Annotated in this window: 102 protein-coding genes and 2 pseudogenes (2 of these 104 only partly in view); 62 read left to right on the top strand and 42 right to left on the bottom strand. The window is 49.2% G+C overall.

The features are described 5' to 3' along the window. Both ABXT40_RS10455 and ABXT40_RS10450 read right to left on the bottom strand, forming a co-directional pair. Positions 1–864: the 5' portion of a GSCFA domain-containing protein gene (locus ABXT40_RS10455; RefSeq protein WP_443645542.1), read on the bottom strand. Its footprint begins 225 nt before the window's first position; the window shows 864 of its 1,089 coding nt (coding positions 1–864); it begins with the start codon at positions 862–864; its stop codon lies off the left edge, out of view. Beyond that, positions 851–1,645, bottom strand: coding sequence for a hypothetical protein (locus tag ABXT40_RS10450; RefSeq protein WP_443645541.1), 795 nt, complete (start codon positions 1,643–1,645; stop codon positions 851–853). Before ABXT40_RS10450 ends, ABXT40_RS10455 begins: the two co-directional genes overlap by 14 nt. Before the next feature lie 327 nt (positions 1,646–1,972). On the opposite strand from ABXT40_RS10450, the gene ABXT40_RS10445 reads away from it, so the two are divergent. The 7 genes from ABXT40_RS10445 to ABXT40_RS10415 all read left to right on the top strand — a co-directional run bounded on the left by ABXT40_RS10445 (position 1,973) and on the right by ABXT40_RS10415 (position 7,625). After that, a complete protein-coding gene (locus ABXT40_RS10445; protein ID WP_443645540.1) occupies positions 1,973–2,461 on the top strand; it encodes a GAF domain-containing protein in 489 nt (162 codons plus the stop codon). A gap of 29 nt (positions 2,462–2,490) precedes the next feature. Continuing rightward, the gene (locus tag ABXT40_RS10440) at positions 2,491–2,826 is read left to right on the top strand and encodes a hypothetical protein (RefSeq protein WP_443645539.1); all 336 of its coding nucleotides are present in this window, start codon (positions 2,491–2,493) and stop codon (positions 2,824–2,826) included. Between the two features lie 2 nt (positions 2,827–2,828). After that, the gene (locus tag ABXT40_RS10435) at positions 2,829–3,149 is read left to right on the top strand and encodes a hypothetical protein (protein ID WP_443645538.1); all 321 of its coding nucleotides are present in this window, start codon (positions 2,829–2,831) and stop codon (positions 3,147–3,149) included. A gap of 113 nt (positions 3,150–3,262) precedes the next feature. After that, a complete protein-coding gene (locus ABXT40_RS10430) occupies positions 3,263–4,588 on the top strand; it encodes an aspartate aminotransferase family protein (protein ID WP_443645537.1) in 1,326 nt (441 codons plus the stop codon). 149 nt (positions 4,589–4,737) lie between these two features. Then, complete coding sequence (locus ABXT40_RS10425) at positions 4,738–6,342, top strand: hypothetical protein (protein ID WP_443645536.1); 1,605 nt, start codon at positions 4,738–4,740, stop codon at positions 6,340–6,342. Between the two features lie 182 nt (positions 6,343–6,524). Then, positions 6,525–6,947, top strand: a complete 423-nt coding sequence (locus tag ABXT40_RS10420; protein ID WP_443645535.1) for a RidA family protein — start codon at positions 6,525–6,527, stop codon at positions 6,945–6,947. A gap of 3 nt (positions 6,948–6,950) precedes the next feature. After that, positions 6,951–7,625 carry a DUF1028 domain-containing protein gene (locus ABXT40_RS10415; RefSeq protein ID WP_443645534.1) on the top strand — a complete coding sequence of 225 codons (675 nt, stop codon included), beginning with the start codon at positions 6,951–6,953 and terminating at the stop codon, positions 7,623–7,625. Between the two features lie 21 nt (positions 7,626–7,646). On the opposite strand, the gene ABXT40_RS10410 is transcribed toward ABXT40_RS10415, so the two are convergent. From ABXT40_RS10410 to ABXT40_RS10400, 3 genes and pseudogenes are all read right to left on the bottom strand, one after another. After that, positions 7,647–8,870, bottom strand: a complete 1,224-nt coding sequence (locus tag ABXT40_RS10410) for a flavin-containing monooxygenase (RefSeq protein ID WP_443647012.1) — start codon at positions 8,868–8,870, stop codon at positions 7,647–7,649. Positions 8,871–8,980: 110 nt separating this feature from the next. Continuing rightward, complete coding sequence (locus ABXT40_RS10405; RefSeq protein WP_443645533.1) at positions 8,981–9,427, bottom strand: hypothetical protein; 447 nt, start codon at positions 9,425–9,427, stop codon at positions 8,981–8,983. Positions 9,428–9,663: 236 nt separating this feature from the next. Further along, positions 9,664–9,828: pseudogene (locus ABXT40_RS10400) on the bottom strand (carnitinyl-CoA dehydratase); the annotation flags it as partial. A gap of 143 nt (positions 9,829–9,971) precedes the next feature. On the opposite strand from ABXT40_RS10400, the gene ABXT40_RS10395 reads away from it, so the two are divergent. Continuing rightward, positions 9,972–10,211, top strand: a complete 240-nt coding sequence (locus tag ABXT40_RS10395) for a helix-turn-helix domain-containing protein (protein WP_443647011.1) — start codon at positions 9,972–9,974, stop codon at positions 10,209–10,211. Positions 10,212–10,377: 166 nt separating this feature from the next. Here the strand turns inward: ABXT40_RS10395 and ABXT40_RS10390 are convergent, their stop codons facing one another. Then, the gene (locus ABXT40_RS10390; RefSeq protein ID WP_443645532.1) at positions 10,378–11,829 is read right to left on the bottom strand and encodes a sensor histidine kinase; all 1,452 of its coding nucleotides are present in this window, start codon (positions 11,827–11,829) and stop codon (positions 10,378–10,380) included. Further along, positions 11,829–12,566, bottom strand: coding sequence for a response regulator transcription factor (locus tag ABXT40_RS10385; RefSeq protein ID WP_443645531.1), 738 nt, complete (start codon positions 12,564–12,566; stop codon positions 11,829–11,831). Before ABXT40_RS10385 ends, ABXT40_RS10390 begins: the two co-directional genes overlap by 1 nt. A 199-nt stretch (positions 12,567–12,765) precedes the next feature. On the opposite strand from ABXT40_RS10385, the gene ABXT40_RS10380 reads away from it, so the two are divergent. The 5 genes from ABXT40_RS10380 to ABXT40_RS10360 all read left to right on the top strand — a co-directional run bounded on the left by ABXT40_RS10380 (position 12,766) and on the right by ABXT40_RS10360 (position 18,028). Continuing rightward, positions 12,766–14,013, top strand: coding sequence for an ABC transporter substrate-binding protein (locus ABXT40_RS10380; RefSeq protein ID WP_443645530.1), 1,248 nt, complete (start codon positions 12,766–12,768; stop codon positions 14,011–14,013). A gap of 68 nt (positions 14,014–14,081) precedes the next feature. Beyond that, positions 14,082–14,954 (top strand): carbohydrate ABC transporter permease, encoded by an 873-nt coding sequence (locus ABXT40_RS10375; protein ID WP_443647010.1) that lies wholly within the window; start codon positions 14,082–14,084, stop codon positions 14,952–14,954. Then, positions 14,947–15,837, top strand: a complete 891-nt coding sequence (locus ABXT40_RS10370) for a carbohydrate ABC transporter permease (RefSeq protein ID WP_443645529.1) — start codon at positions 14,947–14,949, stop codon at positions 15,835–15,837. Before ABXT40_RS10375 ends, ABXT40_RS10370 begins: the two co-directional genes overlap by 8 nt. Positions 15,838–15,841: 4 nt before the next feature. Further along, the gene (locus ABXT40_RS10365; RefSeq protein ID WP_443645528.1) at positions 15,842–16,939 is read left to right on the top strand and encodes an ABC transporter ATP-binding protein; all 1,098 of its coding nucleotides are present in this window, start codon (positions 15,842–15,844) and stop codon (positions 16,937–16,939) included. Between the two features lie 123 nt (positions 16,940–17,062). Beyond that, the gene (locus tag ABXT40_RS10360) at positions 17,063–18,028 is read left to right on the top strand and encodes a glucokinase (protein WP_443645527.1); all 966 of its coding nucleotides are present in this window, start codon (positions 17,063–17,065) and stop codon (positions 18,026–18,028) included. On the opposite strand, the gene eda is transcribed toward ABXT40_RS10360, so the two are convergent. The 8 genes from eda to ABXT40_RS10320 form a co-directional block, all read right to left on the bottom strand. Further along, positions 18,025–18,663 carry a bifunctional 4-hydroxy-2-oxoglutarate aldolase/2-dehydro-3-deoxy-phosphogluconate aldolase gene (eda, locus tag ABXT40_RS10355; protein ID WP_443645526.1) on the bottom strand — a complete coding sequence of 213 codons (639 nt, stop codon included), beginning with the start codon at positions 18,661–18,663 and terminating at the stop codon, positions 18,025–18,027. The genes ABXT40_RS10360 and eda overlap by 4 nt on opposite strands. Continuing rightward, the gene (gene edd / locus ABXT40_RS10350) at positions 18,663–20,489 is read right to left on the bottom strand and encodes a phosphogluconate dehydratase (protein WP_443645525.1); all 1,827 of its coding nucleotides are present in this window, start codon (positions 20,487–20,489) and stop codon (positions 18,663–18,665) included. Before edd ends, eda begins: the two co-directional genes overlap by 1 nt. Positions 20,490–20,519: 30 nt before the next feature. Beyond that, positions 20,520–21,137, bottom strand: coding sequence for a 6-phosphogluconolactonase (locus ABXT40_RS10345; protein ID WP_443645524.1), 618 nt, complete (start codon positions 21,135–21,137; stop codon positions 20,520–20,522). Further along, a complete protein-coding gene (gene zwf / locus ABXT40_RS10340) occupies positions 21,134–22,588 on the bottom strand; it encodes a glucose-6-phosphate dehydrogenase (RefSeq protein ID WP_443645523.1) in 1,455 nt (484 codons plus the stop codon). The genes ABXT40_RS10345 and zwf overlap by 4 nt, the downstream gene beginning before the upstream one ends. 491 nt (positions 22,589–23,079) lie before the next feature. Continuing rightward, entirely contained in the window at positions 23,080–23,874 is a 795-nt protein-coding gene (locus ABXT40_RS10335) for an Fpg/Nei family DNA glycosylase (RefSeq protein ID WP_443645522.1), read from the bottom strand. A gap of 62 nt (positions 23,875–23,936) precedes the next feature. Beyond that, the gene (locus ABXT40_RS10330; RefSeq protein ID WP_443647009.1) at positions 23,937–24,773 is read right to left on the bottom strand and encodes an ABC transporter substrate-binding protein; all 837 of its coding nucleotides are present in this window, start codon (positions 24,771–24,773) and stop codon (positions 23,937–23,939) included. A 160-nt stretch (positions 24,774–24,933) separates the two neighbouring features. Next, positions 24,934–26,343 (bottom strand): sensor histidine kinase, encoded by a 1,410-nt coding sequence (locus ABXT40_RS10325; RefSeq protein ID WP_443645521.1) that lies wholly within the window; start codon positions 26,341–26,343, stop codon positions 24,934–24,936. Then, positions 26,312–26,983 carry a response regulator transcription factor gene (locus ABXT40_RS10320; RefSeq protein WP_443645520.1) on the bottom strand — a complete coding sequence of 224 codons (672 nt, stop codon included), beginning with the start codon at positions 26,981–26,983 and terminating at the stop codon, positions 26,312–26,314. Before ABXT40_RS10320 ends, ABXT40_RS10325 begins: the two co-directional genes overlap by 32 nt. 118 nt (positions 26,984–27,101) lie before the next feature. Here ABXT40_RS10320 and ABXT40_RS10315 point away from each other — a divergent pair, with 118 nt between their 5' ends. The 8 genes and pseudogenes from ABXT40_RS10315 to glnQ form a co-directional block, all read left to right on the top strand. Beyond that, a complete protein-coding gene (locus tag ABXT40_RS10315) occupies positions 27,102–28,094 on the top strand; it encodes a Bug family tripartite tricarboxylate transporter substrate binding protein (RefSeq protein WP_443645519.1) in 993 nt (330 codons plus the stop codon). A gap of 99 nt (positions 28,095–28,193) precedes the next feature. Beyond that, entirely contained in the window at positions 28,194–28,682 is a 489-nt protein-coding gene (locus ABXT40_RS10310) for a tripartite tricarboxylate transporter TctB family protein (protein ID WP_443645518.1), read from the top strand. 9 nt (positions 28,683–28,691) lie between these two features. Continuing rightward, complete coding sequence (locus ABXT40_RS10305) at positions 28,692–30,212, top strand: tripartite tricarboxylate transporter permease (protein WP_443645517.1); 1,521 nt, start codon at positions 28,692–28,694, stop codon at positions 30,210–30,212. A gap of 29 nt (positions 30,213–30,241) precedes the next feature. After that, positions 30,242–32,035 carry a gamma-glutamyltransferase gene (ggt, locus tag ABXT40_RS10300; protein ID WP_443645516.1) on the top strand — a complete coding sequence of 598 codons (1,794 nt, stop codon included), beginning with the start codon at positions 30,242–30,244 and terminating at the stop codon, positions 32,033–32,035. A gap of 305 nt (positions 32,036–32,340) precedes the next feature. Next, positions 32,341–33,543, top strand: a complete 1,203-nt coding sequence (locus tag ABXT40_RS10295; protein WP_443645515.1) for an MFS transporter — start codon at positions 32,341–32,343, stop codon at positions 33,541–33,543. A gap of 147 nt (positions 33,544–33,690) precedes the next feature. Then, a complete protein-coding gene (locus tag ABXT40_RS10290; RefSeq protein WP_443645514.1) occupies positions 33,691–35,544 on the top strand; it encodes an ABCB family ABC transporter ATP-binding protein/permease in 1,854 nt (617 codons plus the stop codon). 175 nt (positions 35,545–35,719) lie between these two features. Beyond that, the gene (gene yaaA, locus ABXT40_RS10285) at positions 35,720–36,481 is read left to right on the top strand and encodes a peroxide stress protein YaaA (protein WP_443645513.1); all 762 of its coding nucleotides are present in this window, start codon (positions 35,720–35,722) and stop codon (positions 36,479–36,481) included. 43 nt (positions 36,482–36,524) lie between these two features. Then, a pseudogene (gene glnQ, locus ABXT40_RS10280) lies at positions 36,525–36,776 on the top strand (glutamine ABC transporter ATP-binding protein GlnQ); the annotation flags it as partial. 30 nt (positions 36,777–36,806) lie between these two features. Here the strand turns inward: glnQ and ABXT40_RS10275 are convergent. Together ABXT40_RS10275 and ABXT40_RS10270 are read right to left on the bottom strand one after the other, a co-directional pair. After that, positions 36,807–37,529 carry a TSUP family transporter gene (locus tag ABXT40_RS10275; RefSeq protein ID WP_443645512.1) on the bottom strand — a complete coding sequence of 241 codons (723 nt, stop codon included), beginning with the start codon at positions 37,527–37,529 and terminating at the stop codon, positions 36,807–36,809. Between the two features lie 150 nt (positions 37,530–37,679). Beyond that, positions 37,680–38,552: a TauD/TfdA dioxygenase family protein gene (locus ABXT40_RS10270; protein ID WP_443645511.1), complete on the bottom strand. Its 873-nt coding sequence runs from the start codon at positions 38,550–38,552 to the stop codon at positions 37,680–37,682. A 108-nt stretch (positions 38,553–38,660) separates the two neighbouring features. On the opposite strand from ABXT40_RS10270, the gene ABXT40_RS10265 reads away from it, so the two are divergent. From ABXT40_RS10265 to ABXT40_RS10250, 4 genes are all read left to right on the top strand, one after another. Continuing rightward, the gene (locus tag ABXT40_RS10265; RefSeq protein WP_443645510.1) at positions 38,661–39,569 is read left to right on the top strand and encodes a LysR family transcriptional regulator; all 909 of its coding nucleotides are present in this window, start codon (positions 38,661–38,663) and stop codon (positions 39,567–39,569) included. A 111-nt stretch (positions 39,570–39,680) separates the two neighbouring features. Continuing rightward, positions 39,681–41,117 carry an NAD-dependent succinate-semialdehyde dehydrogenase gene (locus ABXT40_RS10260; RefSeq protein WP_443645509.1) on the top strand — a complete coding sequence of 479 codons (1,437 nt, stop codon included), beginning with the start codon at positions 39,681–39,683 and terminating at the stop codon, positions 41,115–41,117. A gap of 23 nt (positions 41,118–41,140) precedes the next feature. After that, a complete protein-coding gene (locus ABXT40_RS10255) occupies positions 41,141–41,485 on the top strand; it encodes a glycine cleavage T C-terminal barrel domain-containing protein (protein ID WP_443645508.1) in 345 nt (114 codons plus the stop codon). 211 nt (positions 41,486–41,696) lie between these two features. Beyond that, positions 41,697–43,142: an amidohydrolase gene (locus ABXT40_RS10250; RefSeq protein ID WP_443645507.1), complete on the top strand. Its 1,446-nt coding sequence runs from the start codon at positions 41,697–41,699 to the stop codon at positions 43,140–43,142. A gap of 100 nt (positions 43,143–43,242) precedes the next feature. Here ABXT40_RS10250 and ABXT40_RS10245 read toward each other — a convergent pair whose 3' ends face one another. After that, positions 43,243–43,776, bottom strand: coding sequence for a M20/M25/M40 family metallo-hydrolase (locus ABXT40_RS10245; protein WP_443645506.1), 534 nt, complete (start codon positions 43,774–43,776; stop codon positions 43,243–43,245). After that, entirely contained in the window at positions 43,733–44,425 is a 693-nt protein-coding gene (locus ABXT40_RS10240; protein ID WP_443645505.1) for an amidohydrolase, read from the bottom strand. The genes ABXT40_RS10245 and ABXT40_RS10240 overlap by 44 nt, the downstream gene beginning before the upstream one ends. A gap of 166 nt (positions 44,426–44,591) precedes the next feature. On the opposite strand from ABXT40_RS10240, the gene ABXT40_RS10235 reads away from it, so the two are divergent. Then, positions 44,592–45,893, top strand: a complete 1,302-nt coding sequence (locus ABXT40_RS10235; protein WP_443645504.1) for a Zn-dependent hydrolase — start codon at positions 44,592–44,594, stop codon at positions 45,891–45,893. 3 nt (positions 45,894–45,896) lie between these two features. Here ABXT40_RS10235 and ABXT40_RS10230 read toward each other — a convergent pair whose 3' ends face one another. From ABXT40_RS10230 to ABXT40_RS10210, 5 genes are all read right to left on the bottom strand, one after another. Further along, positions 45,897–46,880, bottom strand: a complete 984-nt coding sequence (locus ABXT40_RS10230; protein ID WP_443645503.1) for an ABC transporter ATP-binding protein — start codon at positions 46,878–46,880, stop codon at positions 45,897–45,899. Between the two features lie 2 nt (positions 46,881–46,882). Next, positions 46,883–47,857: an ABC transporter ATP-binding protein gene (locus tag ABXT40_RS10225; RefSeq protein ID WP_443645502.1), complete on the bottom strand. Its 975-nt coding sequence runs from the start codon at positions 47,855–47,857 to the stop codon at positions 46,883–46,885. A gap of 8 nt (positions 47,858–47,865) precedes the next feature. Further along, positions 47,866–48,774: an ABC transporter permease gene (locus ABXT40_RS10220; protein ID WP_443645501.1), complete on the bottom strand. Its 909-nt coding sequence runs from the start codon at positions 48,772–48,774 to the stop codon at positions 47,866–47,868. Continuing rightward, on the bottom strand, positions 48,774–49,748 hold the full coding sequence (locus ABXT40_RS10215; protein ID WP_443645500.1) for an ABC transporter permease: 975 nt from the start codon (positions 49,746–49,748) through the stop codon (positions 48,774–48,776). The genes ABXT40_RS10220 and ABXT40_RS10215 overlap by 1 nt, the downstream gene beginning before the upstream one ends. A gap of 84 nt (positions 49,749–49,832) precedes the next feature. Further along, a complete protein-coding gene (locus ABXT40_RS10210) occupies positions 49,833–51,401 on the bottom strand; it encodes an ABC transporter substrate-binding protein (RefSeq protein ID WP_443647008.1) in 1,569 nt (522 codons plus the stop codon). A gap of 187 nt (positions 51,402–51,588) precedes the next feature. On the opposite strand from ABXT40_RS10210, the gene ABXT40_RS10205 reads away from it, so the two are divergent. Continuing rightward, positions 51,589–52,440, top strand: a complete 852-nt coding sequence (locus ABXT40_RS10205; RefSeq protein ID WP_443645499.1) for an alpha/beta fold hydrolase — start codon at positions 51,589–51,591, stop codon at positions 52,438–52,440. Between the two features lie 21 nt (positions 52,441–52,461). Beyond that, the gene (locus ABXT40_RS10200) at positions 52,462–53,664 is read left to right on the top strand and encodes an MFS transporter (RefSeq protein WP_443645498.1); all 1,203 of its coding nucleotides are present in this window, start codon (positions 52,462–52,464) and stop codon (positions 53,662–53,664) included. Positions 53,665–53,717: 53 nt separating this feature from the next. Here ABXT40_RS10200 and ABXT40_RS10195 read toward each other — a convergent pair whose 3' ends face one another. Together ABXT40_RS10195 and ABXT40_RS10190 are read right to left on the bottom strand one after the other, a co-directional pair. Next, the gene (locus ABXT40_RS10195; protein ID WP_443645497.1) at positions 53,718–54,188 is read right to left on the bottom strand and encodes an SRPBCC family protein; all 471 of its coding nucleotides are present in this window, start codon (positions 54,186–54,188) and stop codon (positions 53,718–53,720) included. A 231-nt stretch (positions 54,189–54,419) separates the two neighbouring features. Continuing rightward, entirely contained in the window at positions 54,420–55,628 is a 1,209-nt protein-coding gene (locus tag ABXT40_RS10190) for an aminopeptidase P family protein (protein ID WP_443645496.1), read from the bottom strand. 310 nt (positions 55,629–55,938) lie between these two features. On the opposite strand from ABXT40_RS10190, the gene ABXT40_RS10185 reads away from it, so the two are divergent. From ABXT40_RS10185 to ABXT40_RS10165, 5 genes are all read left to right on the top strand, one after another. Next, a complete protein-coding gene (locus ABXT40_RS10185; RefSeq protein WP_443645495.1) occupies positions 55,939–57,051 on the top strand; it encodes a serine/threonine protein kinase in 1,113 nt (370 codons plus the stop codon). 59 nt (positions 57,052–57,110) lie between these two features. Beyond that, entirely contained in the window at positions 57,111–58,313 is a 1,203-nt protein-coding gene (locus ABXT40_RS10180; protein WP_443645494.1) for a DegT/DnrJ/EryC1/StrS family aminotransferase, read from the top strand. 210 nt (positions 58,314–58,523) lie between these two features. Beyond that, positions 58,524–59,600 (top strand): tartrate dehydrogenase, encoded by a 1,077-nt coding sequence (locus ABXT40_RS10175; RefSeq protein WP_443645493.1) that lies wholly within the window; start codon positions 58,524–58,526, stop codon positions 59,598–59,600. A gap of 184 nt (positions 59,601–59,784) precedes the next feature. Continuing rightward, complete coding sequence (gene nfsA / locus ABXT40_RS10170; protein WP_443645492.1) at positions 59,785–60,522, top strand: oxygen-insensitive NADPH nitroreductase; 738 nt, start codon at positions 59,785–59,787, stop codon at positions 60,520–60,522. Positions 60,523–60,614: 92 nt separating this feature from the next. After that, on the top strand, positions 60,615–62,225 hold the full coding sequence (locus ABXT40_RS10165) for an FMN-binding glutamate synthase family protein (protein ID WP_443645491.1): 1,611 nt from the start codon (positions 60,615–60,617) through the stop codon (positions 62,223–62,225). A 135-nt stretch (positions 62,226–62,360) separates the two neighbouring features. Here ABXT40_RS10165 and ABXT40_RS10160 read toward each other — a convergent pair whose 3' ends face one another. After that, the gene (locus ABXT40_RS10160) at positions 62,361–64,436 is read right to left on the bottom strand and encodes a 3-hydroxyacyl-CoA dehydrogenase NAD-binding domain-containing protein (protein WP_443645490.1); all 2,076 of its coding nucleotides are present in this window, start codon (positions 64,434–64,436) and stop codon (positions 62,361–62,363) included. 79 nt (positions 64,437–64,515) lie between these two features. Between ABXT40_RS10160 and ABXT40_RS10155 the strand changes: the two genes are divergently transcribed. Then, positions 64,516–64,701, top strand: coding sequence for a hypothetical protein (locus ABXT40_RS10155; RefSeq protein ID WP_443645489.1), 186 nt, complete (start codon positions 64,516–64,518; stop codon positions 64,699–64,701). Next, complete coding sequence (gene paaG / locus ABXT40_RS10150; protein ID WP_443645488.1) at positions 64,698–65,477, top strand: 2-(1,2-epoxy-1,2-dihydrophenyl)acetyl-CoA isomerase PaaG; 780 nt, start codon at positions 64,698–64,700, stop codon at positions 65,475–65,477. Before ABXT40_RS10155 ends, paaG begins: the two co-directional genes overlap by 4 nt. Before the next feature lie 41 nt (positions 65,478–65,518). Here paaG and pcaF read toward each other — a convergent pair whose 3' ends face one another. The 7 genes from pcaF to ABXT40_RS10115 all read right to left on the bottom strand — a co-directional run bounded on the left by pcaF (position 65,519) and on the right by ABXT40_RS10115 (position 72,798). Continuing rightward, the gene (gene pcaF / locus ABXT40_RS10145; protein WP_443645487.1) at positions 65,519–66,721 is read right to left on the bottom strand and encodes a 3-oxoadipyl-CoA thiolase; all 1,203 of its coding nucleotides are present in this window, start codon (positions 66,719–66,721) and stop codon (positions 65,519–65,521) included. A 38-nt stretch (positions 66,722–66,759) separates the two neighbouring features. Then, positions 66,760–67,464, bottom strand: a complete 705-nt coding sequence (locus ABXT40_RS10140; protein ID WP_443645486.1) for an ABC transporter ATP-binding protein — start codon at positions 67,462–67,464, stop codon at positions 66,760–66,762. A gap of 3 nt (positions 67,465–67,467) precedes the next feature. Continuing rightward, on the bottom strand, positions 67,468–68,217 hold the full coding sequence (locus ABXT40_RS10135; protein ID WP_443645485.1) for an ABC transporter ATP-binding protein: 750 nt from the start codon (positions 68,215–68,217) through the stop codon (positions 67,468–67,470). Further along, the gene (locus ABXT40_RS10130; protein ID WP_443645484.1) at positions 68,217–69,239 is read right to left on the bottom strand and encodes a branched-chain amino acid ABC transporter permease; all 1,023 of its coding nucleotides are present in this window, start codon (positions 69,237–69,239) and stop codon (positions 68,217–68,219) included. Before ABXT40_RS10130 ends, ABXT40_RS10135 begins: the two co-directional genes overlap by 1 nt. A gap of 4 nt (positions 69,240–69,243) precedes the next feature. After that, entirely contained in the window at positions 69,244–70,164 is a 921-nt protein-coding gene (locus ABXT40_RS10125) for a branched-chain amino acid ABC transporter permease (RefSeq protein ID WP_443645483.1), read from the bottom strand. A gap of 90 nt (positions 70,165–70,254) precedes the next feature. Beyond that, positions 70,255–71,409, bottom strand: a complete 1,155-nt coding sequence (locus ABXT40_RS10120; protein WP_443645482.1) for an ABC transporter substrate-binding protein — start codon at positions 71,407–71,409, stop codon at positions 70,255–70,257. Positions 71,410–71,667: 258 nt separating this feature from the next. Next, positions 71,668–72,798 carry a HupE/UreJ family protein gene (locus ABXT40_RS10115; RefSeq protein ID WP_443645481.1) on the bottom strand — a complete coding sequence of 377 codons (1,131 nt, stop codon included), beginning with the start codon at positions 72,796–72,798 and terminating at the stop codon, positions 71,668–71,670. Between the two features lie 149 nt (positions 72,799–72,947). Between ABXT40_RS10115 and ABXT40_RS10110 the strand changes: the two genes are divergently transcribed. Genes ABXT40_RS10110 through ABXT40_RS10100 form a run of 3 tightly spaced genes read left to right on the top strand, consistent with a single transcriptional unit; the run spans position 72,948 to position 76,124 of the window. Continuing rightward, positions 72,948–73,862, top strand: a complete 915-nt coding sequence (locus ABXT40_RS10110; RefSeq protein ID WP_443645480.1) for a DUF4198 domain-containing protein — start codon at positions 72,948–72,950, stop codon at positions 73,860–73,862. A 46-nt stretch (positions 73,863–73,908) separates the two neighbouring features. Then, a complete protein-coding gene (locus ABXT40_RS10105) occupies positions 73,909–75,177 on the top strand; it encodes a Zn-dependent hydrolase (RefSeq protein WP_443645479.1) in 1,269 nt (422 codons plus the stop codon). A gap of 26 nt (positions 75,178–75,203) precedes the next feature. After that, positions 75,204–76,124, top strand: coding sequence for an NAD(P)-dependent oxidoreductase (locus ABXT40_RS10100; RefSeq protein ID WP_443645478.1), 921 nt, complete (start codon positions 75,204–75,206; stop codon positions 76,122–76,124). Between the two features lie 24 nt (positions 76,125–76,148). Here ABXT40_RS10100 and ABXT40_RS10095 read toward each other — a convergent pair whose 3' ends face one another. The 3 genes from ABXT40_RS10095 to ABXT40_RS10085 are packed head-to-tail and all read right to left on the bottom strand — an operon-like array spanning position 76,149 to position 81,151. Beyond that, positions 76,149–77,939, bottom strand: coding sequence for an acyl-CoA dehydrogenase (locus tag ABXT40_RS10095; RefSeq protein ID WP_443645477.1), 1,791 nt, complete (start codon positions 77,937–77,939; stop codon positions 76,149–76,151). Positions 77,940–77,998: 59 nt separating this feature from the next. After that, complete coding sequence (gene bktB, locus ABXT40_RS10090; protein WP_443645476.1) at positions 77,999–79,180, bottom strand: beta-ketothiolase BktB; 1,182 nt, start codon at positions 79,178–79,180, stop codon at positions 77,999–78,001. A gap of 33 nt (positions 79,181–79,213) precedes the next feature. After that, positions 79,214–81,151 carry a 3-hydroxyacyl-CoA dehydrogenase NAD-binding domain-containing protein gene (locus ABXT40_RS10085; protein WP_443645475.1) on the bottom strand — a complete coding sequence of 646 codons (1,938 nt, stop codon included), beginning with the start codon at positions 81,149–81,151 and terminating at the stop codon, positions 79,214–79,216. A gap of 266 nt (positions 81,152–81,417) precedes the next feature. Between ABXT40_RS10085 and ABXT40_RS10080 the strand changes: the two genes are divergently transcribed. Genes ABXT40_RS10080 through ABXT40_RS10070 form a run of 3 tightly spaced genes read left to right on the top strand, consistent with a single transcriptional unit; the run spans position 81,418 to position 83,575 of the window. Continuing rightward, complete coding sequence (locus ABXT40_RS10080) at positions 81,418–82,767, top strand: selenium-binding family protein (protein WP_443645474.1); 1,350 nt, start codon at positions 81,418–81,420, stop codon at positions 82,765–82,767. Next, positions 82,764–83,129 (top strand): 2Fe-2S iron-sulfur cluster-binding protein, encoded by a 366-nt coding sequence (locus ABXT40_RS10075; RefSeq protein WP_443645473.1) that lies wholly within the window; start codon positions 82,764–82,766, stop codon positions 83,127–83,129. The genes ABXT40_RS10080 and ABXT40_RS10075 overlap by 4 nt, the downstream gene beginning before the upstream one ends. Next, entirely contained in the window at positions 83,126–83,575 is a 450-nt protein-coding gene (locus ABXT40_RS10070) for a CoA-binding protein (protein ID WP_443645472.1), read from the top strand. The genes ABXT40_RS10075 and ABXT40_RS10070 overlap by 4 nt, the downstream gene beginning before the upstream one ends. A gap of 112 nt (positions 83,576–83,687) precedes the next feature. Here the strand turns inward: ABXT40_RS10070 and metF are convergent, their stop codons facing one another. After that, a complete protein-coding gene (gene metF / locus ABXT40_RS10065; protein ID WP_443645471.1) occupies positions 83,688–84,602 on the bottom strand; it encodes a methylenetetrahydrofolate reductase [NAD(P)H] in 915 nt (304 codons plus the stop codon). Between the two features lie 72 nt (positions 84,603–84,674). On the opposite strand from metF, the gene ABXT40_RS10060 reads away from it, so the two are divergent. Continuing rightward, complete coding sequence (locus ABXT40_RS10060) at positions 84,675–85,592, top strand: LysR family transcriptional regulator (protein ID WP_443645470.1); 918 nt, start codon at positions 84,675–84,677, stop codon at positions 85,590–85,592. Between the two features lie 53 nt (positions 85,593–85,645). Here the strand turns inward: ABXT40_RS10060 and ABXT40_RS10055 are convergent, their stop codons facing one another. After that, a complete protein-coding gene (locus ABXT40_RS10055) occupies positions 85,646–86,533 on the bottom strand; it encodes an ABC transporter substrate-binding protein (protein ID WP_443645469.1) in 888 nt (295 codons plus the stop codon). 136 nt (positions 86,534–86,669) lie between these two features. On the opposite strand from ABXT40_RS10055, the gene ABXT40_RS10050 reads away from it, so the two are divergent. From ABXT40_RS10050 to ABXT40_RS10030, 5 genes are all read left to right on the top strand, one after another. Further along, positions 86,670–87,593 (top strand): hydroxymethylglutaryl-CoA lyase, encoded by a 924-nt coding sequence (locus tag ABXT40_RS10050; protein WP_443645468.1) that lies wholly within the window; start codon positions 86,670–86,672, stop codon positions 87,591–87,593. A 33-nt stretch (positions 87,594–87,626) separates the two neighbouring features. Next, positions 87,627–88,433 carry an enoyl-CoA hydratase-related protein gene (locus ABXT40_RS10045; RefSeq protein WP_443645467.1) on the top strand — a complete coding sequence of 269 codons (807 nt, stop codon included), beginning with the start codon at positions 87,627–87,629 and terminating at the stop codon, positions 88,431–88,433. 164 nt (positions 88,434–88,597) lie between these two features. Further along, positions 88,598–89,764, top strand: coding sequence for an acyl-CoA dehydrogenase family protein (locus ABXT40_RS10040; protein ID WP_443645466.1), 1,167 nt, complete (start codon positions 88,598–88,600; stop codon positions 89,762–89,764). A gap of 45 nt (positions 89,765–89,809) precedes the next feature. Next, positions 89,810–91,024 (top strand): CaiB/BaiF CoA transferase family protein, encoded by a 1,215-nt coding sequence (locus ABXT40_RS10035; protein WP_443645465.1) that lies wholly within the window; start codon positions 89,810–89,812, stop codon positions 91,022–91,024. Between the two features lie 49 nt (positions 91,025–91,073). Beyond that, complete coding sequence (locus ABXT40_RS10030) at positions 91,074–92,030, top strand: ketopantoate reductase family protein (protein WP_443645464.1); 957 nt, start codon at positions 91,074–91,076, stop codon at positions 92,028–92,030. 41 nt (positions 92,031–92,071) lie between these two features. On the opposite strand, the gene ABXT40_RS10025 is transcribed toward ABXT40_RS10030, so the two are convergent. Continuing rightward, complete coding sequence (locus ABXT40_RS10025) at positions 92,072–93,688, bottom strand: thiamine pyrophosphate-binding protein (protein ID WP_443645463.1); 1,617 nt, start codon at positions 93,686–93,688, stop codon at positions 92,072–92,074. 196 nt (positions 93,689–93,884) lie between these two features. On the opposite strand from ABXT40_RS10025, the gene ABXT40_RS10020 reads away from it, so the two are divergent. The 4 genes from ABXT40_RS10020 (at position 93,885) to ABXT40_RS10005 (ending at position 98,246) form a co-directional block, all read left to right on the top strand. Next, positions 93,885–95,612, top strand: a complete 1,728-nt coding sequence (locus tag ABXT40_RS10020) for an IlvD/Edd family dehydratase (protein ID WP_443645462.1) — start codon at positions 93,885–93,887, stop codon at positions 95,610–95,612. A 401-nt stretch (positions 95,613–96,013) separates the two neighbouring features. Then, the gene (locus ABXT40_RS10015) at positions 96,014–96,154 is read left to right on the top strand and encodes a hypothetical protein (RefSeq protein ID WP_443645461.1); all 141 of its coding nucleotides are present in this window, start codon (positions 96,014–96,016) and stop codon (positions 96,152–96,154) included. Positions 96,155–96,168: 14 nt separating this feature from the next. Beyond that, positions 96,169–97,398 carry a CaiB/BaiF CoA transferase family protein gene (locus ABXT40_RS10010; RefSeq protein WP_443645460.1) on the top strand — a complete coding sequence of 410 codons (1,230 nt, stop codon included), beginning with the start codon at positions 96,169–96,171 and terminating at the stop codon, positions 97,396–97,398. Between the two features lie 62 nt (positions 97,399–97,460). Beyond that, positions 97,461–98,246: an enoyl-CoA hydratase gene (locus ABXT40_RS10005; RefSeq protein WP_443645459.1), complete on the top strand. Its 786-nt coding sequence runs from the start codon at positions 97,461–97,463 to the stop codon at positions 98,244–98,246. A gap of 172 nt (positions 98,247–98,418) precedes the next feature. Here ABXT40_RS10005 and ABXT40_RS10000 read toward each other — a convergent pair whose 3' ends face one another. After that, positions 98,419–99,168 (bottom strand): SDR family NAD(P)-dependent oxidoreductase, encoded by a 750-nt coding sequence (locus tag ABXT40_RS10000; protein ID WP_443645458.1) that lies wholly within the window; start codon positions 99,166–99,168, stop codon positions 98,419–98,421. A gap of 640 nt (positions 99,169–99,808) precedes the next feature. Here ABXT40_RS10000 and ABXT40_RS09995 point away from each other — a divergent pair. From ABXT40_RS09995 to ABXT40_RS09975, 5 genes are all read left to right on the top strand, one after another. Beyond that, positions 99,809–100,270, top strand: coding sequence for a PaaI family thioesterase (locus ABXT40_RS09995; protein WP_443645457.1), 462 nt, complete (start codon positions 99,809–99,811; stop codon positions 100,268–100,270). Between the two features lie 150 nt (positions 100,271–100,420). After that, positions 100,421–101,749 carry an MmgE/PrpD family protein gene (locus ABXT40_RS09990; protein WP_443645456.1) on the top strand — a complete coding sequence of 443 codons (1,329 nt, stop codon included), beginning with the start codon at positions 100,421–100,423 and terminating at the stop codon, positions 101,747–101,749. A 57-nt stretch (positions 101,750–101,806) separates the two neighbouring features. Further along, positions 101,807–102,646 carry an FAS1-like dehydratase domain-containing protein gene (locus tag ABXT40_RS09985; protein WP_443645455.1) on the top strand — a complete coding sequence of 280 codons (840 nt, stop codon included), beginning with the start codon at positions 101,807–101,809 and terminating at the stop codon, positions 102,644–102,646. Positions 102,647–102,657: 11 nt separating this feature from the next. Further along, the gene (locus ABXT40_RS09980; protein ID WP_443645454.1) at positions 102,658–103,476 is read left to right on the top strand and encodes an HpcH/HpaI aldolase/citrate lyase family protein; all 819 of its coding nucleotides are present in this window, start codon (positions 102,658–102,660) and stop codon (positions 103,474–103,476) included. 66 nt (positions 103,477–103,542) lie between these two features. Then, positions 103,543–104,676: a CaiB/BaiF CoA transferase family protein gene (locus tag ABXT40_RS09975; protein WP_443645453.1), complete on the top strand. Its 1,134-nt coding sequence runs from the start codon at positions 103,543–103,545 to the stop codon at positions 104,674–104,676. A gap of 80 nt (positions 104,677–104,756) precedes the next feature. Here ABXT40_RS09975 and ABXT40_RS09970 read toward each other — a convergent pair whose 3' ends face one another. Then, entirely contained in the window at positions 104,757–105,644 is an 888-nt protein-coding gene (locus ABXT40_RS09970; protein ID WP_443645452.1) for a LysR family transcriptional regulator, read from the bottom strand. A gap of 163 nt (positions 105,645–105,807) precedes the next feature. Here ABXT40_RS09970 and ABXT40_RS09965 point away from each other — a divergent pair, with 163 nt between their 5' ends. The 6 genes in view from ABXT40_RS09965 to ABXT40_RS09940 are tightly spaced (at most 4 nt apart) and all read left to right on the top strand, a layout consistent with a single transcriptional unit that may run on beyond the window. After that, entirely contained in the window at positions 105,808–106,527 is a 720-nt protein-coding gene (locus tag ABXT40_RS09965; RefSeq protein ID WP_443647007.1) for a succinate dehydrogenase/fumarate reductase iron-sulfur subunit, read from the top strand. Then, on the top strand, positions 106,528–106,872 hold the full coding sequence (locus tag ABXT40_RS09960) for a succinate dehydrogenase (protein ID WP_443645451.1): 345 nt from the start codon (positions 106,528–106,530) through the stop codon (positions 106,870–106,872). It begins immediately after the preceding gene. After that, positions 106,869–107,210, top strand: coding sequence for a succinate dehydrogenase (locus tag ABXT40_RS09955; RefSeq protein WP_443645450.1), 342 nt, complete (start codon positions 106,869–106,871; stop codon positions 107,208–107,210). The genes ABXT40_RS09960 and ABXT40_RS09955 overlap by 4 nt, the downstream gene beginning before the upstream one ends. A 4-nt stretch (positions 107,211–107,214) precedes the next feature. Next, entirely contained in the window at positions 107,215–108,972 is a 1,758-nt protein-coding gene (locus ABXT40_RS09950) for an L-aspartate oxidase (protein WP_443645449.1), read from the top strand. Then, positions 108,969–109,901, top strand: coding sequence for a fumarate hydratase (locus tag ABXT40_RS09945; RefSeq protein ID WP_443645448.1), 933 nt, complete (start codon positions 108,969–108,971; stop codon positions 109,899–109,901). The genes ABXT40_RS09950 and ABXT40_RS09945 overlap by 4 nt, the downstream gene beginning before the upstream one ends. Further along, a protein-coding gene (locus ABXT40_RS09940; RefSeq protein ID WP_443645447.1) for a fumarate hydratase C-terminal domain-containing protein crosses the window boundary here: on the top strand, positions 109,895–110,443 show its 5' portion. 129 nt of this gene lie beyond the right edge of the window; only the first 549 of its 678 coding nucleotides appear in the window; the start codon lies at positions 109,895–109,897; its stop codon lies off the right edge, out of view. Before ABXT40_RS09945 ends, ABXT40_RS09940 begins: the two co-directional genes overlap by 7 nt.

Raw genomic sequence — 110,443 nt, 5'->3', positions numbered from 1 at the left:
TATTTCAAAGCTAGGAAAATATTCGCAATTTATATTTTGGCCGCAAACTTCTTCTAAGGCAGCTCGGAGAAGCGATTTCGCGGCTGAAGTTGCCAGAAGCACATGCTGGTCTTGCGCCGTTGCAGCCAACGCGACTGGTGATACTGTAAAAATCCAGTTCATTTTTGGGTTTACTTCGCGACAAAAATCAATGCACCAATATAGATCATGAACAGTCTCTGTGTAACTACTGATGTTTAATGCATGTTTGCTAGGGTCAAATACTCCAATTTTTGTGCCAGGGCATATAGGAAAGGCCACATCGTGGTTTTGATCCGACCAATATTCAATTAAACCGAGAGTAAATATGAAACAACTAGCGCCTTCGAAGACTTTCCTAACGCAATTCAGGTGATATTCTCGGTCACATTCAAGGTCGTGCAAAGTCCCAAACCCTTGGGGTTGAATAAGTGGCCTTAACAAATCAAAGTAGCCCAAATCGGTCTTGGCAAACACAGTAGAGCGGCGCCTAACATTGAAGGCGAATTCAATCAACTGCCGAAACTGCTTCACTGTGTAAATATTGCCGTAACGAGCTGAAAAAACGTTATAATTTAGTTCTTCTAGTCGCTGCTTAGTCATGAAATATGGGGCCTTTTCCTCAATATAATGGTTCAGGCCAACTGCGTTCAAATGTGACGCTATGTGCTGTGCAAAACAAGACCCCGCTGTAGATATTTTATCGGATGTTGCAAGTTTGAACTTGGATTTTGATTTTAGGCAAAGCTCCTCCCAATCGAGTTCGGCAACACCAGTTTTCCAAAAATTTTCGGGAGGGTAAAAGCTATAAGGATGCATATTATTTATCTCATCAATTTGTTCCAAAATGGGCGTGAAGGCTTTTCATTAATGCAGCTCCAAATTTTTCATTGCCATGAATGGCACCATGTGCGTACTCCTTTTTAAGAACACCAATTTCTTTCAAAGATTCGGAGGGAGCGGCTAAACAATTAATGCCCAATTTCTTTAAATCGGCGGAGAGTATTTCTGATATCATTTGGTATAACTTTTGACGAATTTGTGTCGGCTTTAATCCATAATCTCTAATAAGATTGGCAAATTCATGTTGCTTAAGGAGATGACTGTCGCAGGGAAACGGTGGCGGCATGACATAAACGACTTCTCGTTTTGGATATTTGTTTTTGATCATAACAGAGGTAGCCAAAATCGGATTGGTCAGTGCTTTGATATACACAGCCAAGTCTATTGAATGCACAAATTGCCTACCCTTAGTGGCTGGTGACAAAATAGTGCTAAAGTCAAATTTTGGTGGATTATCGATCAAGCAAAATTCAGCAAATTCATTCCCACGAAGCATTACAACAATTGTGTCTTTTCCATCTTCAATCATTTCTACTAGCCTAAACATACCCTCATTCGCAGCTATTTTTTGGGACTTAAAATCGAGGATGGGGCGGCCGAGCAGACCCATGTTGCAGGCTATAAAATTATTAATTGAACCGTCGAATTCGAAAACACCTTTGTAAAAATCTTTGTTTTCCGTCCAAGCTTTACCGATTTGCTGACGTTCTTGACGGTTGCAGTATTGTGCCAAAATACTGGTAATGAGTTGTGAATTACCCACGAAGAAGAAATCTTTAGACACTAGACAACCCACCTTTAGCTCAATTGTTTAGCTTTTGTGGATTTCATATCAGCAAAGTTGATGCCAAAATAACCTTTCAGCTCATAAAAATTGAAACAGGAAAGTGCTCCCTTTTGGAGGGTCATGACTGACGCATTGCCTGTACCCACTAAATCTGTGATCGGCGTGCGATGTCGATAGCGTTGCAGAATCGATGGTAAGCGTTTACAATTTTTTTTTCAGCAAGACAGGCGTTTCGTGCCTGTGAATAGGGAATTAGCAGACTTTTGACAATATTTGGTCGACGCGAACGATTTGCTGAAATTCTTGGAAAGGTGTTCGACTCTTATGGCTTTAAGTACTATTCCGAAACCGTCGGTGACTGCCGATGCGCCGATACCCCACAACGAGGAACGCAGAGCGCAAGCTGTTATTAAAACGGGGCTTGTTGATGCACCAAATTCTGATCTATTTCAAATTTACTGTGATCTAGCACGAGATCTAACGGGGTTTGAGCAAGCGAAATTCAGTCTTTTTGACGGTGAGTCGCAATGTTCAATGGCTGGCTCAGGCGTCGATGAGAATTATGAAGTTGGCGCCCGGTCTGACAGGTCAAAATGGAACGTATGTTCCTATGTGTTGTTGGACGTTGAGCCTTTGATAATTGAAGATTTTTATAAAGACCCTGATTGGGCAGAACATCCATATATCAAATCGGGCGATGCGCCGCATGCCTATGCCGGGTTTCCAGTGGTTAACAAAGACAATTATGTTTTGGGCACTTTATGTCTTTTTAATACCGATCCAAAAAAATATCCGACTCACAAGAGGATCTGATTAAGCGCATAGCCAGAAACATTGCCCATTTGCTCGATTTACAAGTTGAGCAAAAGAGCCTGACAGCTGAGAAAATTATTAAAGCGGCAGATGTTTTGTCATCCGCAATGAAAAAAGCGAGCCTTGTTGATTTTAAAAACCTTCTTTTGCTTGAGGCAGGTCTGCCGATTGATGCTGTTGGGACCTCTCAATTACAGAGTGAGGGTTTTTGCGACATAAGTGAGGGTGTGAAGGTAACGTTAACCGCCAAAGGCAGGAAACTCATCCAGTCGATGGGCTTAACACCTAAACCGATGAAACGAATTAAGGTAACGGGAACTGATGCATCCGAGTTAATCGACAAAATTTTTGAGGAACTGGACTAGCCATGTACGCTAAGGTTTTTAATTTGAAATTTGTCGAGCCAACTGATGCGAAGGTCGCTTCATCATTTTTTGCAGAAAATCTGGCAAAACTCATCCGACCATGCAATATGCAGTCTATGAATATTTCTCTCGGTCGCTGCGGCAGCCTAACGATCACCGTAAAATTCGACAGCGGGTCTGATTTGAAGACCTTTGAGTCTCGGTCAAAAGCCGTATTTGATGATATAAGGAGCTCATTTAATTTTATTCAAACCAACTACGCTGGCGTTTACATCTATACCTTTGAAGCTGAAAATTCTGCTACTGAAATAACGTTGAACTAACTCGGTTAAACCCTGCCGTTCAGCAGCTGAAGATTTTACCGCGTTGTTGCTTGGGGTGGTTGTATGGCGACAGAGACAGCGTTATCGGGTAATTAAAAGGCAAGAGAGTTAAGATGAAAAGTCAGTTTGTTTTTCAACGTAATAGCCGAACAGACCTTCCTGTTGCCAGAGCTGGGGAAGGGTGTTTTCTTTTTGATCAAACTGGTAACGCCTATCTTGATGGCTCGGGTGGCGCGGCAGTATCTTGCCTAGGCCACTCTGATCTTCATGTGAAAAATGCCATTATTAAACAGGCTGAAAACATCGCTTATGCCCATACATCTTTTTTCACTAGTTCCCCAGCAGAAGACCTGGCGGCACGTTTGGCCGCATATGCGCCGGGGAATATCAATAGGGTTTATTTGGTATCAAGCGGGTCAGAGGCGATGGAAGCTGCCATTAAATTGGCCCGCCAATATTTTATTGAAACCGGTCAGTCCAACCGCAAGCATATCATTGCTCGAAAACAAAGTTATCATGGCAATACTCTTGGTGCTTTGGCAGCTGGGGGAAATCAATGGCGCCGCCGTCAGTTTGAACCTTTGCTGGTTGAAACAAGTCTTATCTCTCCTTGTTACGCATGGCGTTATCAGCGCGACCATGAAAGCGAAGAGGACTATGGCCTTCGGGTTGCCAATGAATTGGAAGATGAAATCTTACGGCTTGGCCCAGAGCAGGTTATGGCATTTTTGGCTGAACCTGTGGTTGGCGCAACTGCAGGCGCGCTTTGCCCTGTCCCGGGATATTTAGCCCGCATCAGAGAGATTTGTGATCAATATGGTGTCTTGCTCATTTTTGACGAAGTTATGTGTGGCATGGGACGGACAGGGGCACTGTTTGCCGGTGACGTTGATGGCGTCACCCCTGATATTGTGGCGATTGCCAAAGGCCTAGGGGCTGGCTACCAGCCTATTGGGGCGATGTTGTGCCAAGATTATATTCATGATTCTATTGAACACGGATCCGGGTTTTTCCAGCATGGTCATACCTATCTTGGTCATCCGATTGCAGCGGCGGCGGCGAATGCTGTTTTGGATCGGTTGGTGGTTGATGGCCTTGTTGATGACGTGGCGCAAAAAGGCGAATATTTAAAATTGCAGTTGAAGGCAAAGCTGGGACAACACCCCCATATCGGCAATATCAGAGGCCGAGGGTTGTTCATCGGCATTGAATTTGTCGCATCGCAGGATGATAAAACGCCCTTTGATCCTGCTTTGAATGTGGCAGGCAATTTGAAAAAGAATGCCTTTCAATCGGGGCTGGTATGTTATCCCGCGCAAGGAACGATTGATGGCAGAATAGGAGACCATGTTCTGCTGGCACCGCCGTTTATTGTCACCAATGATGAAATGGATATGCTGGTGGATCGGCTGGCTTTGGCGGTAGATATGACCATATGATTGGCAATCGGCGGCCCAACCTTTGCTACTGCAACCAATTCATTTATATGATTAAAGCTAATGGGCCGCCTCGGATTTGAGGCGGCTTTTTACATTGATAGACGTCTATTGCAACTTGATAAATTCGCGTAATGCTTAATACTGGTTTTATGAATAGTGGTCTTCATTCGGTTATTCAGGGTCTTTGCGAACTGCCAAAGCAGCTACGCTGGAGTTATCTTCCGCCCCTTATGGTTTATCTCGCCGCTGGTGTGTCTGGACTAACGGCGATTGTAGGTACTTTTTTTATCAAAGATTATTTGAATTTATCTGCTGCATTCTTGGCCAGCCTTGGATTTTGGGCGGGCTTGCCATGGGCGCTAAAAATGCCGCTTGGGCACCTGGTTGATTTGATTTGGAAATACAAGGCCTATCTCGTTGGCCTTGGTGCGGTGGTAATTGCCGCCAGCCTTTTGATAATGTTCGGGCTGATTGGTCACACCGAATTTATGGCAAGCATCATGCCTGTTGAAACATGGTTTGTAACCAGTGTTATTTTAGGGCCGGTTGGTTATGTTATTCAGGATGTTGTGGCCGATGCAATGACGGTTGAGGCAGTTCCTGAACAGGATGAAAATGGCGATGATATCGACCCTGACCAGCTAAAAATCATGCATACCACGATGCAAACCCTTGGCCGGTTTGCCATTATTGGCGGCACAGTTTTGGTTTCACTTGCCAATGTCATTTTGTTTAGCGATGTCGATCGCCTTGATACCGTTGCCCGGATTGATCTTTATGCGCGTATCTATCTTTATGCGTTGATCATTCCTGCAATCTCGATTGCTGGGGTCATTCTTGCACGCCTCCAGCACTCTTACCGCAAATCCCGTATACAAAAGCTATATCACACCCCCACAAGCCCGCATCAACTGCCTGAAATCAACTGGTCAATTCTGCTTGGCAGTTTGATCTTTGTGGTGTTTTCCCTGAGTGTCGGCACATCGGGCATCGGCTATGCACAGGAAATTGTCTTTGCTGGATCAGTTGGTATTATCTTGTTTTTAATGAAACGGCTAATGCGCTTTCTTCCGCCTGAAAAACGGCTAATGATTGTTGGAACAGCAATTATTATTTTTACCTTTCGGGCAATGCCAAGTCCGGGTCCGGGGCTTACATGGTTTGAAATTGACCAGCTTTTATTCAATGAACAATTCCTGTCCATTCTTTCGCTTATTGCATCAATTCTGACCCTTGTTGGCATTATCTTGTTGCGTCCGTTTATGGCGAATAATTCGATTGCGCGTATTGTTGTTATTTTATCCATTGCTGGTGCTGTGTTGTTTCTGCCAAGCATTGGTATGTATTATGGCTTGCATGAATGGACCGCTGCCTATAGTGGCGGGATTGTTGATGCGAAATTTATTGCGATTATCAATACCGCTGTCGAATCCCCACTTGGTCAGGTTTCGATGATACCTCTTTTGGCCTGGATTGCTCGGAATGCGCCAGTTCATATGAAGGCAACATTTTTTGCGGTTTTTGCGTCATTTACCAATCTGGCACTTTCGGCGAGCGCACTTGGCACCAAATATCTGAACGAGGCCTTTGTTGTCACACGCGAAGTAAAGGACAAGTTGAGTGATGTAACTGTCACCACGGCCGATTATTCCGAATTAGGGGTGTTACTCATCACCGTTCTACTCATAACCCTTGTGGTGCCTATTGGCATGGTTGTAATTATCCAGAATAGCCGTTTTAGAACAATTGATTAGGGTTTAATCGAAAAAATTATGGTCAAAATTTGTTATTAATTGCCCATATCCAATTTTTTTTAGATGCTGGTCAGAGTGATATTAGAACCTTAAAATTTCCCTTTAAATTTTGCGTTTTAACTTTTCGGCTATCTGTGCCTAAATTCATCAATCTTCTAAACCAGTGGAAAATGAGACGAAAAATGACCCATCAACGCATTCGGCCGTTCAATACCAAACAAACATATCCTGAACAGAATTTGGATAATGATTTATGTCAGGCTGTTGTTACCTGTGGTGGCAAAACAGTCTGGATCCGTGGTCAATGCCCACAAAATCTTGATGATGCAAAAAATATCGAAAGCTTAGACCCATCAATGCAAACCCATAAAGTGATGCAGAATATACGGCAATTAATTATCGAATCAGGTGGTGAGATGGAACATTTGGTTAAGCTCGTTGTCTATATTACAGATATCAGGCACCGTGAGGCAATTTATCGTACTATGGGTGATTATATCAAAGGGGTGCATCCAGTATGCACTGGCCTCGTTGTTCAGGCGCTTGCTCGTCCTGAATGGCGTGTTGAGATTGACGCTACCGCTGTTATTCCAGGCACAAATTAGATTATGACATTCTCAATCGTTGCAAGATGCACAAGAACTGACCAGCTTGGAATGGCTGTGTCATCATCATCACCAGCTGTGGCGGCGCGCTGCGCCCATGCAAAAGCCGGCGTTGGAGTGGTTGCCAGCCAGAACATCACTGACCCCCGTCTAGGGCCAAAAACTTTGCTTGCGATGGCTCAAGGACATAGCGCCCCTGAAGCGGTAAAAATGATTATTAACGCCGCTAAAAATGCTGATTTTCGGCAGTTGCTGGCGGTTGATGCAAGAGGCAATGCGGCCATTTATTCAGGATCAAAATCGCTTGGCACCCATGCTGATTTTGCCTCCCAAAATGCCGCTGCGGCTGGCAATTTATTGGCTAATCCAAACATCCCAGAAGCGATGGTCACAGCATTTCATCAGGGTACTGGTCATTTAGGCGACCGTTTAATTGATGCAATGCGCGCTGCATTGGCTCTTGGTGGCGAGGCTGGAGAACTGCATTCCGCAGGCTTGCTATTGGTTAGTGAACAGGAATGGCCGATGGCTGATTTGCGATGCGATTGGACCGAAGATTGCCCTATCGAGGCAGTTGCGGCGGCATGGCATATTTACAAGCCTCAGATGGATGACTACATCGTTCGCGCTCTTGATCCTGCCAGAGCCCCTCAGTACTGGGTTCCTGGTGATGAGTAGGCAACCATTGTGTGGCACCGGTCATGATCTGTATTTTTTGATATGGGCTGCCAAATATCTGGCATCCTCCCAAACCCCCCAGATAAATGATGATCCGCGCATTGATAACCATGGCAAGCCTATGAAATAAATGCCATTTATGGCGGCAACCCCTTTTTTGTGAAATGGCTTTTTTTGATTATCAAACACATCAGCCTTTAGCCAGCTGAAGTCCTGCTTATAACCGGTTGCCCATAAGACTGTCTTAATCCCTGCATCTTCAAGATGTAGCTGCCGGGTTGGGCTTGTTAGGCAAGCAGGATCAGGCATGATGAGTTTTGCATCCTCTTCAGCCGGAAAATTGAGATTATTTACTTTGATATATTCATCCGCTTCTGCCAACAGTCCCAGATAATTTACATCACCGTCGGCAATATTTTTTGCCAGATCATCAGCGATGGTGATGACCCCATTTGCATATGTTTTCGTCATCCCTAAAAGCTTCATTCCTCGGTGCGCAAATTTTCGAAAATCTACAGTCTTACCACCATAAGCTCCGGAAACAGCAATTGTTACATGTTCTTTGCCAATGGGCGGCGTTTGCATTTGCCACTTTCCTAATGTTCCAAGCCACCAAACAAAATCTTTGCCGCGATAGGCCCTGGGTGGCCTCTCATGTGGGCCAATTGACAGATAGACCTCCCGGCCAGCTCGTAGCAATTCATCAGCAATCTGTGAGCCCGATGACCCAGCCCCCACTACCAATACAGCGCCATTATCAAGTTGCCCAGGATTGCGATAATTAAAGGAATGAATTTGTGATACGCGATCATCGGCAATGATAGAGGGAATAATGGGAGTTTGAAATGGCCCGGTTGCCGCCACGATATTTCGTGCCTTAATCGAACCCTTGCTAGTTTTAACCAGAAAGCCATCATTTGCCGATGGGGTAACGTTTGTGACCTCTACCCCACAATGTATGGGGGCATTTATTTGCTTGGCAAAAGTTTCAAAATAGCTGGCAACCGCATTTTTGTTTGGAAAGGAGTCTGGGTGCCAATTATCAAAACGCTTGTCTGGAAACCGATCATGCCAAGCTGGCCCATTCATAACAAGGCTATCCCACCGCGCGGTTTGCCACCGCTCAGCAATGCGATCTTTTTCGATTATAAGATGTTTGACACCACACTTTTGTAAATGAGCACTCATCGCAAGGCCGGCCTGACCTCCGCCCACAATCAATGTATTTGTTTTGTCTATTACCAAACCATTATCCAAAGCGCACTTTGTATCTCTTAGATCGATCTTACCAAGCCTTATATGTTTGATGATCGGTTTTATTTGGCAATTGTTGCGGGTATGCAGTAACTGCCCATCTAATCCAAAATCTTTTGTCTTTTTGGCTCTTTGTTAACGGCACAATTGATGTTCTGTATATCAGTTTTCACCCATTCACCGCTGCGCCAAACATATTCATATTCAACAACCTGCCCCAATGCGAGGCTTAATAAGCGCGATGTTTTTGCAATTGGTTGTCTGTCCATTGAAATATAGAATGTTTTCACGCACCATATATCATCGCCATTGATTGAAAGTTTGGCCACCATCTGGTCGGCGGCATTTGATTGGCAATATGGATGGTCAGTCGCGACATTATCATTAATATTTATAATTCTAACGTCGGCGCCAAACCATGATGTTTCAATAAAATAGCGGTGATCACCGCATGAAATATCATGGTTTCCCTCATTCGCCGCACTAGCTGGATAAACATTGATACCAACAGCTGTGATAAACGGCATAAGAAAAAAGGAACGTATCAATTAACCAGCCTTGTATTAAAATCATAAAATCGATGTTTGATAATCAGTATTTAACGCTGCACACATACAATAACCAAAACAATAACAAAAATTGATAAAGTTCAAGATGGTAGTCTTGAAATTTAAATCGTTGGGATTGACGGTCAACTGGAAAACCGATTTTTGTGCTCATAAAGTGCTGCCGAGACCTTGCAACCAAATACCTCTAATGATTACTGGCCCTTTCAAACCGGATCTCACTTTTCGGCAAAGGCACGCGCCCCTTCTAACTGATCTTCAGAATTGTACAACTTTTCAACGTTCGCAAATTGGCTTTTCGTGATTTTATTCAATGCATCATGGAATTTCATGTCTTCTGCATTGCGCACCACTTCTTTGATTGCTGCGTAAACAAGCGGCGGCAGTTGATATTGATAATCTATTTGTGCGTAATCAAAGTGGCATCAGTTTGGGGGCGCGTGCGCAAGGCATTGTTACCTCGGCCGTGCGACAGGCCTTGGCATAAATGCAAGATAACCTTGAAACGCGACTTTCTTTATCTTAGATTTCCGCGATTGTTGCCTGCTCACCCAAAACATTATCGCGTCGATTTCAAGCTGAATTAGGCTCGAGTCCAGGCCGTGTTTATCGGCATTTGCGCTTAGCCCATGCCCATCAATTACTAGAAAATACCCGGCTCAGCATATCTGACATTAGTTTGCGCACAGGTTACAACAGCCCTGCTGCTCTAAGCCGCGCCTTCAAGGCCAGATTTGGACGGGTGCCGCGCCTATTACGGCAATAGAGTTAAGTTAATATTTGTATCCTAGTGGCGCTGAATAAAAAGGTGCTGTTTTCAGTAGGCCGTTTCTTTTTTGTATTTTAGAGTTATTGATGGGTTCATTGCTGCCTTTAATTGAGGCTAAATGTTTCAGTCATGTGCTGGGGTTCCTAAACCTGGTAAAGTAGTTTTAACGAGGCAGGGTCAATACTGCGCAGATACCCTGCGCCCAATTTTCAAAACTAATGTTGCCACCATGTTGAGCTGCAATAGTTGAGGCTATGGCAAGCCCAATTCCATAGCCATCAACATTTTCTGCATTGGTGCCGCGGTCAAAAGGGCGCGTTAGATTACCCAGGTAATCTGGGGTGATTGAGTCTCCGTAATCCCTTATATGAATCTGTACAGCTTGTGAACTAGCCTGAATGGAAACATCAGCTTTTCTGCCGTATTTTAAGGCATTATCAATCAGGTTGGTTAACGCTCTTTGCAAAGAAATTGGCCTTACTTGAATAACAATTCCATGCTGTTTTGCAACCTTGTCGCTTAAAGGTTTGGGAGCGCTATTGAAGAGAATAGTCCGTGCAGCAATTTGTGGCAGATCTGGCTCAAGGTAGCGCACTGGTTGCCCCGCATCCTCATAATCTGCCACAATGGCCTCGATCAAGGAAATAAGCGAAATCCTGCGTAAATCTTCCATACGCATTTCAGATTGTGTGTAGCTCAAAACTGACTTGATCATCTGTGTCATTTGATCAATGTCGGCATGCATTTTTCTTTGCAAGTCTTTGTCAGTAATAAACTCAGTCCGCAGCCTTAGGCGGGTGGCTGGCGTTCCTAAATCATGGCTGACGCCTGAAAGGAAGGCGGCCCGCTTAGCCAACGATTCTTGCTCTGCTTTCTGATATTCGTTAATAACATTAATCAATGCCCGCAATTCATCTGGGCCAGCGAGGTCATAGCTTTCTGGGCTAAAGAATAGGCCGCGTCTGGCAAGTGTGGCGGCAAAATTGTGAAAGGTGCCGCTGGTGGCAATAATAATTGAAATTAGAGCGCCAAGGGACACCACAACCATTGCTAAAGCTGGCAATCTCAAATCCATGGGTGCGTTGGCGCACCCCCAGATTGACGGGCCATCCACGCGCCACCATGGCCCATCACTATATTGAACGAATAATGTGCTTTTTGAGCAATAGGTGGTCAACATTCGCAATAATGCAGCAAGTTTTCCACCTGCGGACGCGGGCTGCTTTTGCTGCAGCTTGGCTATGGGGTATTTTAGATCTGGCGACACAACTGCGATATTGATACGGTTTTTTACTTCGCCGTTCTGTGTGGCGGAGGCGAGTGACAATTGAGTGATCTGGTCGTTAGCGCTGACATTAGGTAGTTTTTCAAACAGCCTGGCGGCCGCCAATCTGGCATCGACTCCATTAAGTTGGGTAATGACGAGACCATCTGGTATCTTGGCACCATCTCGTAATGTATCGTGTAATGCCAATCCAGTGAGATAGGAATGTTCAAGGTGGCGATTCCAATTTGATACTGATTGCACCCAGACTGCTGTCGCTGTAGCCCCAATGACCATGGCGCTGAGTACCAATAATATGGTCTGCGATTTAAGGCTGGATAGAAAATGCATTAACCATCCTCGTGGGACACGTCGACTGCGAATACATATCCCACGCCACGTTCGGTGCGTAAAAGTTCGGGGGTTTTAGGATTAGCTTCAATTTTACTACGTAATCGTCCAACTAGTACATCCAATGCTCGCCCTGACGTGTCAGAAATGGAATGTCCTTCTTGCGTAACATCCATTGCTGCAATGATCTCGTCACGTGTCAGGGCAATATGTGGGTTGGCCAGCAACACTTTCAACAAGCGCTTTTCACGCTGGGACAATGCTACCTGCACGCCATTTGGCGCATAGACTTCGTCTCTCTTCCCATCAAACTTCCATCCGTTAAAAGAAAATACGGTAGTATTGCGGCGATAGTTCAGTGATGAAGAACGGCGGCCGCGGCGTAACACAGCTCGAACGCGCGCTAACAACAAGTCGAGATTAAATGGTTTGGTAATATAGTCGTCTGCGCCCACTTCATATCCTGTCATGCGTTGGTGATCGGCTGAGAGTGCGGATACAAAAATGATGGGAACGGTCTCTTTGGCACGTAATTTACGACATAACTCAATGCCATTTTCTTCACCCAGCATCACATCTAGCAAAATTAAGTCGATACGTTGATTGAGAATATGTGACTCTATTTCGGCGCCGGTAGCAGCAGTGCAAACCATAAATCCTTGGCGTGCTAGAAACTGAGCCAGCATCTGGCTCAATTCTCGATCATCATCAACAACCAATATTCTTGGGATAGCCATTACGCCCCTCCAAAAAACGTCACGCACTGCAGATAATCACCTTAGTAACTTTTGGTAACAAAACCCATGGTTAGGTAACAATATGTAATAGATACCTGCGAAAACTTGAAGGATGGGGCAGGTGCTTCCGAATTGTAATTGAAACTTGGGCACATTGGCCAAAGGTTTAATAACAAAATTTGTAGTGAGGAGGAATAAAATGAAATTCAAGACATTGTTTGCAGCATCTGTTGCATTTGCTGTGGCCGGCACATCACTGGCCCATGCAGAACCTCAAGCCGAAGTATTGCATTGGTGGACATCTGGCGGTGAAGCCAGATCAGTTGCTGTGTTACAGAAAGAATTTGCGTCACGCGGTGGTAAGTGGACTGACATGCCTGTTGCTGGAGGTGGCGGTGATGCCGCTATGACTGCACTGCGTGCTCGTGTGTTGGCTGGTAATGCTCCAACAGCAGTTCAGCTTAAAGGCCCAGCTATTCAGGAATGGTATGAAGAAGGCGTATTAGCTAACATCTCCAGCGTTGCCAAAGCGCAGGGTTGGGCTGATGTTTTGCCAGCCTCAATTGCCGGCCACATGAAATGTGAGGGTAAATGGTGTGCGGCCCCAGTAAATGTTCACCGTATTGATTGGATTTGGGCAAATGCAGCCGTTCTTGCTAAAAATGGTATCTCAATGCCAACTTCATGGGACGAGTTCAACGCTGCGGCAGCAAAGCTGCAAGCAGCTGGTATCACTCCTTTGGCCCATGGTGGACAAGCATGGCAAGACGCTACTGTATTTGAGGCCGTGGCCTTAGGCATTGGTGGCCCTAAGTTTTTCCAAAAAGCATTTGTTGAGCTAGATCAGGCGACTTTGAAGTCTAACACAATGGTAAAGGTGTTTGACCAGATGCGTATTATGCGTGGTTTTGTTGACAATAACTTCTCAGGCCGTGACTGGAACTTGGCAACAGCTATGGTCATGAATGGTGAAGCCGCCTTCCAGATTATGGGTGACTGGGCGAAGGGTGAATTCCTGGCTGCTGGCAAGCGCCCTGGTATTGATTTTTTATGCGCGTCAACTCCAGGCGATGGCTTCCTGTATAATGTGGATAGTTTTGCCATGTTTGCCGTTGACGGATCAGACAAGACAGATGGTCAGTTGTTGTTGGCTGAACTAATTGTTGGCAAGAACTTCCAAAAAGTGTTCAACATGAACAAGGGGTCAATCCCAGCACGCGTGGACGTGGCGCTGGATGATTTTGATCCATGTGCTCACACATCTGCACAGGATATGGCAACCAGTAATGCTGGCGGTTCATTGCTTCCGTCATATGCGCATGGTATGGCTCTGCGTGGCGCCCAAGCTGGAGCGATCACTGATGTTGTGACAGCCCATTTTAATTCAGACATGTCATCAGCTGATGCCGTTGAAATGTTGGCAACCGCAGTCACAAACAGCATGTAAAGTGCTGCCACCGCCCACCGTCTGATTTTAGATTGGTGGGCGGTTTGCCATTAACTGGAGATCTGGCAATGATGGAGTGGATGGAGAAACAGATGCCAAAGCTGGTGCTGGCACCGTCATTCGCTGCCAGCCTCATTTTTGTTTATGGGTTCATTGGTTGGACGGCTTGGGTGTCCTTAACTAAATCAAAGCTTTTACCGCGCTATGATATTGTTGGTCCCATCCAGTATCAACGGCTGTTTGACTCACCACGCTGGGACGTGGCCCTCTCAAATCTATTTGTGTTTGGCTTTTTGTTCATTGTTATTTCAATGTTGCTGGGACTTGTGTTGGCCATATTGCTGGATCAGAAAATCCGCACAGAGGGTATAATCCGTACCATTTATCTATATCCAATGGCATTGTCCTTGATTGTTACCGGTACAGCGTGGAAATGGATTTTGAACCCTGGGTTAGGGTTTGAGGCTATGGTTCAGTCATGGGGATGGGACAGTTTCACCTTCGGGTGGTTGGTTGACCCTGATATGGCAATCTACACGGTTGTCATCGCTGGCGTTTGGCAGGCTTCAGGTTTTGTCATGGCATTGTTTTTAGCTGGGTTGCGATCTGTCGATCAGGAAATTATCAAGGCCGCGCAGGTTGATGGTATTCCCGCTTGGCGTATCTATTCTTCGATCATCCTTCCGTCTATGGCGGCAGTTTTTCTATCAGCTTTCATCGTGCTTGCACATTTGGCGATCAAGAGCTTTGACCTGGTGATTGCGTTAACGGGTGGTGGGCCCGGTTACGCAACAGATTTACCAGCGACCTACATGTATACGATGGCTTTTTCCCGGGGGGACATTGGCCAAGCGGCAAGCTCAGCAATGGTAATGATGATGGTCGTTTTTGCGATTGTTGTGCCATATCTTTATTCTGAATTGCGAGCGCGTAATGACTAATAGTTTAATAACAAACCCGCTGCGCAAGATGATGAAACGGTTGGTATTACGTTGGCTGCTTTATCTACTGCTTTGCACTTTTGCCCTCTATTACATGATGCCACTATTCGTAATGATCACCACCTCGCTTAAAAACCTTGAGGAAATACGTACAGGCTCGCTGATGTCATTACCGCGGGAGATTACCATGGCTGCTTGGTCAACCGCTTGGTCGAGCGCCTGTACCGGCATTCAATGTGAGGGGCTGAGGCCTTATTTTTGGAACTCGGTGTTGTTGGCGGTGCCAGCTGTATTAATCTCGACAATTATTGGCGCAATTAACGGGTATGTGGTAGCGCAATGGCGGTTTAAACTGTCAAATATCCTGTTTGCACTTATGTTATTTGGCTGTTTCATCCCCTTCCAAGTTGTATTGCTGCCAATGGCTCGTGTGCTTGGTATGACGGGTTTAGCGGGGTCCATTAGTGGTCTAATATTTGTGCACGTAATCTATGGCATAGGTTTCACCACTCTGTTTTTCCGCAACTATTATGTTACGATTTCAGCTGAGTTGGTGAAAGCTGCTAAGGTTGACGGCGCGTCATTTTGGCGTATCTTTTTCTCAATTTTTTTGCCGCTGTCGTTACCAATCATCGTGGTGACCGTGATTTGGCAATTCACTCAAATATGGAATGATTTCTTGTTTGGAGTGTCATTTTCACAAGCAGGAACGCAACCCATAACAGTGGCACTGAATAATATCGTGAATTCCACTACAGGGGTAAAGGAATATAACGTTGATATGGCAGCTGCAATTATTGCCGCTTTACCAACCTTGCTAGTTTATATCGTCGCCGGAAAATATTTTATCCGCGGTCTGACCGCAGGCTCAGTAAAAGGCTGATCTCATGTCCCCAATTCTTGAAATAAAAAATCTCAATAAGAATTATGGCCCAACAAATATTTTGAATGATGTGAACGCGTCCATTGAAGATGGTGAGTTCTTGGTTCTTGTCGGGCCATCTGGATGCGGAAAGTCAACATTGCTGAATTGTATTGCTGGTTTGGAACCCATTACGAGCGGTACAATTCGCATTAGCGGCCGGGATATGACCCATGTCAGTCCCAAGGATCGTGACATAGCTATGGTGTTTCAATCTTATGCACTTTATCCAACCATGAGTGTTGCCAAAAACATTACCTTTGGAATGAAGGTGCGAGGCGTTGAAAAGGCAGAGCAGGACGTTAAATTAGCTGAGGTCGCCCACCTCCTTCAGATTGAGACTCTGCTTGACCGGCGACCAGCTCAGCTATCGGGCGGGCAGCGCCAGCGTGTTGCCATGGGTCGGGCATTGGTTCGCAATCCAAAACTGTTCCTTTTTGATGAGCCATTGTCTAATCTTGATGCAAAATTGCGAGTTGAGATGCGTACCGAAATCAAAAAGCTGCACCAGAATCTGGGTGCATCTATGGTCTATGTCACGCATGACCAGATTGAGGCTATGACCTTGGCCACTAAGATCGTGGTGATGAAAGGTGGTATGGTGCAGCAAATTGGATCACCCGCGGAAATTTATATGCGTCCAGCTAATTTATTTGTGGCTGATTTTATGGGATCGCCTGCAATGAATTTGATCCCAGCACGAGTTACCATGAATTGTAAAGGTGCCAGCTTTACCATTACGCGTTCTGCCGCTCCTCCAATGGTCTTGCATGATGAGAATATAAAATCATTACCTGATAATGTGTTGCTGGGCTTGCGTCCTGAGGATATTGGTGATGCGTCTTTGCGTAAGGGCAGAAAGCTACAAATTTCGAATTGTCATGTGGATGTGGTGGAGCCAGCAGGTGCAGATACTTATGTATTGATGACGCTTGGCGGAGTTGAGGTTACTGCCCGCTTGCAGGCAGAAACCGCAGCCCAAAGGGGTGCAAATATGGAATTCACCTTCAACATGGCCAAGGCATCTTATTTTGATGCAAATACTGGGGAGCGGTTGAACTAGTGGCATTGCAAACAACAATATCGTCAGCTCTGGTTCCATATATTAAGCTGTGGGCGTTTCGGGATACTTATTTCATTGTATCCTTAGCGGCGAGCGAAGCCCCAGTGAACTAACGAAATGGTTATGTTTGTTGCGGATATTGGTGGAACAAATATTCGTTTTGCTCGCTTAACCGGATTGAGCAGCTCGTTGAGAGATATTACTTATCTCAAGTGTCGAGATTATACTCGCATAGAGGATGCGTTTCTGACCTTCAGGAAGAAGGTTGGCTATGATGGCCAACTAGATGCAGTGTCTATTGCAGTGGCTGCACCGGTCAAAGATGATCTTGTTGAATTCACCAACAACCATTGGACGTTTTCAAAATCTGCCTTGTTGGCGGAATTGGGCACAAAGCGGTTATTGGTGTTGAATGATTTTACTGCGCAAGCATTAGCCCAGTCTGACCCAACGGCTAATGGTAATCTGCCGGTTATTGCGGGGGTGCCAACGCCTAATGCGCCGCTGCTTATAATTGGTCCCGGTACTGGATTAGGTGTGTCAGCATTGCTATCAACCTCAGTCGGAATGCAACCGCTTGAGGGAGAGGGTGGTCATGTAAGCTTTGCCCCAAGATCGGAAGCTGAACAGGCACTTTATGGTTTTATTAGGCGCGCGCAGGGCTATGTTTCAGCAGAACATATGGTTAGTGGCGGTGGGTTAGAGAATATCTATCGCTTTTTGATACGTGATAAACCTGATGAACCAGAGATGAGCGCGCCAAAAATTGGCGCAGCGGCTGTTGCTGAAGCTGGCCCATGCCGGGATGCAGCGGTGATGATGCTCAACATACTGGGGACAGTAATCGCGAATAATGTTCTGACAATTGGTGCCTGGGGTGGTGTAGTTCTGGCTGGTGGTATTGTTTCGCAACTGGCCCCACTCATTGATAAAAGCCAACTCGCCGCGCGTATTCAGAAGATTGGCAAGGAAAGCCATCTAACTACAAGCTTACCGGTTTGGCTGAGTGTAGATCCAAACGCCGGATTGCGGGGGGCGCAGGCGGGTCTGTCTAATGCATTACTGAAGGGAAGAGAGGTGCACGCCTAGCCGGTCAAAGATGCGGCTTCAGTTGCTAAGGCCTCTATAGCGGCAAAATCACCCGTATTGATCAGGTTTTGTGGCGCTACCCATGATCCTCCTACGCATTCCACATTTGGCAATGCCAGCCACTCCGGCGCAGAAATTGCTGAAATGCCTCCTGTTGGACAGATTTTTATGTGTGGTAGGGGGCTGGTCAATGATCTTATCAAGCTCGTGCCACCAGCTGCGCTAGCTGGAAAAAACTTCATTGCAGTGAATCCAGCTTCCAGCAAATGCATCATTTCGGAGACGGTGCTGGCGCCTGGCAGCAATGGCAGATCCGCCGCTTCACAACCGTCAATCACTGCTTGTGTGGTCCCAGGTGATACCGCGAAGTGTGCACCAGCTTCTTTGGCCGCGTGGGCGAGTTTAGCTGAGATTACAGTGCCGGCGCCAATGCACATATTTGGGCGAGCGTCCGCAATTGCTCTAATCGAATCCAAGGCGGCTGGCGTGCGCAGTGTTATCTCAATAGTTTTTAACCCACCTGCAAATAACGCATCAGCTAGTGCCACGCTATTTTTGGCTTCGTTGATCACGATGACTGGCATAACTGGCCCCATCGCTAAAATTTCGGTGATTGGTGTTGCTTGCATTGCCATTATTTTGTCTCCAAAAGAGTTATGCCCGCACCGGCCTCGGCAATGGCGGCGTGTTGGCGCATGCTAGTGAATAAAGTACGACCAAACCCTCTTTGCAGCGGCATACTTGGTAGGGCCATCGAAGTCCGGCTCGACAGATCAGCGGCTACCTCGAGGGTTCCTTTTACTGCGTTGAGCGTTATCATATCGCCATCCATGATTTTGCCGATTGGGCCATTATCAACCGCCTCTGGGCATACATGAATGGCTGCTGGAATTGATCCAGATGCCCCTGACATGCGACCGTCAGTAAGCAGTGCTATCTGGTAACCACCATCTTGCAAGTTGCTTAACAGTGGGGTGAGGCTATGCAATTCGGGCATACCGTTTGCCATTGGGCCTTGAGCTCGCAATACAATAACTACGTCTCGTTTTAGCGCGCCGCTTTCATAGGCGACTTTGACCTCGGCCTCGGTCGTGAATACCGCTGCAGGTGCAGTGATAACGTGATGTTTTGGCGCGACGGCCGATACTTTGATCACGGCTTTGCCAATATTGCCACTCAGTATTTTTAAACCACCATTTGCATTATGCGGATTGGCAACAGGGCGTAAAATGGCATCATCGCCGCTCTCAATTGGTGCGGAGCGCCAAATTAAACGGCCACTCTGTAAAAACGGCTCAGCTGCATGATCGTTGATATTGTTACCCGTAACGCTGGCTGCGGTGCTATCCATTAGGCCAGCATCAATCAATTGGCGCATAACATAGCCAATGCCACCAGCTGCGTGGAAATGGTTTACATCTGCGCTACCGTTTGGATAAACGCGCGCCAATAGAGGGGTCACCTCCGACAGGTCAGCAAAATCCTGCCATGTGATTTGAATGCCAGCAGCTGCAGCCATAGCCGGTAGATGGAGCGTGTGGTTGGTTGACCCGCCAGTGGCATGCAGACCTATAATGGCATTTACAAAGCTGCGTTCATCTAACATTTCGCCAATGCCTTTAGCGGCAGCGTCCTTTGCCAATGTGACCATCCGATTCGTTGCGGCTACGGTCAGGGCGTGACGCAAATCATCATGTGGATGGACAAAAGCAGCACCTGGCAAATGCAGCCCCATAATTTCCATTAACATCTGATTAGAATTGGCGGTGCCATAAAAGGTGCAGGTCCCGGGTCCGTGATAGGCGGCAACTTCCGACTTCAGCAAATCATTACGGCTGGCCTGACCACGGGCAAAGGCTTTGCGCATGGCAGCTTTTTCGACATTGGGAATGCCGGTTGCCATTGGTCCTGCTGGGGCGAAGATGACTGGCAGATGGCCAAATGCTAGCGCGCCCATCACCAAACCTGGCACGATCTTATCGCAGACACCAAGACAAATAGCAGCATCATAAACACCATGCGACAGACCCACAGCGGTGGCCATCGCAATTACATCGCGGCTCATCAGCGACAACTCCATGCCTGGGCGGCCTTGTGTAACGCCATCACACATCGCTGGCACACCACCCGCAACTTGAGCAGTTGCGCCGGCGGCGCGCGCGGCGGCGCGAATGATTTGAGGGTAGGCCTCATAGGGCTGATGTGCCGAAAGCATATCATTGTAGGCCGTGATTATACCTATGTTTGGCTTTAGCTCATCTGCCATGCCAAGCACATTGGCCTGGTCCAAACCCGCGCCAGCGGCCGCATGAGCCATGTTCGAGCAGGATATCTGCCGCCGGTTAGAGTCTGGTGATTGGCGCATCATCATTATTTCATCAAGATAGGCGATTCGACTGGCGGCACTGCGCCGGCGGATGCGTTCCTGAACCTCTGCTACGCGGTCATGCAACTTGGCCATGAGATCCTCTTCTTAATCCTTGTAAGCCGATTATTGGGTTACGATTTGGACTGATTTGACAGTTTGCGTAATTAAATGATGCACTGGCAACAAATGATCTGTTTGTGCCGCTCTAAGAATCTCTTGTTTGGCTGCACCCTTGACCAATAAAAACACCAAACGCGATTGTAAAATCATAGGTAAATTCATTGAAATACGCGGACACAGAGGGTCCCCCTCTGGCCCAGTCTGGATAATTGCGGGCGCGGTATCAACATTCATCGCCGCATCACCCACCATCGACGGAAATAGTGAAGCAAAATGTCCATCGGGCCCTATGCCTAACAACATCACATCAAAAGGCCGGTCCATTTTCGTCACAGGTCCGGCAATGGTTAGCGGCAAGAATTTTGCGGCGACCACAGGTCCACGTAATAATTGTGTTCGGATAAGTTTGCGGTTGCTGTCATTGTGATTGCCATGTACCTGACGATCATCGACAAGGGTGATGGTTACTCTCGCCCAATCAACATCGGTGCTATATTCGCCGTTGGCTAACGCCTTAAAAATAAAAGCTGGGCTGGACCCACCTGGCACTACAAAACTGGCGCTGCCTCGTTGAGCGATGCCAACAGCTAATGCGGCCGTTATTTGATTTACAACACTCATCGCCAATCCTGATCCGGGTCAATCCATTGACGCCCATCCATCTCTAAAAGCGTGTCATCAGGCCCCATTGATCCTGTTACATATCTTGCTGGTGCGATGTTTGCAGACATAGCTAATATTGGGTCAATAAAGTTCCAAGCGGCCATCACTTCGTCACCACGCATGAAAAGAGTCTGGTTGCCTCGCGCCGTATCCATCAACAGCCTCTCATATGCATCTGGCAATCGTTCTTCAAACGTCTCTTCAAAGCTCAGATTCAAATCAGATGGGGACAACCGCATACCGCCAGGGCCAGGTTGTTTTGAGGTCATGTGTAAACGCAAGCCCTCACTTGGCTGCAAGCGGATTACCAATCGGTTCGGATAGTCAGAAAGCTTATCACCACCACTTTTGGCAAAGATGTCATGGGCCAGGTTTTTGAAGGTGACTATAATCTCAGAAGCCTGCTGTTCTAGTTTTTTACCCGTACGAATATAGAAAGGGACGCCTGCCCACCGCCAATTGTCAATCGAAAGCCTCATTGCCACATAGGTCTCGGTGTTGGAAGCCTCGCCCAATTCCTCACGATAACCAACATATTGTCCCAATGCCAAGTCATCCAATGACAGGGGGCGTAGTGCTCGTAATACGCGCAATTTTTCGTCACGCACTTGATCAGCGGCAAAATAGGTTGGCGGTTCCATTGCTACCAAACACACCAATTGCAAAAGGTGGTTCTGAACCATGTCTCGGGTTGCGCCAAATCTGTCGTAATAGTCGGCGCGTTTGCCAACACCAATTGTCTCGGCCACGGTGATCTGGACATGATCAATGTGCTGATTGCTCCATAGGGACTCAAAAATCACATTGGCAAAGCGCAATACCATTAGGTTTTGCACTGTTTCTTTGCCCAGATAATGGTCAATCCGGTATATCTGACTCTCGTTAAATACTGCGGTCAGTTTTTCGTTTATCGTGCGCGATGATGAGCTGTCATTGCCCAATGGTTTTTCCACAACCAACCGAGCTTGTGGGCTTGCCAACCCAGCATTCTTCAACATCTGCACGGCGGAGCCGAAAAGGCTCGGCGCGATTGCCAGATAAAAGATAGTCGGACGATCAATGTTGGCTTTTTCCTTAATTTGAGTGACGAGGCTGCCTACACCATCGCCGTTGGCAACATCCATAATCACAATTTGGATTATTTTTAGAAACGCCTGCCAGCGCTCCTCTGTCGCGTAGCCGCTGGCAAATGCATCTTGACAGAATGGCCGCAGTGCCTCAGCGAAGTCCCTGATGTTGAACGCCCGTCGCGAAGTGGCAAAAAGCCGAAAATCATCTGTCAATTGGCCATCAAGATACCGCCAGAAAAAGGCCGGGAAAATCTTGCGAAAAGACAGATCGCCAGTTCCTCCAAAAATAACATAATCACTGGCCGGAAGTTTGGAAGCACTGGAGGGCGTCACCGACATTTAACAATCCTATTCTTTTTACGAACCCAATGCGGCGTAGACTTGAAGGAACGCACTTCTCTCGCGGCACGCGTTGTCTGAAAAGGGAAAGCTGAAGCCTAGCCTACTCAAACTACTAGAAAATGATAAGCACTACATTGCAATGGGTCTCGAAGGAGCCAAATTCAATAGTTTGAATTCTAATGTATCGCCCCTGAAATAACCAATACAATACCGCTGAATGAAGGGTAGCTTGTGAAAATTCTCTCCCGTTTTGTAACGGTTTGATACGTTCTCTACTATTTTACCCAAGCGCTTGTAGAAGGGTCTGGAGAAGATCCAGCCCTCGAGATTAAACGTTATGATTTAAAATGATTGGTTTAAGTTAACCTTAATGCTTTGGAGGCACGCCTTTTCTATATTTTTCACTTGGCGATTTGGTTATGAGTTGTTGGGCCGACTGAACCACCGGAACTGTGTAATTTTAAAATTGCCGAAACTGTTGACCCACGTTAAACCCGTTGCCTCATAAGAGGCTGGCAGGTGTCACATACAAAAGTTCGTCGTCCACTAATATCAAAACGTCTTATCTCACCTTCGCACTTCGGGCAGCTGGCTTTTCCAAAGATATTGAATTTTTCACCATATCGTTTTTTTGATAATTGCCCGTCAAATACCGTGATGATAGCATTCCGCTCAACACCAATAGCAAGCAAGGCGCAAGCGTCGTCCCAAATTCGATTAAAAGTCTGCCGGTCAATTGCTCTGCCGGGTGTTTCAGGGTGGATTGCCTGGCGCCATAAGATTTCTGAGCGATATATGTTACCAATTCCTGCCATAATAGATTGATCCATAATCAGGCGACCAATTGGTGCTTTGCTTCGTGATATCTTTTCAAAAGCAAAGTCAGGATTTGCATCGGGGCGTAAAACATCTGGTCCTATTCGACCAATAAGGGTCATCACACCTTTTTGATCCAAGACCTCGCAAATAGTTGGGCCAATTATGTCCACAAGATGTTTTTTGCCTATCAAGCGGATACGCACGGAGCTCTTTGGCTCTGCGAGTGGTAATTTTTGTTTTCGAATTCGGCCGAATAGTCCCAAATGTATGTGCAGTGTATATTCGTTATTAAACTTATAAAGAAGATGTTTACCAAATGCCTCAACAGCTGAACATATTTGCTCGTTGAGAAGTGAGGCGCCCTCGGAAAATTTCCCCTGTGGTGAAGAAACAATCAGTTTCTGGCGAGCGAGTATTCGGTGATGATCCCTCGCGGCTCTATGGATTGTGTGACCTTCAGGCAATTTTAATTCCTAATTTCAGAGTTTAGTCAAACGCCAAAAATATTTTCAAACTAAAGGCTTGATCATTGTACCAATGCCTCGTTCCACTCACGTAGAAACCTCTTTCTTTTTAGTCTGTCCAGATACACAAGAAGCCCGGTGTCTAGTCGAATGGGTTTAAAATTACTTTGATTTAATTTGCTTTGGCTTTTTGGTGATAACAATCCAGTTGTTTTGGTCATATGACTTTGTCCACGCTCGCTTAAAAGATAAGTAAGAAACTGCCTAGCTGCTTGTTTGTTTTTTGACTCTCGAGGTATCAAGGCGGAGCGTAATAAAATTAATGTGTAATCTTTTGGATAAACTACCTGCAAATTTCTTCTGGTTTTGGCATGTTGTTCGGCATAAGAACCAATCAGGTTGTATGCAAGTATACTTTTTCCACTCTCTAATTCATCAAGCATATTTCCAGAGCAGCACACTAACTTGGTTTTTATGCCCCCGAAAACTTCAGCCAGTCGCCAAAATGAATCTGATTGTCTGACATCCTGAGAGGCAAATAAAAAGCCCGCTCCAGATGTGTTAACGTCATATGTTATTACCTTTTCTCTGAAGAAATTGGGTTCGCTACGTATTAGAGTTATCAACTCTCTCCTGGTTTCTGGTACGTGTTTGCCAACAAAATCTTTTCGGGAAACCACCATCACTATCGGTTCAGCAGAAAAACCTACCAAACGGTCTTGCCATATACTCCAATCTGGAACATTGAGGTAATCTGGCAAGTCCAATGATGCTGCCAAACCGTCATTGGCCAATTTTATTTGAAGATCCATTGCTGAGGACATGACCAAATCAAAGTTTTTTTGAGATTTAGAAATAGATGCAGAAATATCAGTGGTTGAGGCTACGGTGTAACGGATCCTCTTTCAGGGAACTCAGCAACAAATCTCTGTAAAACCGGTTCAAAAATTTCTTTGTCTGTTGAAGACAGTATTTCAAGATGCACAGCCTGGTCCGATGGGCCATAGTCCGACACAGATTCGACCGTCAACCCAAACACAGGTGCTGCCCAGAAAACTATTACAATGGCAAAGTTAATGTAGCGCATACTAAATTCCCATCATATTGTCGTATTTTTAAATCTCCTTTTGAAGCGACTATGGCTTCACGGGCGATACTCAATCCTAATCCAGACCCGGCTATTTCGCGTGCATTCGAACCACGCTTAAACTTTTTAAAAAGATCGCTGATTTTTAATTTTTTACCGCCGTTGTATTCATTTTTAATTTCAATTTTATATTTGCCTCGTGAAGTTAGGCACTTAATGTCGATTTGCTTTTCAGCTGGTGAATATTTGATGGCATTATCGAGTAAATTACGAACGGCTGTTTCGAACAGGTTTCTATCAACCTTCATAGTTGTGGCAATATCAACAACAGACGCAAAGTTTATACTTACGTCTTTCAAACTTGCTGCTGGTTCAAATTGCTGTACGAGATTTGACATGCACTCGTTTAAAACAAGACTCACCTTTTCTGGACGCTCTGCACGATAGAGAACCATTGCATGGTCAAGTAGTTGTGTTGCCGATCTATTAGTTTGGTCAACTGAACGAATTATTTTCCTGAGATGATTTCGGTTCTCGGGTGTCTTTGATTTGCGTAACGCAAGCTCGCTCTCAGATCTAACGACTGCTAATGGTGTCCTGATGTGATGTGCAGCCTCAGCGATAAAGGTCTCAGTTTGCTGAAGAGTGTTTCTCAATTTGGTGATCAGGCCATTGAAAGATTTTAAGACTGGGATGATTTCCTCAGGCACTTCCTGGGTGATATCGCGAAGATCATTTGGACCACGCCGTTTAATCTTATTTGCGAATTGGTTTAATGGTTTTGTGATTAGATTCGCAGCAATTAACGCTAACAAAATGAGTGCAAGCAAGAAAATTACGATCAGTGGGATAAAGTTTTCCCTAATTTTCCTTAAGGTTGCTTCTTCAAAATTTTTTGTTTGGGCTATATGTATAGTTATGGTTTCTTTCTGACCAGAGATGTTTAGGGGGTAATTGGCAGCCGCAACCCTTACCGTCTTATTTCGATAAACAAACTCTCCAAAGGCTGGCTTCAGAAGGCTGCCAGGCTTTGATACGCTTGGTAGGTCTTCGTAACCTGTGATAGTTTCATCTCTTCTACTTATTTTATAGAAAACTCTGTCTTCACCTATTGCTCCAAGTAGAGAGAAAGTGTCATAGGGCAGGTCTAAGCTAAATTCCTTGTCCTCTGTGTAAAGCTTATCAACAATCGATGCTATGGCTGCTGACAAAAGGCGGTCTCGTGTTGCGCTAACGGTCTGAGAAACAACAGTATATATAAGTGCATAACTTGCAGCAGATATACCTAGTGCAACTGTGCCCAATAATAACATCAAGCGCTTTTTTATTGAAAACGTTGTTTTCAATTTTTTATGTATTTTGTTCTGTGAGGCGATAGCCAAGCCCCCTTACGGTTGTGATTTCTAACCCGCTACCGGAAAGCTTTTTTCTTATTCTAGCAATGTAAACTTCAATTGCATTCTCACTTATGTCCTCAGATATTGAAAAAAGCCTGTCTGTGAGCTGCTCTTTTGAAAACAATATTTTTGGCGAGCCAAAGAAAATTTCGAGAAGTCGAAGCTCGCGATTTCGCAATTGTTGTTGCTCGTCGCCAAATTCCAACATTGCGAGAAGTGGAAAAAGGTTAACTTTTCCAAAGGTTAGTTTGATTTGATTTTGACCATTTTGACGTCTCAGAACTGCGCGACACCTCGCTTCCAGTTCTGCAAACTCAAATGGCTTGACGATGTAATCATCCGCCCCAATGTCAAGCACATCTATTCGGTCCGAGATTTCGGATTTTGCAGTCATCACAATTATTGGAATGTTGTCATTTTTTTCGCGAACAGATCGTAATAAACTCCGACCGTCTCCGTCTGGCAACATGATATCTAAAAGAATTAAATCAAAATGTGAGACCGATAAAAAATCGTAAGCTGATGCCAGGTCGCCGGCACTGTCAGCACTGTGTCCCCCTATTACGAAGAAATCAATCAATGCTTCTGCCAGTTCCGCGGTATCCTCTATAATCAGTACTTTCATGTCACTTTTTTCATTTAGACGGTGTCAGGTTGTTGTCAGGTTAGTAGGTTTAGATCTCTTGGTAAAGCACCCCTTTGAATTGATATTGGTGGGTGTGAGACATTAAAGGGAGATAACAATGTCTAAAAGATTGTTTACACGACGCGCTTTTGCCGCTGCTGCTGTAGCGGCCTCTACTATTATGATATCAAGTTTCAGTTATGCAGGCGGCCATCAGAAAGTAGACTCAATTCATTTTCTGATTCCTGGTGGGGCCGGCGGTGGTTGGGATGGAACCGCAAGAGGGACTGGAGAAGCATTAACCAAATCTGGGCTGGTTGGGTCTGCAACATATGAAAACATGTCTGGCGGCGGTGGCGGCAAAGCTATTGGGTATTTGATTGAGAATGCCAAGAGCAATCATGGCACATTGATGGTCAATTCGACCCCAATTGTAATTCGTTCGCTCACAAAGGTGTTTCCACAAAACTTTCGGGATCTAACTTTGGTCGCTGGAACGATTGGAGATTATGCAGCCCTTGTTGTTCCATCGAACTCCAAAATTAAAAACATGAGTGATTTGGTTGCAGCGTACAAAGCTGACCCGAACGGCGTTGCTGTTGGAGGAGGTTCAGTTCCTGGTGGCATGGATCATTTGGTTGCGGCAATGGTGATGCAGGCTGCTGGAGCGAACCCAACTGATGTCAAATACGTGGCATACGATGCTGGTGGTAAAGCAATGGCAGGCTTGCTTTCTGGAGAGATTAAAGCTCTTTCTACCGGCTTTTCTGAAGCTGTGGCGATGGCAAAGGCAGGGGAGGTTAATATTATTGGCGTTACCTCAAACGACAGAGTGTCTGCTTATCCTAATGCTAAAACCATGAAGGAACAGGGCATAAACACTTCCTTTGTTAATTGGCGGGGGTTCTTTGCCGCTCCTGGTTTGCCAAAAGACAAACTAGCGGCTTATCAGGGCGCTATCGCAGCAATGTATAAAACCGCGGAGTGGGAGGCAGTACGTTCTCGAAACGGTTGGGAAAATATTCATAACTCTGGTGATCAGTTCAGAGCTTTCCTTGAGCAACAGGAAAAAGAAATCGAAGGTTTGATGAAGAAGCTGGGCTTCCTTTAAAAGCGTAACTTTTGAGTAATATGGGAAAAAACTTGTATCACTTTACTTACAGCCCACCCAGCCGATTGGTTGGGTGGGTTCAAATTAAGGTCTGGCGGTATGAATATTGAAAAAGCCATAGCTTTGTTTCTTGCACTGGTTCTAGCTGTTTACAGTTACACCGCGTTCTTTGAAATGGATTACCTTTTGCCGCCAATTCTTCAGAGAAATCCGGTTTGGCCCTCTACATTCCCTAAGATTCTTTCTGTGATGGGTTTAATTGCTTGTACGTTAGTTTTTCTAAATATTGAAAAATCAGAAAAGCAAGTTGGTGACGATTTAGATATTTCTAATTGGCGAGCCTACAAAATCATTCATGCCTTTTCGCTAATATTTGGCATGGTTGCCTACGCATTGGTATTGCGCCCTTTGGGTTTTATTGGTGCAACTTTTATTTTTCTGTTTGCCAGCAGTCTGCTTCTTGGTGAGAAGAGATACGTTTTGCTGGCTATTGTTTGCCTGATTTCTAGTCTTTCAATCTGGTATCTAGTTGATGATGTACTGGGGATTTATATGTCTCCATTGCCATCCTGGCTTTCTACACGATGAGGTCAAATAATGGTTGAAGGATTGCTTATTGGGCTTCAGACAGCGTTGTCGATCAAAAATTTTTTAATGGTTGTTGGAGGGTGTTTGATAGGGACATTCATAGGAATGCTGCCCGGCCTCGGACCTATGTCAATTATTGCGATAATGATACCAGTTGCAATTTCTATTGGCGATCCCTCAGCTGCGCTGATCTTATTGGCTGGCGTTTATTATGGCGCCATTTTTGGCGGCTCAACCTCTTCAATTTTAATCAACGCACCCGGGGTCGCGTCCACAGTCGCAACGAGTTTTGATGGTTACCCGCTTACTCGCGCCGGCAAGGCGGGGAAAGCGCTCACTGTAGCCGCCATAGCGTCTTTTGCAGGGGGAACAGTTGGCGCGATTCTGCTGCTCTTCTTTGCCCCTGCTCTAGCAAGCGTCGCACTTCTCTTTCATTCAGCAGAATATTTTGCATTGATGGTCTTGGGGCTTTCAGCAATTGCAGCTTTCGCAGGCTCTGGCCAAGTTACTAAGGCGCTACTGATGACAGTTATGGGTCTTATGTTGGCGACTGTTGGGGAGGGAGCACAGTTTAACTTACCAAGATTTACGATGGGCCTGATGGATTTGCAGTCGGGTATTGGTTTTATCACTCTAGCAATGGCTATGTTTGCTATCCCTGAGACACTTTTCTTGGTTTTAGATCCGTCTAGATCAGACAAGTCGGGTGAGGGCTCCTCTGAGATCAAAGACCTCAAAATAACTAAGGAAGAAGCGAAGCAAATTGCACCTGTTATTGCTCGACAATCCATTCAAGGGTTTCTGATAGGCGTCATGCCAGGTGCCGGTGCAACTATCGCATCTTTCTTGGGCTATGCTGTAGAACGGAACATTGCAAAGCCATCAGATAGGGATCTTTTTGGGAAGGGTTCAGTAAAAGGCCTCGCGGCTCCAGAGAGTGCCAATAATGCGGCTTGCACCGGATCATTTGTTCCACTCCTGACACTTGGAATACCTGGCTCCGGTACAACAGCGATATTGCTTGGAGCGCTGATTGCTCTCAATGTCTCACCAGGACCGAGATTAATGCAGGATCAGCCGGAGATTTTTTGGTCTGTGATAATATCAATGTATATAGGAAACGTGGTTTTGCTGATACTCAACCTTCCTCTGATACCGTATATTGCAAAAGTGCTGACCGTGCCTCGAACATTTTTGATTCCTTTTATCTTATTTTTTACTCTAATGGGTGCCTACATCGGGCAAAACAATCCAACAGAGTTGTTATTTCTTGTCGGGCTTGGAGTTCTGGCAACAATATTACGGCTTGCTTCGTTTCCTCTGGCTCCACTACTAATTGGTTTTATTCTCGGGCCGATGTTGGAAAACAATTTTTCACGGGCTTCACAGCTTTATGATGGCGTCTCTTTTGTTTGGGAAAGGCCGATGACAACAGCATTATTGGCGATCGCAATTTTGCTAATTGTCTTGCCCTCTTTGAAATCTAGGTTTGGCCGAAGTAAGTTTTTTGCTAAGAGTGCCAATGACTGAATGGCAAATCTTGGAGTGGATAGCGATTAATGAATTTTTTTTATTCAGCAATAATTGCAGCCATAACGCTTTTTTCGGTCCCTGTGCAAGCGCAGCAGGTCTCAGATGAAGTATTGCCTGAAGCAAAAACAGCCTTAGCAACAAAGTTTGAATTTCTCTCGCCAGAGGTGGCAGCTTCGCTTGCAGCGAAGGCCCGGGGTGAACCGATTTTGGCAAAAGATTGGATGGTTGCTGTAGCTAATCCTCATGCTGCAGTTGCAGGTGCTCGCGTTCTAAAAGAGGGGGGTACAGCAGCTGATGCAATGGTGGCGGTGCAGGCAGTCCTCGGTTTGGTTGAGCCACAGAGCTCTGGTATTGGTGGTGGGGCTTTCCTCGTATGGTTTGACGCTACCACCGGGAAACTAACAACATTAGATGGACGTGAAACCGCACCTATGGCTGCCACACCACGATTGTTTCAAAATGCAAATGGCGAGCGAATAAAATTTTGGGATGCGGTCGTTGGTGGTCGCTCAGTTGGAGTGCCAGGCACGCCCGCCTTGATGGAGGCTGCACATAAAAGATGGGGGCAAAAGGCGTGGAACAATTTATTTTTAGAAGCTATTGATTTGGCGGAAAGTGGCTTCGCGGTTTCTCCTCGGCTTGCTGCTTTGATTGCCGGCGACGCTGATCGATTGAGGCAGTTTTCTGATACAGAAGCTTATTTTTTTCAGGACGGCGAACCTCTGGTGGAGGGAACTTGGCTCACTAATGCGGAATATGCTGATGTTATGCACCGGATGGCCAATGAGGGCGCTCGTGTGATTTATTCAGGTGAAATCGCCAAAGCGATTGTAAATACCGTTCGAGGTGCAGAGAAAAATCCGGGTGTGATTAGCCTCACGGATCTGAGCACATACACGGTGAAGGAACGTCCTGCAGTTTGTGCTTCATTTCGGGGACATCAAGTCTGCGGTATGGGACCACCATCGTCTGGAGCTCTAACTGTCGGTCAAATTTTAGGTTTATTAGACCAGTTTCCAGCGGGTTCTAAGTACAATCCGCAAACCATGAGACTTATGGGTGATGCTTCGCGTCTAGCTTTTGCTGATCGAGAGCGCTATATGGCTGACAGCGACTTTGTGCCCATGCCGACCAAAGGACTTGTTTCAGATGATTATTTATCTGAGCGTGCGAAGCTACTAACTGGCTCAACTGCTTTGACTGAAGTCGCACCCGGTAATCCCGAATATTCGCATGCATCGCTGTGGGCGGATGATGTGAGTTTGGAATTGCCTTCAACATCGCACATTTCAATTGTAGACAGCTATGGAAATGCGTTGTCGATGACTACTACAATTGAAAATGGGTTTGGGTCCCGTTTGATGACCAACGGATTTTTGCTGAACAATGAGTTAACCGACTTCTCCTTTAGTTCCCACATCGACGGGGTGCCAATTGCTAATCGAGTTGAGCCAGGGAAGCGCCCTCGATCTTCAATGTCTCCAACAATTGTACTTAAAGATGGTCTGCCAACTTTAGTTATTGGTTCGCCAGGTGGGTCGCGAATAATCGGGTATGTGGCAGAAGCGATCGTCGCGCACATAGATTTGGGGATGAATGCACAAGCTACCGTATCTACACCTCATGCTATTAATCGTTTTGGAACCTTTGAACTTGAAAAGGGGACTTCGCTCGAAAACATGGTAGAGCCTATGGAGGCACTTGGTTACAAGGTCAAATTGCGTGCTTTAAATTCTGGTCTCCATGCAATTTCAATCACAAAAGATGGTCTTGCTGGGGGAGCCGATCCCAGACGCGAGGGTATAGCGTTGGGTCAATAACTGTTAGTAGGAAAATTCGGCCAACATTGCATTGCGCCGATCGCCCAATTTCAAGCATTATTGGCAAAACCTTTGCAATTTTTTTTGGGATGTTAAATTTGCAATCTTGTCTCAAAAAGCTCACAATATTTGGATCAAGGTGCCGTCTTGATCGTTTCTTTATATCAATAATATAATTGTTCTGGCCCGCACGGCCTTTGATATGTCTTGAAATGTCCTTTGATCATTAGGCGGGCATGTTTCGTCAAGGTTAAATTTATGTTTTTACGCATTCTACCGTTCCAAGCCAATAAGGTCTGATCCCAATGAAATGGCTTTTTTTGGCGCTTGGCTCAATGTTTGTTCAGCAAACCTTTGTCACCTTGGGTAAGGTTTTGCCCTCAGTGCTTGCGCCTGCGATCATTTCTGAGCTGCATATAGAGGCGTCATGGCTTGGTGTTTATGTTGGCATGATCGCTGCGGTTTCACTTTTGGTGCAGGCGGGTTGTGGAAGCATCATTGTGCGCTATGGCGCACTTCGGGTGAGCCAGCTAACACTTTTACTAACCGGTATTGGGTTGATTTTGGCGGCGCCAGGAATCATCGCTTTGATGGTTTTATCGGCAATTACCATTGGCGCATCGGCTGCTTCGACACCGGCAAGCTCACATCTTCTAAGCCGGTACGCCCCTGGTAAATATGCGCCGCTGGTTTTTTCAGCAAAGCAAACAGCGGTGCCGGTTGCCTTGTTGATTGCTGGATTGATTGGCCCGCTATTGACCGAGCTTTACGGCTGGCGTCACGCATTGGTGGTGATTGGCATTGGCTGTTTGCTTTTCCCTTTGATGCTGGAGTTCATGCGGCGTGAATTTGACAGTGATAAAGATGTGAATCGGCAATTTCACTTATCAGATTTCCGCGAAACCATCGGTTTTGTGATTGGTAAACCCGAACTAAGAGGGCTTGCGTTTGGTTCATTTGCCTTTGTCGGTTTGCAAACGACTTTTATCGCTTATTTTGTGATTTACCTGACCGAAATTGGTTTCAGCCTGATTGTGGCTGGAACGATCTTTTCGATTGCAACCGCTGTTGCCATTCCGGGCCGGATTTTCTGGGGGTGGTTAAGCAGCCGCTATATATCGCCACGGGCGATGCTTGGCTTTTTGGCGATTTTGATGTTTTTTGCTGTTTCCGGTGTCGCTTTGTTCAGCCCGATCTGGGCTGATTGGCAAGTGACACTTGTGGCGATTGCGGTCAGCGCTTCGGTGTTTTCATGGCATGGGGTGACGCTTGCCGAAGCGGCACGGCTTGCGCCAGTTTCGATGCGGGGCGCGGTCACTGGCGGGGTGTTATCCTTTGGGCAATGTGGTGGGCTTGTTCTGCCATTGTTTTATTCATTGGTTCTGGGCGTAACTGAAAGTTATAAGCTTGGCTTTTTCATTTGTGCCTTACCGGCACTTGTGGTCGGTGTGCTGTTACTTTATTCGACACGCCATCAGATGACAATTACGCGCCACCAACCAGAATAAACATAGCGACGCTCATCGGCATTGGCTGTTTTGATTTGTTTGGCGTTTGGCGTTATTGCGCGATCCATTGCTATGCTAGGCTATAGACATGGTTTCGCCGTTTGGTGAATATCACCCTTTTTTGAAACTTGTATGTGAAATATTTTGATGAATCACAAACCTGAAACAACATCCCCCCAAAGTCAGATGGGCGAAAAACCGGTCATTGGGACTGTTGTAAAGCTATGGCCCTATATCTGGCCGCATGACCGGCCGAGCCTCAAACGTCTGGTGTTTGTTGCGGTGCTGCTGCTGATTGCTGCCAAATTAGTCACAGCCACGGTGCCTTTCTTTTTCAAATATGTCACTGACAGCCTCGCTGGTAATGCGCTTGATTTACCTTTTTTGCCGTTGTTTTTGCTTACCCCCCTGATGCTCATTCTGGGGTTTGTTGCGGCGCGTATTCTAAGCATTGCCTTTAACCAGCTTCGCGATGCGTTATTTGCCCGTGTCAGCCAGCATGCCGTTCGCCAGCTTGCGCTTCAAGCCTTTAGCCATATGCACCAATTATCATTGCGGTTTCATTTGCAGCGGCGCACTGGTGGCCTGTCACGCGTGATCGAACGTGGCACCAAGGGCATTGAAAGCGTTGTTCGCTACACGGTTTTATCAACCTTGCCGGTGATTTTTGAATTTGCCCTTTATGCGGGGATTTTCTTTTATAATTTTGGCGCGGCCTATGTTTTGGTGATTGCGATCACCGTCATTAGCTATAGCGTCTTTACGGTGAAAACCAGCAATTGGCGAACCATTATTCGCCGTGAAATGAACCGATCCGATACCGAGGCGAATACGCGCGCGGTTGACTCACTACTGAATTATGAAACAGTCAAATATTTCACCAATGAAAAAATCGAATTGGCGCGGTTTGATCAAGCAATTGCACAATATGAAAAATCTGGAATCAAAACATCAACCTCGCTTGGCTGGCTGAATTTCGGACAAGCTGCAATTTTCTCGCTTGGCATGATGGCCTCAATGCTATTGTCGGCAAATGCGGTTGTTCGCGGTGAACAGACGATTGGTGATTTTGTCTTGATTCATCTGTTTTTGATCCAGCTGTCGCAGCCGCTTGCCTTTATTGGCGGCGTCTATCGTGAAATTCGGCAATCGCTCACCGATATTGAGGTTCTTTTTGGTTTACTGGAAACGCCTGCCGAGATTATTGATTCGCCGAATGCACGTGATTTAACCGTGCCGTCAGGGGTGATCCGGTTTGATAATGTGCATTTTCATTATGCGGATGACCGGCAAATTTTGCGAGGGATCAGCTTTGATGTGCCAGCTGGAAAAACCGTTGCCATTGTCGGGCAATCAGGGGCCGGCAAATCGACCATTTCGCGATTGCTATGCCGGTTTTATGATGTCACCGCCGGCAGCATTTCCATTGATGGGCAGGATATCCGATCGGTCAAGGCAACAAGCCTTCGCGCCGCCATTGGCGTGGTGCCGCAAGACACCGTTCTGTTTAATGATACGATTGGCTATAACATTCATTACGGGTGTTTGGATGCTGGCAAGAAAGCGGTTTGGAACGCGGCAGTGGGTGCCAAGATTGATGGTTTTATCCAGTCGCTGCCACGCGGGCTTGAAACTGAAGTTGGCGAACGCGGGTTGAAACTATCTGGCGGTGAAAAACAACGGGTTGCCATTGCAAGGGCGATTTTAAAAGCCCCACCAATTCTGATTTTGGACGAGGCCACTTCATCGCTTGATACAAAAACCGAACAGGATATCAATCAAGCATTGGACCTTGTTCTAAAAGATCGAACCGCTGTTATCATTGCGCATCGCCTGTCAACAATCGTAACGGCGGATGAAATTATTGTTTTGGACAAGGGGCAGATTGCCGAGCGCGGTACGCATCAGAATTTGTTGGCACAAAATGGTCTATATCAGAAAATGTGGAACCGCCAGCAAGCCTTTCAAGAGGTTGAACAGAAATTGAAAAGCCTTACTTAATGTTAAGATAAGTGATGTGGCATTTTGCTCGGCCTATCGGTGCGGGAACATGCGTCTGAGATCGCTCTGGAATTTCCGGCACTAATTTCCTATCATGGAACTGAATATAAAGCTCATCGGCGCTGAATGTTCATAAAAGTTTTTTAAATTATCCTTGGAATGAAGGAACATATCTATGCTGGTTGTAATCTCGCCTGCCAAAAAATTGAACATGCAACCATCCGAAGATGTCGTGCCAACCCAGCCTATTTTTGGTGATGAGGCCAATGAGCTGGCCGATATCATGCAAAATCTTAGTCTTGATAAGCTTCAATCCCTGATGGGGATTAGTGAAAATCTGGCCAAGCTGAATGCCGACCGATTTGCCCATTTCGGATCACAGGATAAAAAACCGGCGGCACTTGCCTTCGCTGGTGATACTTATTTGGGGCTGGAGGCGTCAAGCCTTGGGTCAGATGAAATGGCATGGGCGCAAAACCATTTGCGCGTGCTGTCGGGTCTCTATGGGGTGTTGCGGCCACTTGATGCGATCGAGCCTTACCGTCTGGAAATGGGAAGCCAGCTCGCCACAAAGCGCGGCAAATCGCTTTACCACTATTGGGGGACAAAAATTGCCGAGGCGCTTAGCGCGCAAGCGGCTGCCACCGGTTCTGATCTATTGCTGAATTGCGCGTCGAAAGAATATTTTGGCGCGGTTGATCTTGTCAGTCTTACCCTGCCTGTTGTGACTCCGGTCTTTTTGGAACAGAAAAATGGTAAAGCAAAAATCGTTAGCTTTTATGCCAAAAAAGCGCGAGGTGCGATGGCGCGTTTTGTTGTTCAAAATAGATTGAAAGCCAAAGATGATCTCAAGGAATTTGCTGCTGGTGGCTACTGCTATCAACCTGATCAATCGGATGCCAATCAACTGGTATTTATGCGCGACGCGGCAGCTTGATAGGCCGCGGACCTCTTGCATTACCATTAATGCTAATCGGTGGTTTGATGAGCCGGCTTCGGCGCTTGATCCAGAAATGATTTCTGAGGTTCTGGATACAATCGAGGCGCTTGCCGCCGATGGTATGACGATGGTTTGCGTCACGCATGAGATGGGGTTTGCCCGCAAAATTGCCGATCGAGTGATCTTTATGGATCAGGGTCAGATTATCGAGGAAAATGATCCAAAACAATTTTTCGAAGCTCCAGAAAATGCCCGAACCCAAAATTTTCTAAAGCAGGTTCTTGTGCATTAAAGTGGTTTCCCGTCTTTGGCTTTCTGGCCATCAGGCCAAGGCTAGATAAAGGAAATTAACCCCGCCACCAAACGCCATCAAATCGACCAAGATTTCATGTTTATGGTTGGTCATTTTCTTGAGTATTACTTTGCCAAGCATATTGCCTGGTATTGTTGCTGCACCACCAATCAGCCCAAGGATCAAAACCTCCTGCCCGATCAGGCCGATGCTGCCGAATGTGGCAGCGCGTGCAACATGGGTCAGCGCAGCAATCACCGCAAGCGTGGCAACAAAGCTGGTCCGCGATAATCCATAACCAAGCATAAAGGGAACAAGCAGCAGCCCCGGGCCAGTTGATGATCCGGCCAGAAATCCGAAAACGCCGCCAACCCCACTCAACATACCTCGCGATGTTTTGATTTCATATGATTTGGCGATGCGTCGAATAGGAATGGATGCCAGAACAACGCTTCCCAGCATCAAGGCAATCATCTTTGGTTCGAGTTGGGCATAAAAAATGCCGCCAAGCACAACCATAGGTACCGCTGGAATTGCAATGCGGCAAAATGCATCGCGATGAAAACTGGCACGATTGATCCAGGCGCGCGACACGCTGCCAAATAAAAGCATGATCGCCAAGACCGGCATGACCGAGGTGATGCCAATAATTGGCGTAAGGAAAACCGCTGGTAAAAGCCCGCCCGCAACACCGGTAATGCCCGTGATGCCTGCGGTAACAAAGGCAATCAGGCAAACCAGAAAAATATCCATTAGTTCCAAATCAAATACGCCTTAGATTAAAGATCGCGGCAAGAAAGCTGGCAGGATCGTTCAGTTCTACCGGCCAGAAGGAATAAAAGGCGTTTATGGCAAGTGCCGCAGGAATCATTGGATTTTGATCATTGCGGCATTTGCATTTGGTCAGGCAGCGGCAGGGGCACTTTCATCTTTGATTTGCGTTCGGTGCATAAGCCGGTCTTGGGCTGGATCAAGATCACCTCGCATATGAAGCGTATAACGATTATCCCAAATCACAATATCCTTTGGTTGCCATTGCTGTGCCCAATGATGCGGCCCATTTTCGATATGCTGCCAAATATCATCCAAAAGCTGGTCGCTTTCTTCATCCGATAGCCCGACAATCCATGCATTGGGGCGGCGTCCGATATAAAGCGATTCTTTGCCGGTGGCATGATGTTTGATCACCAGCGGGTGAACCGCACCCGGGCGGCTTTCATTGTCATAATTTTTATCAAACCCTGCCCGCAACTGTCCTGCTGAATTGCGCGTTGCATCATGCTTGCATGATCGGTCTTTGATTTTTTCACGCAAGGCATCAGGCAAAGTTTCATAGGCGCGATTGAGATTGTAAAAATGCGTATCACCGCCCGTGGCTGGGGTTGTCAGCCCGTACAGAATGCTGGCCTTAGGTGGTAACTCCTTATAGGTCATGTCCTGATGCCAAACCAATTCCGAATTGCCAAGCCCGCCAATCGGAACACCGCCTTGGACAATATTCGAAACCACCGCAATTTCTTCGCGTGTTGGATGGTAGCTTCCGTTAACTGGCCGTGTTGGCGCCTTGTCAAGGCCGCCAAAATAGCGTGAAAACCGCACAAATTGATCTTCGGTTAAGTCCTGATTGCGAAAGCGCAGAACCAGATGCTTGTCCCATGCGTCAAGCATGCGGTCAAAAACAGCACCATCAATTTCCTGCGTTAAATCCAGACCAACAATATCAGCGCCAAGCGCGGCGCCTGATGGGATCACGTCAAAACTGTCATTCGCGTTCATCGTTACCTCAGTTTAATTCATTCAAGAAAAAATAGATTAGGTGAAATAAATGATGAAAAAAAATGAAAAATAACCTTATAACTATGCAAAAACTACATAGGTAGACAAATGAAGCAACCTCCTTTTCGCTGGATCGAGACATTCCGTGTCATCGCCGGCGCTGGCAGCATGACCGATGCAGCTAAAATTCTTGGCGTTGACCAATCAGCGATGAGCCGTCATATCGCATCGCTTGAAAGCCAGCTTGGCATCAGCCTGTTTGATCGAAGCAAGCGCCGATTAAGATTAACTGCTGAAGGAAAATTGCTATTGGCCGAGGCGGATTCGGCAGCCGAAGCGCTGAATCGATTTGTGCGCAAGGCAAATCAAATTCGGCGGGTTTCAGACGGGCATCTGCGAGTCTTGACCTCGGCGACATTGGCGCGTGGCCTGATGCCAAAAGCATTGCGCATTTTCAAGGAAAAAGCGGCGTGTGTTTCGGTCAATATCGAAGTCGTCAGTCGTGGCGAATTAGAACGGCGCATCGAGGGTCAGCAATTTGACCTATGCGCGGTGGCATTGCCCTTTACCTATCCAAGCGAACATATGGTTCACATTGGCCGTTTTCCGGGTGTCTGCGTTCTGCATAAGTCGCATAAATTGGCCAAGCAGCAAAAGATAAGCCTGTCGGATCTTGCCGGTGAGGCCTTTGTTGGCTTGCCGCAAGGCACGATTGGCCGGATGCGAATTGACCAGCTTTTTGCAACAGCGGGAATTGATTATAAACCGCAATTTGAAACAACGGCTGTTGCAGTGAATGAATTCGTCGAAGACGGAATCGGCATTGCAATTGCTGATCCATTCACGGCAAAATCGAATAGTGGCGGTAATGTTGTTGTGCGACAATTGGAACCCACAATTCACTATGAGTTTGCTTTCATATTTCCCGCTGACCGGCCCCGAACAACCTTGGCATCGATGTTTATTGAGGCAGCCGAAGAGGGGTTGCGTCAGCAAAATCAAGATTATCACCAGTAGGGCAACCCTCATTTGCCAAATATTGTCAGCCCTGTCGTCTTTGTGATTGAAGCACGGCGAATTGCCATCCATACTAGGTTTATCGTTATAGTGCGAAATGGAGACTAACCGATGTCCTACCCAGAATTGAAAATGCTAATCGCAGGTGAATGGGTTTCTGGAAGTACGGGCAAAAGCGAGCCGGTTATTTGTCCGGCTGATGGCAGTGAAATCGGGCAGGTACCGCATGCCAGCCCAGTAGATCTTGATCGCGCCCTCGACAGCAGCCGTGATGGTTTCAATCACTGGCGGGCAATGACACCGCTTAGCCGGCAAGCCATTCTGGAAAAAGCGGCGCGTCTTCTCGAAGACCGGTTTGAGGTCAATAGCGCCAATCTGACGCGTGAAATGGGCAAGCCGCTTGCCGAGGCAAAAATTGAAATGCAGGTCGCGATTGATCTTTTGCGCTGGTATGGCGAAGAAGGCAAACGCATCTATGGGCGGATTATTCCATCACGCTTTCCGGGCATGCAGCATGAGGCGCGCAAAGTACCGGTTGGGCCAGCTCTGGCCTTTGTCGCCTGGAATTTTCCAGCAACAAATGTGATGCGCAAAGTTGCTGGTGCCTTGGCTGCGGGCTGTTCGATCACGATTAAACCAAGCGAAGAAACGCCAGCGACCGCGATTGCGATTGGGGCGGCTTTGGTTGATGCAGGCTTGCCAGCGGGTGTGCTGAATATTGTCTTTGGCGTGCCATCAGATGTATCCGAGCATCTTCTTGGATCGACAATCCCGCGCAAGCTTAGCTTTACCGGCAGTGTGCCTGTTGGCATTCATCTTCAGCAGCTTGCTGCCAAGAATATGATCCGCTGTACGATGGAGCTTGGCGGCCATTCGCCGGTGATGGTGTTTAAAGATGCCGATATCGACGCCGCGGCGCAGCTATGCGCGGTGGGGAAATTCCGCAATGCCGGTCAGGTCTGTATTTCACCAACCCGCTTTTTTGTTGATGCGGCGGTGCATGATGAATTTCTGGCGGCGTTCAAAAAACATGTCGAGGCGGTCAACCCGGGCAATGGGCTTGATGCTGGTGTCAGTATGGGCCCGCTTGTTGCCGAACGCCGGATCGACATCATGGACGGGTTTGTTGCCGACGCCGTGTCAAAAGGTGCCGAGCTATTGGTTGGCGGCGGCCGCATGCAAAGCCCGGGGTCATTCTATCAGCCAACGCTTCTTGGCAATGTTCCTGAAACTGCGCGCATCATGACCGAAGAGCCTTTTGGCCCGATCGCGCCAACGACAAGTTTCTATAGTCTTGATGAGGTGATTGAGCGTGCCAACAGCTTGCCATTCGGCCTTGCTGCCTATGCCTTTACGAACAGCCCAAAGACGGTACGAATTTTAAAATCGGAAATTGAAACCGGTATGCTAGCGGTCAATTCGCTTCATGTTCATTCGGTTGAAACGCCCTTTGGTGGATTGAAATTTAGTGGCTATGGCTATGAAGGCGGCATTGAAGGTTTGGACGCATTTCTGGCAACCAAATATTCAAGCGAAATCTATAATTAGAGTGATGCCCAAGCTGGATGATCATGGACGCCTTTATCAATTGGAATAAAGATTTCATTGGTAAAGCGGCAACATTAAAAGCGCGAAAAGATGGGCCGGATCAGCGGCTTGTCACAATGGTGATTGATGTTGATGCGATTGATGTCTCGAATGATGAAGCCATTTTGAAAGATGGACAGGCCGTTGGCTATGTATCATCTGGCGGCTATGCGCATCGGGTTGGCCAGTCAATGGCAATGGGCTATGTGAAATCCGCCTATGCTGGCGCGGGGACAAAATTACAGGTGGAAATTCTGGGGCTATTTTATGATGCCAAAATTCTAGGCGAAGCGGTTTATGATCCGAATGGCGCGCTTATGCGCGGCTAATTTATCCCCGCCTTTGATCCCATCTTTGTTCGCGTCTTGACGCCCGTCTTTGCGCCCGTCTTTGCATCGCGCGCTACCGCTAAAAATTTCTATAATTCATGTTTGTTTTGCATTTGTGTAAAGCCTCATTTTGGATTTACCATTCATTTATAGAATTGTGGTTTTCCACCATTTGATTGGGGTAGTCCTTTTGGGAAGAAACGAGTTGAACATGTTAAATGAAGAACAAATTTGGAAATTGGTGGATGCCAAAAGAGCTGAATTTATTGCGTTATCTGATCGGGTTTTTGAAACACCCGAAACGCTTTACAATGAATTTGCATCGGTTGCCGAACATGTGGCGGCGCTCAAAGCCGAGGGATTTACTGTTACCGAAGGCATTTGCGGCATGCCAACAGCGGTTATGGGCGAGGCTGGAACCGAAGGGCCGGTGATTGCCATTCTTGGTGAATTTGACGCACTTCCCCAGCTTAGTCAGGCACCGGGCGTTGCCGAACATAGCCCGATTGAAGTGGGCGGCAATGGGCATGGATGTGGCCATAATCTATTAGGGGCAGCGTCGCTTTTGGCGGCAACAGCGGTCAAGGACTGGCTTGCCGAAAACGGCATTGCGGCACGGGTGCGTTATTATGGTTGTCCCGCTGAAGAAGGCGGTGCGGCCAAAGCGTATATGGCGCGCGATGGATTGTTTGATGATGTTGATGCTGCGATTTCTTGGCACCCTTCCACCTTTAACGCTGTTCAGCATGGCCATTCACTTGCCAATTCGCGAATTGATTTCACCTTTCATGGCAAGGCGGCGCACGCGGCGGCGGCCCCGCATCTTGGCCGAAGTGCGCTTGATGCCTGCGAGCTGATGAATATCGGGGTGAATTATCTTCGTGAGCATATGCCCGACTCAGCGCGGGTGCATTATGCCTATCTTGATGCTGGCGGGGTTGCGCCAAATGTTGTTCAGGCAAAGGCAACGGTTCGCCAGCTTGTGCGGGCAGCTGATCTGCCAACCTTGCGCGACCTTGTTGCACGCGTTCGCAGCATTGCCGATGGCGCGGCCTTGATGACTGGAACCGAGGTTGAGGTGAAAGTCTATTCAGGGGTTTCTAATCTGGTTGGCAACCGCCCGATTGAAGAAATGATGCAGCGTGAATTTGACAAGCTTGGGCCGGTACCGTTTGACGCTGATGATTTGGGTTTTGCGAATGAAATTCGCCAGACTTTGACCAAGGATGATATCGCGGCCAGCTTTCAACGTGTCGGTCGGGAAACGCCGGCCGACCTACCGCTTTGCGATTTTGTTGCGCCACTTGACCGGACAAGCAATGGCGGGGAGGGGTCAACCGATGTTGGCGATGTGAGCTGGGTTGTGCCAACGGTTCAGGCGCGTGTTGCCACCTGCGCGGTTGGCACGCCATTTCATACATGGCAAACCGTTGCCCAAGGAAAGGCACCGGCGGCGCATAAGGGCATGATCCATGCAGCAAAAGTGATGGCGGCAACGGCCAGCGCCTTGATTCAATCGCCAGATACGCTTGAGGCGGCGCGCGCTGTTCATAATGACCGGCAGGCGAAAACGCCGTATCAATGCCCCATTCCAAAAGAGGTTAGCCCGCCAATCATTGCCAAGCCCGAAAAGGCGGCAAGGGCAATTGGCCAGTAAATAATAGACCGCGCCCGCCCCAAAAGGGCTGGCGTCTTTGCCTTTGCGCCGAAACGCCAGTTCTATTCGTAAATTTGGGCAGCCGGTTGGTTGATTGAGATTATGTTGACTGAGCCAATTTTGATTGGGCAAGCTGAACCCAGAAACTGGCACCGATTGGCAATAGATCATCGTTGAAATCAAAATGCGGGCTGTGCAGATTCTCGGATTGTAATCCCGCCCCAAGCCAGATGTAAGCGCCTGGTTTTTTCTCTAGCATAAAGGAAAAATCCTCGGCACCCATGACTGGTGTCATGCTGGTTTCCAGCCCATCCGCGCCAAGCATTTCAGTGATGATATCACGCGCAAATAACGCATCGCTCTCATGGTTCAAGGTTGGTGGATAGCCCGGGCGCAATTCCATTGAAACATCACATCCCAATGTTGCAGCGGCATTTTTTGCGGTGGCTTCAATTTCGGCGATCATCCGCAAGCGTGTGTCGGCATTCATCGTTCGCAAAGTGCCGCCAATACTTGCCGTTGCCGCAATCACATTAAACGCACTTCCGGCTTCAAGCTTGGTAAGCGAAATCACCGCCTGATCAAACGGGTCAAGCTGGCGCGAGATTAGGGTTTGCAGCGCCAGAATACACATGCCGGCCGTCTGCCACCGGATCTTTTGTCAAATGCGGCATGGCGGCATGACCGCCTTTGCCATCAATCGTCAGAACAAAAATATCAGCACCGGCCATAGCCGCGCCGCAATGGGCAACCGCACGACCAACCTCTAGCCCGGGCCAGTTATGCATGCCCCAAACTGAATCCATATGGAATTTTTCAAACAGACCATCTTTGATCATTGATCGGGCGCCAGCATTGCCGCCTTCTTCGGCGGGTTGGAAAATACAATAGATGGTGCCATGAAAATCCCGCGTTTTGGCAAGATGCCGTGCGGCTGCAAGAAGCATGGTCGTATGGCCATCATGACCACAAGCATGCATGCGGCCGGGGCGTTGTGAGGCATAGGCAAGGTTGGTTTCTTCAGACATAGGCAAGGCATCCATATCGGCGCGAAGGCCAATCGCTTTGCCGCTCTCAGGCTCGCCCAGATTGCCTTTAATCACCCCAACCAGGCCGGTACCGCCAAACCCGCGATGAACCTCAACACCAAAGCTTTCAAGCTTGGCTGCAACAAAGTCGGATGTGTCTTTTTCTTCATAGGCAATTTCCGGATTTTGATGAAGATGTTGTCGCCAAGAGGCTAACTCGTCATGCGCCGATACCAATGCTTTTACCAGTTGCATTTTAAGCTCCTAAATACGCTGTCCGTGGTCAGAAAATTATGTCATCCTTGCCGAAAGCGAATGCTGAAGACCAAACATGGCTCTTAATAATCATGGGCCGGTTGAAAATCCTAAATTAAACTCTACGCTGATTTTGATTGCAGTCAAACAGCAGATGGTGGTTTCAATGAAAGTCAGTCCAGCCACAGCGCAAACAGCGCGAATTGCCGCCGCTATTGACAAGCTTGCCAGCTTTACCGAAGCGGATCGTTCCTATACGCGGCTTGTTTTCAGCCCCGAATTTGACGCTGCGCGAGACTGGCTTACCGATGCTTTTGTGGCGGCTGGGCTTGTTTGTCATATCGATTCCGGGGGCAATTTGATTGGTGCCCGAACCGCTAATTTAGAACCGGTGGATGGAGACTTGGCCGGCCGGGCAAAAGTTTTGATCGGATCACATATTGATACAGTGCCTGCCGGTGGCCGGTTCGATGGCATTGCCGGTGTTATTGCCGCGCTTGAGGTGGTGCATTATCTTAATGAACATCAGATCGAACTGCCTTTTGATCTGGAAATTGTCGATTATCTTGGTGAAGAATTAAATGTCTGGGGCACATCTTGTCTTGGCAGCCGTCATATGGCGGGGCTTTTGACGCCTGAAATCTTGGGTCGGGTTGATGCTGATGGCCGCCAGCTTGCAAGTGAAATTATTCGTATTGGCGGCACCAATCTTGGCTGTGATACAGTGCGATCCGATGCTGATCAGATTCTGGCCTGTTTAGAGCTTCATATCGAACAGGCGAAACTTTTGGAAACACAAGGCCACGATATCGGAATTGTAACCGCGATTCCGGGGATTTACCGGTATGGTATTTCGGTAAAGGGCCAAGCTGGTCACAGCGGCACAACGCCGATGGATGATCGGCAGGATGCGCTTGTCGCGGCGGCCGATATCATTCAGGCGATAAATGGCTTGGCAAGCGATATCGCCCGCGATGAAAACCAGCATTTTGTGGCAACGATTGGCAAGATTGAGGTTTTTCCAAATGGAGCGGCAATTGTTCCTGGCCAGGTTGAAATGACGCTTGATATGCGGTCGGCAAGCGCCCGTGCGAAAAGCGCTTTTCTGGCGGCATTTGAAACCATTTGTCGTGATAGCGCGACACGGCGCCATTGCGCTGTTGATTTGACGCCACTTGCCGCCGCTGATATTGCGCCAATGGATAGCGGCCTGATGCAAAATCTTAGTGATGCGGCGGCGGTCAATGGGTTATCGGCGATAAAGCTGGCAAGCGGTGCCGGTCATGATACGGCGCATCTGTCACGTTTTGCACCGGCGGCCATCATCTTTATTCCGTGCCGTGACGGGCTAAGCCATTGTCCTGAGGAATTTACCAGCAATGAAGCCATCGCCAAAGGCGCATGGGTTCTGACAAGCTGTGTTCTGGCGCTTGCTGGAAAGCCGTTACAAGCGGTGGTTCAGCAATAGTAATTAGACTTCATCATTCAAATGACAGGCGGAAAAATGCGCTGGTGCAATTTCGCGTAATGCCGGTTTTTCGGCTTTGCAGCGCGCCGTTGCAAACTTACATCTTGGATGGAAATGGCAACCTGTTGGCGGTGATAGCGGTGATGGTATTTCCCCGCTAATCGGCTCATATTGACGTTTGCCAACCTCAAGCCGTGGTACCCCTGCAAGAAGAGCTTGAGTATAGGGATGGTTTGGTTGTTTGATAAAGGTTTCAATCGGCGCCGTTTCGACAATCCGTCCAAGATACATGACGATCACCCGATCTGAGATATGCTCGATCACGCCGATATCATGGCTGATAAAGAGATAGGTCAGATCAAATTTATCTTTCAAATCAACAAAAAGATTAATGATCTGCGCCTGAATCGATACATCAAGCGCGGCAATCGATTCATCACAAACCAGAAATTCAGGCGAAACGGCAAGCGCCCGTGCAATACCAACACGTTGCCGTTGCCCGCCAGAAAATTGATGTGGGTATCGTTCAAGCGTATCTGGATCAAGCCCGACCCGTTGCAGCATTTCAGTGGCAAAGGCGCGCTTTTCTGATGGAGGAATTAGTTTGTGATAAATCGGCGCTTCAGTGATAATATCGACTACCCGTTTTCGGGGATTCAATGAGGAGAACGGATCTTGAAAAATCATCTGTGTTCTGAGTGCGCTAGGTATTTCTTTATTACTAGCCTGGCTTGAGTCGAATTTAACAGATCCTGTTGAAGGGGGTAAAATTCCAGCAACCATACGCCCAAGTGTCGACTTTCCACAGCCTGACTCCCCCACTACGCCAACGATCTCGCCTTTGAAAATTGAAAAATTCACATCATCGACAGCGTGAACAACTTCCTCTTTGTAATTTTGTCCAATACGATTCAAACCTTTAGCTACAAGGTCCAACGACTTAATGAAATCTTTTGAGAGGTTTTGTACTTTTAAAATGGGCTCCATAACTATTGCCCCACTGGAATATTAAAGCAACGGACTTGTCTGCCATCTGCTACTTGTGTGATGTCTGGCTGCATATTGGAGCATTTTTCATTTGCGTAATTACAACGATTTTGGAAAGCACACCCCACTGGAAGGTTGAGCATTGAAGGCACCATACCGTCAATTTGTTGCAATGGTTTGCCACGTTGATTTTGGCTTGGTACGCTTCCCATCAAACCTTGAGTATAGGGATGTATTGGATTTGCAATTATGTCAGCAACAAAACCTTGTTCAACTATTTGACCAGCATACATAACGCACACGCGATCTGCGATGCCTGCGACAACAGCTAAGTCATGGGTAATCCATAGCAAAGCTGTCTGTGTTTCGCGACATAATTTTTGCATTTCACTGATGACCTGGCCCTGAATAGTAACATCTAGGGCTGTTGTTGGTTCGTCAGCAATAATCAAATCGGGTCGGTTTAACATCGCAATGGCAATCGAAACACGTTGACGCATGCCTCCAGAAAATTGGTGAGGGTAGGCGCGAAGCCTTTCATCTGGTGAAGAAATGCCGACAAGTCCAAGTGTGTCGCGTGATCGAATTCGCGCATCCTCGCGACTAATGCTACCATCATGAGCCTGAATAGCTTCTATCATCTGCGTTTCAATCCGCAGAACAGGGTTTAGCGTCATCATTGGGTCTTGGAAGATCATGGCAATCCGATTGCCACGAATATTCTGCATCTGATCATTTGAGAGGGCGCTCAAATCTTTTCCTTTGAAATTAATGTTCCCATCAATAATTTTTCCAGGTGGATCAACTAAACCCATCACAGAAAAACCAGTTATTGACTTCCCTGAACCGGACTCGCCAACAAGCCCAACAATTTCGCCTGCGGCGATTTCAAAGCTTACACCGTCTACAGCTTTTAAAATTCCTGCCTTGGTAAAAAAATGTGTTTGTAGATTATTAATCTTTAATATTGGTTCCAATGCTTGCCTCACTTTTGCAGGCGAGGGTTAAACATGTCGCGCAGTTGGTCCCCCACTAAATTAATTGAAACAATAGTAATCAACAATGCAATACCGGGGAAAATACTTATCCAAAAATCACCTGAATACATGTACTCAAAGCCGTTTCCAATTAGGAGTCCTAGAGATGGCTCTGTAATTGGAAGTCCAAGGCCGAGAAAACTCAGAGTTGCCTCGAGAGAAATAGCGTGTGCAGTTTGCAGCGTGCCAACAACAATCAGTGGAGCCATGCAATTGGGCGCGATATGGCTTAATATTATCCTCTTATCACCCAATGCAAGACATTTTGCAGCCTCAACGTATTCCTTGTTCTTTTCGACCAAGGCGCTGGCGCGTGCAGCTCGGGCGTAATAAGCCCACTGCACTAATATTAATGCGATGATTGTTTTCTCAACACCCTTTCCAAAAGCGGCTAGAATAATTAGCGCCATTAAAATCGATGGAAAGCTCAGCTGAATATCAACTATGCGCATCATAATTGTTTCAAACCTGCCGCCAAAATATGCAGCAGATAAGCCTACCGAGGCACCAAGAATAAGAGCAACTAGACCTGAAAGTGCACCAACTCCTAAACTTACTCGAAGGCCGTAAAAGATAGCGGATAGCATATCTCTGCCTGCCCCATCTGTTCCAAGTATATAAAAATTCCCTGAAAAATCCTCTGAACCCGGCGGCAGCCGGCTATTCATTATGTCTACGCTAGTCAAATCATAGGGGTTCGACGGTGAAACCCAAGGGGCAAATATAGCGATAAACAATATTATTAGAAAAACAAATAAAGCAATTACGGCGGTTGGGCTTTCGGAGAAATCTAACCAGAATTTTCTGAGACCTGCGGCGGGAAGGTCGTAGCTTTGTTTGTTTGCAGGCGCACTCATTAGCTAACCCCTCTTATTCTTACGCGTGGATCAAGAACTGAATACAGAATATCAACGATTAGATTCAGCATGACAAAAATCACCACGATGATCATGAGATAGGCCACAACGACTGGCCGATCTAGGTTGTAGATTGAGTCGATGATAAGCTTGCCCATTCCTGGCCATGCAAAAACTGTTTCCGTTACAGTTGAAAATGCTATTAGCGACCCAAACTCGAGACCTATTATCGTTATGACGGGGATCATTATATTTTTTAAAAGATGAATCCGAACCACTCGGGACTCGGCTAAACCCTTTGCGCGCGCAAATTTAATGTAGTCTTGAAGGATAACTTCACGAGTTCCAGCACGGGCTAGACGGATAACAGATGAAAGTTTGAACAAAGCTAAATTGAACGCAGGCAAAAATATATGGGAAAGCCCGTCAAGCGTAAAAATTGAACTTGTCACGCCAAGGTATGTTGCAACTTCTCCGCGCCCAGTTGATGGAAGCCAACCCAGGTTTACGGAGAAAAACATAATCAATATAATTCCAACCCAGAAAGTTGGCATTGAAAATCCTAATATGGATCCAGCCATTATCGTTTTGCTAACTTTACTGTTCGGTTTGAGCCCAGCATAAATTCCTAGCGGGATGCCAAAAACAACGGCCATTAGAAGTGAGACTAAAGCCAGTTCCATAGTTGCCGGCATGCGTTGAATTATCAATTTCAGCGCGGGCTCACCAAATATAAATGAACGTCCAAGGTCTCCTTGGAAGGCATTTACAACAAAATACCAATATTGCTCTGAAACAGGCCGGTCAAGGCCAAGATCGCGAATGACCCGATCAATTTCTGCTTGATCCGCCTCTGGGTTGATTAACATATCAACCGGATCGCCAACAAGATTTACGCCGACAAAGACGATTAATGACATAACGAGCAGCACAACAATGCTCTGAAGTGACCGTCGGAGAATGAAAGCTGTCATTACTTTAACCTTGAAAAAAAACTACGCCTCACATTGTATTGTTCTTCAGCACAATGTGAGGCATTCAATTTTTTGAATTTTACTTTAGCTACCAGAGAGGCCAGTTACTATGGTGCGCTCGTCAGTACGCGGCAAGTACTTATAACCAGCCTTTGCGGCCCAAGTATTAACTTGGTAGTGCATCGGGATGACACCGTAGTTCTCACCAACTGCCTTTTCAGTGGCTTTGGCGAGAAGTGCTCCGCGTGCATCAGCATCGACGGTTGCAAGGGCTTGTTTGACAAGTTTGTCAACTTCAGCATCGGAGTGACGGCCACGGTTAGCAGCACCTAAACCTTTTGACTTATCGTATGTGTGCAAAAGAGCTTTTAGCGGTGATGATGCCTCACCAGAACCAGCGCCCCACCCAAGCAGCATGAAGCTGAATTCAGGTGATTTGTTTGGTCCGCCGCGCGATGCACGCTTGAAATAAACAGCCTTGGGCATAGTTTCTACGCTCGCTTCAATACCGACATTATTCAACATTTGTGCAAGTGCTTCAGCAATTTTTGCATCATTAATGTATCTGTCATTTGGCCCGTGAATGGTCATTTTAAACCCATCAGGATAGCCCGCTTCGGCCATGAGCTTTTTAGCTGTTTCAGTATCGTATGGGTCTGGCTTCATATTTTCAGACACACCATGGAAACCAGCTGGCAAGAGCTGTCCAGCTTTTACGGCAATCCCTTCCATAACACGCGAAACGATTGCATCACGGTTAATTGACAAAGAAATTGCTTTACGAACCCTTACATCCATTAGCGGGTTTTTGATTGGGCTACCGTCTTTTGCGGTGATGTGCGGAGAGTTTTCCCTAAACTGGTCCATGTGTAGGTAGATAACGCGGTTTGATGGTCCGCTACTCAACTGAATATTCTTATCACTCTTTAAGCGAGCAACATCCAATGGCGGCACATTGTCAATAAAGTCAACATCTCCAGCTAGGAGAGCCGAGATACGTGCTGGCCCTGCCTTGATCGGCTTGAAAGTCACCTTTTCAAATGCGGCCTTAGTGCCATGATAAGCTTCGTTACGTTCTAGCACTATACGGTCCCCAGGCACCCACTCAATAAATTTGTATGGGCCAGTTCCGACTGTTGCTTTACCGCTATTGTAATCTTCAGTGCTTGCGTCTTTACCAGCCTTTGCAGAAATTATTTTAACAGTGCTGAGGTCATTTGGCATCAAAGGGTAGGGTTTCGCAGTGACAACGTGGATCGTGTGGCTGTCAATCTTTTTGAAGGTTTTACCCTTCAAGTAAGTTACGAAGCTTGAAGGTGAATTTGGTACATTTTGAGCTCGCTCAACGGTGAACATTACATCATCAGCGCTGAATGCACTGCCATCATGCCATTTTACGCCTTTACGAAGTTTGAACTCCCAGGTTGTGTCATTGATGGGTTTCCAAGAAACGGCAAGGTCAGCGTAGTGCTGCTGATTTTCATCACTTCCAACCAAGGTCCCAAAGATATGAGTTGCAAACCCGTTGTTTGGACCAAGGTTATGATAATGAGGATCGATAGAACTTGGTTCGGACTTTAAACCAACACGAAGTTCCGCAGCTTCAGAGACCACTGTGTCTTTCTCAGCTTTGTCAGGCTCATGAGTAAGCATAAATGCAACCCCGCCCAAGAGAACCGCGACCAGCGCCGCAATCAAACCTTTATTCATTTTGCATCTCCCATTTAGCAAATTTTTTAGAGCGCAATCATGCTCTTCCATAGAATACTCTGTTATAAGGCTACGAATTTGTCTACATATGAATCGCAATATCTATTTAAATTTGGATGTAAAATTTTACATGAACAAGTATCAACAGCTCATAGACTTCTTGCCGCCATTATCTAACTTTCGGAATCATACAAGTGGTACAATCACTTCATACCGAATCAATCAACCACAGATTGAAAACAATGGACGTCCTGCCTTAGTATTTCTGCATGGATTTAATGGCAGCAGCAAGAGTTGGGCTTGCCAATTTGCCCATTTTACCAGTCAGACGGTCATTGCCATTGATGCCCCCGGTTTTGGTGAGTCGCAATCTGTTGACGGCGGTATGGTTGCAATCGCGGATGGGGTTGCCGCACTGATTGCCAGCCTTGTCACCGGTAAAGTCGTTATTATTGGTCATTCAATGGGCGGTATGCTGGCGCAGGTTTTGGGCGCAACCCATCCAGACATATGCCAAGCGATCATTCTGTCCTGCACGCACAAAGGACGGGCGCAGCCGGTTGGCTCGCCGCTTGGGGCGGCGGTGCAGGAGCGAATCCAGCAGCGCGAAGTGATGGATGATGCGTCTTATGGCGCGCTTCGGGTTGGCAAGATGCTGTCGGGGAAGATTGATCCGCAAATCATGGCGTTTCTGGCGGCTGTCGCTGGTGAAATCCGCGTTGAGGGTATCCGTTGTGGCGGCTTTGCGATGCAATATCTCGATACAAGCCCATTTCTTGATAAAATCACCGCGCCAGTCGCCATTTTTACAGGCGGCGATGATGTGGTGGTAAAACCGGCTGCCGCCGCTGCGTTAAAAGTGGGTTTGCCGCAAGCGCATCATTGGTTGCTGGCAGATGTCGGTCATGCGCCCTATTGTGAAGATGCTGCCAGTTTCAACGCCGCTATCGAAGCGTTTCTTGATAAAGTTTTGGCAGGATAAAAGGCTCTTACGGTAATATAGATGAACGCTTTTACGTTACGGCCATTTGTCATTTATTTTTTGACAAACACATTGTCACTGCTTGGTACATGGATTCAAAAGGTGGGTCTTGGCTGGCTGACCTGGCAGATTACCGAGTCCACTTTCTGGACAAGTTTTGTGTCGATTGCCTTGATGGCACCGGTTGGCATCATCGGGCCATTTATTGCTGTTTATGCCGAAAGCTGGGATATGCGGCGCGCCTTTCTGCTTACAAAAATTCTGATGATGCTTATCAGTTTCGTGATCTTTGCCTTGCAATATTTTGACATGCATAATCTGCATAGTTTGATTGCAACATCGCTTGCCCTTGGCGTGCTTAGCGCCGTTCATCACCCAATCCGGCTGGTGTTTATCTCGATTGTGGTGCCGCGCCCCTATCTTGCCAGTGCCATTGGATTGAATTCAGTGTCATGGAATATGTCGCGCGTTGTTGGCCCGGGGCTGTCTGGCTTTGCTATTGTGCTTCTCGGCTTGGCAACGACATTCGGGATTGCGGTTATTCTCTATGCGCCGCTGATCGTGGCTTTGGCATTATTGCCGCTTGAACCGCGCGCTAAGGCAAAGCCGAATGCCGACCGGTTTTTTCAAAAAATGCGGGACGGCGGCAAGGTGGCTTTGCAAACCCCCCTTATTTTTACCGCTCTATGTATGGTGGCGTTGAACAGCTTTCTGGTTCGTGGTGTTTTGGAAATTCAGCCGGCGATCATTGGCCAGATTCTTGGCGGTGAAAGTCAGGCCTTGGCGACAGCTACGGCCGCTGCTGGTGTTGGCGCATTGTTGGCGTCAGGCTGGATCGGGCTTGGCAAATTGTCACCAGATTTTATCCAGCGTTGCCTGTGGCCAATGCTGGCCATTGGCATTATCGGAACGGCCTGTCTAAATCTAACAAGCATGATCATTCCGATGAGTTTGATTTTCGTCCTAACTGGCTTTACCGCCACGGTTGTCGGCATTGGCGCGCAAACATTGATCCAGCTAAAGGTAGAAGAAGATTACCGCGCCCGCGTTATGACCTGGTGGTCAAGCGTTTCCTTTGGCAGCCTGACCCTTGGCGGTATTCTGATTGGGTTTCTTGGTGATTTAACGCCAATTGAGGATGCCATTTTGATGGTGATGCTGCCCGGCCTTTTGCTGGCCATGCTGGTTCTTGTCAAATTGCCATTGGCGCGCTGGAAAGCCTAACCCGCCAAACAAGCAATTGCGCGTAAGTGGTGTTTTTGGCGTTGGCGTGACGGCTAACGCGCGTCGCCGCGTTCGATTTCAATTTCACCAATCATGACTTTTTCGAATTTCTCAAAGAAATTCTTGGACAGTTTTTTGGCCGTGCTGGTAATCAGGCGGCCACCAAGCTGGGCAATTTTGCCGCCGGTTTCCGCCTTTGCCTCATAACGCAGAATGGTGGTTTCGCCATCTTCGGTCAAAGTGACATCAGCGCCGCCCTTGGCAAAACCGGCAAGGCCGCCTTCGCCTTCGCCGGACAGGCTAAATCCATCCGGTGCCTTGGATTGATCAAGCATGACCGTGCCGTTGAATTTGGCTTTTACCGGCCCAATTTTCAAAGTGACCTTGGCCACAAGTTTGGTATCAGACTCGCGCTCAAGTGATTCGCATCCCGGAATACAGGCTTTGAGGATTGCGATATCATTCAACGCCGCATAGACCTCGGCGCGAGGGGCAGGGATCGTAATCTCGTCAGCGATTTCCATCATAAATATCCTTTGCGATGATCGACGTTGACACGCATTGTCACGCTAAGATATAGGCCGACTAAATGGCGACTTCAACAAAGAAACTGACAAACCACCCCTTGCGGACAGGTCTTTTGGCAAGCAAGGACAAAGCGGGACGGCCGGCACAATTCTTAAAATCATGTCATAGGCACCAAACCTGCGGCAAGCAGGCTCGGTGCGATTTTTGACAAACTAGATTAAGAATATTTAGCCAACAATATTGAAATCCGGCCCATAGGGATAGCCGGTGATATTGTCATTGCCATCATCATTGATGATCAAAATATCATGTTCACGATAGCCGCCAGCCCCAGCTTGCCCATGGGAAATGGTAAGCATCGGTTCCATCGATACAACCATCCCCGGTTCAAGAACCGTATCAACATCTTCACGCAGCTCAAGCCCCGCTTCACGGCCATAATAATGCGACAGAATGCCGAAGGAATGACCATAGCCGAAACTGCGATATTGAAGCAGATCACGGTCTTCCAGAAATGCGTTGATCTTATGCGTTACCTCGCTGCACCGCATCCCGGGCTTTAGCAGGCTGATGCCATATTCATGGGCGGCGATATTAGCTTGCCAGATGCCAAGGCTTGTTGGGTCAACTGAACCTGCAAACATGGTTCGTTCAAGCGCCGTATAATAGCCCGAAATCATTGGAAAGCTGTTGAGTGATAGAATATCGCCTTTTTGCAATTTCCGGCTGGTGACTGGATTATGCGCACCATCGGTGTTAAGCCCAGATTGAAACCAAACCCAGCTATCGCGATATTCGGCATCGGGAAAGGCCTCGGCAATGGCAAGTTCCATCGCGTCACGTCCGGCCATGGCAATATCAATTTCACGCTGCCCAAGCTTGACCGCATCACGAATTGCATAGCCGCCAATATCGGCAATACGCGCCCCTTCGCGGATCAAGGCCAACTCGGCTGGAGATTTATGCATACGTTGCTGCATAATTGCGGGTGATAAATCGGTCTGGCTTGCTGGCGACAGAAACGCCAGAAGCTTACCATGCTGGTCAAGGGTCAGGTGATCGCCTTCATAGCCAATCGCGCTGTTTTCGCCCGCAACCGATCGAATGGCGCGCCAGAAATTATCGCGTTGCCAGTCGGTATAGGTGATATTGTCACCAAAGGATCGCCGCCAAGGCTGTCCAGCGTCAATGCCTGCGGAAATGGTGACATTTTCGGTGGCGGTCACAACCAGCCCATAAGGGCGGCCAAAGGCGCAGTAAAGAAACCCCGAATAATAGGCGATTGAATGCATCGAGGTAAAAATCGCAGCTTTCACACCGGCAGCGGCCATGATGGCACGTAAACCGGCAAGCCGTGTTTCATATTCAATTGTGGAAAATTGGGCTGTTGCTTTTTCACCGTTATGCAAACGGTATGTGTCTGGTCGCAAAGTCATTTAGACCCTCCATTGACGAGTTCAAAAGAAGGTCCCGGCGTTCAGGACTTTTTCAAAAAAGGCGCAACCGTGAAAGCGCAAACGGTTGGAGCGACGCCATCGCTCATGCCTGTTCGGGAATGGTATCACGCGCGATCTCAAAAGAGGCAAGTGTTTTTTTCGATTGCGCATTTTCCCGCGATCACTGGCCGGATATGATGCTGCTGATTGACCCCAATAATATATTGTTTTGGACTGCGCAAAATTGTTGTATCAACGCTGATGATTTTGTGGAATTGCACCGCTGCGATGCGTTGTTTGGGAGAAAAATATGTCAACAATCGTGAATAGCTGGAATGAATGGGATCCTCTAAAACATGTGATTGTCGGGCGTGCCGATGATTGTCATATCCCGCCTGAAGAACCAGCTTTGGACGCGAAGGTTCCTGAAGATAGTGACATGCGTGGGCAATGGGGTCGCCGCCCGCAAGACAGCATTGATCGTGCCAATGAATTGCTCGATAATTTTGCCTCCATGCTGGCATCACGTGGCATTGAGGTTGACCGCCCAACGCCGATTGATTTCTCGCTTCCTGCCATCACCCCCGATTTCCAAACCGAAAGCCAGTTTGGCTGTATGCCGCCGCGCGATGTTTTGTTGACGGTTGGCAGTGAAATTCTCGAAGCGACCATGTCTTATCGTTGCCGGTGGTTTGAATATCTTTGTTATCGTCCCTTGATGCAGAAATATTGGAATGAAGACCCGAATTTCCGCCATGAGGCCGCGCCAAAACCACGCTTGACTGATTCTGATTATCATCCCGATTATTTGTCGGAAAAAATTGGCGTTGAAAAGCGCTTGCAATGGGCGGCTGAAAAATTCTTTGTCACGACCGAAGAAGAGCCATTATTTGATGCGGCCGATGTTTTGCGGTTTGGCAAAGACCTTGTTGTTCAGCATGGATTTACTACGAATCTAAAAGGCATTGAGTGGATCCGGCGGCATTTTCCAGATCACCGTGTTCATGCTGTCAATTTTCCTGGCGATCCTTATCCGATCCATATTGACGCAACATTCACCCCGCTTCGCCCGGGTTTGATTCTGAATAACCCACAACGCCGCCTGCCCGAAGAACAGCGCCGTATGTTCAATGACAATGGCTGGGAAATTGTTGATGCAGCCCAGCCAGCGCATAACGCGCCGCCTGCACTTTGCTATTCGTCAGTTTGGCTTAGCATGAATGTTCTGGTGCTTGATCCAAAGACGGTTTGTGTTGAAAAGTCAGAAGTCTATCAAGCCGAACAGATGGACAAGCTTGGCATGAATGTTATAGAGGTCGAATTGCGGGACGCCTATGCTTTTGGTGGCGGGTTGCATTGCTGTACGGCTGATGTTTATCGTGAAGGTGGTCTTGAGGATTATTTTCCAAAACTGGCCGGATAGGTGCTGCCAAGCAATTAACAGATCAGTAACTGCGTGCCCTTAGACAGAGGTGTCAAACAATGACAAAGCCGGTTTTCAGCAAACCATTCACACAGCAAGAAGCGATTCCCGAGGCGGGCATCGCGCGGGCTGTTGAAATCATGAAAACCGGCAGGCTTCACCGCTATAATCTATTGCCTGATGAAGCTGGCGAAGCCGCCGCTTTGGAAATAGAATATGCCAAATGGCAGGGGGCGGATTATTGCATCGCCTGTACATCGGGCGGCTATGCCATCCAATTGGGGTTGCGCGTTTGCGGCGTCAAACCTGGCGATAAAGTGCTTGCCAATGCCTATACATTGGCACCGGTGCCAGGGGCCATTCACAATGTTGGCGGCGTTCCGGTTCTGGTTGATATTGATGAATCCTATCATATTGATTGTGATGATCTTGATGCCAAGGCGGCGGCAAGTGGGGCAAAATATTTGCTGCTATCTTATATGCGGGGTCATATTCCCGATATGGACAAGCTGCTGGCGGTCTGTGCCAAATATGATCTCTGCCTGATCGAGGATTGCGCCCATACGATGGGGGCAAAATGGCGCGGTGTCCGGTCGGGGAATTTTGGCAAGGTGGCCGCCTTTTCAACGCAGACTTATAAACATATGAATTCGGGTGAAGGTGGATTTTTGACCACCAATGATGCCGAGCTTGCGGCGCGCGCCGTGGTCTCCTCCGGCTCATACATGCTTTATGGACGGCATGGCGCCATTCCGGCAGAAGATGTGTTTCAAAAAGTGCGGCTTCATGCGCCAAATTATTCAGGCCGTATGGACCATATGCGCGCCGCCATTCTGCGATCGCAATTGCCAGTTCTTGAAGATAATCTGGAACGCTGGAATCAGCTTTATGACCGGCTTCATGCAGCTTTTTCATCCATGGCAGGGGTGGTTATTCCAGCGCGCAAGCAAGAAGAGTTCTATGTTGGCTCATCAATCCAGTTTCGGGCTGAGGGGCTTGCCACCAAGGCTGTTCCACAATTTGTTGCGGCCTGCGCAAAACGCGGGGTTGAACTGAAATGGTTTGGTGATGATGAACCAAAGGCCTTTACCAGCCGTTATGATAGCTGGCGTTATATTGACGATATTCCGGTTCTGCCGACAACCTTGCGCGTTCTGGAAAAAACCCTCGATATGCGGGTACCGCTTACCTTTACAATTGATGATTGTGATATGATCGCCAGCATAATTGAGGATGAAATTCAGACTTTTTTACCAGCATAATCATGCGTTGAAAATATGAGCTGCAACCATTGTGGCAGTCCGTTTGTCGGCAGTGAACGGTTAATGATTATGCATTTGCCGCGGGCAATGCTCGTTGAATATTGGCAATGATATCGTTAAAATTTTAAATCTGACAGTAGGCCGATCATAGCTCAGAATTATGCCGACCTATCGTTGGTAATTTACCAACATTTTAAATGGGGAATTTGAATGAAAACCTATAAAATCGCGTCAATTCCGGGTGACGGAATTGGCGTTGAGGTGATTGATGCTGGGCTTCGTGTTTTAGAGGTTCTTGCTGAGCGCGATGGTGGTTTCAGACTTGATATCATCAGTTTTGACTGGGGCAGTGATCGCTATAAGCGTGAAGGGGCACTAATGCCTGCTGATGGCGCCAAAGATCTGCGCGATTTTGATGCGATTTTCTTTGGCGCGGTTGGCGCGCCTGATATTCCCGATCATTTAACCTTGTGGGGTTTGCGGTTGAATATCTGCCAGCCGCTCGATCAATACGCCAATGTGCGGCCAACACGCATTCTGCCCGGAATCAAAAGCCCGCTTGCCGACGTGACAGCAAAGGATCTTGATTGGGTGATTGTTCGCGAAAACTCTGAAGGTGAATATGCAGGTCAAGGTGGCCGTAGTCATCGTGGACAGCCGCATGAAATGGCAACGGATCTTGCTGTTTTTACCCGTGTTGGTGTGCAGCGCGTGATGCGCTATGCCTTTGAATTGGCGCGCTCGCGGCCGCGTAAATTACTGACCGTTGTAACCAAATCGAATGCCCAGCGTTATGGCATGGTTATGTGGGATGAAATTGCCGCTGAAGTGGCAGCCGAATTTCCTGATGTGACATGGGATAAAATTCTTGTTGATGCGATGACGGTTCGAATGACAATGAAGCCGGAAAGTCTCGATACAATCGTGGCAACCAATCTTCATGCCGATATTCTGTCTGATCTTGCGGCAGCACTTGCTGGCTCAATCGGCGTTGCGCCGACAGCCAATCTGAATCCGGAGCGTACCAGCCCGTCAATGTTTGAGCCGATTCACGGTTCAGCCTTTGATATTACAGGGAAAGGCATTGCCAACCCGGTTGCGACATTCTGGAGTGCATCAATGATGCTTGATCATATTGGCGAGACGGTTGCGGCGGAACGGCTGATGAAAGCCATCGAAGTGATCACGGCCAATCCTGATTTCCATACGCCCGATCTTGGTGGGATAGCCACAACGGATCAAGTGACCGCAGCGATCATTGATGTGATTCGCGCCCGCAATGATTAGGGCATCGTGGCCCACCTAGGATGACCGGACAAGAATATCGGGGGTTTACAGTCACGCGGCAATGGCATTGCTGAAGTGCCTTATTGTCAAAATAGCATGGTATCATGATGATGATTTTGCCATTCTGCTGCCGGTTTATGCTCTGGTGCCTAACAACCTTGACCAACCGATAAGGAAAAACATCATGACGCCAATAATCGAACTATTAAAAGCGCACCGGTCGATCCGGAAATTTAAGAATCGGCCAGTTGCAACTGATCTGTTGCATGAACTCATTCAGGCCGGTCAGGCCGCGGCGTCATCCAGTTTTTTACAAGCCGCAACAATCATTCGTATTAGTGATCCGACAAAACGCGCTACCTTGGCCGCCTTGGCCAATCATCAGCCCTATATTGAATCGGCGGCCGAGTTTTTGGTGTTTTGCGCCGATATGAATCGAGCGGCGCACTGTTGTGACTGGTATGATGCCACTGCCAATACCGGCTTTACCGAACAATTCATCATCGCAACGGTTGATGCATCACTTGTTGCGCAAAATATTGCGGTGGCGGCTGAGTCAGCTGGCCTTGGCATTTGCTATATTGGTGCCTTGCGCAATAATCCAGCCGAGGTGTCATCGCTTTTGGAACTGCCGCAAAACACCTATCCAGTTTTTGGTCTTTGCCTTGGCTGGCCCGATCAAGATCCGGAGGTTAAGCCGCGTCTACCACTTGAGATCGTGCTTCGTGAAAACAGTTATGGCGATGCCCTGAATCTTGATCAATTAGCGGGTTATGACGAAGCAATCCGCTATTATTATCAGACCCGCACCGGCAATAAGAAAAACCAAAGCTGGAGTGAACAAATGTCGGGTATGCTGAGCAAGGAGTCACGTCCGCACATGCTTGGATTTCTGAAAATGAAAGGTTTTTTGCAGAAATAATCAATATGCAGTTTTAAATTCATGCTATCTACACCCTTGCATATTTATGTCACTTTTGCTCGTATGAGTGAAACTATCGGTGTGGGGTGATTATGGACTATTTTTTTGGACGATTTTCTATAGTAACATATTCGGTGTTAGGTTCTGTCGCGCTGGCTGCACTTAGTTTAGCTGATAAGGTTTTTTTAATCCCTGCCGTCGTTCTTGGGGTTTTAGGGCTACTTGGAATTTCGGATTACACGCAGAGGAAACGAGCCGTCCTCGGGAATTATCCCTTAATCGGCAGGTTCAGATTCATTTTTGAGTCAATTCGTCCAGAGCTACGTCAGTACTTTTGGGAATCTGATACTGACGAACTTCCCTATTCGAGAAACCAACGCTCCATGGTTTACCAGCGAGCAAAGGGCATAATGGCTACCCGGCCATTTGGTTCTGATCAGAACATGTATGCTGAGAACTATAACTGGCTAAACCATTCATTGATACCATCACATATTGAATCTACGGATTTTCGGATTCGTGTTGGTGAAGGTGATAAGGCCTACGATGCGTCGGTGCTAAATATTTCGGGGACCAGCTTCGGTGCATTGTCGCCACCCGCTATTCAATCACTTTCAGCAGGTGCAAAGCTTGGTGGCTTTGCTCACAATACAGGGGAGGGATCTTTATCAAAATATCATGAAGCTGGCGGTGGTGATACAATTTGGCAAATTTCAACAGGCTATTTTGGTTGCCGAACAGAGGACGGTCAATTTGACCCAAAGAAATTTAAAGAAAAAGCTTTGCTGGATCAGGTGAAAATGGTTGAGATAAAGCTCAGTCAGGGCGCAAAACCCGGTCATGGCGGCATGCTAATGGCGCCAAAAGTAACGCCAGAAATTGCAGAGGCGAGAGGTGTGCCAGCCTACCAGGATGTAATTTCACCATCAAAACATAGCGAGTTCTCAACCCCAAATGAATTGTTGGCCTTTGCCGCAAAGCTACGCGATTTGTCGGGGGGCAAACCGGTTGGTATCAAATTGTGTATTGGCCATCCGTGGGAAATCATATCAATAGTTAAGGCAATGGTTGATGGTGGGGTAGTCATTGATTTTATTACTGTTGACGGCTCTGAGGGTGGAACTGGAGCTGCGCCAGTCGAATTTACAGATAATATTGGTTCACCCCTACGTGATGCAATTATTTTTGTTGATAATTGTCTCCGTGGAGCTGGTTTGCGTGATCGTGTAAAAATTGCGGCCTCGGCCAAAATTGTAAGCGCTTATGATATTGTTAGGCATTGCGCGCTTGGAGCTGACTGGTGCAACATGGCAAGGCCATTTATGTTTGCGGTTGGGTGTATTCAGGCTCGGGACTGTGCGTCGAGCCGGTGTCCAAGTGGAGTTGCAACAATGGATCCTAAGCGATACCGGGTTATTGATGTTGAAGACCGGGCAACGAGAGTATTCAATTTTCATAAAAATACAGTAGAGGCAGTCGCGGAAATGTTAGAATCAGCAGGTTTGGAGCATCCTAGTCAGTTGAATCGACGACATATTGTACGGAGAGTTTCAGCCAGCAAAATTTTACTTGCTGATCAAATTTACCCGCGGGTTGAAATCAACGCGTTAATTGATGGCAAGCCTGTTGATGATCCTCGCCTTGCATCTTATTGGCATAGGGTAAGCGGCGATAGTTTTCATCCACAAGAGTCGGCTCAATAACTATACGCGGTTACAGATCAAAGGTAAAAAGGTCGTTTGACGCTTCAGAGCTTCATGACTGTTGATTGCGGCCGTATTTTCTGGATGCGTTTCTTTACTTAATTATTGGCCGAGTTGCTTGCCTTAGTGGCGGACTCAATTCTTGAATGAAGCAAAATCAGAACCGGTTTTTACCGCGTCAAGGATCAGCTGGCTTGGCTGCCATATATGTTGGTCTTCGGCTGAAAAATCTTTTAATCCAGCCAGAATTGCGACCATGCCAAGCTGGTCGGCATAATGCATCAAACCCCCACGCCAGCGCGGAAAGCCGTAGCCAAGAATGCTTACCAGATCAATATCGCTGGCATTTTGAGCAACGGCTTCCTGTAAGATATTGGCGCCCTCATTGATCATGGCCAGCAACAGCCTTTTGACAATTTCATCATTAGAGAAATGCCGGCGGGTGATGCCAGCATGATCGGCTTCGGCAACAATCAAGGCATCGACCAAGGGATCGGTCGCAGCCTTGCCATCATTGGCATAGCTGTACCAGCCAAGGCCAGTTTTGCGGCCAAGCCGACCAGCCTCAACCATCTTGTCGGCAATGTGGACATAGGTTCGGTTTGGATCGCGGCTTGCATCTTGGCGACGCCGGTTGGCAAAGGCGATATCAAGGCCTGACATATCTTGTGCTTCATAAGGCCCCATTGCATAGCCAAAGCCGGTCATGGCCTCGTCGATTTGCGCAGATGTTGCGCCATGAAGCAGCAAAAGATCTGCCGCCTCGCGATAGCGCGCCAAAATCCGGTTGCCGATAAAGCCGTCACATAATCCCGCGACAACAGGAATTTTCCCAAGCTGTTTGGCAAGTCTAAATCCGCTGGCAAGCGCGGTTGGCGCGCTGGCATCGCCTCTGATGATTTCAAGCAATTTCATGATATGGGCCGGCACAAAAAAATGCAGCCCGACAAGCCGTGATGGATCATCAAGCGAAGCGGCAATCGCATTGATATCAAGATAGGAAGTGTTGCTTGCCAGAATGGCATTTGCCGGCATCACCTCTTGCAGCTTTTGAAATACGGTTATTTTGACAGCGATATCTTCAACCACGGCTTCGATGGCAATCTGCGCATTGGCGGCGCTGGTATAGTCGGTTGAAATGCTGTAGCGCGACCGCATCTCATCTGCCTTTTGCGCCGTGATCAGGCCGCGTTTCACCCCAGCCTCGATCAAGCTTTCGGCGCGGGCAGCCGCCTGCTTTGCTGTCGCGTCATTGGTTTCAATCGTGACCGTGGTGATGCCAGCGCGAACAAGCGCATGTGCAATTCCCGCCCCCATTGTACCGCCCCCAACAACAACCGCCTGATCAATGATCTTTGGCATATGATTGGTAAGCGCAGCGGGTGCTTTGGCACCGCGTTCAGCAAAGAAAACATGGCGCAATGCCTTTGCCTGTTCAGATTGCCGAAGCGTAAGAAAACAATCACGTTCGGCGGCTATACCATCGGTAAAATTGGTGTGGCTTGTTAGGGTAACCAATTCGGTTGCTTTGACCGGCGCAATTTGGCCTTTGGCGCGGCGGGCAAGGCCAGCATTGCTTTTGGCCAGCGCGGCTTCATCTATTCTCGGATTTGGCAACTGACCAACCGGCGTTGCCGCGGCGAGATGGGTAGACGCGACTGCCAAGGCGACCTGCATCGGATTGGCATCAACAAGATTGAGTAACCCGGCCGCAAGACCAGCCTTGGCAGAGATGGGTTTGCCGCTTGTGATCATTTCCAATGCGGCGGCAAAGCCGATCAGGCGCGGCAAACGCTGCGTGCCGCCAGCCCCGGGAACAATGCCAAGCAAAACTTCGGGAAGGCCAAGCTGTGCCTTCGGGCTGGCAATGCGATAGCGGCAAGCCAAGGCAAGTTCCAACCCGCCACCAAGGGCAGCTCCATTGATCACGGCAATCCAAGGTATGTCTGACGCTTCGATCATGGCTAGAACATCAGGCAAATGCGGGGCAATTGGCGACGCATCAAATTCACGCGCATCACCACCGGCGGCAAAGATTGTTTCGCTTCCCATCAGCAGAACACGTTCAAGACCGGTTGTGGCCTGAATTGCCAGCATCGCATCATGCAGTCCTCGGCGAACCGCCAGATTGATGGCATTGACAGGCGGGTTGGCAAGCTCGACAAAAAACACCTTGTCATCGCGGTCATCGCGCCAGAATTTTACTGTCATCTTGTCCCTTTCTGGCTGGTTGTGGTGCGGGTGATGGGTAACGCGTTTACAATTGGGGAATGCATAGCAAGGCCACGCTGTGACAATCATCCAAGTAACCGGCAAATGGCCTGCCAGAATGCTTGCGAAGACCGTGATTGATCATGCAAGATTATGCCGCTACGACAAAGAATTGTTTTCAATTTTTTATAAAAAAGGATCAGGTTATCATTTAGCCGCCATGCCTGAACCCGATCAGGAAACATCAAAGGATAAGCCACGATGAGCGATGTAATCATTGTCGAGAAAATGGATCAATGGATCAAAATTACCTTGAACCGGCCAGAACGATTGAATGCGTTGAATGTCGAAATGCATCTTGCGTTTCGCGCCGCCCTAGAGGCGGTTGGTGATGCGCGCGCGGTTTTGATTACCGGTGCAGGACGCGGCTTTTGCGCTGGCCAGGATCTTGGCGAACGCAATCCTGATAATGGTCATTGGCCGCCTGATCTTGGCCAGACTTTAAATGATTATTTTAACCCGCTGGTGCGGCTTATCACCAATTTGTCGATGCCGGTTATCTGTGCGGTAAACGGCGTTGCGGCGGGCGCTGGTGCCAATCTGGCCTTGGCATGTGATGTGGTTTTGGCGGCTGATACAGCGCGGTTTATTCAGGCATTTTCCAAAATTGGGCTTGTGCCTGATGCTGGTGGAAGCTGGATTTTGCCGCGGCGTCTTGGCATGGCGCGGGCGATGGGTTTGGCCTTGACCGGCGCGCCGCTGATGGCTTCCCAGGCGGCCGAATGGGGGCTGATCTGGAAAAGCTATGATGCCGCTAATCTGATGCCCGAAGCCCATGCGCTTGCCGCCGAATTTGCCGCTGGCCCGACCATGGCCTATGCCGGCACCAAAAGCTTGATGAAGCGTGCCGCCAATCATGATTTTGACGCGCATCTGGATGATGAGGCGGCAATGCAACAGGCGTGTGGCCGATCAGATGATTATGCCGAAGGGGTGCGGGCGTTTTTAGCCAAACGTCCAGCAGAATTTACCGGTAAATAAGCCATTATGGTGAATAACCAATGATGGGAAATAACCCTTGATCAGGCGGCTTCGATAATCATCGCAACGCCCTGTCCAACCCCAACGCACATAGTACAAAGCGCATAACGTCCGCCACGGCGGCGCAATTCATAGGCTGCGGTGAGAACCAGCCGCGCCCCCGACATGCCAAGCGGATGACCAATTGCAATGGCACCGCCATTCGGGTTGACATGGGCAGCATCATCGGCAACACCAAGCTCGCGAAGACAGGCGAGCCCCTGTGCGGCAAAGGCTTCGTTGATTTCGATCACATCCATATCATCAATGCGAAGTCCGGCCATCTCAAGCGCCTTTTGGGTTGCTGGCACGGGGCCAATGCCCATCACCCGTGGTGGCACACCGGCTGCGGCGATGGCCACAATCCGCGCCATTGGTGTCAATCCATGCGTGGCAAGACCATTTGCCGATGCCAGCAACAGCGCCGCCGCCCCATCATTGACGCCCGACGCATTGCCAGCGGTCACGGTCATGCCGTCACCATTAACCCCCTTGAGGGCGGCAAGCTGTTCGGGTTTGGTGCTTGGGCGGGGATGTTCGTCAGTATCAACCTTCACCGGATCACCACGGCGTTGCGGAATCATTACAGGGGTGATTTCATCGACAAATTTCACGGCGGCATGCGCGGCCGCCCAGCGTTGCTGTGACCGAAGCGCAAAAGCATCTTGGTCGGCGCGGCTGATATCATAATCATGCGCCACATGATCGGCTGTTTTAGGCATTGAATCAACGCCATAAGCCGCCTTCATTGCCGGATTAACAAATCGCCAGCCAATTGTGGTGTCATAGATTTCGGCCTTGCGGCCAAACGCCGTTTCCGATTTTGGCAGAATAAAGGGCGCACGGCTCATGCTCTCCACCCCGCCAGCAATTGCCAGATGGTAATCACCGGCACGAATGCCGCGTGCCACATTGGCAACAGCATCCATGCCCGATGCACAAAGCCGGTTAATGGTGCTGGCCGGCACGGTGACAGGTAATCCGGCCAAAAGCGATGCCATACGGGCGACATTGCGATTGTCTTCACCAGCCTGATTGGCCGCGCCAAACACCACCTCGTCAATTGCGCCTTGGTCAAGGTCTGGATGGCGTGCAACAAGTGCCTTGATCACATGCGCTGCCAGATCATCTGGCCGTACCGATGATAACGCCCCGCCAAAGCGGCCAATGGGGGTTCTAACGGCATCACAGATAAAAGCGTCCATGTCAAAAATCCAATCTGGCATTCCGGCCGTTTCAGGGGTTAAACCCCGAGATAGCGTTCGGTCAATCCTTTGGTTGCAAGCAATGTTCTGGAATCACCGTTCCAAACAACCCGCCCCTTTTCCAGAATATAATGGTGATCGGCCAATCTGGCTATGGCTTTGACATTCTTGTCGATGATCAGGATTGATTGGCCCTCGGCCTTTAACGTGGCAAGACAATCCCAAATCTGCGTTCGGATGATGGGAGCCAGCCCTTCGGTGGCTTCATCGAGGATCAGTAATTTTGGATTGGTCATCAAAGCGCGGCCAATGGCCAGCATTTGCTGCTCGCCACCAGAAAGATGATTGCCTGCATGATCACGGCGTTCGGCAAGTCGCGGAAATAATTCGAAAACCCGCTCATAATGCCAATGCGAGCCGCCATCATCACGCGGTGGCCGGTAAAATGTTTTCAAATTTTCAGTGACATCGAGATTGGAAAAAATCTGCCGTCCTTCGGGAACAAGCCCGAGTCCCAAGCGGGCGATCTGAAATGGCAATTTGTTGGGCTGGTCATTGCCAAATCGCGAAATCCGCCCGGCGGTCAGGGGTAATTGCCCCATGATCGTGCGGATGGTTGTGGTTTTGCCCATGCCATTTCGTCCCATTAGCGAGACAACACGGCCTGCCGGAACCGACAGTGAGACGCCGAATAGTACCTGTCCTGCGCCATAGCCTGATTCAATGTCCTGAAGATGCAGCATCGATTAATCCTCATCTCCAAGATAGGCGGATTTCACCGCTTGATTTTGGCTGATTTCGGCAACAGTTCCAGCCGCAATGACGCTGCCTTCAACCAATACGGTTAACCGATCTGCAAGACGAAAAACCGCATCCATATCATGTTCGATCAGCAAAATAGCGACCCTACCGCGAAGTGCTTCGATAATTTCGGTCATGCGCTGGCCTTCATCTGGGCCAGCCCCCGCCATGGGTTCGTCAAGCAGTAACAAGCTTGGCGATGCGGCAAGTGCAAGCGCCAATTCCAGCATGCGCCGGTCGCCATGCGCCAAATCATCAACTGGCAGATGCGCACGATCTAATAGGCCAACCCGATCAAGAATGGCACTAGCACCCTTGATGAGATCTGGATCGGAAAAGGCAGGCCGCAAAAATCGAAAGTTTTGGCCAAGCCGCGCCGCTTCGGCAATTATGCCATTTTCCAGAACGGTAAAATCCATCAACACATTACTGATTTGGAACGACCGGCCAATGCCAGCCCGGATCCGTTCAGGCACTGACATGCGGGTTAGATCAAGACCATTTAAAAACACCTGACCCGAGTCGGGTTTTAACGCGCCGTAAATTTGTTGGATTAAAGTTGTTTTTCCAGCGCCATTCGGCCCGATCAGCGCATGAATTTCACCTGGCATCACGGTCAATGAAAGATTGTTGGTTGCGGTTAAGGCACCAAAGGATTTGTTCAGGCCGCGAAGCTCTAAAACCGGATCTGCCATTACTTCACCGCCATTTTACGCTTGCTAATACGGCCAAACCCAGCCTTGTCCAAAAGACCAATCAAGCCGCCACGTCCAAACAACACCACCATGATTAAAAGCGGGCCAAACAGGATCATCCAATTTTCCGCATAGGCTGGGGCTACCGCGCCAAGCGCAAGAGGTAAAAATTCTTCAAGAAGAAGAAAAACAATGGCGCCAAGAAGCGGGCCTGCCAAAGTGCCAAGCCCACCAAGAATGATGATAATCATTATTTCACCCGATCGTGTCCAATGCATGATGTCGGGTGACACATATTCCTGCCAGCTGGCAAATAGCGTTCCCGCCAGCCCGCAAATCACCGCCGAAATAACATAGCTGGTGATTTTGAAATGAAGCGGCACAAGCCCCATCGCCTCGACCCGTGATTCATTGCTTTTGATGGCGCGCAAGGTGACGCCAAAACGTGATCGAACAATGAACATCAGACCAAGCGCAACAAGCACCAAGGCAACCCAGATGAGAAAATACAGACGTAACGGTTCATAAAGATCGATCACCAAAAAATCGGCGCGGTCAATGCTCATACCGTCATCACCGCCAAATTGCTCAAGCGACACAAATAGGAAAAACAGCATTTGGGCAAAGGCAAGGGTGATCATGATAAAATAAATGCCGGTTGTGCGAAGCGCAAGATAGCCAATCACCAGCCCAAGCGCGCCGCAAACACCAATGCTAATAAACATATGAAATAAGCCATTTGTCATGCCGAAAAACTGGCTTATGCCAACACAATAGGCGCCAATGCCGATAAAGGCTGCATGGCCAAAAGATACCATCCCGCCATAGCCAAGAACAAGATTAAGCCCCATCGCCGCCATGCCAAGAAGCATGATCCGCATCGCCACGTCATTCCAAAATGGCAAATCGGCGAAATGTGTGAAAATCGGGAAAAGCGCAAATCCGGCAATCAGCATCCATAGCAACGCATTGTCACGAATACCGGCACGAACTAAATTGGTAAAATGAAATAAGCCTGTCATGCGATTATCCTTTTGCCGGAAATAGGCCGGTTGGCCGGAAAATCAGCACCACTGCCATCAAGATATAGACAAGCATTGAGGCCAGCGCAGGCCCTGCGCCATCGGCCGTTGCCTGTTCGAAAAACAGCCGCAAAATCGACGGCAGAAAAACCCGCCCAAGCGTATCGACAAGCCCAACGATGATTGCGGCGATAAAGGCACCACGAACCGACCCGATACCGCCAATGATAATCACCACCAAAGACAATATCAGCAAAGGCTCGCCCATGCCCGGCTGAACCGAGGTTAGTGGCCCAAGCATCATGCCAGCAACACCGGCAAGACACGCCCCTGTTGCAAAAATCAGCCGGAATAAAATCTTGATATTGATGCCAAGCGCGGCGGTCATTTCAGGGTTGTTGGCACCAGCACGAACCATTGCGCCAATGCGCGTTTTGGAAACGAATAGATGGATCGCTAAAGCGCAAATAAGGCCAACGGCAATCACTCCAAGCCGGTAGGCAGGATAAGGCGTTTCCGGCAGAATCTCGACAAAGCCTGATAGGGCTGGCGGCAGGTCGGAATAAAGCGCGGCGGGCCCAAAACCAACGCGAATGGCTTCATTGAAAAACAGAATAAGGCCAAAGGTTGCCAATACCTGTTCCATATGGTCACGTCGGTAAAGATGGCGAATGATCAGCAGTTCAAGAAGATAGCCGCTGGCAAATGTGATTGGAATTGCCAGCCCCAGCCCGATGAAGAAATTGCCGGTGGCTTGGGTGATGGCGGCGGCGGCATAGGCGCCGATCATGACCTGTGCGCCATGCGCCAGAAACACGAAATCCATGATGCCAAGAATTAGGGTCAGACCAGCCGCAACCAGAAACAGGGTCACGCCAGCTTGCAGGCCGTTAAAGGTCTGTTCAAGGATAAGGGTAAGAGTCATAAACCGTAACCAGTCGCATCATCTGCGCTTTATAGCAGGCAATTTCCGGCCAGCCAGCGGCAAGATTAGCCGCTGGCTGGATATTAAAGATTAGAATTTGCAGTTCACTGCATAGGCATCGCCATGATCTTTAAACACCGTGTTGACAATCTTTGTTGTCACAACACCGTCGGCATCTTTGACCACTTCACGAAGATAGACATTTTGAATCGGGAAATGATTTGTGTTCATTTTCAAAACACCACGGGTTGTCGGGATATTGCCCGCGGCGAGCACGGCGCGCATCTTGGCGGTTTCCTTGCTGCCCGATTTGGCGATTGCATGGTCAATGGCCAGAATCGTGTCATAGGCTTGGGCGGCATAAAATGATGGATAAACACCATATTTTGCTTTGTAATCGGCAACGAATTTCTTGTTAATCGCATTATCAAGATCGGGCGACCATGTCTGAGTACCAAGAATGCCAAGCGCCGAATCTTTCAACGCAGGTAATGACACGCCATCAACACTGAAAACGGTATAAAGCTTGCTGACTTTATCCATGCCGGCCTGTTTCCATTGTTTGACAAAATTGATGCCCATACCGCCCGGCTGGAAAATCATTGTTGTTTCCGGCTTGGCCGCGCGCAAGGCCGATAGTTCGGCTTGGAAATCTGACTGGCCAAGCTTGGTATAGACTTCACCAGCGATATCGCCTTTGTAATAGCGTTTCATGCCAGCAAGCATATCTTTGCCAGCTTGATAATTTGGCGCCATCAGATAGACTGATTTGATACCAGCATCCTGCATATATTTACCCATGCCAGCCGGCGTTTGGTCATTCTGCCACGACATCGAAAAGAAATTTTCGTGGCATTGATCACCGGCAATTGGGGATGGGCCAGCATTCGAGCTGATCAGCAATGTACCGCTTCGGGTGACTGGTTTATGGATTGCCATCAACAGGTTTGACCAGATCACGCCAGCCATAATATCGACCCGGTCGCTTTTCAGCAGACGATTGGCAAGCTGTTTGGCAACATCAGGCTTGCGCTGGTCATCAGCATAGATGATTTCGGCATCCATACCGCCAAGCTTGCCGCTTTTATGTTGCATCGCTAGCTCGACGCCATTTTGCATCTGCTTGCCGATGATGCCAGCGCCGCCAGACAGCGTGGTCATAAAGCCAACCTTTACCGTTTCGGCCATTGCCGGTGCCACTGTCATTGCCGCGGTTACAGCACAAATCGTAATAAGCTTTTTCATTCTGATCTCCCTCGAAATGCAATCTGGCCCATCGCTAGATTGATTCACGTCTTGTCTCAATATGTTTTGGCATGACTTTGATGTGATCATTGCTAAACTACATCATCATTGCCAATTCCGCGCCGTGACGCAATGCGCTTTTGGCGTTTGGCGAAACTTATTATTTGCGCCCGCCTGATATAAGAGGCCGTTTCAAATGACCATTGAAAATGACAGATGCCGTAATGGCAGTTTCATTGAAAACAGCATCGGCAAGCATCAGCCGGAAAAGACTCGCGTTATCAGCATCCACATGCCAATGGCACCGATCAGATAAGATGCCGGAATGGCGATCAATCGCCTATACCAAAGCGCATTGCCGGCCGCCACGCCAAACAGCAAAAAGGCGGGAACAAGAACGGCAAGCTGGCCAAGTTCAACCCCGATATTAAAGCTAATCAGGCTGATCATAAATTGATCATCGGCAAGGCCAATATCGCCAAGAACGCTGGCAAAACCGAGGCCGTGAAGAAGGCCAAACGCGAAAACCACCACAAGCCGCCCAGCAAGAAGCCGTTCGCTTCGCAGATTTTCAAAAGCCACATAAATGATTGAGGCGGCAATCAACGGTTCGACAAGATTCGGTGAAACAACAATATGGCCGGTGCTGGCAAGCATGAGCGTTGTCGTATGCGCCAGTGTGAATAAAGTCACCTGACCCAGAAGCGGCCGCCATCGTGCCGCATAGAAAAACAGCCCCAATACAAACAAAATATGATCAAGACCCTTTGGCACGATATGGACAAACCCGATTTTGGCATAATCCAGCATGATCGTTAAAACCGGCTGTGCGGTGACGCCTTGTCTTTTGATTGGCGCGCTGATCGCACCCGGTTCAACATAGGCGGTATAGAGATTTTCCGGCTTTTCGGTTTGGCTTTGTTGGCGAATGACCAATGGCCCAAGGGCGGCGTTCCAGCCAAAGCGAATGTTGGCTTCATTCGGCGCAAGCGGTGCGGAAATCTGTATTTTGCTGCTTCGGGGCAGAGTAACCGCCGGATTATCTTCGACCTGAATGGAATCAAGCTGGAAAGATAGCGGCCGGTCATCGGCAAGGCCGGTCAGGGCTTTTTCAAAATCGAGCCATTGATTGGTGAATTTTTGCGCCAGTTGATTGGCGGCAAGGGCGCGAAGCGCGTCATAATCTTTGCCTTGCGGCGCGTCATCGGTATCGCTTACAAGGCTGGCATCCAGACCGGCAAGAAATAATTCGGCATTCAGGTCAATCGTGATGGAAAGCCGGCCTGGCAAAGTCTTTTCATCGGCCGATGGCGACGCGCTGGTCATCGACAGATCAGCAACGGCTGGCCGGATTTCATGGGCAATTGCCGACATGGACATCGCCGACATGGAAATCACCGACATGGTCAAGGGGCTAATCACAAACAAGCAAACCGCAAGAACCAACCGGTATGTTAGGGCTTTACAATTTTTCACCAATGGTCTGAAGTCTGTGTGAGGCATAGCGTGCTTAACTTTACGGTGTTTTTGAGGGTGTCATGATTTTATCTGCTGCTGGGGCGGTCTTGATTGCGGCGGTGAAACGGGTCGTCAGAATAATCGGATATCTGCCAAAAGGGGTGGCGGTTTTTTGGCTGGTTTTTATCTCCCCTTTACCATCACAGGCGCATGAGTTTTGGATTGAACCATCGTCATTTCAGCCCGATCCAAATCAAAGCTTAACCGCAGATCTTTTAATTGGCACTGATTTTTTGGGCGCATCGGCAATTTATGTTCCCGACCAGATTGAAACATTCGCCTTGCTGGGAACTGGTGCCAAATCGCAATCTGAACGATATGAAATTACTGGCCGCTATGGTGATCGTCCGGCTGGGAAAATGCCGTCTGGATCGCCTGGGCTTCGTATCATTGTTCATCAGACAACCCCTATTCGCCTGACTTATAGTGATGCCAAAAAATTTGATGAATTTGCGCGCGAAAAAGGTTTTGATGATGCTCTTAACCAGCATCAAGGTCGTGGCTTACCACTTGATAAAATTACTGAACGTTATCAGCGCTATGCCAAAAGCCTGATTGCCGTTGGCGGGCCTGAAAAAATGGGCGCTGGACAGGATCGGCATCTTGGTTTGGCAATCGAGCTTGTTGCCGAGGCCAACCCCTATCAATGGCCGCCGCTTCAATCCATGCCGGTGCGCGTCTATGCCGATGGAGCGCCGCTTGCCAATGCGCAAATCACCGTTTTTACGCGGCATAATCCGCGCCATGTGGAAAAGGCAAAATACCAAACCGACAAGGACGGACGAAGTAACTTTTTACTATTGGCCGGACGGGACTATCTTGTCGATAGTGTGATTTTGCGGCCAATGGATGGGGCGATTGAATCGGGTGATGTCATGTGGGAATCGATTTGGGCATCATTGACCTTTCAGGTGCCAGCAAATCCAAAAATGTGACTAAACCCGAAAATGCACATAAACCAATAAAAGTGAGACAGAATCCATGACCCAGACCCATCCGATGATTGGCCGCAATCTGCGTATCGACTCAGACCGTTTATGGCAAAGCCTTACGGATATGGCAAAAATTGGCCCCGGTGTGGCTGGCGGCAATAACCGGCAGGCGCTAACCGATGATGATTCGACCGCGCGTCATTTGTTTCAATCATGGTGCGAGGCCGAAGGCTTGTCGCTTAATACTGATAAAATGGGCAATATGTTTGCCCGCCGCGAAGGCAGTGATGCCAGCTTGCCACCGGTGATGGTTGGCAGCCATCTTGATACTCAGCCAACAGGCGGAAAATATGATGGGCCGCTTGGCGTTCTGGCCGCGTTGGAAATTATTCGCAGCCTCAATGAAGCCGGACTTACAACGCGCCATCCGATTGAAATTGTCAATTGGACGAATGAAGAAGGCTGCCGTTTTGCCCCGCCAATGATGGCGTCGGGCGTGTTTGCTGGCGTGCATGATCTGGATTGGGCCTATGACCGCACCGATGCGGTGGGTGCGCGGTTTGGTGACGAGTTGGAACGGATTGGCTGGGTTGGTGATGCGGCGGTTGGCGGCCGGCCGGTTGCTGCCTTTTTCGAACTTCATATCGAACAAGGCCCCATTTTAGAGGATTCAAAAACCGATATCGGTGTTGTGACGCATGGTCAGGGATTAAACTGGATTCGCGTTACCCTAACCGGCAAAGAAGCCCATACCGGATCAACGCCAATGCCATCGCGGGTCAATGCAGGGCTTGGCATGGCAAAGATTACGGTGTTGGCGCATCAGATTGCATTGGCACATGCCCCCCATGCGGTTGGTGCAGTTGGCCATTGTGAAATTTTCCCCAACTCAACCAATATCATTCCTGGAAAGGCGATTTTTACGATTGATTTTCGCAGCCCTGATCCGGCGATCATCGCGGCGATGCATAATGAATTACGGACGGGTGCAAGCGCGATTGCCAAAACGCTTGGGCTTGGCATTGATTTTGAATTGGCGGGCGCGTTTGATCCGGTGGCGTTTGATCCGGCCTGTATTGACCGTGTTCGCGCAGCGGCAGACCGGCTTGGCTATTCGCATATGGATCTTGTTTCAGGTGCTGGACATGATGCTTTCTGGATTAGTCGGGTGGCCCCAACGGCAATGATCATGTGTCCTTGTGTTGATGGATTATCGCATAATGAAGCTGAAGAAATCAGTCAGGACTGGGCAGCAGCAAGTGCCAATGTTCTGTTTCATGCTGTTGTTGAAACCGCCGGTTTGGTCAGTGACGATTAGGCCAGTAACATCGCATGGGAATGAAAATGACAGATCAACAGGATAAAAATTCGGGCGTTGGCATCGTCGGAATCATCGGTCTTGGCAATGCGGGAAGCGCGATTGCGTCCGCCTTTGCCGCATCTGGTGAGGTTCACGGATATGATCAAAATGCCAGCCGGCGCGATGATGCGGCAGGAAAGGGCATTATCACACATGACCATCTTGGCGGGGTTGCATCACCGGCCGATGTGATCATTTTGTCATTGCCGCATCCCGACATTTCAATTGCGGTGACAACACAAATCATTGCACAGCCAATCCGGCCAAAGTTGCTGATTGAGACCAGTACGGTTACGCCGCAAACTGCGATTGATTGCGCTGCCTTGGCGGCCGCAAAAAATGTTGGGTTTGTTGATGCGGCCATTGCTGGCGGTGTGGCCAGCATGGCGGCCGGACAAATGACTTTTTTCATCGGCGGCGATGATGTGGCCAAAGCCATGGCAAGGCCGGTTCTGGAACCGGTGGCGGCGGGCATTTATGATCTTGGTAATCTTGGTGCGGGCATGGGTATTAAAGTTGTGAATAATGCGGTGATGCATGCGCTTATGGTAGTGCTGATTGAAGCTTTTGCCATGTCAAAAAAGCTTGGCGTTCCAAGCGACACGCTGATTTCGATCCTGAACCGCGAAGAAGGCATGCTTCGCCCGCTGGTTCACCGTGTTCAAGAGCGAATGAAATATGCCGATTTTGAGGGCGGTATGTCGGTCGCAAATGCGCGCAAGGATTCCTGTCTTGCATTGGCAACAGCCCAGCAGATGGGGGTGCCGCTTTTTGCCATTTCGGCATCACATACGCCTTATGAAATTGCCGAGGCCAATGGGCTTGGCGATGCTGATTATGCGGCTTTGTCACGCTTGTGGGAAGAATGGGCGCATGTCATTTTCAAAGAAGCTGACAAGCCCTAATATCAAATGGCTATGGTCAAATGACTATAGCCAGTCAGGCTGCATCGCCAATATTGGTGCATCACCATCGGCAATGGTGCGGGCAAGCGCAAACAGCTTTGGCAGATGATGCGTTATATAGATTTGCATTGTGGTGATTTTGACCGCCATGAAATCATCATTGCCAGTTGTGCCGGTTTCGCCATTGGCGATGGCATTTGATGCCGATGCGCCAGATCGTGCCATCAGCCAGCCACCGGTCAAGGTGCCAAGAAGCATTAGATAATTGCTTGCGGCTGCGGCTGGTCGGCGCGGTGAATTGGCACTGCCAATGATGCCGGCGGTGGCCGTGCGGGCGGTTTTATTGGCTTCGATAACTGATTTTGCCGCCGCCGAAATAGCGGCATCCGGATGAGTTTCCAATGCTGCCATATCTTGGTCAATTTCATCAAAAAGGCTGTTGACCGCCGCGCCATTGTCACGAATGGTTTTGCGGAAAACCAGATCATTGGCCTGAATTGCGGTTGTGCCTTCATAGATTGGCAGAATGCGGGCATCGCGATAATGCTGGGCGGCGCCGGTTTCTTCGATAAAGCCCATGCCACCATGAATCTGCAATGCATCCGAAGTGATTTGCTGGGCGCGTTCGGTCATCCAACCCTTGATCACGGGAATAAGCAAACCAACGCGGGCTTCAAGATCGGGCTTTTCAGCATCACTGGCATGACGCGCCTTATCCATCGCTGCCGCGCCAATCATCATCAGGGCGCGCATCGCTTCGATTTCGGCTTTCATTGTGCCAAGAAGCCGCAAAACATCGGGGTGATGAACAATGGCATCGCCTTTTTTACCGTCAAGCGGCACGCCTTGAACGCGATCACGAGCATAGCTTCTGGCTTGCTGATAGGCGCGTTCAGAAATGGCAAGCCCTTGCAGGCCAACCGCAAGGCGGGCGTGATTCATCATGCCAAACATGATGTCGATCCCCTGATTTTCCTGACCGACAAGATAGCCAATAGCACCATCGGTTTCACCATATTGCATAACCGCGGTTGGCGACCCCTTGATGCCCAGTTTTTTCTCAATCGACAAACAGCGAAGATCATTCGGCTTGGTGAAATTACCATCATCATCAGCAAGGAATTTTGGCACGATAAAGACCGAAATACCCTTGATGCCATGGGGTGCATCTGGCGTTCGTGCCAGCACCAGATGAATGATATTTTCGGCCATATCATGTTCGCCATAGGTGATATAGATTTTCTGGCCAGAAATCAGATAATGATCCCCATTGGGAACCGCGCGGCTTTTGATGCCAGCAAGGTCGGTGCCGGCTTGTGGCTCAGTCAAATTCATCGTTCCGGTCCAGCGGCCTTCGACCATTGGCGGGATAAAGATATTTTGCAATTCAGGACTTGCCGATTTTTGCAGGGCATAGATTTGCCCTTGCGTCAAAAGATGGCAAAGCGCAAAGGCCATGTTGGCCGATTGCCATAATTCATTCACCGCGGTGGTCAGCGTCATTGGCAAATTTTGCCCGCCAAAATCTTCGCCAGCTTCCATGGCTGTCCATCCGCCTTGCCCCATCGCAGCATAGGCATCACTAAAGCCATCAGGCGTGATGACTTGGCCATTATCTTGCCGTTTCGCCCCAGTCAAATCTCCGCTATGATTTAATGGCGCGATCACATCGCCGGCCAGCTTTCCAGCTTCTTCGAGAACCGCATCAGCAAGCTCTTGATTGACGTCATCATTGCCAATCAGCGCCATCAGCGCGTCAAAACCAATGACCCGGTCAAGGACGAACTGATAATCTTCGAGGGGCGCTTTATACATGGTTTGGGCTCCGTAGAATCTGGCTCAAAGTGAATGGTGACAGGCTTGGCAGAGACGCGTCAAGGTTTGGCATCGATGATAACGCTGATCCCCTGACCGCCGCCAATACACATTGTGGCCATGCCGTAACGTCCATTGATACGGTGCAATTCATGAACCAGCTTTGTCATGATGATTGCGCCGGTGGCACCAACCGGATGGCCAAGCGCGATCGCCCCGCCATTTGGATTGACGCGATCTGGATCAAGGCCAAGCTGGCGCGATACGGCACAGGCCTGCGCGGCAAAGGCTTCGTTGCTTTCAACAAGATCAAGGTCATCAATGGTCAAACCAGCGCGTTCAAGCGCCATTTTGCTTGCCGGTACTGGCCCCATGCCCATGATGCGGGGCGGTACGCCGCCAAACCCATAGGCAACAATACGCGCCATTGGGCTGGCTTTGTGCGTTTTTACCGCAGCATCATTGGCCAGAACCAACGATGCTGTACCATCATTGATTCCCGATGAATTACCAGCGGTGACAAGCCCGTCCTTGGCAAAGGCTGGGCGCAATCCGGCAAGGCTTTGGCTGGTCGTATCGGCGCGGATATATTCGTCTTTGTCAAAAGCCACAATCTTGCGGCGTTGGGTCAGCTCGATGGTGGTGATCTGGCTGGTAAAATATCCGGCCGCATCGGCATGCGCTGCGCGGCTTTGTGATTGGGCGGCAAAAGCGTCCATATCTTCACGGCTGATCTGATAGTCAGCGGCAATATTTTCAGCGGTTATGCCCATATGCCCAATCCCAAACGGATCATGCAGCGCACCAGTCATCATATCGACAACCACAGCATCACCCATCCGCGCGCCCCAGCGTTGCGCTGGCAGGATATAGGCACCACGGCTCATCACCTCGACACCGCCAGCAAGCGCGGCATCGCAATCGCCAAGCTGGATAAGCTGGGTTGCGCTCACAATCGCCTGAAGGCCACTTCCGCATAAGCGATTGACCTGAAAGGCAGGGGCTGTTTCGGCAAGGCCAGCGCCAATCGAAATACAGCGCGGCGAATACATATCGCGCGGCTCGGTATGGATGACATGACCATAAATCGCATGCTGAATAGCATCAGCGGGCACCCCAGATTTGGCAATCGCATCTTTGGCAACCGGAATGGCAAGATCAATCGGCGGCGTGTCTTTTAGGCTGCCACCATAACTGCCAATCGCCGATCTTTGCGCTGCCAAAATGAAAATATTTGTCATGGTGATCTCCCAATCCGGTCATTTAATCCGTCTTTATGATTTCGCCCAATTCAAGGGGCCGCCGCGAAACCCCGGAAACCCAATGCCAAAAATCATGCCTGCATCGGCGCTGTCAACCGAATCAACGACACCGTCATCAACCGCTTGCTGGCATTCATCAATCATCGGTGCCAGCATGGATTTGACAATGCCTGCCATGATGGTGGCATCTTGTGGCTGGCGAGGGCGAATGGCGCGATTGCCGTCCCAATCATAAAAGCCGCTTCCCGATTTTCGGCCAATTGTGCCTGCATCGCATTTTTCGGTAAGCAATGTTTTGGCGGCGGGGGCGATGCCAAGAACAACACCAACATCAAGACAAACATCAAGCCCGATCTGATCGGCAAGTTCGATTGGCCCCATTGGCATGCCGAAATCGACCAATGCTTCATCAATCAGATCGGCGTTTTCGCCAGTGGCAACCGCCTCAATTGCTTTGAAGATATAAGGAAGCAAGGCGCGATTGACCAAAAAGCCCGACGCCGATTTGCACCGGATTGGCATTTTGCCAATGCGTCCGGCAAACTGCATGCCGCGATTGACCTTATTCTGGTCGGAAAATTCGGACCAGATCACCTCGACAAGCGGCAAAACCGGCACCGGATTAAAGAAATGCAAACCAATCAAACGTTCAGGCGCTTTCAAGGCGGTGGCGATATCTTCCAATGGGATGGCAGATGTGTTGGTTGCCAGAATGGCATCGGGTTTGCTGGCCGCTTCCAAGGCTTGAAACACGGCCTGTTTGACTGCCAGCTTTTCAGCAACCGCTTCGATGATTAGATCGGCATCACCTGCGCCATTGCCATCTTTGTCAGCCCGAAGCCTGCTTTTTGCAGCGGCAATCTTATCGTCGGTTTTCAGCCGCCGTTCGAACAGTTTTGCGGCGCGGGCAATCGCACCATCAATTGCCGCTTCATTCATATCGGTCAAAGTGACATCAAGTCCGGCCATTGCGCCAACAGCGGCAATATCGCCGCCCATGACGCCAGCGCCAACAACATGCAAACGCTGGATACCACTATCGCCGCGTGCCGATTTACGAACAGCATCGGTAAGATAGAAAACACGGCGTAAATTCTTTGAAGCATCCCCAACCATCAATTCGGGGAAAATGCCCATTTCACCAGCCGACATGGCAGCCGAATCATGCCCAAAGGCAGCAACATGATCAACGATCGCGAAAGGTGCTGGCGTATGATCGGCACGGGCGCGTTTCAAATAGCTGTCGCGGGCTGCTGAAATGGCGCTGGCATCGGCCGTGGCTTCGCGCTGGCTTCGCGCCGGTTTTACGCCATTACAGGACAGCATCCATGCGCGCATCGCCACCGCCAGATCGTCAGCGCTATCGACCATTTCATCGGCAAGGCCACTTTCGATGGCATCTTTGCTGCCAACCGGCCGGCCGGTTAACATCATATCAAGAACGGCCTTGGTACCAATTCGGCCATAGGCACGGCCAGTGCCGCCATAGCCTGGCATAATGCCAAGATTGATCTCAGGAAAACCAAGTTTTGTTTTTGGTGAGGCGGTGACAAACAGCCGGTCAAACGCCAGCGAAATTTCCAGCCCGCCACCAACAGCAATGCCGTCAATGCCAACACAGCTTGGCACAGCAAGTGCCTCAATTCGGTTAAAAAGCCCATGCACCAATTCCATATGATTGGCTACATCTGCCGCTTTTTTCAAGGTTTCAAATTCATGGATGTCAGCGCCGTAAACAAACCCGCCGGGCTTGCCCGATAGCAGGGCCAGACCGGCCAGATTATCGGCGGCTTCCAACTCGTCGATCAGGATTGCCAGCTCGTCCATCACCGCATGGGTCAGGACATTAACAGATTTTCCATCGGCCTGAATCTGCAACCACGCGATGTGATCATCATCAATGTTTATCGACCAATGCGAAAGATCGTTTCGGCTATCTGAATTAAGCATGATTTCATCCACTTCTAACGTGACGCTGGTTTAATGTATAACCTTACAATTGCAAACGCCAGTGGTTGCCTGCAAAAAAGATCAAGGCGTATTGCGCTGTTGGTCATGCAGGCAAGCCGATTATGTTGATGGTTGCAATATGCTGTTGGTTGGGCTTCTAATTAGACTGTTCGGCTGATGGCAGTGATAAGAATATAAAACCCAAATAATTCAGCGCGAGATTGATTGAGGCAAAAGTGTGCAGTGTGATCTGCAAGGGAGTTAAGATGGAATGTTGCGGCCCGGGTTATGCTAGTCCCGAAGAGGCGATTAGAGCCCCAAGAGAATTGTTGCTTTACACGATTGCGATCTATACTGGCACGGGTATCCAAAAACCCGATTATCTTGCGACGGTTGATGTCGATCCAAATAGCCCGACTTTCAGCAAGGTTATTCACCGGCTTGATATGCCGAATATTGGCGACGAGCTGCATCATATGGGCTGGAATGCCTGTTCATCCTGTCATGATGATGCGGGCATGGCGCGTAAATATCTTCTGCTTCCTGGCGTGCGTTCAAATAATATCTATGTTGTTGATACCGCGACCGATCCCCTTGCGCCGCGCATCCACACCGTTATTGATGGCGCTGAAATCAAATCCAAGGCTGATCTATCTGGCCCGCATACGGTGCATTGTCTTGGGAGCGAAATCATCATTTCTTTTCTTGGCAATGCCAAGGGCGAGGCACCGGGCGGCTATCTTCATCTCAACAAGGATTTTGAAATTGTTGGTAGGTGGGAAAATTCAATGGGTGATATCAAATTTGGCTATGATTTTTGGTACCAGCCTCGCCATAATGTGATGGTTAGTTCGGAATGGGCAGCTCCCAATACCTTTATGCCCGGGTTTGATTTGGAAGAAGTTGGATATCTCAAATATGGGCGTGAGTTGCATTTTTGGGATTTTGAGAAGCGGGAACCGGTTGAGAGTTTCTATCTTGGCGAGGATGGGTTGATTCCTCTTGAGGTAAAGTTTCATCATAATCCTGACAGTTCGCACGGATTTTGCGGCGCAGCGCTCAGCTCGAATGTCATTCATTGGTGGAAAAATGATGATGGAAAATGGCAGTGGGAAAAAATTATCGATGTTGGAAATGAACCGCATCCGGATTGGCCTATCCCGATCCCGGGGGTTATGTCAGCAATTTTGATTTCGATGGATGATAAATATCTCTACCTAAATAACTGGCTGCATGGCGATATGCGGCAATATGATATCTCCGACCCCCATAATCCAAAATTGACTGGCCAGATTTGGATGGGTGGCTTGCTGGGAAAAGCCCCCATTGTGAATGGTGTCACGATGGCTGGTGGGCCGCAGATGTTCCAATTGTCGCTTGATGGAAAACGCCTTTATGTCACCACATCGCTGTTCAGCACATGGGACAATCAATTTTATCCTGAAATTAGGGAAAAGGGCGGCGTCATGGTGATGATTGACTGTGATCCTGAAAATGGTGGCATGTCCATTAATCCTGATTTTATTGTCGATTTTGGCAATGAACCAAACGGGCCAAGCCGGTGCCATGAAGCGCGTTATCCAGGTGGTGATTGTACAAGCGATATTTGGCTATGAAGACGATCACCATTGCCAATCGTGACAATGCAGCCTTTGCCGTTTCCGGCCGCAAACCGCTGCTTGACGAGCTAAGAGATCAGGGCGTTGATTTGCCTTATGGCTGTAAATATGGCGGCTGCATTACCTGTGCAGCCAAACTATTGGACGGTGATATTGATCAGCGCGCTCAAGTCGCGCTTAACAACCGGCAAATTAATGACGGCTATATTGTGTTGTGCGTAGCGCGGGCAAAAAGTGATTGCGTGATTGAGGTGGGTGTTGAAAGCCATGATAAACTTTATCGCAATCCATTTCTTGACCCATTGGCATCACACGAACTAAAAGCAGATATTGCGACCCCGACGGAAAAAGTTAAATGAATCATAACGAGCCCTATAGCGACGCCTATATTCAGGACATTCTGTCCTCGGTAAAAACAATTGCCATGGTCGGTGCCAGCCCTGACAAAACCAAATTCAGCTATGGTGTGTTGCGCGTTTTGCATGAAACTGGTTACGACATGATTCCCATTAACCCGCGGCCGGGCCTTGAAACAATACGGGGGCTGAAGGTTTACCCAAACCTTGCCGCGGTCGATCGGCCAGTGGATATGGTCGAAGTGTTTCGCAAGCCAGAAGATTTATATGATATTGCCAAGCAGGCCATCGATATTGGGGCAAAAGTGCTATGGGGACAAATCGGGGTTATTGATCATGATGCGGCGCGGCTTGCTGAAGAGGCTGGCCTTAAGGTCGTGATGGATCGCTGTCCAAAAATTGAATTGTTTCGCCCATTCTGGAAACCAAAGCTGCATCTTGGCATTTAGTAAAGCTGAATGATAAGCGCACCGGTTTTGGGTGAAGCGTGCCAGTCCCGCGCAGCAATCAGACAACAAGCCGCAATCAGACAACAAGTTTTAACCAGGCGACAGGATTCAATCAGGCAACAAGTGCCAATTTGGCATCAGGAACAATTCCAAGTGCCAAACAGACATCGCGCGTCAGATAAGGCCGGTTCAATGTGTAGAAATGAAACTGGTCAATGCCGTGATCCATCAGATCAGAACAAATATCGGTTGCGACAACAACCGACAGAATATCTTCAACCTCATTACGTTTGGCCATATTAAATTCGGCGTCAAGGCTTGCCGGAATGCTGGCCCCGCAGCGCATTGCAAAGCGTTTGACATTGTCCCAATTTTCAATTGGCAGAATGCCTGGGATGATTGGCACATGAATCCCCGCCTTGGCACAGCGATCACGAAATCGTAAAAAGACCTCACTAGCGAAAAAGAACTGGGTGATTGCCGAGGTGGCGCCAGCGTCAATTTTGCGCTTTAGCCAGTCAATATCGGCATTGGCATTGCTGGCTTCGGGGTGGGGTTCGGGATAAGCTCCAACATGAATGGTTTTGATATTGGTAGCGGCAAGGCCGGCAACAAGATCAACGGAATCGGCAAATCCTTGGGGATGCGGGCAGAAACCTGCGCTTCCCTTTGGCGCATCACCGCGAAGCGCGACAATCTGTTTGACCCCCGCATCAACATAGCTTTTTGCAATGGCTAATGTTTCAGCCTTGCTGGCATTGACGCAGGTCAGATGCGCGGCAACATCCAAGCCATAGCTTTTGCCAATGGCTTCGGTCATTTCTTTGGTAAGCTGGCGCGTTGTGCCACCCGCCCCATAGGTGACCGACACAAATTCGGGGTTAAGCGGTGCCAGAACATTCAATGACTCCCATAAATCAAAACTCGCCTGAAGCGATTTTGGCGGGAAAAATTCAAATGAAATTTTGGGGGGCTTGTGACCCATTGTTACATCCTCGAAACTGGCAAATGATCTGGACTTGTTCATTGACATCATTTGTGCCAGAAATATATTTGTGAAACAAATTCATAATAATCATAAACTTTATGAGAGATATTCATGAACATCGAGCTTCGTCATTTGCGAACCATCATGGCCATTCATGCCGCCGGATCGGTAGCGCAAGCGGCTGAACAGCTGCATATTACGCAATCAGCGCTATCGCATCAGATCAAGGCCATCCGCGACCAGCTTGGGGTCGATCTATTTGTCAAAAACACCAAACCGATGCGGCTATCGGCCGAAGGCTTGCGGTTTTTGCGCGCTGCCGAGCGTATTTTGCCCGAAATAGATTTGTTGAAAGCTGAATTTGATAATTTGCAAAATGGAAAGGCCGGCCGGTTGCATATCGCGATTGAATGTCATGCCTGTTTTGAATGGCTGTTTCCGGTTCTCAACCTGTTTCGTCAAGATTTTCCCGATGTTGATATTGATATTCGCCCGGGCTTGGCGTTTCGCGCGTTAAAAGCATTGGCCGATGAAGAGGTTGATGTTGTCATTTCGTCAGACCCTGAAGATATTCCCGGGGTCGAATTTCACCAGCTATTCCCCTATGCGCCAACATTCCTTGCGGCGAAAACCAACCGGCTTGCCGAAAAAGACTATGTTGACGCTGCTGATTTTGCCGATCAGACGCTGATCACCTATCCGGTTGAACGTACGCGGCTCGATATTTTCAGCCAGCTTTTGATTCCGGCCAAGATTGAACCGAAATTGATCCGGCAGGTTGAACTGACCGCGGTGATGCTAATGCTGGTGGGGGCAAATAGGGGGGTGGCGGTGCTTCCTGATTGGGTTATTCACTCGGCCGATATTGATGGCGGGCTTGTCACAAAGCCGGTCACCAAAAATGGCCTCACGCGCCAGCTTTATGCGGCGGTGCGGCGCGATGATCAAACAAAACCATTTATGAAGCGGTTTATCGCACTTGGAAAACAGGGCCAAGCGCATGCCAAAAAGCAGCCGCTTAGCCCCTGATATTTTGGTTTAAATGACCTGCCCCAAAATAAGTGGGTTAGGCAATTGGTCGGTTAGACAATTGGCGGCTTGGCGCATACCTGATCATAGGCATAGCGGGTTTTCAGCATGCCATCATATTCAAAGATATCCAGCATCGCCTCATAGCCAGCATCGGTAATATCAATATGGCGTGTCCAGACCCCCATTTTTTGATAGGTGCCAATGCAATCGGCAAGAACGGCCTCATCAATATTCGGGAATAATGGCTTTTCCGCGCGGGCAATTTCGGCCGCAGGCGTGTCATTCATATAATTGCGGGTTTTGATATAGGCACGGGTAAAGGCCTTGGCCTCATCGGTTTTCAGCCATTCTGGTTTGGCTGCAAGGCTGGAGAATCCGCAAGGGCCAATTGTCGGCCCAAGCGCGGTGACAACATGACCAACACCATCAGCCTCTAGCTGTTGTGGGGCTGGGCCTTGCTGGTGAATATATTGACCGGTTCCGGCGCGATATGCCTTGTCCATTTCGCTGCCATTGCCAGCATCGATAATCTTGATCTTATTGATATCAACCCCGCCTTTATAGCAGGCATATTTAAACATCGTCATTGGCTGGCCACCATGGTGAACCAAGACTTCAGCGCCTTCGAGCTTGTCCCAGCTAAATGCCGGATCGGCATCGCGGCCGGTCAGGAAAAACCCGTCCATCTCATTGATCTGTGCAAAATGAACACAAGCTGGCACACCGCCCTTATTCAAGGTGTTAAAGCCTTGGCTAAGGGTCGATTGCACAACATCGGCGGTACCGTTATCAAGCGCGGTAATAGCGGTTACGCCCGGTGCAGAGACTGTATATTCGAAATCCAGCCCTTCTTCTTTCAGAAAACCGCCAGTCATGGTTGAGATCAGCGGCGAATAAAAGGCCGAAAAAAGGGTAAATTCAATATTGATTTTACTCATGGAAAAATGCTCCGATGGTGGGTCAAACAGGATGGTGGCTTAAAGCGGCGCCAAAAATGGCGGTGGCGAATGGCCGTTTATTATTGGAAAGCCATGTTAGCCTCAAGCGCATGTCATAACCAAATGGAAAATCAAAGTGACCCAAAACAGCGTTCGTATTTTTGAGATGAGTCCGCGTGACGGGCTGCAAAATGAACCGCTTTCCATTCCCACTGCCGCCAAAGTCACCTTGATTAATCTTTTGTCGAAATGCGGTTTTGCCGATATCGAAGCGACTAGTTTTGTCAGCCCAAAATGGGTGCCGCAACTGGCGGATGGTGCGGCTGTAATGGTGGCTATCGACCGGCCGCCATCCGTGTCCTATGCTGCGCTTGTGCCAAATATGACTGGCTTTGATCACGCGCTTGCTGCAGGGGTTGATTCGATTGGCATCTTTGCCGCCGCATCGCAAAGCTTTAGCCAGAAAAACATCAATTGCTCAATTGCCGAAAGTCTGGATCGGTTTCAGCCGGTCATGGCGGCCGCGGCGGCGCACAAAATACCGGTTCGCGGCTATATCAGCATGGTTGTTCACTGTCCTGATGATGGCGATACTGACCCGCAGATTGTGGCTGATCTTGCTTCTAGAATGATGGATATGGGCTGCTATCAAATCTCGCTTGGTGATACGGTTGGTATGGCAAAACCGCCAGCGATCCAAAAGCTTCTTGATCAATGCGTTCATGCGGTTGGTGGCGCTTATCTTGCTGGCCATTATCATGATACGGGTGGGCAGGCGCTTGCCAATATTGCGGCTAGCCTGCCCTATGGGATTCGTTGTTTTGATGCGTCGGTTGGCGGGCTTGGTGGCTGCCCATATGCGCCCGGGGCTGCCGGAAATGTGGCAAGCGAGGCAGTGGCCGAAATGCTTTCCAAAGCAGGTTTTGCCACAGGCCTTGACCATGATGCCTTGGCGGTTGCGGCAAAATTCGCCAGTAGCCTTCGCCAGCCACCCGCTAATCGGCCAAGCACTAAAAGGCCAAGCAACAATCAGCCATCCAGCAAAAGGCAAACGCCTTAATCGGTTTTAGTGATCTATGAGGATATGACCATCATGCCCGATCTGCCCATTATTCAAACCCGTGATGCTAACGGCATTGATCATCTTTTTTTGAATCAGCCTGACCGTCATAATGCGTTATCGCCAGACATGATTGCCGCGCTTTACGCGGCCTTTATCAAACTTGGCGATGATCCGTCCTGCCGATTGGTATGTTTTCGGGCAACAAATGCCGCGGCAACCAGCTTTTGCGCTGGTGGTGATCTTGTCTGGATGCGCCAGCAGATTGACGCACCGCGATCACAGCGCATAGCTGAGGCGGCAAAATTGGCGCATTTGCTGAAGGTGATGGATCGGTTCCCGCGGCCACTGCTTGGCTGTGTTGATGGCAATGCGTTTGGTGGCGGCATTGGCATTATGGCAGTTTGTGATGAGGTGCTGGCATCGGATGATTTGCGTTTTTGCCTGACCGAAACACGCCTTGGATTAATCCCCGCCACAATCAGCCCTTATGTTGTTGCGCGCATTGGGGCACCAGCGGCACGGCAATTATTTATGTCGGCGCGGAGGTTTGATTCGGCAACGGCCAACCGAATTGGGCTGATCACAAAGCTGGTACCAGCCGCTGATTTCACCGCTGAAATTGACACCATGATCGCGCCCTATCTTGATGCGAGTCCCGCCGCGATGCAGGCGGCAAAAACCCTGGTCCGCAAGCTGCAACCCGCCATTGATGATGCCGTGATTGATATGACAATTACGGCGCTTGCCGATTGCTGGGATCACCCCGATGCGCGCGAAGGGGTTGATCCGTTTTTTGCGCGCCGCACGCCATCATGGAAATCAGATAGCATTGGTTGATTGATCAGGACGGGGCATCGGCGTGAAATTATGTGTCGCGAAAAAAATGTTGGGTTTTTGCAAAAAACCTTTCACTGTAATGGTTCTGTTTGTCTTCTGCCTTGCCCCGCCTGCTGTGCCATGCTCGCTGCCACGAAAAATCATCATTTAGGAGTTTCATAGCGATGGATTTTTCCTATTCGCCAACACAGCAATCAATCATTGATGCGATTGACGCGATCATGGCCAATTTTGATGATGATTATTGGTTGGCGGCTGATCGTGATGGGCGGTTTCCTGAAGAATTTTATGCGGCGATTGCGGCTGGTGGCTGGCTTGGGATTGCCATGCCCGAGGCCTATGGCGGGGCGGCTCTTGGCATTGCCGAGGCAGCCTTGATGATGCAGAAAATTGCCGAAACTGGCGGCGGCATGGCGGCCGCATCAGCCGTTCATATCAATATCTTTGGGCCGCATCCGATTGTTGTTTATGGCACTGAGGAACAGCGTTCGGCATGGCTGCCGCCATTGATCAAGGGCGAGGTGAAATGCTGTTTTGGGGTTACTGAACCGGATGCGGGGCTTGATACTGGCAATATCCGCACCCGCGCTGATAAGATTGATAGTGGCTATCTTGTATCAGGACAGAAAATCTGGACATCAACGGCGCAGGTGGCAAGCAAAATTCTGCTTTTGGCGCGAACCAGCCAGCCAGGCCAATCGGGACGCCGAACCGATGGGTTGACGTTGTTTTACACCGATCTTGACCGATCCCACATCGAGGTGCGCGAAATTGCCAAAATGGGGCGCGCCGCGGTTGATAGTAACCAGATTTTCATTGATGGGCTGATCGTGCCTGACGCGCATCGTATCGGTGAGGAGGGAAAGGGGTTTTCCTATCTTCTTGATAGCCTGAATCCCGAACGGATCTTGATTGCTGCCGAGGCGCTTGGCATTGGCAAAACCGCGCTTCGCCGCGCTGTTGAATATGCTGGTCAACGCATCGTGTTTGACCGGCCGATTGGCCAGAATCAATCAATCCAACACCCGCTTGCCGAAAATTGGGTCGAACTGGAAGCGGCAGGTTTGCTTATCGCCAAGGCAGCGCATCTTTATGATAGCGGCGTGCCGGCGGGCGGCATGGCCAATGCGGCGAAATATTTTGCTGCCGAAGCCGGATTCAAGGCGGCAACACAGGCGGTGATGACGCTTGGTGGCATGGGCTATGCCAAGGAGTATCACGTTGAACGTTTGCTTCGTGAATCGCTGATCCCGCGGCTTGCGCCAGTTAGTGCGCAGATGGTGCTAAATTATATTGCCGAGCGGGTGCTTGGTTTGCCAAAATCCTATTAACATGCTGGTGCCATATCTTGGCCAAAGAGCATAGGAGACAATGAAATGACAAATGCCAAACCAATCCTGGGTCAGCATGCGCTTGATGGCGTCAAGGTGATTGATTTGACCCGTGTTCTGGGAGGGCCTTATGCAACGCAGATTCTTGCCGATCATGGCGCTGATATCATCAAGATTGAATCGGCAGCCGGTGATGAGGTTCGCGGCTGGGGGCCGCCTTTTGCGCGTGAAATGGCGTCCTATTTCATCAATGTGAACCGGAACAAAAAATCGGTTGTGATCGACCTTGCCAGCGCGCCCGGGCGCGATCTTCTGCTACGGCTTCTTGAAGATGCCGATGTGCTGATTGATAATTTCAAAACCGGCACGCTGGAAAAATGGGGCATTGGTTATGAGGCGGTTTTAAAACACCGGTTCCCACGGCTTGTGCATTGCCGGATTTCGGGCTTTGGTGAGGCTGGGCCGCTTGGTGGTGCGCCAGGATATGACGCTGTGGTTCAGGCGATGACCGGCATGATGTCGATTAACGGCATGGCCGAAAGCGGCTCGGTTCGCCTTGGTGCGCCAATCGTTGATATGGGGACCGGCCTTTATTGCGTGATTGGCATTTTGATGGCGCTTCACGAACGCCAGAGTTCCGGTCTTGGCCAATATATTGATATGACGCTTTATGACTCGGCACTGGCGCTAATGCATCCGCATAATGCCAATTATTTTCTGAGCAAGAAACCCGGAACCGCCACCGGCAATTCGCATCCGAATATTTCGCCCTATGATAAATATGCAACCGCGACAAATGACATTTTCATCGGCATTGGTAATAACCGCGCATTTCGGCGTTTCTGTGATGCGCTTGGTGAAAGTGAAATTGCCGATGATCCGCGCTTTACCGATAATGCCGATCGTGTTGTTAATCGCGCCGCATTGACCGATCTTTTGACAGCGGCATTGGCCAAGGTTGATGGCGCGTCATTTGCCGAAACTTTGTTAGCTGCCGGTGTGCCAGCTGGGCCAGTTCGTAATATCGAAGAAGCTTTATTGCATCCGCAAACGGCCGAACGTGAAATGGTGCTTGAAAAAGATGGCTATCAGGGGTTGGCATCACCGATCAAATTCAGCCGATCAAGCGATGTTGGTGTGGCGTGTTTACCGCCAATGCTTGGTGAACATACGCGTGAGGTGCTTGGTGCGGTGGGGCTTGATGACGCTGAAATTGACGGCTTGATTGCTGCCGGTACGGTTGTTCAGGCTGATGGCTAAATCGCCATTTCGGTAATTATGATTTATGACGGGTCAAAGGGGTTAGCAGGTGACAAAATCAAGGTCTGAAAATATGAATATGCCACGCATCGCCATTGTTGGCGCAGGCGCAATGGGGTCGGTCTATGCAGGGCTGTTTGCCGAAGCCGGATATCAAACATCGGTTGTTGATCTTTGGCAGGAACATATGACCGCCATCGGCAAAACGGGTCTTCATTTAGAAGGTGCGAGTGGTGACCGGGTGATCGGTGGCATTACCGCGGTTCATCAGGTTGCCGATCTTGGCCCGATTGATCTTTATGTGATTGCGACCAAGGCCAATGGCGTTGCTGGGGCTGCAGCGGAAATTGCCAAAGTCATGCAGCCGGATTCGCTGGTTTTGACAATCCAGAACGGGCTTGGCGCTGGAGAGAGGATTGCCCAATATATGCCAACCGATAATGTGTTGCTTGGCGTTGCTGAGGGTTTTGGTGCTTCAATCAAGGGGCCGGGTCATATTCATCATAATGCGATGCGGCAAATTCGGATTGGTGAAATGGATGGCGGCATGACAGATCGGCTGGTCTGGGTTGAATCGCTTTGGCAGGCTGCCGGTTTCAAAGCCGCCGCCTTTGCTGATATTCATCAACTTGTTTGGGAAAAATTCATCTGCAATGTGATGTGTAGCGCGCCATCGGTTGCGTTTGACTGCACGATTGGCGAGCTTTTCAATGATGAAGATAGGCGCATTGTTGCGCTTGGCTGTATGCTTGAAGCCTATGAAATTGGTCTGGCAAAAAAGATTGCCTTTTCCTTTGATGATGCGGTTGCCTATGGGGTTAAATTTGCAGCTGATATGCCCAATGCCAGCCCGTCAATGCGACTTGACCATCTTGCTCGCAAGCGATCCGAAATAGATGCCATTAATGGCATGGTGCCGGTGCTCGGGCGTGAAATGGGAATCAAGACACCCTATAATGACACATTAGTGGCGTTGGTGCGGGCGCGCGAAGCTAGCTTTGCCTAGCGGCAGGCCGCGGCCTTCGCCGGTCTTTATCGTTATACCGGCTAAAGTTTCATGGGTATGAATTTTGGTGCGGCCTGTCCATCAATTAACACATTCAAAACGGTTGGTCCTTGAAATGCGCTGGCGGTGCGAAGCGCGGCATCCAGATCATCATCGGGTCCCACATTTTGTCCTTGAGCGCCAAGCCCGATTGCGGCCGCAGCATAATCGGCCTTTTCATCAAGATCGCAGCCATAGACACGATCTGGTCCATAGGTGTCAATCTGGATTTGCACCTCAGCATTCCAGCGATAATCATTGCCAATGATTGCCGTGATATTGGCGTTTGTTCTGACCGCGGTATGGATTTCACCAAGATAGAAACCGGCGGTTCCATCGCCCATGACCAGAAAAATTTCGGCATCGGGGCAGGCAATGCTGGCGCCAATCGCATAGGCAATGCCGCCACCAATCGCGCCTGATGGCCCATTGATCATGCGGCGCGGGGCAATGCAGCCAGCCTGCACCCATTGACAGAATTCGCCGCCATCGGCGATGAGAATTGGTGATGCCGCCTGATTGATGGCAAATTGCAATTGCGCGGTAAGCGCGGCTGGATGGCGGCCTTGATCGCCTGCCTGCCATGCTAGGCGGCGGGTGATTGATGCGGTGACTGCAGCTGGCCAATCGGCATCACAAACGGTAATTTTCTGATCAGTAATCGCTGTGGCAAGCTGATTCATGCTGGCGGGAATATTGCCGGTACGCATAAGCGTGATTGGATGGTCGTCATGGGCTGGCATCGGCGCGGTTTGATCCTCGGTCAGGATCGAAATGATTGGCGTGCCTTTGGTAATGCGGCCGCGGGCATGAAGGCCGGTTGAATAATCGGCTAGCTTGCCAAGGTGAATAATCAGATCGGCCGATTTCAGCACCGTGGTTAAATCGCCATAAAAACTATCGGAAAGGCCGCGTGCTGATTCAAGACAGATAATCGGCAATCCTAATGCCGCCTCAAGTGCGACATTGGCGGCTGGCTGTCGGGTGCGATTTGCCTGTGGACCCGTTATGATAAGCGGATGTTTGGCCGCATCAATCGCCTTGATGACGGTTTCAAGATCGCTTTGGCGCATGGCACTAGCTGGTGGCAAGCTTAGGTTCTTGGCAGCGTCAAGGCCGGTTGTTTGCGATAATAGATCAAAGGCAAGTGCCAAATGTGTTGGGCCGGGCGTGCCGCCAAGCGCGGTTGCAATGCAATTATCGAGATCGGATAATATTGCCGCAGCATTTTCTGGCCGTGCCGAATATTTGGTGATTGGCGCGGTGATCGCGCATTGATCAAGTTCTTGAAAGCCGCCGCGTCCGTCCATGCCAAAACCGGCATCACCGCTGATAAGCAAGATCGGGGTTTCTGATCGCGCTGCCGAATAAAGTGCTGATACCGCGTTCAGCAATCCGGGCCCCGCTGTTACCAGTGCCACGCCAAGCTTGCCCGATAGCTGGGCATAGGCTTCGGCCATATAGACGGCGGCGCCTTCATGGCGGGTATGGATGATGCGGATATTCGCATCAATACACGCATCATAAAGCGGCATGATCTGATTGCCGGAAAGGCTGAAAATTACCTCAACCCCTTTATTGGCAAGCGTTTGAATAAGAGCAGAAGAAGCTGAAGACATTGCAGGACTCGATAAAACTGAAAAGGCCAATGCCAGTTACAGGACAAGGGTGAAGCAAATTTTGGCGCATTGGCGTGGCGCTATCAAGCGAAAAGCGTTTGGCCGATTAATTGTTGGCAAGGGGGTGAAAAAACTGCAAACCAAATCGCCCATTTCTTGCTATAGGTTTCGAATTACCTAATTTATGAGGCATGACATGATTGACCAGCAAAAAGGCATGAAGCGCGGCCTGACCCGATATGGCGATGAGGCATTTTCGCTTTATCTTCGCAAGGCCTTTATCAAGGCAATGGGCTATAGCGATGATGCGCTGGCGCGTCCGGTGATTGGCATTGCCAACACCTATTCCGATTATAATGCCTGCCATGCCAATGTGCCAAAGCTGGTCGAGGCGGTGAAACGCGGGGTCATGCTTGCCGGTGGCTTGCCAATGGAGTTTCCGACAATTTCATTGCATGAGGCCTTTGCCTTTCCAACAAGCATGTATTTTCGCAATCTGATGGCAATGGATACTGAAGAAATGATCGGCGCCCTGCCAATGGATGCTTGTGTGCTGATTGGCGGCTGCGACAAAACCGTGCCGGCCCAGCTGATGGCGGTGGCCAGTGCCGATGTGCCAGCCATTCAGCTTGTTACCGGTCCGATGTTGTCGGGAACCGTTGGTGATCAGCGCGTTGGCGCCTGCACCGATTGCCGCCGGTTCTGGGGTGATTATCGTGGTGGGCGCATCAATGACGCCGAAATTAATGAAATTGAAGGCAAGCTGGTGCCAACCGCGGGAACATGCGGGGTGATGGGAACGGCAAGCACGATGGCCTGCATGACCGAGGCACTTGGCATGATGTTGCCCGGGGGTGCAACAATTCCGGCGGTGGCGGCAGATCGGTTGCGCCATGCCGAAATGGTTGGCGCGCGGGCAATGGCTTTGGCGGCAGATCAAATACGCCCGTCACAGATTATGACGCCAAAATCATTTGAAAATGCCTTGCGGGTGTTGCTGGCAATTGGCGGATCAACCAATGGCATTATCCATCTGACCGCGATGGCAGGACGGCTTGGCATCGAGGTTGATTTACCGGCCTTTGATGCGCTTGGTGCTGATACGCCGGTGCTTGTTGATCTAAAGCCAAATGGCCAATTCTATATGGATGATCTGCACCGCGCCGGTGGCATGGCACCAATCCTGCGCGCGCTAAAGCCGCTTTTGCATCTTGATTGCGTGACGGTCACAGGCCGAACGCTTGGCGAAGAAATTGATGCGATGCCAGCGGCCTTTCCGCAAATGGTGGTTCGCAGTCTTGATGATCCGATTCACGCTGGTGGTGGTATTGCCTTTTTGCGCGGCAATCTGGCCGGGGATGGGGCAATTATCAAACAATCGGCCTGTTCATTTGATTTATTAACACATCAGGGGCCGGCACTGGTTTTTGATTCATTGGAAGATTTGGCGAATCGTATTGATATGGCTGATCTTGATGTCACCAAAGACAGTGTTTTGATCCTTCGAAATGCAGGGCCGAAAGGCGCGCCGGGCATGCCCGAGGCAGGTTATATTCCGATCCCGAAAAAGCTGGCAACAGCTGGGGTTAAGGATATGGTTCGGATATCGGATTGCCGGATGAGCGGTACCGCCTTTGGAACGATTGTTCTTCATGCCAGCCCCGAGGCCGCGATTGGGGGGCCATTGGCGCTGGTTGAAACGGGTGATCAAATCTGGCTTGATGTGCCAAATCGCAGGCTTGAACTGCTAGTGCCTGATGATGAAATTGAAAGCCGCCGCGCCACTTGGCAGCCGCCGGCAACGGTGAAGGCCGATCGCGGCTATAAAAAACTATATATGGATCAGGTCAATCAGGCAGGCGAAGGGGTTGATTTTGACTTTATGACCAAGCGCCCCTTTGCCGCAAAAACGCCAATTTCGTAACTGATTGGCGATGATGCCGTTAGCGTTTGGAAGCGGATCATAACTTTTTTTTCTACCTGTTTTTTACCATTTTTGGATGAAACGGCTTGTTTCTATTTATTCTGAATTATCTAAGCGGTCAAAAGACCTGAGATGAAATATTTGACAAGAATATGTGTAGACAAAATAGTATACAATAATGAATATTTAAAATACAATTTAGCTTAATGTGATTGCGGCTGTCCCGCGCGGGCGCGGGCGCTGGTTCTGGCGTTCAACAACAACCACCGGACGGAATGATGAAATCAATGGCTGCTTTTGAGCATCTTGCTGTTGCAAATGTTGCGTCTATCAATTTTTGAAGTGGCAGTGGCGTTGCGAATGCAGATAACCAATTTCGGGGCGACAAGCCAATTGAGTTGATGATCCATTCATCTTATGGTGTTGGCGCTTATGTGACCATGCAGATGACGTTGATCCGGACGCGCCGCGCGCGAAAAGCTGATATGTTTGCCAGCCCTGACAGCCTTCGCCGTGACTTATGTAAAATTTTGCCGATCTGATTGTGGAGACCATTATGACCGATTCATCAAACACCGAAAATAACGCCGGCCAGATTGGCACAAGAACCCCGCTTGCCAGCACCGCGCTAAAAGATTATCTGGTGCTTGATCTAACGCGTGTTCGTTCGGGGCCGACCTGTGTTCGCCAGCTGGCCGATTGGGGCGCTGATGTGATCAAGATTGAAACCCCGTCAGATGGCGCCGAGCTTGGTGGACCTCGTCAAGGACCGGATTTCCAGAATCTGCATCGCAATAAGCGCAGCTTGACCTTGAATCTGAAAAGCGAAGCGGGCATGAAAATTTTTCGTCAGCTTGCTGATAAGGCCGATGTGATTGTTGAAAATTTCCGCCCTGATGTAAAAACCCGTCTTGGTATCGATTATGAAACCTTGTCGAAAACCAACCCGCGTCTTGTCTATGCGTCAATTTCTGGATTTGGTCAGGATGGTCCCTATAGCGGCCGTCCGGGCTTTGATCAGATTGCGCAGGGCATGGGCGGCCTGATGTCGATCACCGGCGCACCGGACCAAGGCCCAATGCGGGTTGGTATCCCGATTGCTGATTTATGCGCTGGTCTATTCGCCGCGCAGGGTGTTTTCATTGCGCTTTTAGAGCGCGCCCATTCGGGTCAGGGACAGTGGGTTCAAACCTCGCTTTTGCAGGCGCAGATGTTCATGCTAGATTTTCAGGCCGCACGTTATCTTATGGATGGTGATATCGCCAAACAGGCTGGCAATAACCACCCAACCTCAATTCCGACGGGCGTTTTTGAAACCAGCAATGGCTATATGAATATCGCGGTTGCTGGCGAGGTGATTTGGGAAAGATTTGCCGCTGGGCTTGGCCGCGAAGATTGGATTACCAACCCCGATTACGCAACCAGCCCTGATCGGTCGAAAAACCGCGATGCGCTGAATGCCGAAATCAATGCGATTACGCGCGATAAAACAACCGCGGCATGGATTGATATTTTGAATGATGCAGGTGTACCGGCTGGTGAAATCAACAATATTGGTCAGGCGTTTGAGAATCCGCAGGTCAAACATCTTGGCTTGGCACAGCCGGTCAAAAGCCATGAGCGTGGCGAAACCCATCTTGTTGGGCAGCCAATCATGATGAGCCGGACACCAAGCCATATTGCCTCGCCGCCGCCACTTGCCGGCGGTCATGCTGATGATATTCTGGCAACACTTGGTTATAGTGCTGAAGACATTGCCGCGCTTCGCGACGCCAAGACAATCTAAACCAAAGATCTGAAAACCCAGCCCAATCTACAAGGCCGACCAATCAAAGGATATGCCGAACCATGACTGATAAAATCATTGTGAAACAATCAGGTGCCATCGCCCGAATCATTTTTAACCAGCCGGAAAAGCGCAATGCGGTGTCGCTGGAAATGTGGGAAGCGGTTGAAGTTGCGCTTGATAAATTTGCGGCTGATAAAGATGTGCGAGTGCTGATCCTGTCAGGTGCTGGCGGCAAGGCCTTTGTGTCGGGCGCTGATATTTCCAAATTTGAGAGCGAGCGTGCCAGTGCCGATGGTGTGGCGCGTTATAACGCCACCACCAAACGCGTCTATGACAAGGTCGAAGCATTCCCGAAACCAACGATTGCGCAGATTGACGGTTTTTGCGTCGGCGGCGGCATGGCGCTTGCCGTATGTTGCGATATTCGTATTTGCGGGCAGGGATCAAATTTTGCCATTCCGGCAGCGCGGCTTGGGCTTGGTTATGGGTTCCTTGGCATTAACCGGCTTGCCAATCTTGTTGGCCCTGCCTTTACCAAGGAAATCTTTTTCACCGCACGCCGGTTCGACGCAGAAGAAGCGCGGATCATGGGGCTGGTGAACCGGATTGTTGAAGATGGCGCAGTCGAAGCGGCAGCCGATGAAATGGCAACAACCATTACCGGAAATGCGCCTATGACCGTTGATGCGGTAAAATTCATCGCCAATCAGACACGCAAGGATGAAAGCCAGCGTGACCTGGCCACCTGCGAAGCAATGGTTCAGGCCTGTTTCGACAGTGCTGATTATATTGAAGGCCGCCGTGCCTTTATGGAAAAGCGTAAGCCGGTTTGGACAGGAAGCTGACGCGAAAAGTCCAAAATAGCGGGCTGTTTTGCCCAAGAAATTTGCCCAAGAAATTTAACTGAATATCGTCTCTTAGGGTTCTGTTTGGCACCGCGCATAAAAAACTGTCAAGCCCGATCGTGGGATTGACAGTTTTTTTATGGGCAAACCGGATGTTCCGGTTTGAGTTTGCTTAGAATTGCATCACCACGCCGCCATTGATCTGTAGCATTTGGCCATTCACAAAACCACCATTTTCCGAACAAAGATAGGCAACCATGCCGCCAATATCTTCGGCATTACCAAGCCGGCCTGATGGGTTGGCTTTTAAGAGTGCTGAAAATTTGGCATCCGTGGGAATATCGACATGATCTGCCGGAAATGTGCCGGGTGCGATGATATTCGCGGTGATGCCATTAGCGCCAAACTCAACCGCAAACGCCTTGGTCAATCCCCAAACCGCATGTTTGGCAACCGATACGGCCGATGCCCCCGGATAACCACGTTGGGCATTCATGCCGGAAAAGCTGATGATGCGTCCCCAGCCATTGGCAATCATGCCTGGCAGGATCAGGCGCGACAACCAGATTGCGGCATTCAAATCAACATCCATGACCTGTTGCCACTCATCTTCGCTAACCTCAAGAAATGGCCCATGCGGACGAATGGCGGCGTTATTGACAAGAACATCAATCCGGCCGAAATGGTCAATGCCTGCCTTAGCAACCGCTTCGGCTTCGGCCTTGATGCCGACATTGCCCATTGCCACAAGCGCGTCGACACCATGTTCGCGCACTTCGGCGGCAACGGCTTCGGCGGCGTCACGATTACGGCTGCCATTTACGATGATGTTAAATCCGGCTTGCGCCAGCTGGCTGGCGATGCCACGGCCGATATTCTGTCCTGATCCTGTGATCAGGGCGGTTTTTCTGTCACTATGCATTTTTTACCTCTGTGATAAATTCATTGAAACGATAACCGCCTGGAATGCGGGCCAGCAATCAAGATGGCTCAGAAATTGGCAAAGATGAAAATGACGCCAGAACTGACCGGTCTCAGATTAGGCATCTGACCCCCGAAATGCCAGCGCAAATTGGACGACGTGCGCCGTTTTGTGTTGCTAGAAATTGGTCGTTGATCTGGCTTGTGTCGCCTTTCAATTACATGGTCAATTGCATGGTCAAATACATGGTGTAAATGCAATGAATTCATAGTGAGATCAGCGTGGTGATTGAGCATATTCTCTATAGACAAACCGCCATCATGGTGCAATTCTTGAGGCTGATTTTGCGCTATTTTAGGCGTTTTTTGAGTTAAAATAAGTGAGTTTTAAACATGAAGATTTCCCCTTTTGGCGCGGAAATCGCGACTGATATTTTGGATGTTGATCCTGCCAAACCGTAAGGTTTTGCATCGCCGTGATGGCTTTGACCTAAATCTGCGCTGCATCATTCACCGGACCCCGCTGCAAGGCCGAAGCCCGATTGCGGCTAACATAATTTCAATTTTTCACAAGGCCGGTTCTGGTCTTGCTGATATCCAGTCTTTTTCTTTTTCATGACAGATCTTTAGGAGATTTTATTTTGTCAAATGAACGCAAGGTCGATCCGGCAGAGGTTCGCGATCACATTGACTCCATTCTAGGAAGCTATGAGCAAGTTTTTGAAAAATTCTTCCTGTCCAAATTTATGGGGCTTAATTTTGACTATCTGCCGCATGAGGCCGCCGATGCCGATAAGGATCACCTGCGTGTTACGTTTGAGGTCAATGAAATGCTGATGAATCCGCAAGGCTCGTTGCATGGCGGCATCATGGCGGCCGTCATGGATATCTCGATGGGGCATCTTTTGGGCAAAACAATTGGCATGGGCATCACCATTGAAATGAAAACCCAATATCTTCGCCCAGCGAAAAAGGGACTTGCCACGGTTGAAGGTCGTTTTATCAAAAAAGGCCGCACCTTATCCTTTATGGAAAGCCGGCTTTGGGGAAGTGACGGCAAGCTTGCTGCGGTTGCAACCGCCACTTGGAAAATGCCAAGCTAGTGAAAAATGTGACGCGCGGCGGTTTCATTGCGCGTCATGCAATAGCCGGATTTATCCGGCGGTTGGTAAAGACGGGATGTTCTGGTTAGACTGGTTAAATCGCATCTTTGCCGGTCTGGTTTGAATGCCGATATTGTTAAAGGTTTGATCATGTCCGATTCCGCTTTGCTGCCGCATATTCTTGATCTGGCGTCGGTTCCACGCCACAGCTTGCCACAAGATGCCCGCAAGATGGCGCAATTATCACTTTTTGACTGGATGGTGGTTAGTCTTGCCGGTGCGGATCAGCCATTGGCGCATATTATTCGTGATTTTGTGATGGCCGAAGGTGGGGTGTCACGCGCGGCAGTCACTGGCGCGGCAGGTCGTCTGCCAGCCCGCGCGGCTGCCCTTGCCAATGGCACGATTTCACATGCGCTGGATTATGATGATACGCATTTTGCCTATATCGGCCATCCATCGGTTGCGGTTTTTCCAGCGGCCTTGGCAGCGGCTGAGGATATGGGCGCATCGGCTGATGATGTTGTTGATGCGTTTTTGATTGGCGCTGAATCGGCCTGCCGGATTGGCATGGTGCTTGGGCGTGATCATTATGATGCTGGCTTTCATCAAACGGCAACATCGGGCGCATTTGGTGCCACCATTGCCGCCTCGCGCCTCTACCAGCTTGATCGGGCTGCCACCCGTGCGGCGTTGGGGCTTGTCAGCACGCGCGCCGCGGGACTGAAATCACAATTTGGCACGATGGGAAAACCATTCAATGCCGGTGCCGCCGCGGCAAATGGCATCGAGGCAGCCAGCCTTGCAAAACGCGGCTTTACTGCCAGCACCGATGCCTTTGCTGGCGCGCAAAGCTTTCTTGCCGCGCATCATGGTGCGGCTGGCGGCAGTGCCGCAATTGATGATTGGTCTTTTGACCAGTTCTTTTTTGCCGCGGTCAGTCACAAGCTTCATGCCTGTTGCCACGGAACCCATGCGATGATTGAAGCGTTACTTTTGCTATTGGCTGATGGTGCTGTTGCGGTTGATGATCTTGATGAAATAAAGGTTTATATCGCGCCCCGCTGGCAGAATGTTTGCGATATAAAGGCGCCTGAAACCGGCCTTGAAATTAAATTCAGCTATGTTTTCTTGGCGGCAATGGCGCTTCGGGGTGTCAATCTTGCGGCATATGGAAGCTATGATGATGGCCTGTGCCATGATGCTGATCTGATTGAACTTGCCAAGCGGGTAAAGGTCATTGGCGATGATCAGATTGCCGACAGCGCCGCGCGCGTTGATCTCAAACGAAAAGATGGTCAATCACGTTCCCAATCATTTGATTTGCTATCGCCGATTGATCCGGTGCTTCTTGGCATAAGATTGCTTGCCAAGGCCAAAGCGCTTATCGGTGATGATCGCGCCAATGATTTATGGGCGATGACAAATGCGCTTGAACAGGTCTCGGCATCTGATCTCGCCGCCAAATTACAAGGATAGCCGGTTGTCTTATAGAATTTCTGGCATGATGGCATGATCAAGCAAAGGAGTGAGTTTATGGATTTTTCCGAATGGATCGGCAATAGCGTGTCAAGCGATGACGTGATTACGGCGCGCATGGTTGATCATTTTCAACATACGCTTGGCGATCATTGTTTTACCGGCAATGAGGTGCCGCCCGGACTGCATTGGTGTTTGGCACCCGAAGCGGTTAGCCCGGAATTGCTTGGCCCTGATGGCCACCCAAAGCGCGGGGATTTTCTGCCTGAAATTCCCTATGCACGCCGGATGTGGGCAGGGGGCTGGCTGGAATTTCATGGTGATTTCAAGATTGGTGATCATGTCAAAAAGCAAAGCCGCATTGATGATATCAGCTTTAAATCAGGCAAAAGCGGCAATTTATGTTTTGTTGCGGTGACGCATGAATTTTCCGTTGGCGGCCAGTTGAAATTGCGCGAACGCCATGATGTTGTTTATCGTGAAGAAGTGACGGCCGCGCCGCCGCTTGACCCGATTACCGACAGCATGGCGGCGCATCGCTGGCAGGTTGATGCCAATAGCGTGATGCTGTTTCGCTATTCGGCGCTGACCTTTAATGGTCATCGCATTCATTATGATCTTCCCTATTCGACCAATGTCGAAGGGCATGGTGGTTTGTTGGTTCATGGCCCATTGCAGGCAACATTGATGCTGAATCTAGCCTGCAGCATTGGCGGAAAATTGCCAAAACATATGGCTTACCGCGGTGTTCGGCCATTGGTTTGTGGCGATCCGATCATGGTTGATGCGTCACCTGAAAATGATGAAGCTGGCCACGCCATGCTTGCGGCCTGTGTTCGCGGCGCTGATGGCAATATAACCATGAAAGCCACCGTTACCCCCGAGCCAATATTGTGAAAGACCGATCTATGGCCACACCAAAACCTCTATCCGTTCCGTTATTTGTGCCGGGGCATCGTCCTGAATTATTTGCAAAGGCCGGTGCCAGTGGTGCCGATGCGGTGATTCTCGATCTCGAAGATGCGGTTGCTGATGCTGATAAGCCGGCAGCGCATGCCGCGCTTATGTCGCGGCCTGATTTGCCGGTGCCATTGGTCGTGCGCTGCAACGGATTTGACTCGCGCTGGTTTGCCAAAGACATGGTGGCTTTGGCCAAGACCCCACCCCAGATGATTATGCTGCCAAAGGCAGAATCGGTTGATCATCTTGATGTGATTGCCAAACAGTTTGGCGCGGATATGCCAATCATCCCAATTGTCGAAAGCGCGCTTGGGCTGGCCGCAATCGAGGCCATGATGATGCATCCATCAGTGTTGCAATGCGCGTTTGGTCATCTGGATTTCTCGCTTGATATCGGGGCTGATCCGCAATGGGATTCGCTTCACTATGCGCGTGGTAGGATTGTTGTTGCATCGCGCCTCGGGCAAAAGGCATCGCCGCTTGATGGGGTCGCGGTGCGGTTTGATGATGCGAAAATTGTCGCTGGTGAGGCGCGCCGCGCGCGTGACATGGGCTTTGGTGGCAAGCTGTTAATTCACCCCAAACAGATTGCGCCGGCAAAGGCCGTGTTTCGGCCAAGTGATGCCGATTATGAATGGGCGCAGCGCGTCATGACCGCTGTTGCCAATAGCGCATCAGCGGTTCAGCTTGATGGGGCAATGGTTGATGTGCCGGTGATCAAACGCGCCGAGGCGATTATCCGTGATTATGAGGCGCTGGCGTCATGAAATACTGGCCAGATCATGGCGGCAAAACACTGAATTGGCAAAATACTGAATTGGCAGGAGAGTTAAATGGCGAATAGCCCAAATCGTGATCTTGACGGATTGCTGGTGATCAGTCTTGAACAGGCTGTTGCCGCGCCTTATGCCGCAAGCCGGCTTGCCGATGCTGGTGCGCGGGTGATCAAGGTGGAACGTCCCGAAGGTGATTTTGCCCGTGGCTATGACGCTGATGCGAAAGGGCATAGTTCGTATTTTGTATGGCTTAATCGTGGCAAGGAATCGGTCGCGCTTGATCTCAAACAGCCCGATGATCTGCAAATTTTCAAACAAATGCTGTCCAAGGCTGATGTGTTTATCCAGAATTTGATGCCCGGGGCGCTCGACCGTCTTGGCGTTTCGATGGCCGATTTGCGGCAGGCCGACCCGCGATTGATTACCTGCGATATCAGCGGTTATGGCGCGTCTGGCCCCTTTGCCCAGATGAAGGCCTATGATTTTCTGGTTCAGGCCGAAGTTGGGTTGGCGCAGATTACCGGCGCGCCTGAAGAGCCCGGCCGTGTTGGTGTTTCGATCTGTGATATTGCGGCGGGAATGACGGCGCATGCGGCGATTTTGCAGGCATTGGTGGCGCGCGCAAAAACTGGTGAAGGCCGCGCCATTGAAGTGTCGCTATTTCATGCGCTTGCCGATTGGATGAATGTTCCCTATCTGCAATATCATTATGGCGGGCGGGAAATTCGGCGCCCCGGACTGCATCATCCGACGATTGCGCCTTATGGTGCCTATCGTTGCGGCGATGACCGGATGCTGTTGATCTCAATCCAGAATGAGCGCGAATGGCTGCGGCTATGTAGTGATGTTCTTGACCAGCCCGATTTACCGCAAAATCCGAAATTTGACAGCAATGTCCACCGGGTTGAAAATCGCGCGTCGCTTGATGCCATTATGAATGGGGTTTTCAGCCAATATTCAATCGATGAAATTGCCGAAAAATTGCAGGCGGCGCAAATTGCCTTTGGTCGGTTGAATGATATGGATGTGTTTACGCAACATCCGCAAAACCGGTTTGTTTCAGTTCGCACCTCGGCTGGTGATGTACAGCTATTGTCACCCGGCGCGATTGTAAATGGCATCTTGCCAAGATTGGGTGATGTTCCCGACCTTGGCCAGCATAGCGCGGCTATCCGCGCCGAATTTTCCTAGATGATGCGCATGGATATTGGTCAAAGCTGCCTTTGAACCAGACTTGATTTCAGCCAGATTTGATTTCAGCCAGATTGGACTTAAGCCGAAAATTCGCCAATGCGAACCGCATCAAGAAATGCCGCCTCAGCAGCCTTGATCACGGTTAATTTGGGATTGCCGTCACGATAGGCAAGCCCAAGCTGGCGTGCCGGCGCTATGGCGCCAAGCGCAAGGCGTTTGACCGGTAGCGGGTTCATATTCCGAACACAGCGTTTAGGCACAATCGAGACGCCAAGATTGGCCATCACCATGCTTGAGATTGCTTCCAGCCCCTCAAGCTCCATCGAATCCTTGACCGTGATTTTGCGCTTTTGAAGCCAGCTTTCGACCATCTGTCCAAAAATGGCATTGCGGTCAAACCGGATAAAGGGGCGGGTGCGAAGCAGTTCAAGCGGATCGTCACTTTCGGTTTGCGGCGGTGCCAAAAGCTGCATTGGTTCGGCGGCAATATCAAAACAGGATAATCCCTGCGGCAAAAGGGCGGGGCGCGTGATGATCGCCGCATCAATCGTGCCGCGATCAAGCTGTTGCATTAATTGATATGACAGCCCGGGAAAAATCACCACATGCAAATCGGCATGACGCTGGCGCAATAAAGACAGGCCAAGCGGCACCAATCCGGTCAAAGTGGTTGGCACCGCGCCAAGCACCAATTCACCCTGAAAGCCCTGTTCGCCAATGACTGATGCCAGAATACCATCATAGTCACGGATGATATTGGCCGCTTTGCTTGCCATTGCCCGTCCGGTCGGGGTCAATTCGGGACGCCGGTTTTTCCGGTCGAAAAGCGCGACTCCCCATAATGATTCCAGTGCTTTCATCTGCTGGCTTACCGCCGCATGGGTGATGTGACAGGCAGCCGCGGCGGCGCTGAACGAGCCATGGGTTTGAATGGCAAGCAAGGTGCGAAGTTGGCGAAGGGACATATGCGTCTATCCAGCTTATGATAATCTCTGTTTTGCGGATTTTAATGTAAAACTTTCTTACATAATAAGTAAATATTATTTAGTTTCATTAAGAAAAAATGAAATTTATACTACGCTATAATTATGGAAATGGAGTGTTCTGGTGGCGAATGAAACGCAAACAATGACGCAAACAATGACCGTGTCGATCTGGCGTGAAAATGGCGATGATGGCCGTTTTGAAAAATATGAAGTGCCAGCGAGGGAAAACCAGACAGTGCTTGATGTTGTTGCCTATGTCCAACAGCATATCGACCCCACTTTATCTTACCGGTTTGCCTGCCGCGTTGGCATGTGCGGATCTTGTGCGATGATGGTCAATGGATCGCCGCGCTGGACGTGCCGAACACATGTCAGCAAGGTTGTTGCCAATGATCAGCTTGAGGTTGCGCCGCTTCGTAATTTGCCGGTGATTAAGGATTTGGCAACCGATATGGATCCGTTCTTTGAAAAATGGGTTGCGGCCGAAGCGGTGTTTCACCCAAGCAAGACACGCCATGACCCGATGGCAGCCATCACCCCTGATGATCCAATGCGCATCGCCGCCAGCGAGGCAATTGAATGTATCAATTGCGCGGTTTGTTATGCGGCTTGTGATGTGGTTGAATCCAACCCCGATTATTTCGGGCCAGCAGCGTTGAACCGGTCATGGTCTCTGGTGAATGACATCCGTGATGATGGGCAGGATGTGCGGCTTGCCGCTGTTGGGTCAAATGGCGGCTGTCATAATTGCCATTCCCAGCAAGGCTGTGTGCAATATTGCCCGAATGAATTGAACCCAACCTTGTCGATTGCCGGATTGAAGCGCGAAACGACAAAAGCTCTTTTCCGACGGAGCCGCTAGATGCTTGATCTACGTTTATATATGTTACAGCGTTTGACGGCGCTCGTCATGGCACCGCTCGTGATTGGGCATATTGCGGTGATGATCTATGCTGTTCAGGGCGGTTTGACAGTTGACGAAATTCTGGCGCGGACGCAAGGCTCGGTTGCGTGGTTTTTGTTTTATGGCAGCTTTGTTGTTGCCGTTTCGATTCATGGTGCCATCGGATTGCGGGTGATTAGTTTTGAATGGTTTGGCCTCAACGGGCGCGCCCTGCAGCTTTTTAGCTGGGCGGTTTTTGCGCTTTTGTTCGGACTAGGTGCAAAGGCTGTCTATGCTGTTACCTTTGCGGGAGTTGGGCTATGATCCGGCCGCATCGCACGCATCCATTATGGTTTGCTTTTTTGCTTCACCGCCTATCAGGGCTTGGGCTGGCGCTGTTTCTGCCAATTCATTTCTACATGCTGTCATTGGCGATTTCAGCACCGGCGCGCCTTGACGGGTTTTTGCGCTTTACCGATTTGACCATTGTGAAATTGGCCGAATATGGTTTGGTGTTTTTGCTGGCGGCGCATCTATTTGGTGGGCTTCGGCTAATGGCATTAGAATTTCTGCCATGGAGCCCACATCAGAAAACAATGGCGGCACTGGCGGTGGCGTTTGCCTTTCTGGTGTCGACGTTATTCTTTTTGAAAGCGATTTAATCCGATGAAACCAATCATTGAACGACATGATACTGATATTCTGATTTTGGGAACTGGCGGCGCTGGATTATTTGCCGCCCTTCACGCGCAAAAAGCGGCACCAGATCAAAAAGTCACCATTGCGGTAAAAGGGCTGATTGGAAAATCGGGCTGCACGCGCATGGTTCAAGGCGGCTATAATGTGGCACTGAATCCACAAGATTCGGTTGAGCGGCATTTTATGGATACGATCATTGGCGGCAAATGGCTTCCCGATCAGGATATGGCATGGAAGCTTGTGACCGAGGCGGTAACGCGAATCCATGAGCTGGAAAATGAAATTGGCTGTTTTTTCGATCGCAATCCCGACGGCACGCTTCATCAAAAAGCCTTTGCTGGTCAAACCTTTGACCGCACCGCGCATAAGGGCGATCTGACCGGCATTGAAATCATCAGCCGTTTGATGGAACAGGTGCTGTCACGGCCAATTGAAAAACTGCAGGAACATCGGGCAATCGGCCTGATTCCGTCGCGTGATGGCAGCGCGCTTGCGGGTGTTTTATTCATTGATATGCGCCGCGGCACCTTCCGGCTGGTTCGCGCAAAAACCGTTTTGATGGCGACTGGCGGCGGCCCGACAATGTATAAATATCACACCCCCTCGGGTGATAAGAGCATGGATGGTCTATCGATGGCTTTGCGCCGCGGGCTTGGGCTTCGCGATATGGAAATGGTGCAGTTTCATCCAACTGGCTTGATGGCGGGTGACGAAACCAAAATGACCGGAACGGTTCTTGAAGAGGGGCTTCGGGGTGCTGGCGGCCATTTGATAAATGGTAAAAATGAACGTTTCATGTTCAATTATGATGATGCTGGTGAACGCGCAACGCGCGATATCGTCAGCCGCGCCATTTATGAAGAAATGCGCCAAGGCCGCACATCGCCTTATGGCGGGGTTTATATTTCGATGGCGCATCTTGGGCCAGAAAATGTTGCCAAGAAATTTCAGGGCATGGTGAAACGCTGCGCTGATAGCGGCTTTGATCTTGCCGCTGGTCTTGTCGAGGTTGTGCCGACCGCGCATTATCTGATGGGCGGGGTTGTGGTTGATGTTGAAACCCGTACCAGCCTTGCCGGTCTTTATGTGGCCGGCGAAGATGCTGGCGGGGCGCATGGGTCAAACCGGCTTGGCGGCAATGGCGTTGCGAATTCTACCGTCTATGGCGGTATCGCTGGCGATGTGATGGCGGCCGATGCCCAGAAAATGGCCGCACTTCATGATCCGGATGAAACCATTCTTGACCAAGAATTGGAGCGCGCAATCATTCCATTTTCGGCCAAGCCAGGGAATGTTCAAGAACTTCGCGTCCGGCTGATGGATGCCATGTGGGACGATGTTGGAGTGATGCGCGATGCGGCTGGATTAAAGCGCGGCATTGAAAAGATTGCGTCTTTGAAAAGCGACATGGAAAATGTTGGCGTTTCGGGTGATAATCTGGCGTTTAATCTGTCATGGCATGATTGGCTAAGCCTGCAAAGCCTGATCGATACATCCGAAGTGATTGCCAAGGCTGGCCTGTCGCGCGAAAATTCACGCGGGGCGCATTTCCGCGAAGATTTCCCCGATGCTGGCTCGCTTGAAGATTCCTATTTCACCATTGCCACTTCGGTCGATAAAGGCATTGAGGTAAACCGCGAGGCTGTGAAATTCACCATTGTCAAACCGGGTGAATCATTGCTTGGGGCCGATGAGGCTGAGACGCTGGTGGAGGCTGCACAATGATCAATATTGAGCTGATTCAAAAAACCGCCGAAAGCCTGATGGCAAAAGCGGCGATTGAAATTCCGGATGATTATCTAACCGGTTTGCAAAAGGCGGCTAATGACGAAGATGGTGATCTGTCCAGCTTTGTTCTTGAGGCGATGCTCGAAAATTATATTGCTGCCAAGGAAGATCGCCGCGCCATGTGTGGTGATACTGGCTGTCCTAGGTGGTATGTGAAAATGGGCAATGAGGCGCAGATTGATGGCGGGCCAATCGCGCTTGAGGCGGCGTTGCGCCGTGCGACGGCAAATGCCACCAAATCAGTGCCGCTTCGCCCGAACCGCGTTCACCCCCTATGGCGAACCGACCATGACAATAATGTTGGCATTGGGGCACCGGAAATCGAATATGGTTTTGAACCTGATGGCAATTGGATTGACCTTGTCACAGTTCATAAAGGTGGTCTTTTTGGCACTGATTACCGGATGCTGTTTCCGAGTGACGGGATTGAAGGCATTAAACGATTTTATCTTGATTCGCTTGTCGCTTTTGGCAAGCGCGGCCTTGCCTGCCAGCCAGCGATTATTGGCATTGGTCTTGGTGGGTCGAAAGATAGCTGTATGGTTCTTGGAAAACGCGCTGCCTGTCTTCGCATGGTTGGCGATCGCAACCCCGATCCGAAAATTGCCGCGCTTGAAGATGAATTCAAAGAATTGGGAAATAATATTGGCATGGGCGCGATGGGATTTGTTGGCAAATCCATGGTGATTGATTGCAATATTGAAGTTGGCTATTGCCATACGGGTGGCATGCAGATGAGCGTTCATGCGTTTTGTTTGTCATCACGCCGTGCTGTGGCGCGGATTTATGATGATGGGCGCGTTGAATTCCGAACAGATCCAGCTTGGTTCACCGATTATCAGCGGCGGGAGACAGTCGAATGGTAAAAGACAATAAACCGCGCAAAATTCGTCTAAGCGCAAACCCAACGGCCGAAGCGCTTGCCAATCTTCGCATTGGTGATATTGTTTATCTTGATGGCACCGTCTATACGGCGCGCGAAGGTGTTTATAAACGCGTTCTTGAAGATGGCATTGCCATGCCAATGGATTTACCGGCCGATAGTGCTGCCAATTTTCACTGTTCGCCAGCCGCCACCCAGCATGATGATGGCAGCTTTGATCTTGGCGCGGTAACGGCAACGGCGTCGTTTCGCTTTTCCAAATGGATTGGCCCATGGCTGGCCGCATCAGGTGCCAAATTGATTATTGGCAAAGGCGGCATGAGTTTTAAGGATTACCGTGAACATTTCGTTCCGCATGGCGCAATTTATCTGACCACGGTTGGCTATGGCACGGGTGCGCTTTTGGGGCGTGGTGTCAAACAGGTTAGCAATCTTCATTGGAAAAAAGAACTTGGACTGGCTCAAGCCATGTGGGTTCTTGATGTTGAAAATTTTGGGCCTTTCATTGTCGAAAGTGATCTTGAC

This window comes from Candidatus Ponderosibacter sp. Uisw_141_02 (assembly GCF_048087665.1).
In the GTDB taxonomy this organism is placed as follows: Bacteria; Pseudomonadota; Alphaproteobacteria; order Puniceispirillales; family Puniceispirillaceae; genus UBA3439.
Note: the sequence above shows the minus strand (reverse complement) of the source record. Positions and strands in the feature narration are given on the sequence as shown.

Coding starts and splice junctions, on each gene's coding strand:
- ABXT40_RS10085 (WP_443645475.1), bottom strand. CDS start 81,151: ATGCTTAATTCAGATAGCCGAAACGATCTTTCGCATTGGTCGATAAAC.
- ABXT40_RS10320 (WP_443645520.1), bottom strand. CDS start 26,983: ATGAAAGTACTGATTATAGAGGATACCGCGGAACTGGCAGAAGCATTG.
- ABXT40_RS10215 (WP_443645500.1), bottom strand. CDS start 49,748: ATGACAGCTTTCATTCTCCGACGGTCACTTCAGAGCATTGTTGTGCTG.
- ABXT40_RS10105 (WP_443645479.1), top strand. CDS start 73,909: ATGACCCAGACCCATCCGATGATTGGCCGCAATCTGCGTATCGACTCA.
- ABXT40_RS10245 (WP_443645506.1), bottom strand. CDS start 43,776: ATGTGTATTCTGGCGCTGCAAACCCTAATCTCGCGCCAGCTTGACCCG.
- ABXT40_RS09945 (WP_443645448.1), top strand. CDS start 108,969: ATGATCAATATTGAGCTGATTCAAAAAACCGCCGAAAGCCTGATGGCA.
- ABXT40_RS10110 (WP_443645480.1), top strand. CDS start 72,948: ATGATTTTATCTGCTGCTGGGGCGGTCTTGATTGCGGCGGTGAAACGG.
- ABXT40_RS10020 (WP_443645462.1), top strand. CDS start 93,885: ATGATTGACCAGCAAAAAGGCATGAAGCGCGGCCTGACCCGATATGGC.
- ABXT40_RS10025 (WP_443645463.1), bottom strand. CDS start 93,688: ATGTCTTCAGCTTCTTCTGCTCTTATTCAAACGCTTGCCAATAAAGGG.
- ABXT40_RS10080 (WP_443645474.1), top strand. CDS start 81,418: ATGGAATGTTGCGGCCCGGGTTATGCTAGTCCCGAAGAGGCGATTAGA.
- ABXT40_RS10425 (WP_443645536.1), top strand. CDS start 4,738: ATGAATAGTGGTCTTCATTCGGTTATTCAGGGTCTTTGCGAACTGCCA.
- ABXT40_RS10000 (WP_443645458.1), bottom strand. CDS start 99,168: ATGCATAGTGACAGAAAAACCGCCCTGATCACAGGATCAGGACAGAAT.
- ABXT40_RS09950 (WP_443645449.1), top strand. CDS start 107,215: ATGAAACCAATCATTGAACGACATGATACTGATATTCTGATTTTGGGA.
- ABXT40_RS10040 (WP_443645466.1), top strand. CDS start 88,598: ATGGATTTTTCCTATTCGCCAACACAGCAATCAATCATTGATGCGATT.
- ABXT40_RS10435 (WP_443645538.1), top strand. CDS start 2,829: ATGTACGCTAAGGTTTTTAATTTGAAATTTGTCGAGCCAACTGATGCG.
- ABXT40_RS10205 (WP_443645499.1), top strand. CDS start 51,589: ATGAACAAGTATCAACAGCTCATAGACTTCTTGCCGCCATTATCTAAC.
- ABXT40_RS10365 (WP_443645528.1), top strand. CDS start 15,842: ATGTCCCCAATTCTTGAAATAAAAAATCTCAATAAGAATTATGGCCCA.
- ABXT40_RS10115 (WP_443645481.1), bottom strand. CDS start 72,798: ATGTCGGCGATGTCCATGTCGGCAATTGCCCATGAAATCCGGCCAGCC.
- ABXT40_RS10220 (WP_443645501.1), bottom strand. CDS start 48,774: ATGAGTGCGCCTGCAAACAAACAAAGCTACGACCTTCCCGCCGCAGGT.
- nfsA (WP_443645492.1), top strand. CDS start 59,785: ATGACGCCAATAATCGAACTATTAAAAGCGCACCGGTCGATCCGGAAA.
- ABXT40_RS10310 (WP_443645518.1), top strand. CDS start 28,194: ATGAATATTGAAAAAGCCATAGCTTTGTTTCTTGCACTGGTTCTAGCT.
- ABXT40_RS10180 (WP_443645494.1), top strand. CDS start 57,111: ATGACAAAGCCGGTTTTCAGCAAACCATTCACACAGCAAGAAGCGATT.
- ABXT40_RS09990 (WP_443645456.1), top strand. CDS start 100,421: ATGTCCGATTCCGCTTTGCTGCCGCATATTCTTGATCTGGCGTCGGTT.
- ABXT40_RS10055 (WP_443645469.1), bottom strand. CDS start 86,533: ATGAGTAAAATCAATATTGAATTTACCCTTTTTTCGGCCTTTTATTCG.
- ABXT40_RS10430 (WP_443645537.1), top strand. CDS start 3,263: ATGAAAAGTCAGTTTGTTTTTCAACGTAATAGCCGAACAGACCTTCCT.
- ABXT40_RS09980 (WP_443645454.1), top strand. CDS start 102,658: ATGGCCACACCAAAACCTCTATCCGTTCCGTTATTTGTGCCGGGGCAT.
- ABXT40_RS10315 (WP_443645519.1), top strand. CDS start 27,102: ATGTCTAAAAGATTGTTTACACGACGCGCTTTTGCCGCTGCTGCTGTA.
- metF (WP_443645471.1), bottom strand. CDS start 84,602: ATGAACAAGTCCAGATCATTTGCCAGTTTCGAGGATGTAACAATGGGT.
- ABXT40_RS10360 (WP_443645527.1), top strand. CDS start 17,063: ATGTTTGTTGCGGATATTGGTGGAACAAATATTCGTTTTGCTCGCTTA.
- ABXT40_RS10200 (WP_443645498.1), top strand. CDS start 52,462: ATGAACGCTTTTACGTTACGGCCATTTGTCATTTATTTTTTGACAAAC.
- ABXT40_RS10390 (WP_443645532.1), bottom strand. CDS start 11,829: ATGCATTTTCTATCCAGCCTTAAATCGCAGACCATATTATTGGTACTC.
- ABXT40_RS10445 (WP_443645540.1), top strand. CDS start 1,973: ATGGCTTTAAGTACTATTCCGAAACCGTCGGTGACTGCCGATGCGCCG.
- ABXT40_RS09955 (WP_443645450.1), top strand. CDS start 106,869: ATGATCCGGCCGCATCGCACGCATCCATTATGGTTTGCTTTTTTGCTT.
- ABXT40_RS10235 (WP_443645504.1), top strand. CDS start 44,592: ATGAAAGTCAGTCCAGCCACAGCGCAAACAGCGCGAATTGCCGCCGCT.
- ABXT40_RS10230 (WP_443645503.1), bottom strand. CDS start 46,880: ATGGAGCCCATTTTAAAAGTACAAAACCTCTCAAAAGATTTCATTAAG.
- ABXT40_RS10140 (WP_443645486.1), bottom strand. CDS start 67,464: ATGCTGCATCTTCAGGACATTGAATCAGGCTATGGCGCAGGACAGGTA.
- ABXT40_RS10005 (WP_443645459.1), top strand. CDS start 97,461: ATGACTGATAAAATCATTGTGAAACAATCAGGTGCCATCGCCCGAATC.
- ABXT40_RS10035 (WP_443645465.1), top strand. CDS start 89,810: ATGACAAATGCCAAACCAATCCTGGGTCAGCATGCGCTTGATGGCGTC.
- ABXT40_RS10420 (WP_443645535.1), top strand. CDS start 6,525: ATGACCCATCAACGCATTCGGCCGTTCAATACCAAACAAACATATCCT.
- ABXT40_RS10120 (WP_443645482.1), bottom strand. CDS start 71,409: ATGAAAAAGCTTATTACGATTTGTGCTGTAACCGCGGCAATGACAGTG.
- ABXT40_RS10125 (WP_443645483.1), bottom strand. CDS start 70,164: ATGACTCTTACCCTTATCCTTGAACAGACCTTTAACGGCCTGCAAGCT.
- ABXT40_RS10045 (WP_443645467.1), top strand. CDS start 87,627: ATGCCCGATCTGCCCATTATTCAAACCCGTGATGCTAACGGCATTGAT.
- ABXT40_RS09975 (WP_443645453.1), top strand. CDS start 103,543: ATGGCGAATAGCCCAAATCGTGATCTTGACGGATTGCTGGTGATCAGT.
- ABXT40_RS10060 (WP_443645470.1), top strand. CDS start 84,675: ATGAACATCGAGCTTCGTCATTTGCGAACCATCATGGCCATTCATGCC.
- pcaF (WP_443645487.1), bottom strand. CDS start 66,721: ATGGACGCTTTTATCTGTGATGCCGTTAGAACCCCCATTGGCCGCTTT.
- ABXT40_RS10265 (WP_443645510.1), top strand. CDS start 38,661: ATGAAGCAACCTCCTTTTCGCTGGATCGAGACATTCCGTGTCATCGCC.
- paaG (WP_443645488.1), top strand. CDS start 64,698: ATGAGCGATGTAATCATTGTCGAGAAAATGGATCAATGGATCAAAATT.
- ABXT40_RS10135 (WP_443645485.1), bottom strand. CDS start 68,217: ATGGCAGATCCGGTTTTAGAGCTTCGCGGCCTGAACAAATCCTTTGGT.
- eda (WP_443645526.1), bottom strand. CDS start 18,663: ATGGCAATGCAAGCAACACCAATCACCGAAATTTTAGCGATGGGGCCA.
- zwf (WP_443645523.1), bottom strand. CDS start 22,588: ATGTCGGTGACGCCCTCCAGTGCTTCCAAACTTCCGGCCAGTGATTAT.
- ABXT40_RS10100 (WP_443645478.1), top strand. CDS start 75,204: ATGACAGATCAACAGGATAAAAATTCGGGCGTTGGCATCGTCGGAATC.
- ABXT40_RS10250 (WP_443645507.1), top strand. CDS start 41,697: ATGTTAAATGAAGAACAAATTTGGAAATTGGTGGATGCCAAAAGAGCT.
- bktB (WP_443645476.1), bottom strand. CDS start 79,180: ATGACAAATATTTTCATTTTGGCAGCGCAAAGATCGGCGATTGGCAGT.
- ABXT40_RS10160 (WP_443645490.1), bottom strand. CDS start 64,436: ATGACAGTAAAATTCTGGCGCGATGACCGCGATGACAAGGTGTTTTTT.
- ABXT40_RS10375 (WP_443647010.1), top strand. CDS start 14,082: ATGATGGAGTGGATGGAGAAACAGATGCCAAAGCTGGTGCTGGCACCG.
- ABXT40_RS10130 (WP_443645484.1), bottom strand. CDS start 69,239: ATGACAGGCTTATTTCATTTTACCAATTTAGTTCGTGCCGGTATTCGT.
- yaaA (WP_443645513.1), top strand. CDS start 35,720: ATGCTGGTTGTAATCTCGCCTGCCAAAAAATTGAACATGCAACCATCC.
- ABXT40_RS09985 (WP_443645455.1), top strand. CDS start 101,807: ATGGATTTTTCCGAATGGATCGGCAATAGCGTGTCAAGCGATGACGTG.
- ABXT40_RS10270 (WP_443645511.1), bottom strand. CDS start 38,552: ATGAACGCGAATGACAGTTTTGACGTGATCCCATCAGGCGCCGCGCTT.
- ABXT40_RS10190 (WP_443645496.1), bottom strand. CDS start 55,628: ATGACTTTGCGACCAGACACATACCGTTTGCATAACGGTGAAAAAGCA.
- ABXT40_RS10255 (WP_443645508.1), top strand. CDS start 41,141: ATGGACGCCTTTATCAATTGGAATAAAGATTTCATTGGTAAAGCGGCA.
- ABXT40_RS10240 (WP_443645505.1), bottom strand. CDS start 44,425: ATGCAACTGGTAAAAGCATTGGTATCGGCGCATGACGAGTTAGCCTCT.
- ABXT40_RS10195 (WP_443645497.1), bottom strand. CDS start 54,188: ATGGAAATCGCTGACGAGATTACGATCCCTGCCCCTCGCGCCGAGGTC.
- ABXT40_RS10385 (WP_443645531.1), bottom strand. CDS start 12,566: ATGGCTATCCCAAGAATATTGGTTGTTGATGATGATCGAGAATTGAGC.
- ABXT40_RS10380 (WP_443645530.1), top strand. CDS start 12,766: ATGAAATTCAAGACATTGTTTGCAGCATCTGTTGCATTTGCTGTGGCC.
- ABXT40_RS10260 (WP_443645509.1), top strand. CDS start 39,681: ATGTCCTACCCAGAATTGAAAATGCTAATCGCAGGTGAATGGGTTTCT.
- ABXT40_RS10165 (WP_443645491.1), top strand. CDS start 60,615: ATGGACTATTTTTTTGGACGATTTTCTATAGTAACATATTCGGTGTTA.
- ggt (WP_443645516.1), top strand. CDS start 30,242: ATGAATTTTTTTTATTCAGCAATAATTGCAGCCATAACGCTTTTTTCG.
- ABXT40_RS10075 (WP_443645473.1), top strand. CDS start 82,764: ATGAAGACGATCACCATTGCCAATCGTGACAATGCAGCCTTTGCCGTT.
- ABXT40_RS10345 (WP_443645524.1), bottom strand. CDS start 21,137: ATGAGTGTTGTAAATCAAATAACGGCCGCATTAGCTGTTGGCATCGCT.
- edd (WP_443645525.1), bottom strand. CDS start 20,489: ATGGCCAAGTTGCATGACCGCGTAGCAGAGGTTCAGGAACGCATCCGC.
- ABXT40_RS10290 (WP_443645514.1), top strand. CDS start 33,691: ATGAATCACAAACCTGAAACAACATCCCCCCAAAGTCAGATGGGCGAA.
- ABXT40_RS10175 (WP_443645493.1), top strand. CDS start 58,524: ATGAAAACCTATAAAATCGCGTCAATTCCGGGTGACGGAATTGGCGTT.
- ABXT40_RS10185 (WP_443645495.1), top strand. CDS start 55,939: ATGTCAACAATCGTGAATAGCTGGAATGAATGGGATCCTCTAAAACAT.
- ABXT40_RS10275 (WP_443645512.1), bottom strand. CDS start 37,529: ATGGATATTTTTCTGGTTTGCCTGATTGCCTTTGTTACCGCAGGCATC.
- ABXT40_RS10305 (WP_443645517.1), top strand. CDS start 28,692: ATGGTTGAAGGATTGCTTATTGGGCTTCAGACAGCGTTGTCGATCAAA.
- ABXT40_RS09960 (WP_443645451.1), top strand. CDS start 106,528: ATGCTTGATCTACGTTTATATATGTTACAGCGTTTGACGGCGCTCGTC.
- ABXT40_RS09970 (WP_443645452.1), bottom strand. CDS start 105,644: ATGTCCCTTCGCCAACTTCGCACCTTGCTTGCCATTCAAACCCATGGC.
- ABXT40_RS10210 (WP_443647008.1), bottom strand. CDS start 51,401: ATGCTTACTCATGAGCCTGACAAAGCTGAGAAAGACACAGTGGTCTCT.
- ABXT40_RS10015 (WP_443645461.1), top strand. CDS start 96,014: ATGATCCATTCATCTTATGGTGTTGGCGCTTATGTGACCATGCAGATG.
- ABXT40_RS09965 (WP_443647007.1), top strand. CDS start 105,808: ATGACGCAAACAATGACCGTGTCGATCTGGCGTGAAAATGGCGATGAT.
- ABXT40_RS10010 (WP_443645460.1), top strand. CDS start 96,169: ATGACCGATTCATCAAACACCGAAAATAACGCCGGCCAGATTGGCACA.
- ABXT40_RS10415 (WP_443645534.1), top strand. CDS start 6,951: ATGACATTCTCAATCGTTGCAAGATGCACAAGAACTGACCAGCTTGGA.
- ABXT40_RS10295 (WP_443645515.1), top strand. CDS start 32,341: ATGAAATGGCTTTTTTTGGCGCTTGGCTCAATGTTTGTTCAGCAAACC.
- ABXT40_RS10095 (WP_443645477.1), bottom strand. CDS start 77,939: ATGTATAAAGCGCCCCTCGAAGATTATCAGTTCGTCCTTGACCGGGTC.
- ABXT40_RS10370 (WP_443645529.1), top strand. CDS start 14,947: ATGACTAATAGTTTAATAACAAACCCGCTGCGCAAGATGATGAAACGG.
- ABXT40_RS10070 (WP_443645472.1), top strand. CDS start 83,126: ATGAATCATAACGAGCCCTATAGCGACGCCTATATTCAGGACATTCTG.